Annotated in this window: 108 protein-coding genes, 1 tRNA gene and 2 pseudogenes (1 of these 111 running past the window's edge); 55 read left to right on the forward strand and 56 right to left on the reverse strand. The window is 66.2% G+C overall.

What is annotated here, in order from left to right; genetic code table 11:
• The 4 genes and pseudogenes from AB0I14_RS08995 to AB0I14_RS09010 all read left to right on the forward strand — a co-directional run.
• A pseudogene (locus AB0I14_RS08995) lies at positions 1–213 on the forward strand (DNA-binding protein); the annotation flags it as partial.
• A 12-nt stretch (positions 214–225) separates the two neighbouring features.
• Entirely contained in the window at positions 226–1,374 is a 1,149-nt protein-coding gene (locus AB0I14_RS09000; protein WP_358019116.1) for a thiolase family protein, read from the forward strand.
• A 19-nt stretch (positions 1,375–1,393) separates the two neighbouring features.
• Complete coding sequence (locus tag AB0I14_RS09005) at positions 1,394–2,638, forward strand: amidohydrolase family protein (RefSeq protein ID WP_358019119.1); 1,245 nt, start codon at positions 1,394–1,396, stop codon at positions 2,636–2,638.
• 200 nt (positions 2,639–2,838) lie between these two features.
• Positions 2,839–3,210, forward strand: a complete 372-nt coding sequence (locus AB0I14_RS09010; RefSeq protein ID WP_358019122.1) for a hypothetical protein — start codon at positions 2,839–2,841, stop codon at positions 3,208–3,210.
• A gap of 25 nt (positions 3,211–3,235) precedes the next feature.
• On the opposite strand, the gene AB0I14_RS09015 is transcribed toward AB0I14_RS09010, so the two are convergent.
• The 9 genes from AB0I14_RS09015 to AB0I14_RS09055 all read right to left on the reverse strand — a co-directional run bounded on the left by AB0I14_RS09015 (position 3,236) and on the right by AB0I14_RS09055 (position 12,729).
• On the reverse strand, positions 3,236–4,426 hold the full coding sequence (locus AB0I14_RS09015) for an acyl-CoA dehydrogenase family protein (protein WP_358019125.1): 1,191 nt from the start codon (positions 4,424–4,426) through the stop codon (positions 3,236–3,238).
• Between the two features lie 10 nt (positions 4,427–4,436).
• Entirely contained in the window at positions 4,437–5,492 is a 1,056-nt protein-coding gene (locus AB0I14_RS09020) for an acyl-CoA dehydrogenase family protein (protein WP_358019128.1), read from the reverse strand.
• Positions 5,492–6,337 carry an amidohydrolase family protein gene (locus AB0I14_RS09025; RefSeq protein WP_358019131.1) on the reverse strand — a complete coding sequence of 282 codons (846 nt, stop codon included), beginning with the start codon at positions 6,335–6,337 and terminating at the stop codon, positions 5,492–5,494. Before AB0I14_RS09025 ends, AB0I14_RS09020 begins: the two co-directional genes overlap by 1 nt.
• Entirely contained in the window at positions 6,334–7,956 is a 1,623-nt protein-coding gene (locus AB0I14_RS09030; protein ID WP_358019134.1) for an acyl-CoA synthetase, read from the reverse strand. The genes AB0I14_RS09025 and AB0I14_RS09030 overlap by 4 nt, the downstream gene beginning before the upstream one ends.
• Positions 7,957–7,964: 8 nt before the next feature.
• The gene (locus tag AB0I14_RS09035) at positions 7,965–9,212 is read right to left on the reverse strand and encodes an amidohydrolase family protein (RefSeq protein WP_358019137.1); all 1,248 of its coding nucleotides are present in this window, start codon (positions 9,210–9,212) and stop codon (positions 7,965–7,967) included.
• A 4-nt stretch (positions 9,213–9,216) separates the two neighbouring features.
• Positions 9,217–10,038 carry an enoyl-CoA hydratase gene (locus AB0I14_RS09040; RefSeq protein ID WP_358019140.1) on the reverse strand — a complete coding sequence of 274 codons (822 nt, stop codon included), beginning with the start codon at positions 10,036–10,038 and terminating at the stop codon, positions 9,217–9,219.
• A gap of 111 nt (positions 10,039–10,149) precedes the next feature.
• A complete protein-coding gene (locus AB0I14_RS09045) occupies positions 10,150–11,157 on the reverse strand; it encodes a dihydrodipicolinate synthase family protein (RefSeq protein WP_358019143.1) in 1,008 nt (335 codons plus the stop codon).
• 8 nt (positions 11,158–11,165) lie between these two features.
• Positions 11,166–11,960, reverse strand: a complete 795-nt coding sequence (locus tag AB0I14_RS09050; protein WP_358019146.1) for an SDR family oxidoreductase — start codon at positions 11,958–11,960, stop codon at positions 11,166–11,168.
• 7 nt (positions 11,961–11,967) lie between these two features.
• Positions 11,968–12,729: a crotonase/enoyl-CoA hydratase family protein gene (locus tag AB0I14_RS09055; RefSeq protein WP_358019149.1), complete on the reverse strand. Its 762-nt coding sequence runs from the start codon at positions 12,727–12,729 to the stop codon at positions 11,968–11,970.
• Between the two features lie 262 nt (positions 12,730–12,991).
• Here AB0I14_RS09055 and AB0I14_RS09060 point away from each other — a divergent pair, with 262 nt between their 5' ends.
• The 6 genes from AB0I14_RS09060 to AB0I14_RS09085 all read left to right on the forward strand — a co-directional run bounded on the left by AB0I14_RS09060 (position 12,992) and on the right by AB0I14_RS09085 (position 19,146).
• Positions 12,992–13,732: a TetR/AcrR family transcriptional regulator gene (locus tag AB0I14_RS09060; RefSeq protein ID WP_358019152.1), complete on the forward strand. Its 741-nt coding sequence runs from the start codon at positions 12,992–12,994 to the stop codon at positions 13,730–13,732.
• Positions 13,733–13,938: 206 nt separating this feature from the next.
• Positions 13,939–14,931 (forward strand): alpha/beta hydrolase, encoded by a 993-nt coding sequence (locus tag AB0I14_RS09065; RefSeq protein ID WP_358019155.1) that lies wholly within the window; start codon positions 13,939–13,941, stop codon positions 14,929–14,931.
• Positions 14,931–15,788: an SDR family NAD(P)-dependent oxidoreductase gene (locus tag AB0I14_RS09070; protein ID WP_358019158.1), complete on the forward strand. Its 858-nt coding sequence runs from the start codon at positions 14,931–14,933 to the stop codon at positions 15,786–15,788. The genes AB0I14_RS09065 and AB0I14_RS09070 overlap by 1 nt, the downstream gene beginning before the upstream one ends.
• Positions 15,789–15,832: 44 nt before the next feature.
• Positions 15,833–16,753, forward strand: coding sequence for a ferritin-like domain-containing protein (locus tag AB0I14_RS09075; RefSeq protein ID WP_358019161.1), 921 nt, complete (start codon positions 15,833–15,835; stop codon positions 16,751–16,753).
• A 17-nt stretch (positions 16,754–16,770) separates the two neighbouring features.
• On the forward strand, positions 16,771–18,288 hold the full coding sequence (locus AB0I14_RS09080) for an NAD(P)/FAD-dependent oxidoreductase (RefSeq protein WP_358019164.1): 1,518 nt from the start codon (positions 16,771–16,773) through the stop codon (positions 18,286–18,288).
• A gap of 9 nt (positions 18,289–18,297) precedes the next feature.
• Positions 18,298–19,146: a MerR family transcriptional regulator gene (locus tag AB0I14_RS09085; RefSeq protein ID WP_358019167.1), complete on the forward strand. Its 849-nt coding sequence runs from the start codon at positions 18,298–18,300 to the stop codon at positions 19,144–19,146.
• Here the strand turns inward: AB0I14_RS09085 and AB0I14_RS09090 are convergent.
• From AB0I14_RS09090 to AB0I14_RS09100, 3 genes are read right to left on the reverse strand one after another with little or no spacing between them, the layout of a single operon-like run.
• The gene (locus AB0I14_RS09090; RefSeq protein WP_358019170.1) at positions 19,133–20,314 is read right to left on the reverse strand and encodes a thiolase family protein; all 1,182 of its coding nucleotides are present in this window, start codon (positions 20,312–20,314) and stop codon (positions 19,133–19,135) included. The two genes, AB0I14_RS09085 and AB0I14_RS09090, sit on opposite strands and share 14 nt — an antisense overlap.
• Positions 20,315–20,366: 52 nt before the next feature.
• Positions 20,367–21,266 carry an enoyl-CoA hydratase/isomerase family protein gene (locus AB0I14_RS09095; RefSeq protein WP_358019173.1) on the reverse strand — a complete coding sequence of 300 codons (900 nt, stop codon included), beginning with the start codon at positions 21,264–21,266 and terminating at the stop codon, positions 20,367–20,369.
• Positions 21,256–22,023 (reverse strand): GntR family transcriptional regulator, encoded by a 768-nt coding sequence (locus AB0I14_RS09100; protein ID WP_358019176.1) that lies wholly within the window; start codon positions 22,021–22,023, stop codon positions 21,256–21,258. The genes AB0I14_RS09095 and AB0I14_RS09100 overlap by 11 nt, the downstream gene beginning before the upstream one ends.
• Before the next feature lie 85 nt (positions 22,024–22,108).
• On the opposite strand from AB0I14_RS09100, the gene AB0I14_RS09105 reads away from it, so the two are divergent.
• The 6 genes from AB0I14_RS09105 to AB0I14_RS09130 are packed head-to-tail and all read left to right on the forward strand — an operon-like array spanning position 22,109 to position 28,920.
• On the forward strand, positions 22,109–22,927 hold the full coding sequence (locus AB0I14_RS09105; RefSeq protein WP_358019178.1) for an enoyl-CoA hydratase-related protein: 819 nt from the start codon (positions 22,109–22,111) through the stop codon (positions 22,925–22,927).
• Positions 22,928–22,947: 20 nt separating this feature from the next.
• Complete coding sequence (locus AB0I14_RS09110) at positions 22,948–23,763, forward strand: enoyl-CoA hydratase-related protein (protein WP_358019181.1); 816 nt, start codon at positions 22,948–22,950, stop codon at positions 23,761–23,763.
• On the forward strand, positions 23,763–24,536 hold the full coding sequence (locus tag AB0I14_RS09115) for an enoyl-CoA hydratase/isomerase family protein (protein ID WP_358019184.1): 774 nt from the start codon (positions 23,763–23,765) through the stop codon (positions 24,534–24,536). The genes AB0I14_RS09110 and AB0I14_RS09115 overlap by 1 nt, the downstream gene beginning before the upstream one ends.
• The gene (locus AB0I14_RS09120) at positions 24,536–25,984 is read left to right on the forward strand and encodes an AMP-binding protein (RefSeq protein ID WP_358019187.1); all 1,449 of its coding nucleotides are present in this window, start codon (positions 24,536–24,538) and stop codon (positions 25,982–25,984) included. The genes AB0I14_RS09115 and AB0I14_RS09120 overlap by 1 nt, the downstream gene beginning before the upstream one ends.
• Positions 25,977–27,428: a class I adenylate-forming enzyme family protein gene (locus AB0I14_RS09125; RefSeq protein ID WP_358019190.1), complete on the forward strand. Its 1,452-nt coding sequence runs from the start codon at positions 25,977–25,979 to the stop codon at positions 27,426–27,428. The genes AB0I14_RS09120 and AB0I14_RS09125 overlap by 8 nt, the downstream gene beginning before the upstream one ends.
• A complete protein-coding gene (locus AB0I14_RS09130) occupies positions 27,421–28,920 on the forward strand; it encodes a class I adenylate-forming enzyme family protein (RefSeq protein ID WP_358019192.1) in 1,500 nt (499 codons plus the stop codon). Before AB0I14_RS09125 ends, AB0I14_RS09130 begins: the two co-directional genes overlap by 8 nt.
• A 5-nt stretch (positions 28,921–28,925) precedes the next feature.
• On the opposite strand, the gene AB0I14_RS09135 is transcribed toward AB0I14_RS09130, so the two are convergent.
• Positions 28,926–29,516 carry a TetR family transcriptional regulator gene (locus AB0I14_RS09135; protein WP_358019195.1) on the reverse strand — a complete coding sequence of 197 codons (591 nt, stop codon included), beginning with the start codon at positions 29,514–29,516 and terminating at the stop codon, positions 28,926–28,928.
• A gap of 70 nt (positions 29,517–29,586) precedes the next feature.
• Here AB0I14_RS09135 and AB0I14_RS09140 point away from each other — a divergent pair, with 70 nt between their 5' ends.
• Genes AB0I14_RS09140 through AB0I14_RS09150 form a run of 3 tightly spaced genes read left to right on the forward strand, consistent with a single transcriptional unit; the run spans position 29,587 to position 31,717 of the window.
• Positions 29,587–30,426, forward strand: coding sequence for an SDR family NAD(P)-dependent oxidoreductase (locus AB0I14_RS09140; protein ID WP_358019198.1), 840 nt, complete (start codon positions 29,587–29,589; stop codon positions 30,424–30,426).
• Positions 30,423–31,250, forward strand: coding sequence for a TIGR03619 family F420-dependent LLM class oxidoreductase (locus tag AB0I14_RS09145; RefSeq protein WP_358019201.1), 828 nt, complete (start codon positions 30,423–30,425; stop codon positions 31,248–31,250). Before AB0I14_RS09140 ends, AB0I14_RS09145 begins: the two co-directional genes overlap by 4 nt.
• Positions 31,247–31,717, forward strand: a complete 471-nt coding sequence (locus tag AB0I14_RS09150) for a nuclear transport factor 2 family protein (RefSeq protein WP_358019204.1) — start codon at positions 31,247–31,249, stop codon at positions 31,715–31,717. Before AB0I14_RS09145 ends, AB0I14_RS09150 begins: the two co-directional genes overlap by 4 nt.
• On the opposite strand, the gene AB0I14_RS09155 is transcribed toward AB0I14_RS09150, so the two are convergent.
• Genes AB0I14_RS09155 through fabG form a run of 5 tightly spaced genes read right to left on the reverse strand, consistent with a single transcriptional unit; the run spans position 31,714 to position 36,796 of the window.
• Entirely contained in the window at positions 31,714–32,901 is a 1,188-nt protein-coding gene (locus AB0I14_RS09155) for a CoA transferase (protein WP_358019207.1), read from the reverse strand. The genes AB0I14_RS09150 and AB0I14_RS09155 overlap by 4 nt on opposite strands.
• Positions 32,902–32,928: 27 nt before the next feature.
• Positions 32,929–33,597 carry a GntR family transcriptional regulator gene (locus AB0I14_RS09160; RefSeq protein WP_358019210.1) on the reverse strand — a complete coding sequence of 223 codons (669 nt, stop codon included), beginning with the start codon at positions 33,595–33,597 and terminating at the stop codon, positions 32,929–32,931.
• Positions 33,598–33,600: 3 nt separating this feature from the next.
• Positions 33,601–34,794 (reverse strand): acyl-CoA dehydrogenase family protein, encoded by a 1,194-nt coding sequence (locus tag AB0I14_RS09165; protein ID WP_358019213.1) that lies wholly within the window; start codon positions 34,792–34,794, stop codon positions 33,601–33,603.
• On the reverse strand, positions 34,791–36,011 hold the full coding sequence (locus AB0I14_RS09170) for an acetyl-CoA C-acetyltransferase (protein WP_358019216.1): 1,221 nt from the start codon (positions 36,009–36,011) through the stop codon (positions 34,791–34,793). The genes AB0I14_RS09165 and AB0I14_RS09170 overlap by 4 nt, the downstream gene beginning before the upstream one ends.
• Positions 36,008–36,796 (reverse strand): 3-oxoacyl-ACP reductase FabG, encoded by a 789-nt coding sequence (gene fabG, locus AB0I14_RS09175; protein ID WP_358019218.1) that lies wholly within the window; start codon positions 36,794–36,796, stop codon positions 36,008–36,010. Before fabG ends, AB0I14_RS09170 begins: the two co-directional genes overlap by 4 nt.
• 66 nt (positions 36,797–36,862) lie before the next feature.
• Here fabG and AB0I14_RS09180 point away from each other — a divergent pair, with 66 nt between their 5' ends.
• Genes AB0I14_RS09180 through AB0I14_RS09190 form a run of 3 tightly spaced genes read left to right on the forward strand, consistent with a single transcriptional unit; the run spans position 36,863 to position 40,389 of the window.
• On the forward strand, positions 36,863–38,044 hold the full coding sequence (locus tag AB0I14_RS09180; protein ID WP_358019221.1) for an acyl-CoA dehydrogenase family protein: 1,182 nt from the start codon (positions 36,863–36,865) through the stop codon (positions 38,042–38,044).
• Between the two features lie 25 nt (positions 38,045–38,069).
• Positions 38,070–38,891, forward strand: a complete 822-nt coding sequence (locus tag AB0I14_RS09185; protein WP_358019224.1) for a mycofactocin-coupled SDR family oxidoreductase — start codon at positions 38,070–38,072, stop codon at positions 38,889–38,891.
• A gap of 7 nt (positions 38,892–38,898) precedes the next feature.
• Positions 38,899–40,389, forward strand: a complete 1,491-nt coding sequence (locus AB0I14_RS09190) for a fatty acid--CoA ligase family protein (RefSeq protein ID WP_358019227.1) — start codon at positions 38,899–38,901, stop codon at positions 40,387–40,389.
• Between the two features lie 39 nt (positions 40,390–40,428).
• Here the strand turns inward: AB0I14_RS09190 and AB0I14_RS09195 are convergent, their stop codons facing one another.
• The 4 genes from AB0I14_RS09195 to purU form a co-directional block, all read right to left on the reverse strand.
• Positions 40,429–41,343 (reverse strand): alpha/beta hydrolase, encoded by a 915-nt coding sequence (locus AB0I14_RS09195; protein WP_358019230.1) that lies wholly within the window; start codon positions 41,341–41,343, stop codon positions 40,429–40,431.
• Positions 41,340–42,692, reverse strand: a complete 1,353-nt coding sequence (locus AB0I14_RS09200; RefSeq protein WP_358019233.1) for an NAD(P)-binding domain-containing protein — start codon at positions 42,690–42,692, stop codon at positions 41,340–41,342. Before AB0I14_RS09200 ends, AB0I14_RS09195 begins: the two co-directional genes overlap by 4 nt.
• A gap of 124 nt (positions 42,693–42,816) precedes the next feature.
• Complete coding sequence (locus AB0I14_RS09205; protein ID WP_358019236.1) at positions 42,817–43,269, reverse strand: MaoC family dehydratase; 453 nt, start codon at positions 43,267–43,269, stop codon at positions 42,817–42,819.
• Between the two features lie 21 nt (positions 43,270–43,290).
• The gene (gene purU / locus AB0I14_RS09210) at positions 43,291–44,181 is read right to left on the reverse strand and encodes a formyltetrahydrofolate deformylase (RefSeq protein ID WP_358019239.1); all 891 of its coding nucleotides are present in this window, start codon (positions 44,179–44,181) and stop codon (positions 43,291–43,293) included.
• 460 nt (positions 44,182–44,641) lie between these two features.
• Here purU and AB0I14_RS09215 point away from each other — a divergent pair, with 460 nt between their 5' ends.
• The 3 genes from AB0I14_RS09215 to AB0I14_RS09225 are packed head-to-tail and all read left to right on the forward strand — an operon-like array spanning position 44,642 to position 49,469.
• A complete protein-coding gene (locus AB0I14_RS09215) occupies positions 44,642–45,397 on the forward strand; it encodes a hypothetical protein (protein WP_358019242.1) in 756 nt (251 codons plus the stop codon).
• Positions 45,394–47,589 carry an Rv1355c family protein gene (locus tag AB0I14_RS09220; RefSeq protein ID WP_358019245.1) on the forward strand — a complete coding sequence of 732 codons (2,196 nt, stop codon included), beginning with the start codon at positions 45,394–45,396 and terminating at the stop codon, positions 47,587–47,589. The genes AB0I14_RS09215 and AB0I14_RS09220 overlap by 4 nt, the downstream gene beginning before the upstream one ends.
• A 32-nt stretch (positions 47,590–47,621) precedes the next feature.
• Entirely contained in the window at positions 47,622–49,469 is a 1,848-nt protein-coding gene (locus AB0I14_RS09225) for an EAL domain-containing protein (protein WP_358019248.1), read from the forward strand.
• Here the strand turns inward: AB0I14_RS09225 and AB0I14_RS09230 are convergent.
• Positions 49,416–50,315 (reverse strand): FAD-binding protein, encoded by a 900-nt coding sequence (locus AB0I14_RS09230; protein ID WP_358019251.1) that lies wholly within the window; start codon positions 50,313–50,315, stop codon positions 49,416–49,418. The genes AB0I14_RS09225 and AB0I14_RS09230 overlap by 54 nt on opposite strands.
• A 373-nt stretch (positions 50,316–50,688) precedes the next feature.
• On the opposite strand from AB0I14_RS09230, the gene AB0I14_RS09235 reads away from it, so the two are divergent.
• Positions 50,689–51,366, forward strand: coding sequence for a TetR/AcrR family transcriptional regulator (locus AB0I14_RS09235; RefSeq protein WP_358019254.1), 678 nt, complete (start codon positions 50,689–50,691; stop codon positions 51,364–51,366).
• A gap of 13 nt (positions 51,367–51,379) precedes the next feature.
• Entirely contained in the window at positions 51,380–52,033 is a 654-nt protein-coding gene (locus AB0I14_RS09240; protein ID WP_358019257.1) for a ScbR family autoregulator-binding transcription factor, read from the forward strand.
• Between the two features lie 2 nt (positions 52,034–52,035).
• Here the strand turns inward: AB0I14_RS09240 and AB0I14_RS09245 are convergent, their stop codons facing one another.
• Positions 52,036–52,398 (reverse strand): PAS domain-containing protein, encoded by a 363-nt coding sequence (locus tag AB0I14_RS09245; protein WP_358019260.1) that lies wholly within the window; start codon positions 52,396–52,398, stop codon positions 52,036–52,038.
• A gap of 201 nt (positions 52,399–52,599) precedes the next feature.
• On the opposite strand from AB0I14_RS09245, the gene AB0I14_RS09250 reads away from it, so the two are divergent.
• Together AB0I14_RS09250 and AB0I14_RS09255 are read left to right on the forward strand one after the other, a co-directional pair.
• Positions 52,600–53,832, forward strand: a complete 1,233-nt coding sequence (locus tag AB0I14_RS09250) for an acyl-CoA dehydrogenase family protein (protein WP_358019263.1) — start codon at positions 52,600–52,602, stop codon at positions 53,830–53,832.
• A complete protein-coding gene (locus AB0I14_RS09255) occupies positions 53,833–54,975 on the forward strand; it encodes an acyl-CoA dehydrogenase family protein (RefSeq protein ID WP_358019266.1) in 1,143 nt (380 codons plus the stop codon).
• 17 nt (positions 54,976–54,992) lie between these two features.
• On the opposite strand, the gene AB0I14_RS09260 is transcribed toward AB0I14_RS09255, so the two are convergent.
• The 4 genes from AB0I14_RS09260 to AB0I14_RS09275 are packed head-to-tail and all read right to left on the reverse strand — an operon-like array spanning position 54,993 to position 59,483.
• The gene (locus AB0I14_RS09260; RefSeq protein WP_358019269.1) at positions 54,993–56,024 is read right to left on the reverse strand and encodes an amidohydrolase family protein; all 1,032 of its coding nucleotides are present in this window, start codon (positions 56,022–56,024) and stop codon (positions 54,993–54,995) included.
• Between the two features lie 12 nt (positions 56,025–56,036).
• Positions 56,037–57,038 (reverse strand): VOC family protein, encoded by a 1,002-nt coding sequence (locus AB0I14_RS09265; RefSeq protein WP_358019272.1) that lies wholly within the window; start codon positions 57,036–57,038, stop codon positions 56,037–56,039.
• Positions 57,031–57,906, reverse strand: coding sequence for an alpha/beta fold hydrolase (locus AB0I14_RS09270; protein WP_358019275.1), 876 nt, complete (start codon positions 57,904–57,906; stop codon positions 57,031–57,033). The genes AB0I14_RS09265 and AB0I14_RS09270 overlap by 8 nt, the downstream gene beginning before the upstream one ends.
• The gene (locus AB0I14_RS09275; RefSeq protein ID WP_358019278.1) at positions 57,903–59,483 is read right to left on the reverse strand and encodes a bifunctional 3-(3-hydroxy-phenyl)propionate/3-hydroxycinnamic acid hydroxylase; all 1,581 of its coding nucleotides are present in this window, start codon (positions 59,481–59,483) and stop codon (positions 57,903–57,905) included. The genes AB0I14_RS09270 and AB0I14_RS09275 overlap by 4 nt, the downstream gene beginning before the upstream one ends.
• A gap of 77 nt (positions 59,484–59,560) precedes the next feature.
• Here AB0I14_RS09275 and AB0I14_RS09280 point away from each other — a divergent pair, with 77 nt between their 5' ends.
• The 4 genes from AB0I14_RS09280 to AB0I14_RS09295 are packed head-to-tail and all read left to right on the forward strand — an operon-like array spanning position 59,561 to position 63,087.
• Complete coding sequence (locus AB0I14_RS09280; protein WP_358019281.1) at positions 59,561–60,199, forward strand: TetR/AcrR family transcriptional regulator; 639 nt, start codon at positions 59,561–59,563, stop codon at positions 60,197–60,199.
• A gap of 17 nt (positions 60,200–60,216) precedes the next feature.
• Positions 60,217–61,146 (forward strand): acetaldehyde dehydrogenase (acetylating), encoded by a 930-nt coding sequence (locus AB0I14_RS09285; RefSeq protein WP_358021170.1) that lies wholly within the window; start codon positions 60,217–60,219, stop codon positions 61,144–61,146.
• Complete coding sequence (gene dmpG / locus AB0I14_RS09290; RefSeq protein ID WP_358019285.1) at positions 61,143–62,177, forward strand: 4-hydroxy-2-oxovalerate aldolase; 1,035 nt, start codon at positions 61,143–61,145, stop codon at positions 62,175–62,177. Before AB0I14_RS09285 ends, dmpG begins: the two co-directional genes overlap by 4 nt.
• A gap of 10 nt (positions 62,178–62,187) precedes the next feature.
• Entirely contained in the window at positions 62,188–63,087 is a 900-nt protein-coding gene (locus AB0I14_RS09295) for a DMT family transporter (RefSeq protein ID WP_358019288.1), read from the forward strand.
• Here AB0I14_RS09295 and AB0I14_RS09300 read toward each other — a convergent pair.
• A complete protein-coding gene (locus AB0I14_RS09300) occupies positions 63,065–64,666 on the reverse strand; it encodes an FAD-dependent oxidoreductase (protein ID WP_358019291.1) in 1,602 nt (533 codons plus the stop codon). The two genes, AB0I14_RS09295 and AB0I14_RS09300, sit on opposite strands and share 23 nt — an antisense overlap.
• A gap of 184 nt (positions 64,667–64,850) precedes the next feature.
• Between AB0I14_RS09300 and AB0I14_RS09305 the strand changes: the two genes are divergently transcribed.
• Positions 64,851–65,429, forward strand: a complete 579-nt coding sequence (locus tag AB0I14_RS09305; protein ID WP_358019294.1) for a TetR family transcriptional regulator — start codon at positions 64,851–64,853, stop codon at positions 65,427–65,429.
• A gap of 6 nt (positions 65,430–65,435) precedes the next feature.
• On the opposite strand, the gene atzF is transcribed toward AB0I14_RS09305, so the two are convergent.
• Genes atzF through AB0I14_RS09330 form a run of 5 tightly spaced genes read right to left on the reverse strand, consistent with a single transcriptional unit; the run spans position 65,436 to position 72,066 of the window.
• Complete coding sequence (atzF, locus tag AB0I14_RS09310; RefSeq protein ID WP_358019297.1) at positions 65,436–67,094, reverse strand: allophanate hydrolase; 1,659 nt, start codon at positions 67,092–67,094, stop codon at positions 65,436–65,438.
• The gene (locus AB0I14_RS09315; RefSeq protein ID WP_358019300.1) at positions 67,091–69,085 is read right to left on the reverse strand and encodes a 5-oxoprolinase/urea amidolyase family protein; all 1,995 of its coding nucleotides are present in this window, start codon (positions 69,083–69,085) and stop codon (positions 67,091–67,093) included. Before AB0I14_RS09315 ends, atzF begins: the two co-directional genes overlap by 4 nt.
• Positions 69,082–69,702, reverse strand: coding sequence for an urea amidolyase associated protein UAAP2 (locus AB0I14_RS09320; protein WP_358019303.1), 621 nt, complete (start codon positions 69,700–69,702; stop codon positions 69,082–69,084). The genes AB0I14_RS09315 and AB0I14_RS09320 overlap by 4 nt, the downstream gene beginning before the upstream one ends.
• Complete coding sequence (locus tag AB0I14_RS09325; protein WP_358019306.1) at positions 69,699–70,535, reverse strand: urea amidolyase associated protein UAAP1; 837 nt, start codon at positions 70,533–70,535, stop codon at positions 69,699–69,701. The genes AB0I14_RS09320 and AB0I14_RS09325 overlap by 4 nt, the downstream gene beginning before the upstream one ends.
• A 1-nt stretch (position 70,536) precedes the next feature.
• Positions 70,537–72,066 carry an amino acid permease gene (locus AB0I14_RS09330; protein ID WP_358019309.1) on the reverse strand — a complete coding sequence of 510 codons (1,530 nt, stop codon included), beginning with the start codon at positions 72,064–72,066 and terminating at the stop codon, positions 70,537–70,539.
• A gap of 171 nt (positions 72,067–72,237) precedes the next feature.
• On the opposite strand from AB0I14_RS09330, the gene AB0I14_RS09335 reads away from it, so the two are divergent.
• Genes AB0I14_RS09335 through AB0I14_RS09345 form a run of 3 tightly spaced genes read left to right on the forward strand, consistent with a single transcriptional unit; the run spans position 72,238 to position 74,679 of the window.
• Entirely contained in the window at positions 72,238–73,254 is a 1,017-nt protein-coding gene (locus AB0I14_RS09335) for a putative nucleotidyltransferase substrate binding domain-containing protein (protein WP_358019312.1), read from the forward strand.
• Positions 73,248–74,054 (forward strand): Fic family protein, encoded by an 807-nt coding sequence (locus tag AB0I14_RS09340; protein ID WP_358019315.1) that lies wholly within the window; start codon positions 73,248–73,250, stop codon positions 74,052–74,054. The genes AB0I14_RS09335 and AB0I14_RS09340 overlap by 7 nt, the downstream gene beginning before the upstream one ends.
• Positions 74,047–74,679, forward strand: coding sequence for a hypothetical protein (locus tag AB0I14_RS09345; protein ID WP_358019317.1), 633 nt, complete (start codon positions 74,047–74,049; stop codon positions 74,677–74,679). Before AB0I14_RS09340 ends, AB0I14_RS09345 begins: the two co-directional genes overlap by 8 nt.
• A 4-nt stretch (positions 74,680–74,683) precedes the next feature.
• Here the strand turns inward: AB0I14_RS09345 and AB0I14_RS09350 are convergent, their stop codons facing one another.
• Positions 74,684–75,283 (reverse strand): TetR family transcriptional regulator, encoded by a 600-nt coding sequence (locus tag AB0I14_RS09350; protein WP_358019320.1) that lies wholly within the window; start codon positions 75,281–75,283, stop codon positions 74,684–74,686.
• 89 nt (positions 75,284–75,372) lie between these two features.
• Here AB0I14_RS09350 and AB0I14_RS09355 point away from each other — a divergent pair, with 89 nt between their 5' ends.
• The 3 genes from AB0I14_RS09355 (at position 75,373) to AB0I14_RS09365 (ending at position 78,601) form a co-directional block, all read left to right on the forward strand.
• Positions 75,373–75,894 carry an isoprenylcysteine carboxylmethyltransferase family protein gene (locus AB0I14_RS09355; RefSeq protein ID WP_358019322.1) on the forward strand — a complete coding sequence of 174 codons (522 nt, stop codon included), beginning with the start codon at positions 75,373–75,375 and terminating at the stop codon, positions 75,892–75,894.
• A gap of 146 nt (positions 75,895–76,040) precedes the next feature.
• Complete coding sequence (locus AB0I14_RS09360) at positions 76,041–77,201, forward strand: LLM class flavin-dependent oxidoreductase (RefSeq protein WP_358019324.1); 1,161 nt, start codon at positions 76,041–76,043, stop codon at positions 77,199–77,201.
• A gap of 17 nt (positions 77,202–77,218) precedes the next feature.
• Positions 77,219–78,601: an NtaA/DmoA family FMN-dependent monooxygenase gene (locus tag AB0I14_RS09365; protein ID WP_358019326.1), complete on the forward strand. Its 1,383-nt coding sequence runs from the start codon at positions 77,219–77,221 to the stop codon at positions 78,599–78,601.
• 2 nt (positions 78,602–78,603) lie between these two features.
• Here AB0I14_RS09365 and AB0I14_RS09370 read toward each other — a convergent pair whose 3' ends face one another.
• Positions 78,604–78,885 carry a hypothetical protein gene (locus AB0I14_RS09370; protein ID WP_358019329.1) on the reverse strand — a complete coding sequence of 94 codons (282 nt, stop codon included), beginning with the start codon at positions 78,883–78,885 and terminating at the stop codon, positions 78,604–78,606.
• Positions 78,886–78,968: 83 nt separating this feature from the next.
• On the opposite strand from AB0I14_RS09370, the gene AB0I14_RS09375 reads away from it, so the two are divergent.
• Positions 78,969–80,243: an HNH endonuclease signature motif containing protein gene (locus AB0I14_RS09375; protein ID WP_358019332.1), complete on the forward strand. Its 1,275-nt coding sequence runs from the start codon at positions 78,969–78,971 to the stop codon at positions 80,241–80,243.
• Between the two features lie 110 nt (positions 80,244–80,353).
• On the opposite strand, the gene AB0I14_RS09380 is transcribed toward AB0I14_RS09375, so the two are convergent.
• A complete protein-coding gene (locus AB0I14_RS09380; RefSeq protein WP_358021173.1) occupies positions 80,354–81,046 on the reverse strand; it encodes a TrkA family potassium uptake protein in 693 nt (230 codons plus the stop codon).
• Between the two features lie 79 nt (positions 81,047–81,125).
• Between AB0I14_RS09380 and AB0I14_RS09385 the strand changes: the two genes are divergently transcribed.
• A complete protein-coding gene (locus AB0I14_RS09385) occupies positions 81,126–82,622 on the forward strand; it encodes a potassium/proton antiporter (protein WP_358019335.1) in 1,497 nt (498 codons plus the stop codon).
• Positions 82,623–82,640: 18 nt separating this feature from the next.
• Here AB0I14_RS09385 and AB0I14_RS09390 read toward each other — a convergent pair whose 3' ends face one another.
• Positions 82,641–83,687 (reverse strand): ferritin-like protein, encoded by a 1,047-nt coding sequence (locus AB0I14_RS09390; RefSeq protein WP_358019337.1) that lies wholly within the window; start codon positions 83,685–83,687, stop codon positions 82,641–82,643.
• A gap of 212 nt (positions 83,688–83,899) precedes the next feature.
• Here AB0I14_RS09390 and AB0I14_RS09395 point away from each other — a divergent pair, with 212 nt between their 5' ends.
• The 3 genes from AB0I14_RS09395 (at position 83,900) to AB0I14_RS09405 (ending at position 87,996) form a co-directional block, all read left to right on the forward strand.
• A complete protein-coding gene (locus AB0I14_RS09395; RefSeq protein WP_358019340.1) occupies positions 83,900–85,561 on the forward strand; it encodes a YCF48-related protein in 1,662 nt (553 codons plus the stop codon).
• A 243-nt stretch (positions 85,562–85,804) separates the two neighbouring features.
• Entirely contained in the window at positions 85,805–86,182 is a 378-nt protein-coding gene (locus AB0I14_RS09400) for a DUF6319 family protein (RefSeq protein WP_358021176.1), read from the forward strand.
• A gap of 800 nt (positions 86,183–86,982) precedes the next feature.
• Positions 86,983–87,996 (forward strand): hypothetical protein, encoded by a 1,014-nt coding sequence (locus AB0I14_RS09405; RefSeq protein WP_358019343.1) that lies wholly within the window; start codon positions 86,983–86,985, stop codon positions 87,994–87,996.
• A gap of 158 nt (positions 87,997–88,154) precedes the next feature.
• Here AB0I14_RS09405 and AB0I14_RS09410 read toward each other — a convergent pair whose 3' ends face one another.
• The 4 genes from AB0I14_RS09410 to pgm all read right to left on the reverse strand — a co-directional run bounded on the left by AB0I14_RS09410 (position 88,155) and on the right by pgm (position 92,498).
• Positions 88,155–88,856 (reverse strand): hypothetical protein, encoded by a 702-nt coding sequence (locus AB0I14_RS09410; RefSeq protein WP_358019346.1) that lies wholly within the window; start codon positions 88,854–88,856, stop codon positions 88,155–88,157.
• Positions 88,857–88,922: 66 nt separating this feature from the next.
• Positions 88,923–88,995, reverse strand: a tRNA-Ala gene (locus AB0I14_RS09415).
• 55 nt (positions 88,996–89,050) lie between these two features.
• On the reverse strand, positions 89,051–90,313 hold the full coding sequence (locus AB0I14_RS09420) for an MFS transporter (RefSeq protein ID WP_358019349.1): 1,263 nt from the start codon (positions 90,311–90,313) through the stop codon (positions 89,051–89,053).
• A gap of 538 nt (positions 90,314–90,851) precedes the next feature.
• Complete coding sequence (gene pgm, locus AB0I14_RS09425; protein ID WP_358019352.1) at positions 90,852–92,498, reverse strand: phosphoglucomutase (alpha-D-glucose-1,6-bisphosphate-dependent); 1,647 nt, start codon at positions 92,496–92,498, stop codon at positions 90,852–90,854.
• Positions 92,499–92,569: 71 nt separating this feature from the next.
• Here pgm and crcB (AB0I14_RS09430) point away from each other — a divergent pair, with 71 nt between their 5' ends.
• Genes crcB (AB0I14_RS09430) through mbtN form a run of 6 tightly spaced genes read left to right on the forward strand, consistent with a single transcriptional unit; the run spans position 92,570 to position 97,490 of the window.
• Positions 92,570–92,968 (forward strand): fluoride efflux transporter CrcB, encoded by a 399-nt coding sequence (gene crcB / locus AB0I14_RS09430; RefSeq protein WP_358019355.1) that lies wholly within the window; start codon positions 92,570–92,572, stop codon positions 92,966–92,968.
• A gap of 8 nt (positions 92,969–92,976) precedes the next feature.
• Entirely contained in the window at positions 92,977–93,342 is a 366-nt protein-coding gene (crcB, locus tag AB0I14_RS09435) for a fluoride efflux transporter CrcB (protein WP_358021179.1), read from the forward strand.
• Positions 93,309–94,418: a DUF190 domain-containing protein gene (locus AB0I14_RS09440; RefSeq protein WP_358019358.1), complete on the forward strand. Its 1,110-nt coding sequence runs from the start codon at positions 93,309–93,311 to the stop codon at positions 94,416–94,418. The genes crcB (AB0I14_RS09435) and AB0I14_RS09440 overlap by 34 nt, the downstream gene beginning before the upstream one ends.
• Before the next feature lie 59 nt (positions 94,419–94,477).
• Entirely contained in the window at positions 94,478–94,747 is a 270-nt protein-coding gene (locus AB0I14_RS09445; protein ID WP_055112333.1) for an acyl carrier protein, read from the forward strand.
• A 5-nt stretch (positions 94,748–94,752) separates the two neighbouring features.
• Positions 94,753–96,318, forward strand: a complete 1,566-nt coding sequence (gene mbtM / locus AB0I14_RS09450; RefSeq protein ID WP_358021182.1) for a long-chain-fatty acid--ACP ligase MbtM — start codon at positions 94,753–94,755, stop codon at positions 96,316–96,318.
• The gene (gene mbtN, locus AB0I14_RS09455; RefSeq protein WP_358019361.1) at positions 96,315–97,490 is read left to right on the forward strand and encodes a mycobactin biosynthesis acyl-ACP dehydrogenase MbtN; all 1,176 of its coding nucleotides are present in this window, start codon (positions 96,315–96,317) and stop codon (positions 97,488–97,490) included. The genes mbtM and mbtN overlap by 4 nt, the downstream gene beginning before the upstream one ends.
• A gap of 9 nt (positions 97,491–97,499) precedes the next feature.
• On the opposite strand, the gene AB0I14_RS09460 is transcribed toward mbtN, so the two are convergent.
• Both AB0I14_RS09460 and AB0I14_RS09465 read right to left on the reverse strand, forming a co-directional pair.
• Entirely contained in the window at positions 97,500–98,150 is a 651-nt protein-coding gene (locus AB0I14_RS09460) for a GNAT family N-acetyltransferase (protein WP_358019364.1), read from the reverse strand.
• Between the two features lie 87 nt (positions 98,151–98,237).
• The gene (locus tag AB0I14_RS09465) at positions 98,238–98,597 is read right to left on the reverse strand and encodes a DUF488 family protein (protein WP_358019367.1); all 360 of its coding nucleotides are present in this window, start codon (positions 98,595–98,597) and stop codon (positions 98,238–98,240) included.
• 20 nt (positions 98,598–98,617) lie between these two features.
• On the opposite strand from AB0I14_RS09465, the gene AB0I14_RS09470 reads away from it, so the two are divergent.
• A complete protein-coding gene (locus AB0I14_RS09470; protein ID WP_358019370.1) occupies positions 98,618–98,812 on the forward strand; it encodes a hypothetical protein in 195 nt (64 codons plus the stop codon).
• A 12-nt stretch (positions 98,813–98,824) separates the two neighbouring features.
• Here the strand turns inward: AB0I14_RS09470 and AB0I14_RS09475 are convergent, their stop codons facing one another.
• The 4 genes from AB0I14_RS09475 to AB0I14_RS09490 form a co-directional block, all read right to left on the reverse strand.
• Positions 98,825–101,440: a LuxR C-terminal-related transcriptional regulator gene (locus AB0I14_RS09475; protein WP_358019373.1), complete on the reverse strand. Its 2,616-nt coding sequence runs from the start codon at positions 101,438–101,440 to the stop codon at positions 98,825–98,827.
• A gap of 145 nt (positions 101,441–101,585) precedes the next feature.
• Entirely contained in the window at positions 101,586–102,731 is a 1,146-nt protein-coding gene (gene nagA, locus AB0I14_RS09480) for an N-acetylglucosamine-6-phosphate deacetylase (RefSeq protein WP_358019376.1), read from the reverse strand.
• On the reverse strand, positions 102,732–103,517 hold the full coding sequence (gene nagB / locus AB0I14_RS09485) for a glucosamine-6-phosphate deaminase (protein WP_358019379.1): 786 nt from the start codon (positions 103,515–103,517) through the stop codon (positions 102,732–102,734).
• 9 nt (positions 103,518–103,526) lie between these two features.
• Positions 103,527–103,997 (reverse strand): glucose PTS transporter subunit IIA, encoded by a 471-nt coding sequence (locus tag AB0I14_RS09490; protein ID WP_358019382.1) that lies wholly within the window; start codon positions 103,995–103,997, stop codon positions 103,527–103,529.
• A gap of 135 nt (positions 103,998–104,132) precedes the next feature.
• Here AB0I14_RS09490 and AB0I14_RS09495 point away from each other — a divergent pair, with 135 nt between their 5' ends.
• The gene (locus tag AB0I14_RS09495) at positions 104,133–105,704 is read left to right on the forward strand and encodes a PTS transporter subunit EIIC (protein WP_358019385.1); all 1,572 of its coding nucleotides are present in this window, start codon (positions 104,133–104,135) and stop codon (positions 105,702–105,704) included.
• Positions 105,705–105,716: 12 nt separating this feature from the next.
• Here AB0I14_RS09495 and AB0I14_RS09500 read toward each other — a convergent pair whose 3' ends face one another.
• The 6 genes and pseudogenes from AB0I14_RS09500 to AB0I14_RS09525 form a co-directional block, all read right to left on the reverse strand.
• Positions 105,717–106,124 (reverse strand): hypothetical protein, encoded by a 408-nt coding sequence (locus AB0I14_RS09500; RefSeq protein ID WP_358019389.1) that lies wholly within the window; start codon positions 106,122–106,124, stop codon positions 105,717–105,719.
• A gap of 149 nt (positions 106,125–106,273) precedes the next feature.
• Positions 106,274–106,807 (reverse strand): annotated as a pseudogene (locus AB0I14_RS09505) (hypothetical protein); the annotation flags it as partial.
• Between the two features lie 74 nt (positions 106,808–106,881).
• The gene (locus AB0I14_RS09510) at positions 106,882–107,439 is read right to left on the reverse strand and encodes a chorismate mutase (RefSeq protein ID WP_358019392.1); all 558 of its coding nucleotides are present in this window, start codon (positions 107,437–107,439) and stop codon (positions 106,882–106,884) included.
• On the reverse strand, positions 107,439–108,479 hold the full coding sequence (locus AB0I14_RS09515) for a DUF2993 domain-containing protein (RefSeq protein ID WP_358019395.1): 1,041 nt from the start codon (positions 108,477–108,479) through the stop codon (positions 107,439–107,441). The genes AB0I14_RS09510 and AB0I14_RS09515 overlap by 1 nt, the downstream gene beginning before the upstream one ends.
• Before the next feature lie 62 nt (positions 108,480–108,541).
• The gene (locus tag AB0I14_RS09520; protein ID WP_358019397.1) at positions 108,542–109,708 is read right to left on the reverse strand and encodes a hypothetical protein; all 1,167 of its coding nucleotides are present in this window, start codon (positions 109,706–109,708) and stop codon (positions 108,542–108,544) included.
• The gene (locus AB0I14_RS09525) at positions 109,701–110,651 is read right to left on the reverse strand and encodes a metal-dependent hydrolase (protein WP_358019399.1); all 951 of its coding nucleotides are present in this window, start codon (positions 110,649–110,651) and stop codon (positions 109,701–109,703) included. Before AB0I14_RS09525 ends, AB0I14_RS09520 begins: the two co-directional genes overlap by 8 nt.
• Before the next feature lie 132 nt (positions 110,652–110,783).
• Between AB0I14_RS09525 and AB0I14_RS09530 the strand changes: the two genes are divergently transcribed.
• A complete protein-coding gene (locus AB0I14_RS09530; RefSeq protein WP_358019401.1) occupies positions 110,784–111,401 on the forward strand; it encodes a TetR family transcriptional regulator in 618 nt (205 codons plus the stop codon).
• Here the strand turns inward: AB0I14_RS09530 and AB0I14_RS09535 are convergent.
• Positions 111,346–112,359 carry an alpha/beta hydrolase gene (locus AB0I14_RS09535; protein WP_358019404.1) on the reverse strand — a complete coding sequence of 338 codons (1,014 nt, stop codon included), beginning with the start codon at positions 112,357–112,359 and terminating at the stop codon, positions 111,346–111,348. The genes AB0I14_RS09530 and AB0I14_RS09535 overlap by 56 nt on opposite strands.
• Positions 112,360–112,377: 18 nt before the next feature.
• On the reverse strand, positions 112,378–114,138 hold the full coding sequence (locus AB0I14_RS09540) for an amidohydrolase family protein (RefSeq protein WP_358019407.1): 1,761 nt from the start codon (positions 114,136–114,138) through the stop codon (positions 112,378–112,380).
• A gap of 101 nt (positions 114,139–114,239) precedes the next feature.
• On the opposite strand from AB0I14_RS09540, the gene AB0I14_RS09545 reads away from it, so the two are divergent.
• Positions 114,240–115,037, forward strand: partial view of an aromatic ring-hydroxylating dioxygenase subunit alpha gene (locus tag AB0I14_RS09545; RefSeq protein WP_358019410.1) — the 5' portion only. Its footprint extends 543 nt past the window's final position; 798 of the gene's 1,341 nt are visible here — the first part of the coding sequence; the start codon lies at positions 114,240–114,242; its stop codon lies beyond the right edge, outside the window.

A 115,037-nucleotide genomic window follows, 5' to 3' on the forward strand; every position in this document is an offset into this window, starting at 1 on the left:
GGAAAGAACTTCGTCCCCTTCGGCGTCGGCCTGGTCGAACTCACCGACGACACCGGCCCGGTCCTGCGCGTCGAAGGACGCCTCACCGAAAACGATCCCGCCAAACTGCAATTCGGCATGGACGTCGAACTCACCATGATCCCCTTTGCTATTGACGAAGACGACCCTGCCAACCCGGTGGAGATTGTCACCTTCGCCTTCCAACCGGTGTAGAGAGGCAGCACCATGAGCAACGATGTAGCCATCATCGGCGTCGGTATCCACCCGTTCGGCCGCTTCGAGGGCAAGTCCGCGATGCAGATGGGGGTGGACGCCATCTTCGCCGCGGTCGCCGACGCCGGCGTGGAATGGAAGGACATCGGCGCCGCCACCGGTGGCAGCTGGACCGTGGCCAACCCGGACGCGATCGTCGGGATGGTGGGGCTTTCCGGCATCCCGTTCACCAATGTGTTCAACGCGTGTGCAACGGCGGCCAGCGCCACCAAGGCCTGCGCCGACGGGATCCGGCTCGGCGACTACGACATCGGCATCGCCGTCGGCCTGGACAAGCACCCCCGTGGCGCGTTCACCGAGGACCCGGCGCTGGTCGGCATGCCCAGTTGGTACGCCGAGAACGGCCAATACCTCACCACCCAGTTCTTCGGCATGAAGGCCAACCGCTACCTGCACGAGCACAACATCTCGCAGCGCACGCTGGCTCGGGTGGCCAACAAGAACTTCCGCAACGGTGCGCTGAATCCGAACGCGTTCCGGCGCAAGCCGATCAGCGAGGACGACATCCTCAACTCGACCATGCTCAACTACCCGTTGACCCAGTACATGTTCTGCGCCCCCGACGAAGGCGCGGCCGCAGTGGTGATGTGCCGGGCCGACATCGCCCACCGCTACACCGACAAGCCCGTCTACCTCAAGGCCGTCGAGGTCCGCACCCGCCGCTACGGCGCGTATGAGGTCAACACCACCTGCGCACCTGTCGAGGAGGACGTGGCGCCGACTGTGTACGCCGCGCGCGCCGCATTCGAAAAGGCCGGGGTGGCACCCGAAGACGTTGACGTCGTGCAATTGCAGGACACTGACGCGGGCGCCGAGATCATTCACATGGCCGAATGTGGCTTCTGCGCCGACGGCGACCAGGAGAAGCTGCTGGCCGACGGCGCCACCGAGATCGGCGGATCACTGCCGGTCAATACCGACGGCGGCCTGATCGCCAACGGCGAGCCGATCGGCGCCTCGGGTCTGCGTCAGATCCACGAGCTGGTGCGCCAGTTGCGCGGCGAGGCCGGCGACCGGCAGGTGCCAGGCAACCCACGCGTCGGCTTCGCCCAGCTCTACGGTGCACCCGGCACCGCCGGCGCCACCGTCTTGACCCGCTGAGTTTCTAGGAACCGCCATCATGACTGAATATTCCGCTGAACAGTTCAGGGACGCACCGATTTTCGATGCCGACCAGCACATGTACGAAACCGGTGATGCGCTGACGAAGTTCCTGCCCGAGCAGTACAGCCGCGCGGTGCAATACGCCCAGTTCGGCAGGCAAACCCGGGTGGTGATCAACAACCGCGTCACCGACTTCATCCCGAACCCGACGTTCGAGCGCGTAGCCGCCCCCGGCGCACACGAGAAGTTCTTCGCCGGCGAGAACACCGAGGGGCTGACCCTGCGTGAGATGCAGGGCAAAGCCATCGACGCTCCCGCAGCCACCCGCAACCCCGAGGACCGTGTCGCCGAACTCGACCGGCAGGGCGTGACCGAGGCGCTCAACTACCCCACCCTCGGCAGCCTCGTCGAGCACTCCAGCGCCGACGACCCGGCACTCACCCTGGCGATCGTGCACGCCCTCAACGAGTGGATCCTCGAACACTGGGGCTTCAACCATGCCGACCGGGTGTTCTCCACGCCGATCATCAATCTGTCCGAAGTCGATGCGGCACAACGGGAACTGGAGTGGATCCTCGATCACGGCGGCAAGGTCGCGTTGATCAAACCCGGCCCGGTCAACGGCCTGCACGGCTGGCGCTCGCCCGCACTGCCGGAATTCGACCCGTTCTGGCGTGACGTCGAGGCCGCCGGTCTGCCCATCGTCCTGCACGCCAGCTATCCCCCGCTCGATGACTACGTCAACAAGTGGGAACCGCCACACACCCAGAACTTCATGGCGCAGAGCGCATTCCGCTGGATGGTGTTGGGCCACCGCGAGATCGCCGACATGCTGACCGCCCTGATCTGCCACGGCACCCTGACACGGTTCCCGAAGCTACGCATCGCCAGCGTCGAGAACGGCAGCAGCTGGATCTTCCCGCTGTTCCACGATTTCGCCGACCTGTACAAGAAGATGCCGCAGAACTTCCCCGAGCATCCGCACGACGTGTTCCGACGCAACATCTGGGTCAGCCCGTTCTGGGAGGGCTGTGTGTCCGACGTCGTGGAGACGGTCGGTTGGGACAAGGTGCTGTTCGGCTCGGACTACCCACATCCCGAAGGGCTGGCCGAACCGAAAGGTTTCTGGAAGTACGCCGAGGGCATGGATATCCGCCGCACGTACGACTTCATGGGCGACAACGCGCGGCGGTTCATGGGCCTGCCGCTCGCCAACCCCGATCCGGATGCGGTTCGGCCCCCGGCATTGACCGGCGCTTAGCCGAATTTGCCGGGAGATTGCCCCGGCAACAATGCGTCGCCACGAACATTGTTCGGACCCAAAACTGGGCGCACACTCTTTGTATTCAATACAGGTGATTCACAGGCGCCCCAGGCGCGTTCGGTCGCGGGCGTCCGGCCTATGGGGGTGCGGCAATGCCGAACATGACAACGATCACATCAAGCCCGACAAGAACATTCGTGAGGCGAATAGCATCCTATGCAACAGTTTTCGCCGCTGCCGCGATGTTCGTCATCGTGGCACCGAGCGGAATTTCGCAGGCCGAGCCTGGTGTCTGGGACATCGAGGACTTCGACTCCTGCACCGACATCCTCAACGACGGTCTCGACGAATCTCTGCAGGAGAAGATCGACGACACGAAAGGTTGCTGCCGGCACAGCGGCGGGGTGTGGAACGAAGGCCAGCAGAAATGCCAGGCCCCGCCGGCCGAAGCCGGCGGGGCAGGCCGGGTGCCACCAGGCCTCGTGCCCCGCGGCGATCTTCAGGTAGCGCCGCCAGCTCCGCCGCCACCCCTGGTGCCCGTACAGCCTGGCCTGGCGCCGGCCGGCTGAGTGGTCCGGCCCCTCGGCGACCCCGCTACGACGCTTTCGCCTTGGGCGCCGAGTAGTTCGGCTTGCCCAGGCCGAGCACGTGCTGGGCGATCATGTTGCGGAACACCTCGAGGGTGCCGCCGTAGATGCCCACCAGCGGCGCGAAACGGTACACATACTCGCTGCGGTCATCGGCTCCCCCGTCGGCCCCGATCGGCAGTGCGGCAACTGATCCGGCGATGTCCATGAGATCCGGTGCGATATCGCGCATCGTCTGTGCCAGCGCCACCCGACCGAAAATGCTCGGCGAGGACAGCGATGCCTCCAGCCGAGCCACGCTGCGCCCCAGGCGATATGCGACCGATCCATCGTCGACGGCAGCGCGACCGCTGGCATCCGGGGTGCCGACCAGCGCGGCGACATTGTCGGCAGCCTCGGCCATGAAACCGGCCTGGTGCATCATGATCGCCACATCGGCCAGACCGTCGTCGGCAGCCGCGACCGCCCCGTGCTCGGCGTCGAGCGGTTCACGCACCACGGTCCAGCCACCGTTGACATCCCCGAGCCGATACTTGTCGTCGACGCGCACGTCGGAGTAGTAGACGATGTTGGTGCGGTCGCCGTCGACAGTCCGGATGCCCTGGATCTCGATGCCCTCGGCGTCCAGTGGTACCAGAAACATGGTCAGGCTCTTGTGTTTCGGCGCGTCCGGATCGGTGTTGGTGATCAGGAAGACGTACTGGCAGTTGTGTGCGCCGGTAGTGAACATCTTGGAGCCGTTGACCACCCATTGATCGCCGTCGCGCACCGCCCGCGTCTTGCACGTCGCGACGTCTGACCCGCCCTCAGGTTCGGTGTACCCCAGGCACAACCGCACGGTGCCGTCGAACACCCCGCGCAGCACATCGTCACGGATCTCCGGAGAGGCGAACTTCGCGACGGAGCGAGCCACCATCGAGGTGGTCCCCCAGGTCACCCAGGGCACCTCGGCGCGACGCTTCTCCAGCTCCCAGATCCGACGACGGACCCGGGAGAAGCCGCCGTCGGCCTCGGTCTTCCATTCCTTCTCCAGGTACCCGGCGGCCCCCAGGGCCAGGTGCGCACCCTCGTCGAAGTTGTCACCGGTTTCGCGGTCACGCCGGATGACGTCCTCGGTCACCACACCCGCCAGGAATTCGCGCACCTCGGTGCGGAACGCCTCGTCCTCCGCGGACAGTTCGACTGTTGAGAAATCCACGCTTGATCCCCTAAACCTTTGCCGCTTGCCGGCTCTCGCGAGCCGCAACGATCTGAGCAATGTGTACTGCGGTGGCACCCGGATCGCCGCCGGCCAGCGCCCACCCACGGGCCCGCACCAGGTATGCGGTGGCCGCTGCCTCCGCGGACACCCCTAGTCCACCCTGAACGTGTACCGCCATGGTGGCGGCCTTGGCGGCCTCCTCGGCCATGAACACGAATGCCGACGGCGCAAGTTCCGCCCGCTCGTCCGGCTCGTTGTCGAGGAACCATGCCGCCCGACGGGCCAGACCCCGCCCGCTCTGAACCGTGATCGCGATGTTGGCCAACGGGTGTGAAATACCCTGCAGCGTCCCGATCGGCACACCGAGGGTGTACCGGGACTTGGCGAACTCGGCGGCGATCGTCATGGTCTCCTCGACCAGACCTACCAGCGCCGCTGCGGTCAGCAGACGCCATTCATCCAATGCCCGTTGATATTCCGCCAGGGTATCGGCACCGCCGGCCAGCACAACGCGGGTATCTGCGGCGGCCGGGTCCACCCACGCCATCGGGAGCTTGCCGATGTTGTCGACCCGGGCCGGGCGCGAGGAGAAGCTCAACTGCACGATATCGTCGCCGTCGCGGACGACGATGTGGTCGGCGATCGACGCAGTCGGGATGAGCCGCGGCCCGGTAGGTGCGACCTGCGCAGGATCGAGCCCGACGATCTGGGTGCCCTGCACGATCTCCGACGAATCCAACGCTTCGAGCCGGGCCAGCAGGCGCGCCGCCACCACATGGTCGATCCACGGCACGGGAGCCAGCGACCGCCCGAGTTCCTCGGCCACCAGGGTCAGGTCCACCAGGGTCGCTCCGTCACCCCCGACGGACTCCGGCAGAGCCATGGTGGTGGCGCCCATGGCGCACAACCGCTCCCACAGACTCTTGTCGAAGCCCGACGGTTCGGCCGCACGCACGGTCTCGATATCGGAGTGCGTCTTGAAGAACTGCCGGTACGCGGTCTGCAGGTCGACGTGGTCCTCGCTGAGGCTGTAGTCCAGCCTGCGAAGTTCGTAGCGGTCCATCAGCTCTCCTGATTCTCGCCGAAGAAGAACTCCGCGGCATTGTTGTAGAGGTAGTTGTCCAGCACATCGGCCGGCAGGTCCAGCGCCAGCGCCTCGGGGACCACGCGTTGCATGCGCAACACGGGGAAATCCGAGGCGAAGATGACCTTGCCCTTCCCTCGGGTCCGCATGAAGTGCAGCAACGACTCCGGCAGCCGCTTGGGCGACCAGGCCGACGTCATGAGCCGCAAGTTCTGGTACTTGATCAGCATGCGGATTGCGATGTCCCACCACGGATCTGCTCCATGGATCATGCACAGCTTCAATTCCGGGAACCGGACACACACGCGGTCGAGGTGGATCGGATTCTGAACTTCGCCAGGGATCGGCGGACCGGGCAGGCCGGTGTTGACGCACAACGGCAATTCGAGTTCGGCACACCTGGTGTACAGCGGGTAGTACACCGCGTCGCTCGGTGGGTACTGCCCATCTCCCCAGAAGCTCGGCCCGACAACGGTATAGGCCACCGGCAGGTCCGCCGCGACGGCGGCAAGTTCACGCAACGACGGGATGGGCCGCAGCAGGTTCACGCCACCCATCGCCAGTGCGAACCGGTCGGGCTGAGCCTCCACGAACTTCCGCGCTGTCACCGATGGCTTGGCCAGCGAATCCATCAGGATGGCCTTCTGCACCCCGTGGGTGTCCATCTCGTCGAGCATCTCCGACAGGTCGACGGGGTCGTACATCGACTGCGGGCCCTTGAAGTAATCGTCGCGCACCTTTTTCATGAAGGTGGGCTGGTTCTCGGTCTCGCCGAAATGCACGTTGGCCAGACAGTCGATCACTCGATTCTCACTGCGTGTCATGCGCTTGTCTCCGCCTGTTCCGAGGCCAGGCTCTTGGCCCAGCGATAGTCGGCCTTACCGTTGCCGAGTCTTCGGACCTCCTCGACGAACAGCACATCCTTGGGCAGTTTGAAGCGGGCCAGCCGGGTCGCACAGTGTTCCCGCAGGGCGGTCGCATCTACACCCCCGCGGATCGACACCACTGCGATGACTTCTTCGCCCCACCGCTCGCTGGGGCGGCCCACCGCCAGCGCGTCGATGACCTGCGGGTGTGCGCGCAGCACTTCTTCGATCTCCTCGACGAACACCTTCTCGCCACCGGTGTTGACCACCAACGAATCCCGGCCGAACAAGCGCAGGGTGCCGTCGGACTCCAACGAGGCGCGGTCACCCGAGACCACCACCCGCTCACCGGCCACCTCGGGGAAGGTCTTCACCGTCGCCGCCTCGTCGTTGAAATAGCCGAGCGGGATCCGGCCGTTGCGCGCCGCCCAGCCCACCTCCGCGTCACCGGGGTCCAGCAAGCGGGAGTAGTCGTCTGCCAGCACCAGACCGCCGGCCCGCAGCTGGAAGGTTTCGGCAGTCGTCGTTTCCCGCTGCGTGTGACCGAACCCCATGTTGCCGGTTTCCGAGGAACCGAATCCGTTGATGACGGTGATCTGCGGGATGTGTTCCAGCAGTGCGCGTTGATGTTTCGGATTGGTGGCCGCGCCGCCCGTACCGATCGCGAACATCGATGACAAGTCGTACGAATGCCGGCCCAATTCCTCGACGATCGGCCCGGCGTAGGCGTCCCCGACCATCGTCATCAGCCCGATCTTCTCCCGTTGCGCGGTTTCGAGCACCGTGCGCGGGTCGAACCGAGACTTGGTGTCGTGCAACACCACAGTCAGACCGGACAGCAGCCCGGAGAACGCTGTCCACATCCCGGCGGCATGCATCAACGGCGATACCGCAAACCAGGGCGCACCCCCGTTGGCCACCTTGTCGTGGATCTCGCTCACCTGATCGTGGTCGGCGCCGTTCATCGACGACACGTAGATGTCGCCCTGGCGCCACATGACACCCTTGGGACGCCCGGTCGTACCACCCGTGCAGACCATCAGCACGTCATCAGGGGACGGGGTGACGCGTTGGTCGGTATCTCCCTGGGCCAGCGCATCTTCCAGGGTCACCGAACCCGGCAGCTCGGCACCCTCGCCGTCGTCGATCGAGATGAGCAATTCGGCCTGCAGCGCTTCATCCCCCAATACAGAAGCGAACCTCGCACCCAGGGAGCGGTGGTAGATCACCGCACGGGGCTTGAGGTAGGCCAGCAGGTCGGCCACCTCGCCGGGTGAGTAGTAGTAGTTGACGTTCACCGGGACCGTGCGCGCCTTGAGACAGCCGATCACCATCTCGGGGTACAGGTCGTTGTGCATGACGAGGGCGACCACGTCCTGACCGCATTCCCAGCGGTTCAGTTCCCGACGTTCCCGATGCGCACCCAACCCGCGCGACGCCAGGAAGTTCGCCAGCCGGCGGGTCAGATCAGATCCTTGCGCGAAGGTGGTGCGGCGACCGCCGCACACCGTCATCTCCCGGTCGGGTACCGCCTCGGCGATCGCGTCGACCACGGCGCCGATGGTCCATTCGCCCATCTCGGCGGCTACGCCGATACCAGGCCGGCGACCCCGGGCGCGGTGCGCGCCGGATCACCGAGGAGTTCGAGTGCATTGTCGCGCATGACTTTCCGGGTGTCCTCGAGGCTGAACTCGGGAAACTGTGGGATGTCCGCGGTGAAGGTGGTCGGGTCGGCCAGGCCCTCTCCGTGCGGCCAGTCCGAGCCGAACAGGATCTTGTCGACGCCGATGGTGTCGGCGAGCAGCTTCACGTCGTCCTCGTAGTACGGCGCGATCCACACGTTGTTGCGCAGCTGCTCGATCGGATCCTCTTTGAAGTGGTACGGCGCGTTGTTGGCCGCCTTCTTCAGCCGCTTGATCAACCGGTAGACGAAGTAGGAGCCGTTCTCGATGCTGACGACCTTGAGCTTGGGATGCCGGGTGAACACCTGGTGCACGATCATCGAGGCCATGGTGTCGTGGATGGCGCGGTCGTCCATGATCACCATGTCGAGCGGATCGCGCTTGCCGAACCCCTTGAATACGCCGCTGCCGCCCCACAACGCCGGCACCGCCATGTACCCGGAATCCGACAGATGGAAGACCACGCCGACACCCGCCTCGGCCAGCCGGGCCCACACCGGGTCATGGCTCGGGTCACCCAGCGACCGCGGCCTGACCTCGCCCGGCACCGGGGCCGGCCGCACACACACCAGCTTGGCGCCGCGGCCGATCACGAACTCGACTTCTTCGACCGCCTTGACCGGATCGGCCAGCGAGATGATCGGTGCGGACACAAAACGCCCGTCGGGTCGGTCGAAGCCCCAGTCCTCGTCCAGCCACAGGTTGAAGGCGTGTACCGAGGCCATGGTGGCGTCGATGTCGTGCTTGAGCCCCTCCTCCACTCCGCAGGCGAAAGTCGGCAGCATGAACACGGTTTCGAGGCGTTGGCGGTCCAGCACCTTCACCCGCGCGTCGCGGTTCTGGTACTCGGGGTGATCGGCCAGGCGGTCGACCTTCATCAGGGAAGCCGGGTCCACCCCTTCGGGGATCTCACCGCGGAACAGCAAGTCCAGGCAGCCCGGTTCGATGATCGGGTCGAACGTCGGGTTGGGGATGAAGTGATTGACCGTTCCGCCGAACATCGCCAGGGTCCGCTTGCCGTCCTGCACCATCTGGACACCGCGGCTCTTGAATTCCTTGGGCAGGTGCCGGGTGAAGGCGTCCACCGGTTCGTAGTAATGGTTGTCGACATCGACGGCCAGGTACGGAAGCCGTTCGGGAGCTTCGGTCATGTCATCAACCTTCTTTCAGGGGCGGGAAATTCGGCGGCCGTTTCTCGAAGAACGCGGTGATGCCCTCGATCAGGTCGGGCCGCACCATGGATTCGTGCATCAGGGTCTCGGCGCGGGCACTCACGTCACGCACATCGTCGTGAGCATCGCCGTACAGCTGGCGCTTGATGACGGCCATCGAGGCCGGTGAGCAGTTGCGGGCCAGATCTTCGGCATATTCGAGCGCCCGGCTCAGCAGATCTTCCGGCGCCACAACCTCTTTCACGAGCCCCAGCTGCGCGGCCTCCTCCGCGAGGAAGGTTCGGCCGCTCAGTAGCAGATCCGCCGCGGCGCCCCACCCGGCCAGTCTCGGAAGGATCCAGGTGATGCCGTACTCCCCGATCAGCCCACGGCGCGGGAAGGCGGTCGCGAATTTCGCACCGGCAGAAGCGAACCGGACATCGCACATCAGCGCATGCGTGAGCCCGATGCCGACACATGCCCCGTTTATCGCGGCGATGACCGGCTTGCTCAGCGTCGTGAGGAAATGCGGGTGGCGTTCGCCGACGATCTTGCTGACATCCGTGTCCTCATTGATGCTGGCGCCCAGATCCTGCATCGCGCCCATGTAGGCGCCGGCGCAGAACCCTCGTCCGCTGCCGGTCAGTACGATCGCCCGGACCGCCGGATCGGCTTCGGCGCGATCGAAACTCGCGTAGACGCCGGCCGAGATGTCCGCACCCCAGGAGTTCAGCCGATCGGGACGGTTGAGGGTGATAACCGCGACCCCGCCGTCGGTGACCTCGTAGAGGACCGCGTCGGTTCCCACACTGTCAGCGACCGTCACGCGCCGATACCTCCCGATGCCACACCAGCCGTTCAGACATACATACTGTATACCTATCGGTAGTGCATTCCGCAAGCCCGGCGCCGACCCTGCGACCTGCGCAAAGGCGGGTCAGGTGTCGATCAAACCGAGCTTGCGATAAGCGGTCTCGATCTGCGTCTTCGCCAGCTCGGGAAGAACAACCTGCGGCGGACGTGAATGCGGGTAGTCCCCGACTGGCAATCCCAACACCGAGGCCGCATATTTGAACGCGCCCGCCCAGTGGGTGAAGTAGTCGGCCCGGCCCGGATAGCAGGTGAACCAGGACCCCATGTCCAAACTGAACTGGTCCAACCCCGACTCCCGGGCGAAATCCATCGCCTCGATGAGTCGGTCGGCATAGACCAGGTCCCAGTACTCGGTGAAGATGCGGCGTTGCGGCGTTTCGTAGAGATAGCCGGCCGTACCCAACTGGGCGGGGCACACGATGCCCTCGCGCAGCCACCCGGCCCGGTACACCGTGGTGTCGCACTCCCAGACCGCCAGATGCGGCGCCAACTCGTGCAGCCGACGGCTCGCCGCGGGCCGGAAGGCGCCCTCCTTGGTGGCGCACACCGCCGGGATCGCCTCGGCGATCCTGGCGCTTTCCTCCGGGGTCAGCACATAGCCCGACGACGGTGAGTTGAACATCCCCAGGGCGATATCGGTGCGATCGGCGATGTAGGAGAAGAACCGCAGAACACCTTCTCCCCCATGGGCTTCCATCATGGGTGTCTGGATGTAGACAATGTCGGCACCTGCCTGCTGGGCGTGCCGCGTCAGCTCCAGACAGTCCTTGGCCGACGTGGCGGCGGTGCAGGCCTGCACGACGACATTCGGGTTGGCCCGGCGCCCCACCTCGATCGCCACTTCGAGCAGCTGCTTGCGCTCGGCGAGGGTCAAGGCCCAGAACTCGGCCAGACCGCTGGTGCACCACAACATCTGGTGACCGAGGTCGGCGACGCAGTAGCGCACCAGGTGCCGGTAGACCTCCCAGTCGATGTCGTCGCCATCGGTTCCGCAGAACGGGGTGTAGAGCGAGTCACCGATTCCGCGCAGTGCTGAGCGAGCCCAGTCCCGCGCTTCGGCTGCCGTTGCCATACCGCCCCCTAGATGAAGTCCGATCCGCCGTCCACGTTGACGTTGGCCCCGGTCATGTACGAGTTCCGCTTGGACGCCAAAAATGCTGCGACGGGTCCGATTTCACCAGGGAGCCCGGCCCGCGGCAGGTGGGCGGGATGTCCGAAATGCTCATCGATGGCCGCCATCAACGCGTACGGATCGTCGCCGTCGACGCCCACCGTGTCGGCCCAGCCTCGCAGCGCTTCCGACGAGATGCTGCCCGGCGAGACCACGTTGACCATGATCTCGTCCTTGGCCAACGACAGCGACAGGTTCTTGGACACGCTGTTCACGGCCGCCTTGGCCGCCGTGTAGGCCGGCAACCGGGTGCTCTGCCGCTGGACGGAATGGGCCGAGAAGTTGACGATGCGCGCCCATTCCGCGCTGCGCAGCAACGGCAGGGCTGCCCGCACGCAGCGCACCATGCCCATCAGGCCGGCGTCGAACGCCTCCTGCCACTGCTCGTCCGTCAGCTCCTCGAAGTTGCCCGCGGCCCCCGGTCCGACGGTGTTGATCAACGCGTTGAGCTCACCCCAGCGGTCGCCCACCTCGGCGAAGGCCCGCTCGACCTGAGTGCTGTCGGAGGTGTCGGCGACGATCGCCACCGCCTCAGGAGATCCCAACCGCGCCAGCTCCGTTGCTGCCGCGTCGAGTACGTCCCGGGAACGCCCGACGATCGCGATCCGGGCGCCGTCCTCGGCCAGGCACTGTGCCGTCGCGAAGCCCATCCCGCGGCCACCACCGACGACGACGGTGGCCGCACCTGCGAATCCGAGATCCATCGGATCGTCAGGAACCGGTCCAGTTCGGAGCGCGCTTCTCCGCGAATGCCGTCGCCCCTTCGATGGCGTCCTTGGACGTGAAGACCGGAGTGATCAATTCGCCCTGGTTCTTCCACATGTCCGCTTCGGACCACTCGGCGGATTTGACGATGATTTCCTTGGTCACCGCGACCGCCAGCGGACCGTTGGCGGTGATCCGCTCGGCCAACTCGATGGCGCCGTCCAGGGCTTCACCGGGTTCGGTGAGCTTGTTGACGAAGCCCCACGCCGACGCCTCCTCGGCGGTGAAATTGTCACCGGTGAGCGCCAACTCGAGAGCCTTCTGGTACGGAATGCGCTTGGGCAGCCGCAGCAGGCCACCACCGGCGGCCACCAGTCCACGCTTGACCTCGGGGATACCGAACTTGGCCGCGCGCGAGGCCACGATCAGATCCGTGGCCAGGACGATCTCGGTCCCACCGGCCAGCGCGTAGCCCTCGACCGCGGCGATCAGCGGCTTGCGCGGCGGCTGCTCGGTGAACCCGATCCCGCGGCCGGGAACGTGCGGAAGCTCGCCGGTCGCGAATGCCTTGAGATCCATACCGGCGCAGAAGTTGCCCCCGGCGCCGGTGATGATGCCCACCGACAGTTCAGGAGTGCCGTCCAGTTCGTCCACGGCGTCGGCCAGCCCTTGGGCCACCGCAAGGTTGAACGCGTTGCGCGCCTCCGGACGATTGATCGTGATGATGAGGGTTCGACCCCTACGCTCCCGCAGAACTACTTCCGACACCAACTGCCCCTTCGCTCGCGGTCCAATAACCCGGAAAAGCCTACTATAGGGATTACAGTACAAAGCTGGAACCCCGCCCACCGCCCCCGAGCGACGCCTCGGCGCAACTGGTGGACAGCAGCAATGGAGAGGCTACCGGTAAGGTTGACGGCGACAAGACCCCGCGACACGCGCACATAGGCGCAGTTCAGGTGGCGGCCGGCGGTAAATTCACCTGCAATTGATCCGCGGCACAGGGACGGCTTGAGCAGAATCGATTTCGATGGAGGTGCCCGCAGTGGCAAAGCAACCGACCGCTGAGAAACGTCAACGGCGCGAACGCGGGTCCATCAATCCCGACGACATCATCAAGGGCGCATTCCAACTCGCCGAGCAGGTGTCGATCGACAACCTCAGCATGCCGCTACTGGGCAAACATCTGGGCGTCGGCGTCACGAGCATTTACTGGTACTTCCGCAAGAAGGACGACCTACTCAACGCGATGACCGACCGCGCACTCCGCGAGTTCGTGGTCGCCACCCCTTACGTCGAAGCCAAGGATTGGCGCGAGTCGTTGGCCAACCATGCCAGGACCATGCGAAAAGCCTTCATGGGTAACCCGATTCTGTGTGATCTCATTCTCATTCGCTCGGCCCTGAGCCCGCGGGCCGCGCGCCTGGGCGTGCAGGAGATGGAGACCGCCATCTCCGGCCTGGTCGAGGCCGGGCTACCGGTCGAAGATGCCTTCGACACGTATTCAGCCGTCTCGGTGCACGTCCGCGGCTCGGTTGTGCTGCACCGCCTGTACGAGAAGAACCGGGCCAACGACAACGCACCCGGCGATTACGAAGAGACCATGGTCATCGATCCGGAAGTGACCCCGCTGCTGGCAAAGGTCACCAGCGAGGGGCATCGCATCGGGGCGGCCGACGAGAAGAACTTCGAGTACGGCCTGGAGTGCATCCTCGACCACGCGGCCGCACGGATCGCAAAAGCTCCGGCGACCAAGACGAAGCGCAAGTAGGCGCAACGTCCACCTGACCCGAAGTCGCGCCCCCGGGCCGCTTCGGTCACTCCCGCGAAAGCGCACCAACCCGGATTCCCGTTCGCAGCCGGTCGATTTCGCGTACCCACCACTTCCCCGGTGAGCGACGCCCAGCTCGCCTGACGGTCACGCCATCCCCGATTGTTACATTGACAAATGTAACAGTCTGTGGTGACGTAAAGCCCGTGACCGCAGTTGCCCCACCCGACCTGCCGGCTGTGCCCAGCGAGCGTTCCCCGCGAGCCGTCGTCGCGGCCGCCGCCACCAGATGGACGTTGGGCTGTCTCACCGGCGCCATCCCGATGAATCGCCCGGGGGTGTGGTTTTCCCGCGGACTCATCGCCACGATCATGGCGACGTTGGGATCGATGCCCGACGGCACCAGGATCGTCCCCGTCCGCCGGCCCGGAGTCCGCGGTGAATGGGTGCTCGGGCCGGGCGTGGAGTTCGGCACGCGCGCCGGGTATTACATCCATGGCAGCGCATACGTGATCTGTTCGGCGCGGACGCACCGCAAGCTGGTGGCGCAGTTGTCCGAAGCCACCGGCATACCGTTCTTCTCGGTCGACTACCGATTGGCGCCCGAACACCGATTCCCGGCCGCGGCCGAAGACGTGGAGGCCGGTTACCGCTGGCTTCTTGCCGAAGGCTACGAACCGTCGGACATCGTGATCGGCGCAGACTCCGCAGGTGGCCACCTGACGTGCGACCTGCTGCTCCAACATGCCGACGAACCCGGGTTCCAGCCCGCCGGGGTCGTGCTGTTCTCCCCGCTGATCGACCTCACCATGGACCTCGCGCTGCAGCAGGAACAGGTGCGCCGCGATCCGGCCATGTCGGCAACGGCCGCGCGGCAGTTGGTCGGGCTGTACACCACGGCACAGGACCCGGACCAGCCGCGACTGCTCCTCGATTTCGAGAAGGCAGATCGCCTGCCGCCCATGCTGGTTCAGGCGGGCGAGTTCGAGATGCTCAGCGCGGACGCCCGCTACCTGGACGCAGAGGTCAACCGGGCCGGAGGGACGAGCACTCTCGAAATCTGGCCCGCCATGGTGCACGTTTTCCAGGCCCTGCCTCGGCTGGCGCCGGAAGCGGCGGTGGCGCTGCGGCGGGCGGCGGGGTTCATCTCCTCCGCGCTGGCCGACGACCGATCCGATACTCAAGTGGAGGTGTGCTGATGTTCGGAATCGACATGCTGCTCAATGCTTTTCGCGGCGATAGGCGTTGCACCAACGCGAAGGCGGTGGTAACCGGTGCCGGGAGCGGCATCGGGCGGTCGTTCGCCCTTGAGCTCGCCCGGAGGGGTGGCGAGGTCATCTGTGCCGATATCGATCCGGGCCGCGCCGACGAGACGGTGGAACTGATCGACAAACTGCCCACCGGGAAGGGGCACGCCGTGGTCTGCGACGTGTCAGATCGCAGCGCGATCGAGCAGTTGGCCAAGCAGGCCAACGACATCTTCGGCGGCCCACCGACTCTGGTGATCAACAACGCCGGCGTGGGCGTCGGGGGCAAACCCGTCGGCGCCATCGGATTCGACGACTGGGACTGGGCGCTCGGGATCAATCTGTGGGGTGTCGTGTACGGGTGTGAGGTCTTCACACCGATCCTGCGCGAGGCCGGCCGAGGCGGGATCATCAATGTGGCCTCCGCCGCGGGATTCGCCGCCGCACCGTCGATGGCCCCCTACAACGTCTCCAAGGCGGGCGTGATGTCGCTGTCGGAGACGCTCGCCGCTGAGCTCGCCGGCGCCGGTGTCGCGGTGACGGTGCTGTGTCCCACCTTCGTGAAAACCAATGTCTTCCAGGACGGGCGCATCACCCCGGGCTCGATGAACCTCAGCCAGCAGCTGGCCCGGTGGACCGGGCTGTCCCCGGACAACGTCGCGGCGCGCACCTTGGATGCGCACGACAGCGGCCGGCTGTACGTGGTGCCCCAGATCGATGCCACCGTCATCTGGCACCTCAAGCGGCACTTCCCCGGCCTCTATGTCCGGGGAGCCGGACTGCTGGGCCGGGTTCTTCCCAAGGACTGACGCCTTCCCGACAACTGAACCCCGCTTTCCCGAAAGGAAGCATCATGGCAATGGATCTCGACAACATGCTGCAGATGATCAAAGACCGGCAGTGGGCCCTGATCGACATCGACTGGGACGCACCGGGAGCCGATCTGATCGAACCCGAACTGCACGCCAAGCTCAAACCTTTCATGACCGACCTGATGTGGATCGAGAACGTCGGCGCCCGGGGTTTTGCCGCGCTGGCGAGGAAGGCACCGAATCCGACTCTGAAGAGCATCTACGAGCATTTCCACGCCGAAGAACAGAAGCACGCCAACGCCGAGCTCGCACTGATGCGCAGATGGGGCATGCTCGAAGACGACGAGATCCCGCCACCGAACGTCAACGTCCAGCTGGTCATCAACTGGCTCGACAAGTATTCCGACGGGATGGGTCTCACCTTCCTGGGCACCGTCATCCCCATGCTCGAAGTGGCGCTGGACGGGGCACTGATCAAGTTCATCACCGATGAGGTCAAAGATCCGGTGGCACAGGAGGTTTTCAAGCGGATCAACTCCGACGAGTCCCGCCACCTGGCCGTCGACTTCGAGGTGATGGACATCCTGGGACATGCCGACATCCGCAAGCTGCTCATCGAACTGGTGGGCGGCTGGATCAAACCCACCTTCCTGGTCGGCGTGCTCAGCTATTTCCCGCTGCTGAACAAGATGCGCGACAACATCGTTGAGATGGGTGTCAACGAGGACCGGCTGTACCAGGCGATGCGTAGGTTCCAAAGTGTGGGTGAGCGAAGCGAATTCGCCCGTCGATTGCCGATGTACCGGATCATCTCGTGGCAGAGCCGCAAGGTGATCGACCGGACCTCCAAATACCACTGGCTGGCCGATTCACTGGTCAAGATCACCGGCGTGATTCCGATGTCGATGGTCCAGAACACTCCGACCTGGTCGCAGGAACTGACCTACGAACCCGTCGCCTAAGAGAATCGATCGACGACATGACTTCTTCTTCCACGTCTGTTGCCATCATCGGCGCCGGATTCGCCGGCATCGGCGCGGCCATCCGGCTCAAGGCCGAGGGCGTCACCGACTTCGTGATATTCGAGCGCGGTTCACGGGTCGGCGGAACCTGGCGCGACAATACGTATCCCGGTGCGGCCTGCGACATTCCGTCCCGTCTGTACTCGTACAGTTTTGCGACCAACCCGGACTGGTCACACACGTATTCGGGCAGTGCCGAGATCCTCGAGTACATCGACGGCATGGTCGAGTCGTCCGGTATCGCCCCGGCGATCCGGTTCGGCCACACCGTCGTCGGCGTCTCCTACGACGCAGAGACCGGCGAGTGGACCGTGGACCTCGAAGGCCGGGAACCGGTACGGGCCCGGAACGTCATCGTCGCCGCCGGTCCGCTGTCCAACGCCAGCTTCCCGAACCTCCCCGGGATCGACACCTACGAGGGCCACAAGATCCACAGTGCCCGGTGGGACCACGACTACGATTTCACCGACAAACGGGTCGCGGTCATCGGGACCGGCGCCAGCGGGGTGCAGATCGTGCCCGAACTGGTGAAGACGGCGAAGTCGGTCAAGGTCTTTCAGCGCACCCCGGGGTGGGTGCTGCCGCGGATCAACACCCCGACCAGTGGCCGGCTCAAGCGCCTCTACCGCAACCTCCCGCTGACCCAGAGCCTCATGAGAAGCGCGTGGTACTGGGGACACGAGTCGGTCGCCCTCGGCGTGGTCTGGGACACCCCGTTCACCCGGCTCGTCGAGGCGGTCAGCAGCGCCAATCTCCGTCTGCAGGTGAAGGATCCGTGGTTGCGGCGACAGCTCACTCCGGATTTCTCCGCCGGCTGCAAGCGGCTCCTGATGACCAGCGAGTACTACCCCGCCCTGCAGGCCGACAATTGCAAGCTGGTGACCTGGCCCATCGCACGGCTGTCCCCCAATGGAATACGCACCGTCGAGGGTATCGAGCACCAATTCGACTGCATCGTGTTCGCCACCGGGTTCGACGTCTGCAAGACCGGCACCCCGTTCCCGATCACCGGCGTCGAAGGCCGTGAGCTGGCCGCCGAGTGGAGTCGCGGCGCCTACGCGTACCGCAGCGTTGCGGTATCGGGCTATCCGAACCTGTACTTCACGTTCGGCCCGAACTCCGGGCCGGGACACAGTTCGGCACTGGTGTACATGGAGGCTCAGATCAACTACATCGTCGAGGCGATCTCCACGCTTCTGCGGTACGACTGGAAGTCGCTGGACGTCCGCCCGGAGGTCCAGGACCGGTACAACGAGGACATCCAACGCCGCCTGGGCTCCACCACGTGGAACTCCGGTTGCCAGAGCTGGTACCTGACCGAGGACGGTTTCAACGCGACCATGTATCCGGGGTTCGCGACCCAATACGTGAATCAACTCAAAGCCCTCAACCTGCACGACTACAAGATCACCGCGGGTCGCGACAACGTGACCGCTCTGGCGCAGGTCAGTGGCAGTCCCCTGGCCACCCGATAGGATTCCGTGGTGACCGAGTACCGGATTGACGACCTCGCTCGGGAGGCGGGGACAACAACCCGGAACGTACGCGTCTACCAGGACAACGGGCTCCTGCCCCGGCCCCAGCGTCGGGGCAGGGTGGCGATCTACACCGATCGACACCTGCGCCAACTGCGCGCCATCACCCGGTTGCTCGGTGAGGGCTTCACGCTCAAGCACATCATGAAATTCCTGACCGGGTTGCAGCCCGGACAGGACCTCGTCGATGTCCTGGATCTGTCCGACCTTGAGGAACTGGTCACTGCGCCGTGGTCACGCCCCAAGCCACGCACAATGTCCCTCGACGAGCTGGAAGAACGGTTCGGCGACCTGGACGCGTCGATGCTGCGCCGGCTGACCACCCACGGCCTGATCGAGCCGACTGCCGACGAGAACATCTACTCGGTCAGCGATGTACGCCTCATCGATGACTTCGCCTCACTCGTCTCCCGCGGAATGCCGCTCGAGATACTTCTGAAAACGAGTACCGCGGTCGACAAGTTGCTCGACGCCGCCGCTCGTGAGATGACCCACGGCGGGCATACGGAGGTCGTCCGCCAGCGGGGGCCGGGGTGGGTCCCCACCAATGATGCCGAACTCGCCTGGGCCGCCGACCTCGTGGACACCATGCGCAGGGCGGCGCGACGGCTCGCGCACGCGAGCCTGGACCGCGCGTTCGACGAAGCTGTCCGTGCCGAGCTGCACGAGTATCAGGCAGCGGGCAAGGCCGACGCCGAAGCCGGCCCGAAGGCCGCTGCCGAACGTGAGCCCGATGGGAAAACCACCACCCCGGATGGTCCCCGTCGGGCTCACGTCAAACGAGCTAAACCTCGATGACGACCGCGCCGCCCTGGCCGCCACCGGCGCACATCGCGGCGACGCCGATGCCGCCACCACGGCGCTGCAGTTCGTAGATCAGCGTGGTGACCATGCGCGCACCGGAAGCGGCGATCGGATGTCCGAGGCTGCAACCGCTGCCGGAGAAGTTCACCAACTCCTCGTCGAGGCCGTACTTGCGCACCGCAGCGATCGGCACCGAGGCGAATGCCTCGTTGATCTCCCAGAGGGCCACATCGGAAGGCTTGAGGCCGGCCCGGTCGAGAACCTTGCCGATCACCTCGACGCCGCCCAGGCCGGTGTCGCGAGCGGCGACGCCGACCGCACCCCATGCCCTGACCTTGGCCATCACGTTGAGGTTCTCGGCGGCCGCGTAGTCGTCACCGACCAGAGCGACAGCAGCGGCAGCGTCGTTGGTGCCGCTGCTGTTGCCCGCTGTGATGGAGAATCCTTCGATCTCCGGGTGCAGGACCTTGAGTTCGGCGAGCTTCTCGGCAGTGGTGCCGCGCCGCGGGTGCTCGTCGACGCTGAACTCGATGACGGACCCGTCTGGCTGGGACACCTTCAGCGGCACGATCTCGTCGAGGAACTTGCCGGCGTCGATCGCGGCGATGGCACGCTGGTGCGATCGCGCGGCCCAGGCGTCCATGTCCTCGCGGCTGATCCCGGCGGCCTGCGCGGTGTTCCACCCGACCGTGATCGACATGTCGCGCATCGGCGCGTCCGGAGTCTCGACATGCGTCGGGGTCATCCACGGCTCGATGAACTCGATCTCGGGCCCGAACCCGGGTACCCGCCACTTCATCAGCGGCGACGAGGACAGCGACTGCACACCGCCGGCCACCAGGACCCGCTCCATGCCGGAGCCGATCTGGGCGGATGCGTTACCGATCGCGGTGAGCGACCCCGCGCAGTGCCGGTTGACGGCCTGGCCGGGCACCGACTCCCAGCCCAGTGCGTCGGCGGCGTAGCGCGCGATATCGCCGCCGCCGTAATTGGATTCGGCGAAGATCAGATCGTCGATGACCTCCGGGGCGATCCCGGCGCGACGCACGACCTCGGGCAGGACCGTGGTGATCAGGGTTTCCGGCGGCGTGTTCACCAGCGTGCCCTTGAAGGAGCGGCCGATGGCGGTGCGGGCGGCGCCCACGATGACGGGTTTTGCCATGAGATTCAACCTTTACGATTTTGGGATCTTATGTAAACGTACCAGGCCAGGTTTACTGCGGTTCGGGCACATGGAAATGCTCGTCACGCAGGCGGAAAGCTTCTTTGGTGCCGTGTTGTGCGCGGGTCTTGACGAAGTTGAACTCACCCGGCGAGAACTGCAGGTTGGTGCCGTAGGCGTGGAAGATGTAGCTGGCCACCTCCTCCCCTTGATACGCCTGGCTCTGCTCGACGAGCCGGAACGCCTCCTTGGCGATCACCACCCCGTCGGCGGGCATCTTCGCCGCCTTGGCCGCCCAGTACTGCGCCCGCGCCGTCAACTGGTCGGCGTCACAGGTATCGGTGAAGATGCCGAGGTGCTCGATGGAGCCGGCCTCGACGATGTCCCCGGTGAGCAGCATCCGCCGGGCCAGCACCGGGCCGAGACGGTGGAAGAACATATGCAGGCTGCCCAACGCCGGGCCGAGGAACCTGGTGGCCGGCATCCCGATCCTGGTATCGCGGGCGATCACCGAGATGTCCGTCATCAACGCCATCTCGAACCCGCCGCCCAGGGCGTAGCCACCGATCTCCCCGACGGTGACCTTCGGAAAGCCCATGAAGTTGTGATAGAAGCCAAACGACTTGCGGTCCACCGTGAGTCGGCGACGCTGGCTGGGACGGGATTTCTTCGGATCGGACTCCTCCGCTCCGGCCCTCTGCTCGTCGCGCGAGCGCTCATCGCCATACCAGCCGTAGGCATTGTTCATATCGGCGCCCGTGCTGAATACGCCCTCGGCACCGCGCAGCAGCACGACGGTCAGATCGTCGTCGTCGGCGACGATGTCGAGGTAGCGGGCGATCTCGTCGCGCATCGCCGCGTCATAGGAGTTGCGCTGCTTGGGATTGTTCAGCGTGATGGTGGCGATGCGGTGGTCTGCATCGACCTCGAACAGCACCCGGTCATCTGTCATGCGAAATCAACCTCGCTTCAATGGTTTTGTCGTTGCCGGCGGCCAGCGTCGTGCGCCGCGCGGCGGTCAGATGGTCGGCCGCGAGCTTGGTCGCCCTGGCCGAGTTGCCGTCGGCGATCGCATCCAGCAAGCGCTGGTGATCGCGCAGTGCCGCCCGCATGGTCTTCGCCGACATTCCGGCACCGTCTTCCCCGGTCCACACCGACGATTCGTGCGTCGACCAGATCAGCTCCAGCGAGCCGATCAGCAGAATCATCGGTTCGTTGCCGCATCGGGACACCAGCGCCTCGTGGAACCTTCGGGCGTTCGGCACATACCGCGACGCGTCCTCGAACTGTGCTGCCTGAAGGTCGATCTCGGCCTGCAGGTAGGGCACCACCTCGGTGGCACGGTCCTCGCGGTCCGCGCACATGCCCGCGCAGATCGGTTCCAGGCGCAGCAGGGCCTCGCTCACATCAGCAGGGGTGGCAGCGCGGGTCTGAAGCACCATGCCGATCATGTGGGCGGTGCGGTCGGCCGAGGGCATCTGCACCACGGCACCGCCGACGTTTCCACGACGCACCGAGATCAATCCGTCGGTCTCCAGCAGGTGGATGGCCTCGCGCAACGCGGGCGGGCTGACCCCGAACTCCTGGAACAGGCTCTCCTGGGTGGGCAGGATGTCACCCTCACGCAGGCGCCCGGACAGGATGTCGTCGCGCAGCTTGGACGCCACGATCTCGGCCACCCGAGGTTGGCGTATCCGATGTACCGGCACCTGTCCCTCCCCTGTTCCGCCGACGGCCTTTCCTTGCTAACTTGTACAGGATAGTAATCGCATCATCTACTGTATGGGCAACTGTATGGCTGGGGAAGGCGGATTCAACGTGAGCGACGAGGCCGTATCGACGTCGCGTGACGGCGGCGTCCTACGCATCACACTGGACCGGCCGTCACGGCGTAACTCATTGAGTCACAGCATGATCGACAGCTTGGTCGCCACCCTGTCGGCAGCCGCCTATGACGATTCGCTGCGCGCCGTCGCCATCACCGGCGCCGGAGAGGACTTCTGCGCCGGAGCCGACTGGGTAGCCACCAACAGCACCGGACAACGCCCCCGTACCGGTGACCTGATCCGGCGGATCCCGCACACCGCGCACCGGGTCGTCGAACTGGTGGCCACCATCCAGTTGCCCGTGGTGTGCGCGGTGCGTGGCTGGGCGGTGGGGTTGGGCTGCAACCTGGCACTGGCCGCCGACTTCACCATCGCCGATACCGGGGCGACGTTCTGGGAGCCGTTCATGAGCCGGGGATTCACCCCCGATTCCGGGGCGACCTGGCTGCTGCCGCGGCTGGCGGGAGTGGCCCGGGCCAAGCGGATGCTGCTGCTCGGCGAGAAGGTCAGCGGGTCAAAGGCGGCCGACTGGGGGCTGATCCACAGCGCGGTTCCCGCCGATGAACTGGACTCAGCGCTAAATCAGCTCCTGACCCGGCTGGCGGCCGGACCCACCGTCGCGATCGGACTGGCCAAACAGGCCATCGCCTACGGCCAGCACGCCACCCTGACCCAGTCCATGAACCAAGAATTGTCCAGCCTGGAACTTTCTTGCCGCACAGGTGATTTCAAAGAAGGCCTGGCCGCGTTCCGGGAACACCGCGATCCGGACTTCACCGGGCGATGAGCAGCAGTGAGGAAAACGGAATGACCGCCCTAGACAATTTGGACACCGTCAAATACGAGGTGGACGGCCACAAGGCCACCATCACCCTGAATCGACCCGACGCGCTCAATGCGCTGTCCCCGCACATGATCACCGAACTGCGGGCCGCCTACGACGAAGCCGAGAACGACGCCAACATCTGGCTGATGATCGTCACCGCCACCGGCCGGGCGTTCTGCACCGGCGCCGACGTCAAGGAGATCCCCGGCGACGGCAAGGTCGTCAACGAGCGGCCCTACCTGTCCACCTACGAACAATGGGAGGCACCGCAGGAGGGCACGCCGCCGTTTCGCACCATGGCCAAGCCGGTCGTGGTGGCGATCAACGGGATCTGTTGTGGCGCCGGGCTGGACTGGGTCACCACCGGCGACATCGTCATCGCCTCGGACAGGGCGACATTCTTCGACCCTCATGTGAGCATCGGTCTGGTCGCCGCCCGCGAAATGGTGCGCCTGGCCCGCGCACTTCCCCGGTCGGTGGCGCTGCGAATGGCGTTGATGGGCAAGCACGAGCGCATGACGGTCGAGCGTGCGTACGAACTGGGGTTGATCACCGAGATCGTCGAACACGACAAGCTTCTGGAGCGCGCGCACGAGATCGCCGACACCGTGAATCTCAATGCGCCGCTGGCGGTTCGGGGCACCCGGCTGGCCATTCACAAGACGCTGGATCTGCCGCTGCACGAGGGCGAGATCCTGGCCGAGACGTTCCGTGAGCGGGTGGTCCGCACCGAGGACGCGCTCGAAGGCCCGCGGGCGTTCGTCGAGAAGCGTAAGCCCAACTGGCAGGCGCGCTAGTGGAAACCATCGTCCTCGACTTCGACCATGAATCCAGGGTCGCCACGGTCACGCTGAACCGGCCCGACGCGCTGAACTCGTTCAACCGGGCCATGTGCCACGAGATGCGCGACGCCTGGCACGCCATCAAAGATGACGAGGGCATCAACGCGGTGGTGCTACGCGCAGCGGGCGACCGCGCGTTCAGCGCCGGGCTGGACGTGAAGTCCAGCTATGGACAGCCCGAGATCGTCTGGAACCACGAGGATCCCGGTGAACTGCTCAGCCCGAAGTGGCAGAAGATGTGGAAACCCGTTGTGTGCGCGGTGCAGGGGATGTGCACCGCCGGGGCGCTGTACTTCGTCAACGAGGCCGACGTGGTGATCTGCTCGCAGGAGGCCACGTTCTTCGATTCCCACGTCAGCGCCGGACTGGTCTCGGCACTCGAGCCGATCGGCCTGATGCGCCGGGTCGGGCTCGGTGACACGTTGCGGATGGCATTGATGGGCAACGACGAACGCGTAGGCGCCGAGACTGCACTGCGCATCGGACTGGTCACCGAAGTGGTGGCCAGAGATCAGCTGTGGGACCGCGCGCACGAGATCGCCGCCACCATCGCGGCGAAGCCGCCGACCGCGACGCAGGGCACGGTGAAGGCCATCTGGGAGTCACTGGACAAGCCGTACCGCGCCGCGATGGACCAGGGCCTCATCTACACGCGACTGGGCAATCCGATCGCCAAGGCCGAACTGGCCGAGCGTCCCCTCCCCAAGTCAACCCCTCGGATCCGCTGATGGCCCATCCGCTTTCACGGCGCATCGACGAGGTTCTCGATCTGGACCCGGCCGCACGGGCGATCCAGTACGACGGCCGGTGGTTCACCTGGGATCAGGTCGCGACCCTCGCGCGGCGGATGGGCGCGTTGTCCGCCGGCACGCGGGTCGGAATCATGCTGCGCAACGAGCCCGCCCACGTGGCGGCCCTGCTGGGTGTGCTGGCCGCCGGCGGCACCGTCGTGGTGATCAATCCGTCCCGCGGCGACGAGCGCACCCGCGCCGATATCAAAGCCCTCGACCTGCCGGTACTCATCGGCCTGGCCGAGGACATCGCCACGTTGGCAACGCACTCCCCCACGACAACGACGGTGACGATCCGCGACCTCGACACCGCACCCGAGATCGATGCCGCCCAGAGTCCGGCTCACGATGCCGGGCGCCCGGGCGTGGCGGTGTGGATGCTGACCAGCGGCACCACGGGCCCACCCAAACGGGTCGATCTCACCTACGACATGCTGGCCCGCAGCGTCATGGGCGGCGATCCCGAGAATGCCCCGGCACCAACCGGACTGCGACGCGCGGTGGCCATCGTCAACTCGCCGCTGGTTCATGTCGGCGGCGTCTTCCGGGTGCTGTTGTGTATCGCCGAAGCCCGAGCGTTCGTGCTGCTGCCGAAATTCGACCTCCACCGCTGGGCCGACGCCGTACGGGAGCATCAGCCGCGGGCGGTGTCGCTGGTGCCGGCGGCACTGCGCATGGTGCTGCATTCCGAGCTCACCCGCGACGACCTCGCCGGTATCCGCGCGGTCACCTCCGGCACCGCCCCGCTGTCGGCCGACGACGCCGACGCCTTTACCGAGAAGTTCGGCATCCCGGTGCTGACCTCCTATGCCGCCACGGAGTTCGGCGGCGGGGTGGCCGGCTGGACCCTCGCCGACCACCAGCAGTACTGGAAAGACAAGCGCGGCAGTGTGGGCCGGGCCAATCCCGGCGCGCGGCTGCGCGTCGTCGACGAGGACGGCAAGCCGCTTCCACCGGACGAGAAGGGCTTGCTGGAGGTCAAACCGGCACAGTTCGACGCCGGCGCGGACTGGATGCGCACCACCGACCTGGCCCGCATCGACGCCGACGGATTCGTCTGGATTCTCGGGCGCGCCGATCAGGCCATCATCCGCGGCGGATTCAAGGTGATGCCCGACGACGTCCGCACCGCCCTGGAGAGCCATCCCGCGGTGCGCGGCGCGGCGGTGATCGGCGTACCGGATGAGCGGTTGGGTGAGACACCGGTGGCGATGGTCGAACTGCGCACGCCTGCACCCTCGGCCGAACTCACCGACTATCTGCAGGGCCGGCTGGCCCGGTACGAGATCCCCACCAGGATCGCGATCGTCGACACCATCCCGCGCACGCCGTCGGGCAAGGCCGATCTCGGTGCCGTCCGCGAGCACTTCGCCACCGGTGGCTGACACGCCGGCCGCTCTGCTCGCCGGCCTGCGCGACCGGGGAGACCATCCCCTGCTCATCTGCGACAGCGAGCGGATCAGCTACGCCGAGGCCGACATTCGCTCTACGTCGGTGGCGCGCGGCCTGCTCGGGCTGGGCGCGGGCAAGGGCACCCACGTCGGGTTGCTCTATCCCAACGGCGTCGACTTCGTCGTGGCCATGCTGGCCGCCGCGAGAATCGGTGCGGTCGTGGTGCCGTACTCGACCTTTCTCACCGCTGCCGAGCTCGAGACCCAGCTGCGCGACAGCGACACCGCGATCCTGTTGTCGGCATGCGCCTTCCGCAATCACGACTATGCGCAACGTCTCGCCGGTATCGACACCCCGTGTCTGCGACACGTGGTGTTCGAGATGCCGCGCGCCGACACACCGCGGCTGACGGAGCTGGAAGCCGATGTGGACGGCTGTGACCCACTGGCAATCGTGTACACCTCGGGCTCCACCGGCCCGCCCAAGGGGGCAGTGCACACCCACGCCTCACTGATCGGCCATCAACGCAACCTCAATGCGATCCGCGGTCTGACCGGTGACGACCGGCTGTTCTGCAACTCACCGTTCTTCTGGATCGGCGGGTTCGCGTTCGGTCTGCTGGCCACCCTGTGCGCCGGCGCGACGTTGATCTGCTCGAATGCGACCGACCCGGGCTTCACTCTCGACCTCATCGAGACCGAGAAGCCGACCATCACCAATGGTTTCGTCGCCGGGATCGCCCATCTCACCCGCCACCCCAGCTACCCTGACCGCAACTTCACGGCCCGCCGCGGCAATCTGTACCCGATCATGGCGCCCGAGTGCCGGCCCCCTGACCCCGAACTGCGGCACAACATGCTGGGGATGACCGAGACCGGCAGTGTGATGTTGATCGACGCGGACGACGGCGATCAACCGGAGCACCGCCGCGGCAGCTACGGCAGGCCTGCCCCCGGATTCGAAACCAAGGTGCTCGACTCAAGCGAATTGTGCCTGCGCGGACGGTATCTCATGCAGGGCTACTACGGGCGCAACCGCGAGGACTGCTTCGACGCCGACGGCTGGTTTCACACCGGCGATCTGGTGCGTGTCGACGACGACGGTTATTTCTACTTTCTCGGCCGGGCCGGCGCCATGATCAAAACAGCCGGCGCGAACGTCACCCCGGGTGAGGTCGAGAAGGCGCTGGCGGAACTGGGTTTCACCGCCCACGTGCTCGGGCTGCCCGACGCTGAGCGCGGACAGATCGTGGCCGCCGTGGTGGCGTTGGACGACCCGGCGCAATTCGACGAGGACAGGGTCCTCCGCGCGCTGCGCCTGCGCTTGTCGGCCTACAAGGTGCCCCGCCGGTTCACGGTGGTGCACCGCGACGACCTACCGGTCCTGTCGAGTGGAAAAGTCGATACCAAAGCGCTGGCCGGACTGTTCGATGTCTGACGCCGCCCTCACCATCGGCACCGTGGTGCGCGAGCACGCCACGTCCCTGACCGCCAGACCCATGGTCATCGACCCGGAGTCCCGACTCTCCTATGCCGAACTGGACTCCGGTACCGCCGAATTGGCGGCCGGGTTCATCGCCACCGGCGTCACCAAAGGTTCCAGGGTCGGTCTCGTGATGCCCAACGGCGTCGACTGGGTACGGATCGCCATCGCGCTCACCAGGATCGGTGCGGTACTGGTGCCGCTCAGCACACTGCTGCGCCCCGGCGAACTGGCTGCGCAACTACGGATGGCATCGGTGCAGTTCCTCATCGCGGTCGAGGAATTCCGGGGTCACCGCTACCCGGTGGACCGGCAGCAGTTGCCCGCTCTGCATGCAGTCTGGACAGTCGACGAGGCACTGGGATTCAGCGCGCCCCGCGACGCCGCCGACGCGTTGTCCGCCCGGATACGGGAGAGCGACCCGATGGTGATCATGTTCACCTCAGGCAGCAGCGGGCCGCCGAAAGGGACCATCCATTCGCACCGGAATGCCCTGGGCGCCGTGCGCTCTGGTCTCGACGCCCGCTGCATCACCGGCGACACCCGGCTGTATCTACCCATGCCGTTCTTCTGGGTGGGAGGTTTCGGTGCGGGCATCCTCTCTGCCCTGCTGCCCGGGGCCACCCTGGTGACCGAGCCGACTCCCCGTCCCGACACCACGCTCGAGCTGCTGCGGCGCGAAGGGGTCACCCTGTTCCGGGGCTGGCCCGAGCAGGCGGAGGCGCTGGCCCGCCATGCCGGCACCGCAGATCTGACCGCGTTGCAGCCCGGAAGCCTTGCGGCACTGTTGCCGGTCGCGATGCGCCCGCGCCCCGGGGCGCGGGCGTCATTGCTGGGGATGACCGAATCGTTCGGCCCGTACTGCGGATACCGGGCCGACACCGATCTGCCGGAATCGGCCTGGGGCAGCTGCGGGAAGCCCTTCGACGGCATGGATGTCCGCATCGTCGACACCGAGACCGGAAAACCACTGCCCCGCGGGGAATCCGGGGAGATCCAGATCCGTGGCCCACATGTGATGCGGGGAATCTGCCGTCGCGGCCGCGAGGACGTGTTCACCGCCGACGGCTACTACCCGACGGGCGATCTCGGGCACCTCGACGCCGACGGATTTCTGTTCCACCGCGGACGGTCCGATGACATGTTCAAGGTCCGCGGCGCCACCGTGTACCCGAGTGAAGTGCAACGGGCGCTTCGGTCCATTCCCGGAGTCCGGGCAGCTCACGTCGTGAACGTTCCTGACGGCCAGGCCAATCGGGTGGGCGCCGTGCTCGTCGGCAACCGACTCTCGGTAGAGGCGCTGCGCACCGCCGCGCATGCCGCCATCAGCTCGTTCAAGGTGCCCACGCTCTGGTTGCTGCTCGACCACGAGGATGCGGTTCCGCGCGGAGCCACCGGGAAGGTCGACAACACCGCGCTGCGTGGCATGCTCGCGGAACGTGACTGACGCCGTCACCGCTTGTTCCATGGGGCCAGCAGCAGTTCGCACGCATACCGGACGTCGGCGGCGGCAGCCACCGCGTCGAGTTGACCTGCGGTGGCCCAGGTCAGGATGCCGTACATGCACTGCTCGACCATCCGGGCCAGTCGATGATCCTCGTCGGTGGGTTCGGTCACCCCGGCCACGGTCAGGATTCGCTCGCGCATGGACAGATCGGCCGGTGCATCGGAAGACGACCGGATGGCGTTGATGGAAATCAACATTGCCCTGGCCAACGGCGGCTGCGCCAGCAGCGTCTCGGCAGCCTCACCCAGGAAGTCACCTACGGCCGACACCGGGTCGTCCGGGATGCCGGCAGATTCTGGCATCGCCCGGATCGCCGAGCTGAGCACCGCTGCATAGAGGTGATGCTTGGTCGGGTAATAGCGATAGAGGGTGCCGAGAGCGACGCCGGCCTCAGCGGCGACATCTGACATCTGGACCCGCTCCAGCCCGTGCAACGCCCCCAGCCGGACGGCCGCGCGCAAAATCGCCGCGTTGCGTGCCAGTTGACGGGGCGTCGAGGCATGCCCCGGTTCCCGTGGCGTTCCGATGCGCGGCATCGAGACGACCCCTCCCGCAAAATTAGAATTGATTCTAGAAATCTGGACAAGGCGATGCTACAACAGATGGGTGACCGAACAAGGTGCCCAGCTCGACGACACGACGATCGACGCTCTCAAGTACGGCCCGTGGGCCGTCATCACCGGTGGCTCGGAAGGTGTCGGCAGATCCTTCGCGGTCCAACTGGCCGAGGCCGGTATCAATCTGCTGCTCGTCGCCCGCAAGACAGGGCCGCTGGAGGAAGCAGCCGAACTCTGTCGCGCACACTCGGTCGAAGTTCGCACGCTGAGCATGGATCTCGCGGAACCGTCCGCCGCCCAAGCCGTCGCCGACGCAGTGGCGGACGTCGAGGTGGGTCTGCTGGTCCACAACGCCGGCGCCAACACACACAGCGCAGAGTTCCTCGATGGCGACCTCGCCGCGTTTCAACGGGTCATCGACCTGAACGTCACCACCCCGCTGGCATTGGTTCATCACTTCGGCGCCGCGATGCGCAGCCGCCGGCGCGGAGGCATCCTGCTCGTCGGATCGATGGCCGGCTACCTCGGCTCGAACCGGCACACGGTGTACGGCGGAGTCAAAGCATTCGGCAGGATCTTCGCCGAGAGTCTGTGGCTGGAATTGCGGGACGACAACGTCGACGTACTCGAACTCGTCCTTGGAGTAACCCGCACCCCGGCAATGGACCGGGTCGGACTCAACTTCGACATCCCCGGCATGGTGGTGTCCGAGCCTGACGACGTCGCCGCCGAAGGTCTCGCCGCGCTCGGAAAAGGCCCCGTACACGTGGTGTCGCAGCACGCGAAAGTCGCTCTTGCCCAAAACAATCCGGACCGCGCCGCGACCATCCTGCGCACCGACAAGATGATGCGGCAGCTGATGGGATCGACAGAGGGGTCCGCACAGTGAAGCTCGGACTCTCCACCCCCGTCGTGATGCAACACCCTGGTGAGTTCTCCCCGTGGGAAACGACCGCCGGCCCCGACGAGTTGTCATTGATCGCTGAGAAAGCAGAGGCTCTGGAGTTTCACCACATCACCTGTGCCGAGCACACCGGCATCCCCGCCTCAGCGACGGCGGTGCGCGGGAGGGTGTACTGGGACCCGCTGGCCACGCTGTCCTTCCTGGCCGCCAGGACTCGACGGATCCGACTGGTCACCGCCGTTGTGGTGCTTCCGTACCACCACCCGGTGGCGCTGGCCAAGAGCTACGGGACTCTCGACCGGCTCAGCGGCGGGCGAGTCGTCCTCGGCGTCGGGGTCGGATCGCTCACCGAGGAGTTCGAGTTGCTCGGTGCCCCATGGGAAGGGCGTGGGGCCGCCGCCGACCGCGACATCGCCAGGCTGCGTGCCGCGTGGGGACAGCCGGTGGTCGACGGGTTCGCCATCGAACCACACGCCACCAGTACCGATCTCACGATCTGGGTGGGCGGTCGCACCAAGCGCTCGCTGCGCCGAGCCGTCGAGTTGGGCAACGGCTGGATGCCTTTCGGATTGCCGCCGGATGCGATCGCCGAGTTCCTCGCGCAACTGCGCCCGCCGGCAGATTTCGATGTCGTGCTGTCCCCGGGGGTGCCGCTGGACCCGCAAGGCGATCCGAGCACCACCCGCGCTCGGCTGAACCGGTTGCGTGACGTCGGCGCCACGATCGCCAACTGCACACTGCAGGCCCGCAGCGCCGAGCATTTCTGCGATCAGCTCGAAGCCCTGCACACAATCGGCACCGAACTATGACTGACTCGTTCGAATCCCGGCTGCACGACCTGGAGCGACGACTGCAGGCGCTGACCGACCAGGTTGAGGTAACGCAGCTCATCGCCTCCTACGGCCCGCTCGTCGACGCCGGCGCCGCCACCGATGTTGCGGAGTTGTGGAGCGTGGACGGCAGCTACGACGTCGAAGGCTGGCAGATGCACAGCCGCGCCGATGTCGAGGCCATGGTGAACTCGGATGCGCATCAAACGCTCATCGCAAGAGGCGCCTGCCATTTTCTCGGGCCCGCCCGGGTCACACTCGACGGCGACACCGCGGAGGCTGTGTGTGAATCACTGCTGATGGTGCACCGCGACGGGAAGTGGATCGTGGCACGCGCCGGCGCGAACCATTTCACGCTGCGTCGCATCGACGGTCGATGGCAGATCGCGCAGCGCACCACCCGGGCGCTGAACGGCAGCCCCGAGTCGCGGGAGCTGCTCCGTTAGACGATCGTGTTCTCCCGTAGCTCCGCGATCTGCGCTGCGTCATAACCGATCTCACCCAGCACCTCGTCGGTGTGCTCGCCCAGCAGCGGGGCCCGTCGCCGGATCGTGCCGGGAGTCGCCGACATCCGGAACGGTGTTTCGATGATCGGCACATCTCGGGAGGCCCCGGGGAACGGCATCCGCTGCAGGTAGCCCATGGCTTGCACATGCGGGTCATCGAGGACGTCCTGGGTGGAATACAACGGGGCGGCAGGCATTTTCGCCTTCTCCAACAGCTCCAGCACCTGTGCCTTGCTCTTGTCAGCGCACCACTCGGCCATGATGTCGTTGAGGATGTCGCCGTTGGTCCAGCGGATGTCGTCGTTCGCGAAACGGGGATCGTCGAACAGTTCTTCCCGACCGACCAGGCGGCACCAGCGCTTGAACATGGGTTGCCCGGCCACCTGCAGCAACACCCACTGATCATCGGCGGTGCGGTAGAGATCGCACGGCGCCACCGAAGCACCCTTGTTGCCCATCCGGGGCTTGTCCACCTGCAGCAGTTCACGCTCGATCAGGAAGGCGTTCGACAGCATCAGAGCAGTGGGCAGCAGTGCGCCTTCGACGTGCTGCCCCTCCCCCGTCTTGTCTCGGTGATACAGCGCCATCATCACACCGATTGCCAACGTGAGTGCCGTCCCGAAATCGGCGTACGGCACCACCGTTCGAATCGGCAGATCAGGCAGACCCTGCCGGTAGACCGCACCCGACATCACCTGCCCGGCACCGTCGAAACCGATCTTGTCGCTGTACGGACCGCCCTCTCCGTAGGCGGTGGCGCTGGCCAGGATGATATCGGGTTTGACCGCCTTGAGCGTGTCGTAATCCAGTCCGTTGGCCCGCATCCCGGCCGCCGGCATGTTCGCGATGACGATGTCGGACTGCGCCACGAGTCGTCGGGTGATCTCGGCGCCCTCGGCCGTGGTGGAGTCGAGCGTCAGCGACCGCTTGTTGCGGTTGCACTGCAGGAATGTGCCGCCCTCGCCGCCCTCGGTGACGGCCTGCACCCAACGGTCCTCCCCGCCTTCACGTTTCTCCACACGCAGCACGTCCGCGCCCATGTCGGCCAGGATCGCGCTGCACCACGGTGCGGCGATGAACCGGCCGTAGTCGAGCACCCGTATCCCGTCGAGGACACCTGGCATCAGCCCACTCCTTCTCTCGGCGCACGTCTAGTCGAGGACGCCGAGGCGCTCGAGGTGATCGCTCAACGGCTTGGAGGCCGCACAAAGATGCTCGGCCATTGCCTCGCGGGCCGAATCCCCGTCGCGCGCCTTGAGTGCGGCCAGGATCCGGCGGTGGTCGTGGGTGGACTGCTCGGGCCAGCCCTCGACAGTCGGATAGACCGATTCCAGTGCGTACCGGGTGATCTGGGACATCAGCTGGGCCAGCTTCGGCGATTCGGCAGCACGGTTGACGCCCCGGTGAAACGCGTGATTGAGCCGTACCGCACGCTCATGATCGTTGTGCGCGTAGGCGTCCTCCAGCTCCCGCTGGATCCGGTCGAGCTCGTCGAGTTGGACGTCGGTGATCTGGACTGCGGCCCGCGACGCCAGCTGCCCGCCGATGTGGGCCTGCACCCCGGCCACGTCGTCGATGTCACGCCGGGTGACCGGCAGCACCAGAAAGCCGCGCCGGGGCTGCTGGGTCAGCAGCCCTTCGGTGCGCAGGCCGAACAACGCTTCCCGCACCGGCGTCACGCTGATACCCAGTTCGGCCGCAAGCTGTTCGAGCCTGATGTAGTTCCCCGCCGGGTACGTGCCGTCGAAGATCCGCCGTCGGATCAGCCGGGCCACATCTTCGGCCAGCTGCGGACGTGCGGCGAAATCGGGTATGGACACGGTTCAGACCCGATAGTCGGAGAGCAGCCGCTTGCTGATGATGTTCTTCTGGATCTCGCTGGTGCCCTCACCGATCAGCAGGAACGGTGCGTCGCGCATCAGCCGCTCGATCTCGTACTCCTTGGAGTAGCCGTACCCGCCGTGGATCCGGAAGCTCTGCTGGGTGACCTCCGAACAGAACTCGCTGGCCAGGTATTTGGCCATGCCCGCGGCCACGTCGTTGCGTTCGCCGGAGTCCTTGAGCCGGGCGGCGTTGACCATCATCAGATGCGCGGCTTCGACTTTGGTTGCCATCTCAGCCAATTGGAACGCCACCGCTTGGTGCTCGGCGATCGGCTTGCCGAAGGTCTCGCGCTGCTGCGCGTAGCGCACCGCCAGCTCGAAGGCACGGATGCCCACTCCGCAGGCACGCGCCGAGACGTTGACCCGACCGACCTCGACGCCGTCCATCATCTGGAAGAAGCCCTGCCCGGTGACGCCGCCGAGCACATCGTCGGCACTGGCCCGGTAGCCGTCGAAGATCAGCTCGGTGGTGTCGATGCCTTTGTAGCCGAGTTTGTCGAGCTTGCCCGGGATGGTCAGCCCCGGCACGACTTCGCCGAAGCCGGTGGGCTTTTCGACCAGGAACGCGGTCAGGTTGCGGTGCGGCTTGTCGGCACCCTCGTCCGTGCGCACCAGCGCGGCCACCAGCGTCGAGCTGCCGCCGTTGGTCAGCCACATCTTCTGACCGTCGATCGTGTACGTGCCGTCGCCATTGTTCTTCGCCCGGGTGCGGATTGCCGCCACATCCGAGCCCAGCTCGGGCTCGGACATCGAGAACGCCCCGCGCGTCTCACCAACGGCCATGCGCGGCAGGAACTTCTGCTTCTGGGCGTCGGTTCCGTGCTGCCGGATCATGTAGGCGACGATGAAGTGGGTGTTGATCACCCCGGACACGCTCATCCAGCCGCGGGCGAGTTCCTCCACGCACAACGCGTAGGTGAGCAGCGACTCGCCGAGCCCGCCGTACTCCTCGGGGATCATCAACCCGAACAGGCCCATGTCCTTCATCTGGTCGACGATGGCCTGCGGGTAGGTGTCGGAGTGTTCCAACTCCTGGGCAGTCGGAATGACTTCCTTGTCGACGAATTGCCGTACGGTCGAGACGATCTCGGTCTGGAACTCGGTGAGCCCCAGGGTCTGGGCCAGTCTGGTCACGATGACACCCTTTCGAACACAGCGGCCAGCCCTTGGCCGCCACCGATGCACATGGTCTCCAGCCCATAGCGGGCCTGACGCCGATCCAGTTCGCGGGCCAGCGTGGCAAGCATCCGCCCACCGGTCGCGCCGACCGGATGCCCCAGCGAAATCCCGGAGCCCCGCACGTTGGTGCGTTCGAAGTCGGCCTCGCCGAACTTCCACTCCTTCATCACGGCCAGCGCCTGGGCGGCGAATGCCTCGTTGAGCTCGATCAGGTCGATATCGCTCAGTTGCAGATCAGCCTTGGCCAGGGCTACCTCGGTGGCGGGAACGGGTCCGATGCCCATGACGTTGGGAGCGACACCCGCAGATCCCCACGACACCATCCGCACCAGGGGTCGCAGGCCCAGCTCGGCGGCCTTCTCCGGCGTGGTGACGATGCACATGGACGCGGCGTCATTTTGACCGCTGGAGTTGCCCGCCGTGACGGTGGACTCCGGATCCTGTTTGAGCAGAACGGGTTTGAGCTTGGCAAGCGCTTCGACGGTAGAGTCCGCGCGAGGGTGCTCATCGGTGTCGATGACCTGCTCACCCTTACGGTCGCGGACCGTCACAGGGATGATCTCCTCGGCGAGAACCCCGGACCGCTGGGCCGCAACCGCACTGCGGTGCGAGCGCACCGCGAGTTCGTCCTGCTCGGCCCGGGTGATGCCGTATTCGCGGCGCAGGTTTTCGGCGGTCTCCAGCATTCCGCCCGGCACCGGGTAGAACTGTCCGCCGGCGGTGGTGCGTCCCCGCGCGAGCCCGTCGTGAATCTGAACCCCGTTGCGGGCCCCGCCCCACCGCATGTCGGTGGAGTAGAACGCGACATTGCTCATGCTCTCGGCGCCGCCGGCCACCACCAGGTCGTTGTCGCCGCTGCGCACCTGCAGACAGGCCTGGATCACGGCCTGAAGCCCGGAACCGCATCGCCGGTCGACCTGCATTCCGGGAACAGTCACCGGCAGGCCGGCGTCGAGCGCCACCACCCGGCCGATGGCCGGTGCCTCACTGTTGGGATAGCAGTGGCCCAGAATCACGTCCTGAACCTGCTCGGGTGCCACACCGGTGCGCTGCAGCAGACCCTTGAGTGCGGTAACCCCGAGTTCGACGGCCGACAACGACGCGAACATGCCGCCGTAGCGCCCGATCGGGGTGCGAACCGGCTCGCAGATTACCGCCTCGCGGGTACTCATACGTGCCGACCGCCGGTCACCTCGAGCACGGTGCCGGTCATGTACGACGACAGGTCGCTGGCCAGGAACAGCGCGACCTTGGCCACCTCGTCGGGCTCACCGGCCCGGGCCATCGGGATCTCGGCCAGCTTCTGGTCCCAGATCCGTTGCGGCATGGCCTCGGTCATGGCCGACCGGATCAGCCCGGGCTGAATGGCGTTGACCCGCACCCCGAGGTGGGCGAGTTCTTTGGCCGAGGCCTTGGTCATGCCGACGATGCCGGCCTTGGCGGCCGAATAGTTGGTCTGGCCGACCAGCCCGACCTTGCCGGAGATCGAGGACATGTTGACGATCGCGCCGCGCTTGTTCTCCCGCATGATCGCCGCAGCCGATTTGGTGCCGTTCCAGGTGCCCTTCAGGTGCACCGCGATGACCTGGTCGAACTGCTCCTCGGTCATCTTGCGCAGCGTTGCGTCACGGGTGATTCCGGCGTTGTTGACCATGATGTCCAGCCCGCCGAACCGCTCGACCGCGGCCTGCACGAGCGCCTCGACCTCAGCGGCCGAGGTCACGTCACACCGCACCGCGGTCGCCACCTCGGACCCGCCGAGCTCCTTGGCAGCCGCCTCGGTGGCCTCCAGGTTGACGTCACCGAGCACCACCCGGGCGCCCTCGTCGATGAAGCGTTTCGCGATGGCCAGGCCCAGACCCTGGGCACCGCCCGTCACCACTGCAGTCTGACCGCTCAGCAACGACACCTGATCACCTAACTTTCGATCGTGGGGGCTCTGTCTGAGCCAGATCATATTTCATATACGATATTGGCGATTCATCAGCCCCGCGAATCCCGCGCGACGAAATGGAGCTCCCCTGTGACCACCACCGCGGCCCCTGCCGAAGTCGGCGACGAGGATTTTCGGGAGATCCTGGCGCAGACCCGCAGCTTCATCCGCACCGCCGTGGTGCCCCGCGAGAACGAGATCCTCGCCACCGACAAGGTGCCCGACGATCTCCGCGACCAGGCCAAGAACATGGGGCTGTTCGGCTACGCGATTCCGCAGGAGTGGGGCGGCCTCGGCCTCAACCTCGCCCAAGATGTCGAACTGGCAATGGAATTCGGCTACACCTCGCTGGCGTTGCGGTCGATGTTCGGCACCAACAACGGCATCGCCGGACAGGTGCTCGTAGGGTTCGGCACCGATCAGCAGAAGACCCGGTGGCTTGAGGGTATTGCCTCCGGCGACGTCGTCGCCTCGTTCGCCCTGACCGAGCCCGGCGCGGGATCCAACCCAGCAGGCTTACGCACCAAGGCAGTTCGCGACGGGGTCGACTGGGTGATCACCGGCCAGAAGCGGTTCATCACCAATGCGCCCACGGCGAATCTCTTCGTGGTGTTCGCCCGCACCCGCCCGGCCGACGAAAAAGGCGCGGGAATCGCGGTGTTCCTGGTACCGGCCGACGCCGCGGGCGTCGAAATCGGCGCGAAGGACGCCAAGATGGGTCAGGAAGGCGCCTGGACGGCAGACGTCAACTTCACCGACGTGCGGGTGCCGGACGCCGCGCTGGTCGGCGGCAGCGAGGACGTCGGCTATCGCGCTGCAATGACCTCCTTGGCGCGCGGCCGGGTGCACATCGCGGCCCTCGCGGTGGGATCCGCCCAGCGCGCACTCGACGAGTCGGTGGCCTACGCCGCCGCAGCCACTCAGGGCGGCCAACCGATCGGCAGCTTCCAGTTGGTGCAGGCGATGATCGCCGACCAGCAGACCGGCGTGATGGCCGGACGGGCACTGGTCCGCGATGCCGCGGCCAAATGGGTGTCCGGCGAGGACCGTCGCATCGCCCCTTCGGCGGCCAAGCTGTTCTGCACCGAAATGGCAGGCGATGTCGCCGATCTCGCGGTGCAGATCCACGGCGGCACCGGTTACATGCGTGAGGTCCCGGTCGAGCGCATCTACCGGGAAGTCCGGCTGCTGCGTCTCTACGAGGGCACCAGCGAGATCCAGCGACTCATCATCGGCGGCGGCCTGGTCAAGGCCGCCCAGCGTCAACTCTGAAATACCCACTCACTAAGGAGAATCCATGACCGAGCGGCTCGCCGGAAAGGTCGCCTTCATCACCGGAGCTGCCCGTGGCCAAGGACGCGCGCACGCCGTCCGGATGGCCAAGGAGGGCGCCGACATCATCGCGATCGACATCGCCGCGCCGCTACCGCCGAGCGTGCCCTATGACTCGGCGACCCCCGAAGATCTGGCCGAAACCGTGCGCCTGGTCGAGGCCACCGGCAAGCGCATCATCGCCGCGGCCGCCGACACCCGCGACCATGACGCATTGCGGGAAATCGTCGGCAAGGGCGTTGCCGAGTTCGGCCGGCTCGATGTCATCGTCGCCAACGCGGGTATCACGGTGCCCGAGCCGTGGAACGAGACCACTCCCGAATCATTCCGCGACGTCATGGATATCAACGTCACCGGTACCTGGAACACGGTGATGGCCGGCGCCCAGCACATCATCGACGGCGGACGCGGCGGGTCGATCATTCTGATCAGCTCGGCCGCCGGTATCAAGATGCAGCCGTTCATGGTGCACTACACGGCCAGCAAGCACGCTGTCGCCGGTATGGCCCGGGCATTCGCGGCCGAGCTGGGTAAGCACAAGATTCGGGTGAACAGCCTCCATCCGGGCGCGGTCAACACCCCGATGGGCACCGGTGACATGCTGGCCGCGCTCAACCGGGCCAACGACACCAACCCCGGCCTGATGCAGATGGTCACCCCGTTCCTGCCGGATTACATCGCCGAACCCGAGGACATCGCCGATGCCGCGATCTGGCTGGCGAGCGACGAGTCACGGTATGTCACAGCCAGCCGGGTGGCCGTCGATCTGGGCTCTACCCAGTTCTAGGGCTGGCATGTCCAGCCCAACAAGCACAGACTTCGCCGACAACCTGGCGGCCGGGCTGGCAGCCTACGGCGACCGGCCGTTCATCGAGTTCGCCCGAAACTGGTATTCGGGCAACGAGGTTACGCGGTTCATCGAGCGTGTCTCCGTCGCGCTGCAAGACGCAGGCGTTCAGCCCGGCGAGCCGGTCGGCATCGTGGTCCGCAACCGGGTGGCCCACGCCGCGACGATCCTCGGATTCATCGCGACACGACGCCCGGTGGTGATGATCTACTCGTACCAATCCGCCACCGCGATCGCCCGGGACGTCGAAAGCCTCGCGTTGCCGGCGATTGTCGGCGATATCGATGACTGGACGCCCGAGCTGCATGGTGCGGTAGCTTCCTCCGGCTCCGCCGGTCTCGTGTTGTCCGGTGATCCGTTCCGGGTCGGCGTGACCGTAGCGCGACAGCCCGGCAGCAGGCACGATGCGACGCTGGAACAGTCCGGCCTGCACATCCTCACCAGTGGCACCACCGGGCCACCCAAGCGAATCCCGGTCGCCACCAACGTGCTTGAGCACACCGTCCTGAGCATGACGATCGGCGCGGGAGCCGAGGTGGTGGGTCCCGACACGCCGCCCGCGCTGGTGTACTGGCCGTTCGGCAGCATCGGCGTCTGCCAGCTGCTGGCCGCGCCGTGCGCCGGCAAGCGCATGGTGCTGCTGGAGAAGTTCAGCGTCTCCGAGTGGGTCGAGGCGATCAAGACCTACCGGATCACCCGGGCGGGCGTGCAGCCCGCCATCCTCCGGATGCTGCTGCAGGCCGACGTTCCGCTCGAGGATCTGGCCTCGCTGGAGGGTCTGTCCGGGGGCTCCGGCCCGTTGGAGCCGGAATTGCGGGCGGAATTCGAGGGCCGTTACGGGATCCCGTTGTTGTGGGCCTACGGGGCAACCGAATTCGCCGGATCGGTGTGCAGCTGGACACCCGAGCTGCATCGCCGATACGGCGCTGACAAACCCGACAGCGTCGGGCGGCCTCTGCCCGGCGTGCGCGTCCGCATCGTCGACCCCGACACCGCCGCGGAAGTCCCCGCCGGCACCGTCGGACTGCTCGAGGCCAGCGTCGCGGTCATCGGGCCGGACTGGGTACGGACGACCGACCTGGCGTCCGTCGACGAGGACGGGTTCGTCACCTTGCACGGGCGCGGCGACGGCGCGATCAACCGTGGCGGCTTCAAGATCCTGCCGGAAACCGTTCGACGGGTATTGATCTCGCATCCCAGTGTGCTCGACGCCTGCGTCGTGGGAGTTCCGCATTCCCGGCTCGGTCAGGTTCCCTTCGCCGCGGTTGAGCTACGACGGGATGCCACCACGCCCACCGAGGCCGAATTGAAGGACCTGGTGCGCGAGGCGTTGCCGAGCCATCACGTGCCGGTGGCCGTGGCCGTCGTCGACGCACTCCCCCGCAACGCCGCGCTCAAGGTGCGGCCGGGAGACGTTGCGGCGCTGTACCGCACATAACCTTCCCGCGAGCAGACACCGAATCGCGTGTGCTCGCGCTCAGTTGCCGGGCGTGCCCAACGTCCGGGTCAGGAACTTCACCTGGTCGTCGACGGCCGTGTCGAACCAGTCATGGCCCGGCCACACATCGAAGTGATCGCATGGGTAGTGATGGACCTGGGCCCTGGCCTGCACGGCCGTCTTCATCACCGAGTTGGCCGGCACGAACCGGTCGAAGTCGGCAATCTGAATCAGCACAGGGCATTTCAGGGCCTTGGCCGCGGCCCCGGTCCGGATCTGCACCAGTTCCATGCCGATGGCCGAATCGACCTCGTTGCGCCACGTCGGCCCGGCGATCGCACGGTAGCTGTCGTATGCACCGTCGAGGGCCAACGCGCCGGGCTCCCCCGGTTTGGCTGCCAGCGGCATCAGGGTCGGCGCCCGGCCCGCCGCGACGGCCACGCGGCTCTTCACACCCGCCAGCGTCCAGCGCAGTGCCGATGCGACATCGCGGTGCGCCACGGCTGCGCGGCTGGCGGCCAGCCCGCTCGTCAACGGAGTCATGCCGATCACCGCGGCGACATCGGCGCACTGTGCCGCCACCCGTAGGACGTGGCTGCCCGAGAACGAGGAACCCCACAGCACCACCCGCCGACGGTCCACACCCGGCAGTTGTTGGGCGGCCGCGATGGCCGCAGCGTAATCCGCCATCTGACGCTCGACCGAAACACTCTGCCGCGGTTGCCCTTCCGATGCGCCGAAACCGCGGTAGTCGAAGGCCACCACGTCCAGGCCGACCGCGCTGAAGCGTTCGGCGAAAGGCTGCAGGCCGGAGTCCATGGTGCCGCCGAAACCGTGCGCCATCACCACCACCGGCCGTCCCTGCGGACCGGCGAAGTCATCGGCTGCGGCGGGGAAATGCCATGCGCTGCACCGGTCACCGGCCGAACAGAACGTGAGGTCGGTGTGAGTCACGCTGTCGCTCCCACCGTCAGGCCGGCACCGTCGGCGGCGCGCTTGGCCCCCGCGGGTAGCTCGCGCACGCGGATGTCGTGCTCGTAGTAGAAGTAGTCCACTTGCTGGGTGTGTCGGGGCCGGTCGGTGCAGTGTCCGCCGTGCAGTTGCTGATCGGCATCGATCACGCGCTCCATCTCGGCCACCGACGGCAGCGCGTAACGCCCGACCGCGTAGGACGCGAGCAGCCGCGACTGGCACTCGACAAACGGGAACAATGTCGGAATCGCCTGGGCGAAACCCATGAACACCAGATCGTCGATTCCGGGTTTGAACATCCGCTTGTAGAGCCGGATGTGGTTACCGGGCGCACTGATGACGTCGGGGTCGAAGAACGGGAAGGTGATGTTGTAGCCCGTCGCGTACACGATCACATCGAAGACGTCGCTGGTCCCGTCCTCGAAATGCACGGTGTCACCGTCCAAACGGGACACGTTCGGCTTCGGGACGACATCGCCGGAGCCGAGTCGCAGCGGCAACTCGACCGACTGCGTCGGGTGCGCTTCGAACAGCTTGTGGTTCGGGGCCGGCAGCCCGTACATGGTCGGATCGGTGCCGAGCATCGGTCCGATCAACTGGACCATCTTGCGCTGCCACGACAACGGGAGATAAGGATTGGTGCGGAAGTATTTGTCGCCCGGTTGTCCCGCAATGTATTTCGGCACTATCCAGGCGCTCGATCGGGTGGACAGCGTCACCTGGTTCTGCAGGGATTTGGATGACAACTCGACGGTGATGTCGGCGGCGCTGTTCCCTATGCCCACCACCAGGATCCGCTTGCCGGTCAGCTCAAGCGGTTCCTTCGGGTCGATGTAGTGGTGCGAGTGGATCTGTTCACCGGTGAACGTCCCGGGGAACTCCGGCAGTCGGGGGTCCCAGTGGTGGCCGTTGGCGACGACGAGCAGATCGAACTCGCGGCGGGCTCCGGCCTGATCCTCGATCTCCCAACCGCCCCCGTCGACCCGGGCCGCATGCACCACACCGTTGTTGAACTCGATGTTCTCCAACAGCCCGAAGGCATTCGCGTAGGCATCCAGATAGGCCTTGATGTCGGAGTGGTGCGGGAACGACGGGAAGTGCTCGGGGACCGGAAAGTCCTTGAACGACAACCGATGCTTGCTGGTGTCGATGTGCAGTGAGCGGTACGCGCTGCTGTGTCCGTTCGGGTTGCCGAAGGCCCAGTTTCCACCGATGCGGTCCGATGCCTCGAACGTGGTGTACGGAACCCGGTAGTCCTTGAGCATCTTTCCGGCGGTGAGCCCGCTGATGCCCGCGCCGATGATCGCGGTCCGCGGCAGTGAACGCTGCAAAACAGTGCTCCTTCACATTGTGATGCAGAACACTAGCAGCGGCCTTTGACGGGCGTCAACGAATTCTGACAACTGTCAGAATTGCTCGCGAAGAGGAAGAGCCGGGAAAACCCGACCGGAAACCTCAGCCGATGAAGCGGACGATCGACTCGGCGACCGCAGCGGGCTTCTCCGAGCCCTCGATCTCGACCGTCACCGTCATGGTGGCCTGCACCGCACCGTCGAGTTGCGCAACGTCGGCGATCGCCGCACGCGCCCGCACGTTGGCCCCGACCCGCACCGGGGTGATGAACCGAACCTTGTTGTAGCCGTAGTTGACCGCCAACTTCACATTGTCGACGCGATACAGCTGATGGGTGAAGTGCGGCAACAACGACAACGTCAGCAGACCGTGCGCAATGGTGCCGCCGAACGGTCCGCCGGCTGCCCGCTCGGGATCGACGTGAATCCACTGATGGTCATCGGTGGCGTCGGCGAACAAATTCACCCGATCCTGGGTGATCTCCATCCAGTCGGTCGGGCCGAGCTCGCTGCCCGCTGCCGCCACGAACTCGTCAAGACCATTGAAGACTTTCACGCTCACTCCTCCCGAACCGTGTCAGAAGACTACGGTCTGATTCCCGAACCGGATTACGCGGTCCTCACAGTGCCACAGCACCGCCCGCGACAACACCAGCCGTTCGACATCGGCACCCAGTCGCTGTAGATCACCGACCGAGTGGCGGTGGTCGACACGAACCACGTCCTGCTCGATGATCGGCCCTTCATCGAGATCGCCGGTCACGTAATGCGCTGTCGCGCCGACCAACTTGACCCCGCGTTCCTTGGCCCTGCGGTACGGCGCCGCACCGATGAACGCCGGCAGGAACGAATGATGGATGTTGATCAGCGGGCAGCCGACGGCATCGAGGAACTCGGGAGTCAGGATCTGCATGTACCGGGCCAGCACCACCAGATCGACGTTGCCACGCAACAACTCCAGCAGCCGTTGCTCAGCCTCGGCCCGGTTCTCGGGGGTCGCCGGGACGTAGAGGAACGGCACTCCGAACGCGCGGACCTGATCGGCGAGGTCGGGATGGTTCGAGATGACCATCACCACCGACATGTCGAGTTCACCGCGCCGGTTGCGCCACAACAAATCCAGTAGGCAGTGGTCCTCGCGGGAGGCCATCAGCGCCACCCGCTTGGGCTTGGAGGCCTCCGTGAGACGGAAGTCCATCGCGAACGGCTCGGCCACCTGCTGCCGGAAATCGCGCTCGAGTTCGTCGCGCACCGCGGCCAGGCCCGGCAGATGGAAGATCGTGCGCTGGATGAAGGTGCCGCCGGACTGCTCGGTGGAGTGCTGATCCAGCGACACGATGTTTGCGCCGGCACCGGTGAGGAAGCCGCTGATCGCCGCAACCAGACCGGGCCTGTCTCCGCAACGCAGCAACAGCCTGCCGACATCCCGAGCCGGCAGGGCGGTTGATTTCGGATACTCCTGTGTCATCGACACCAGAATCTCATCTCGGCTCCCCCTGCCGACACACAACCCGCCAATGCGCCGCCGATCCGAAAGGCTCGGAGCCTCGCCAAGTCGATCGGCATTCACCGCGCCGCACAATCTCACTAAGAGCTGGCTGCGAACCCTCACAGCAAAAGCCTGCGCCTCCGTGCGGAGACCACCCATTCGACATCGACGTCAATTCAAGATTTTTGCCATGTTCGCGTTCAATCGCCATATTCGGCATCAATAGCGATTCCTGAATTTGCCAGAATTGCATGTACCGGTGAGTAAATCGGTGATGCCCAGGCAGAATTCATCCCGCGACTAGACAAGATTTCTTGGCTCGCTGGAATTCCACTGCGAGGCGGCGCAATACTCATCACACGCATTCGCAACACCGCGCCGCACACCAAAATCAGCCGTCCAGTCGGAAGGCACGGCTGACCGACGAAATGGATTCCAGATGACCGCTCCCCAACTCGATGCCGTCGCCCGCCGCAGCGTGACATTGGACGAAAGCCCAACCTGGTGGGACCCCGACAGCGAGTGCACGATCGTCGTGGCCCGCCCGGCCGTCGAGCGCGAACTGTGGAACGAATATGTTCGCGGAGCCCGGTCCAACTACCGCAAGCATGCGGTAGAGCAGGCATTGGACCTGAAAGCCCTACGAACAGGCGAGGATACGGCGCTGTTCTGTGTCGGGATCAACAGCTCAGGCCAAGTTGTCGGCGGCCTGCGGGCCAAGGGGCCGTATCGGAGCGTCGATGAAAGCCACGCCATCGTGGAATGGAGCGGGCAGCCCGCACTCGATGCGGTACGCAAGATGATCGCCGACCGCCTGCCCTTCGGAGTGGTCGAGATGAAGACCGCCTGGGTATGCGACGACCCAGAACAGAGTCGCGCGCTCACCGATACGCTGGCGCGCATGCCGCTGCATGCCATGACACTGTTGGACATTCAGTTTGGTATGGCCACCGCGGCCGCCTATGTGCTGAAGCGCTGGCTGTCATCCGGCGGAGTACTTGCAGCGAAGATCCCGGCGACGCCGTATCCAGACGAGCGATACCAGACCAAGATGATGTGGTGGGACAGCAGAACTTTCGCCAACCACGCCGATGCGGGGCAGCTGTCGCGGTACTTCGCCGAAGCCCAGCGAATCGGCGCGCACCCCCGAACCGCCGGCTTCGACGCCCTCACCGCCACCGGGGCGCAGCGATGATCCCCGAAAACGCCCAGGAAAGCGCCTCCACCGACATCGAGAATTCCCAATTGAGCGATCACACCGACCCCGATCAATATCGAGCGATCTTCGTCGACGGCGAAGATCATTCGGGTAGCACCCTCGACCAGTTGCGCCGGGACCCGCGTATCACCGTCATCGATGAATGCCGCCAGCAGCAAGCTGCATTGCGCACGCTGGTGCCTGCGGTCGACACCGAAATGCTCGACGAGCCGACCAGATGGGCGTACTACCCGTGGCGTCGATGCCTGGTCCACCTCCTGGGTCCGACCGCGTTCAATCGGTTACGCCTGGATCGCAACCGCAATCTGATCAGCGCCGAGGAACAACGGCGGTTGTCGCGCCTGAAGATCGGCGTCATCGGCCTCAGCGTCGGACACGCCATCGCCTACAACCTCGCCACCGAGGGACTGTGCGGCGAGATCCGACTCACCGACTTCGACGAACTGGAGTTGGCGAACCTCAACAGGGTGCCGGGCACAGTGTTCGACCTCGGCTTGAACAAGGCCATGGTGGCCGCACGCCGGATCGCCGAGATCGACCCGTATATCAAGGTTCGTATCGATCGCAATGGCGCGGTGCCGGAATCCATCGATCAGTTCCTGCGTGGCCTCGACATCGTCGTCGAGGAGTGCGACTCACTGGACGCGAAAGTCCTTGTCCGCGAGGCTGCCCGAGCCCGGCGTCTGCCAGTCCTGATGACCACCGGCGATCGTGGGCTGCTCGATGTCGAGCGGTTCGACCTGGAACCCGCACGGCCGATCCTCCACGGTCTGCTCGGCGATATCGCCGCCGGCGACCTGGCCGGACTCAGCAGCAAGGACAAGGTGCCCCACGTCCTGCGGATTCTCGACGCGCCTGAGCTCTCACCCCGGATGGCGGCCTCGCTGGTGGAGGTCGGCAAGACCCTGAGCACCTGGCCCCAACTCGCCGCGGAGGTCGTACTCGGGGCGACCGTCGTCGCCAATGCCGTGCGCCGCATCGGCCTGGACGAACCGATGCCGTCCGGGCGGGTGCGCGTCGACATCGCCGACGCGCTCGACCGCATCGGCGATCCGCTCCTCAGCGGATCGGCACCCGCACCGGCGTCCGTCCCCGCGGAACCCCAAACGCAACCGGCCGGGATGGCAGACATCCTCGCCGACGCGGCCGGCCGCGCACCTTCCGGCGGCAACGCCCAACCGTGGCGCATCGAGTCGAGCGACGACCGGATCAACCTCCGCTTGGCGACCGAGTACACCACCGCGATGGACGTCGGGTACCGCGGCAGCGCGGTGGCGCTGGGAGCGGCAGCGTTCAACGCCCGGGTGGCCGCCGCCGCGCACAACCTGACCGGGCACGTGCGATGGTCCCGCGGTGACGAGGGCACGCCCTTGCACGGAATCGCGGAGTTCACCCCGGGCAGTGCACCGGAGTTGGCCGAACTCTATGGACCGATGCTGGCCCGCGAGACCAATCGACTCCGGGGTAACTCGGCGCCGATCGCGGCCGACGTGCTCGACAGCCTGCGTGCCGCCGCCGGCAATGAGGGTGCCGAACTGACGATCCTCGACAAGCCCACCCAGATCGAAACCGCCGCAGGCATACTCGCCGAGACCGACCGGATCCGCTATCTGACGCCGACGCTGCACCGGGAGATGATGTCGGAACTCCGCTGGCCCGGCGATCCAGCGCCCGATACCGGTATCGAGGTGACGACACTCGGGTTGGACCCGGCCGACATGGTGGTGCTGGACATCCTGCGCCGACCCGAGGTGATGGCGAAGTTGTCGGACTGGAACGGCGGCGCGGCGCTCGGCGACGACACCTACGAGCGGGTCACCTCGAGCTCGGCGCTGGCGATCGTCAGAGTCCGGGGACGCCGCCTGACCGACTACGCACTGGCCGGATCGGCAGTCGAGGCCGTCTGGGTCGGTGCCCAACGGCACGGGCTGGCGGTTCAACCGGTGTCGCCGGTGTTCCTCTACGCCCACAACGACCGCGACCGCCAGGCGCTCTCGCCCGACCACGCCGATGCCCTGCGCGACCTGCAGTACGCTTTTCGTAGGTTGACCAGCACCGAGCGCGACGAATCACAGGCGCTGGTGCTCAGGTTGTCCTACGCGCCGCGTCCGACCGTACGCAGTCGTCGGCGCCGGGCCCGGGCGGGCTCGACGCCACAGTGCGGCTGAAGCGCGTGCTGAGGTATGGGCGGAGGTATCTGGTGTCAGGCAGCCTCGAACTGCTCGTCACATCGGTTGCCACGCAACTGATGGCGGTCGATGCCGCGACCTCGGTCACGGTGAGCCAACAGGTGCTGGCCGAACTGGTCTCGTTTTTCGACGTGGACGTGAGCTTCCTGCGTCACAACGATCACGAGGCGCACGCGACGCGCCTGGTGGCCGAGTGGCCGCCGCGCCCGCAGGACACGCCGACCGACCCGATCGCGATCATCCACTTCGCCGACGCCGACCCGGTGTTCGCGATGGCCGAGCACCTCAAGGAACCGGCGGTGTTCCGGCCGGAGCCGGCCACCGACGACTACCAGCGCACGATCGAGGCCGGACGCCATATCCCGAGCACGTCGATGGCCTGCGTTCCGCTGTTGTCCGCTGACGTCACCACCGGCGTGCTGGGGTTCGTCAAGTTCGGCGACCGCGAGTGGCTGCCCGCGGAACTCAACGCACTCAAGGCGATCGCATCGTTGTTCGCCCAGGTGCAGGCGCGCATCGAGGCCGAGGACCGGTTGCGTTACCTCGCGGATCACGACCACCTCACCGGGCTGAACAACCGACGAGCGCTCATGGCCCACCTGGAGGCCCGGCTGGCACCGGGCCAACCCGGTCCGGTCGCGGTGATGTTCTTCGACCTGGACCGGCTGAAGGCGATCAACGACTACCTGGGCCATACCGCCGGAGATGCCTTCATCAGCATCCTGGCCGAGCGGTTGCAGCGCGGCGACGACCAACCCAAGCTCATCGCGCGACTCGGTGGTGACGAGTTCGTCGTCGTCCCCGCGGCATCGATGACCGTCGAGGCGGCCACCGCACTGGCCTATCGGCTCCAGTCCGTGCTGCGCGAACGGGTGACCATCGACGGCGAGATGCTCACCCGCACCGTCAGCATCGGACTGGCCGAAGGAATGCCCGGCCGGGACTCCACATCCGATCTGCTCAACCGGGCCGACCACGCGGTGCTGACCGCCAAGAACTCAGGCGGCAATCGGGTCGCGGTGTTCTCCGATGCAATGGCGATGGAGATCGACTTCCGCAACGACATCGAGTTGCACCTGCAGAGCGTGATCGAGAGCGGCGCGCTCGTGCTGCACTACCTGCCCGAGATCGACATGCGTACCGGCGAGGTGCTGGCCGCCGAGGCCCTGGTCCGCTGGCAGCACCCGACCCGAGGACTGCTGTCCCCCGACTCTTTCATCGGTGTGGCCGAATCCATAAACCTGGCCGGCGAATTGGGACGCTGGGTGCTCCGGAACGCGTGCGCCGAGTTCGCCCGCTGGCGGTCCAACGGTGTCGGCCGCAACATCGTGCTGCGGATCAACGTGTCGCCGGTGCAGCTGGTGACCGACGGATTCGTCGAGTCGGTGGCCGGCGTCATGAAGGAGTTCCGCCTGCCGCGCGGATCGGTCTGCCTGGAGATCACCGAGAGCATCGTGGTGCAGGACATCGAAACCACCCGCTCGACCCTGACCGGACTGCACAAGGTGGGCGTGCAGGTGGCCATCGATGACTTCGGCACCGGCTACAGCGCGCTGTCGCTGTTGAAGTCCCTGCCGGTGGACACCCTCAAGATCGACCGCAGCTTTGTCGCCGGGCTCGGTTCGGACCCGGGCGATCTACCGATCGTGCGTGCGGTGATCGCCCTGGCCGGAGCTTTCGGCCTTCAACTGGTGGCAGAGGGGGTGGAGACCGAACGGGCCGCGCTGACGCTGTTGCGGCACGGCTGCTACCGCGCGCAGGGCTTCCTGCTGTCCAAGCCGATTCTCGGCCACGAGATGGCCTCGCTACTGGCCCGAGGGCGGGTACCGGTGCATTTCTCGGCCGCGCCGCGCATGTGAGCGACCCGACTCACGCTTCGAGTCGTGCACTCCACCGGAGCTGCAATAGGCCGCCCCCGCTCCGTCCCGGTCGACCTCCAGCAGCTCCACCCTGCCGAATCTGCTCGCGCTGTAACCGACCAGGCCTACCTGCACTAGCTTGCCGGGCTCGATGAGCTGAGCGGCCGCCGACTTCGAGGCACCATGCGGTTCGGTCGATACGGCCACGCCGTGGTGGGCCCGCAGGGCCAACGGACCGTCTGCGGTATCGATCACCGCGCCGACTACCTCGCCCTCCTCGAACACGAGGCGCTGCAGGGTGGCGTTGTCCACGGTCGGGATCTGCCGGTCGAGTGCCTGCGCCGACAACCAATCACCGAGCGCCGCTGCGGTGCCTGAGGCCGGCTCGGCGTCCAGCGCGCCCAGCATCTTGACCTGGATCTCCTCACCGGTGCCGGACGTCATCGAGGTGGTACCCCGGTCCGCCAACCGCGTGTAGAGCACGCCATACGGAGAAGTCAGGCATCGCTGTGCCCAGTCCTGCAGCCGAGCACCGTAGAACGGCGCGATCCGACCACGTCCGGAAACCGGGGTCCATTCACTGACCGCCCGGACCATCAGGGCGGTGTCGTACTCAGCGTCGGCGAGTGGTTTCAGGTCCGCAGACAGGGCATCGAAGTACGCGCGGGTCTCGGGATCCCCGACGCCCGCACCCAACCACGGCGTCTCCGGTCCGGGCGCTCCCGATCGAGGGGCTGCCGGACGCACGATATGCACGTCAAGCCCGGCATCCGCCGCCGCGACGGCCGCGGCCAACGCCCCGAAGCCCGAGCCACAGCAAACGACGTCGACTTCGTCATCCCACATCGGCTAGTGACACTCCGGACTTACCGACAACAGCTCCATCAAGATCGAATCACCTTGGGAGCGCCCTAAAGCTGGGGTTGCCACGGCCCGCACCGGGATTCGAGGGGGATTGCCGGTGCAGGCCATGGCAACGTTTCCAGGATAGCTCTTGGCTACCGCCAATCGGAATGGGGTGGCGCTCGCCACATTGCCCGCGGCCGTGGCGAACGCCACCGCCGGGCGGGCAACCCGCGACGAACCAAGAGTTATCACCCTAAGCACGATACATACCTTTAGAATGTTATGCACGTACGGTGAAGACTTTGAGTCTGCTGGTGGCGACGACGAAATCGGGACACGGCCGCCTGCCGATCAGAGTCAGGAAGGCCCCGTGGTGACTGAGCAGCTCGACCGGCGAGCAGAGCTGACCCGCCTCCAGATCCTGCAGGCGGCGGCGCGACAGTTCGCCCACACTCCCTACAGCCTGGTCAGCCTCGACGACATCCTCGCCGATGCCAACGTCACCAAGGGCGCGCTGTACTTCCACTTCCGGTCCAAACACGCACTGGCGGTCGCGATCGTCGAGCACCGGACCGAGCGCGGCCAGAAGGTGGTCGAGGACGTCCTGGCCCGCAACCTGTCCGGAGCCGAGACGTTGATCGATCTCTCGGGCCTGGTGGCCGCGGAAGACATCGGCGACCCTGTTGCCCGGGCATGCCTGAACCTCGTCGAGTCCATCGGCCGGACCGATGACCTGGGGCCGCGGGTGCTGAACGAATGGGTGCAGGGCTTCGCCGGTATCGCCAAACGGGCCATCGGCGAAGGCGACTTCACCGCCGACACAGACCCCGAGGCGGTCGCCCGGTTGTTGGTGTCGATATACCTGGGCGTGCGTCAGATCAGTGACCTCGACGATCCACCGCGGTTTCTCACCGACCTCGAGCACGGCTGGCTGCTCGCGATGCCCGGGTTCGTCGAGCCGGAGCGGCTCGGCTACCTCAAACAATTCATCCGCCGTCGCACCGCAGTGGGCATCAAGAAGGTGGCACCACTGCGCCACCGCACAAAATGATAGGAACGCCACAATGGCACGCCAGGCTCGATCCGAGCTGACCCGGCAGAAGATCATCTCCGCCGCCGTCGATCTGTTCAGCGAGCACGGCTATCCGGCAACCGGACTCGGCGACATCATCGCCCGGGCCGAGATGACCAAGGGCGCGCTGTACTACCACTTCGAGTCCAAGGAGTCGCTGGCCGAAGCAATCATCGGCGACGGCGGCACCGCCATGCTCACTACGTTCCGCGCCATCGCCGAATCCTCGTCGCCGGCTTTGGAAAACACCATCCACGGATTGTTCGTCGTGGCCGACTTCACCCGGTCGGACAAAGTCGCCCAGATCGGCATGCAACTGCTGCGAACGTTCAGCGGTATCAATGCCGCCGCCACCCGCGTGTACACGAGCTGGCTCGACGAGCTCACCGGACAGTTGACCCAGGCTGCCGATGAGGGCGACCTACGGGAAAACCTGGATGTCGTGAGCGCCGCCGAGGTGATCCTGGGCTCCATGCTGGGGGCCGAGGCACTCTCGCGCGCCACCACGACCGGCACCGACCTACGGGAACGCGTGGCCCGCACGTGGGAGCTGCTGCTGCCCGCGATCGTCAGTCGGGAGTCGCTGGACTACTTCCGCGAGTTCCTGGCACGCGAATCGCTGCGGCGGGCGAAGGCCGCGGGATAGCCCTACAGCTCGTCGGCCCACAACTGCTCGGTGAGGTCCTCGAACGTCGCCAGAGCGACCGGATCATCGCCGCGCAACAGCGCCGATTTGCTCATCCGCGCCCGCACGATCGACCCGTCGTGATGGACGAGATCGACGAGCAGGCCGGCGTTGGCCCGCATCACCGACACCGCTGACTCGTCGGCGGGCAGCGAGTGGAACACCTCAGCAAACGGCATGTTCTTGACCGCGTCGGCGCCGCGGCCCACCATCTCGCCGAAGGCACTGTTCGCGAAGAGGATGGTGCCGTCTTCGGCGATCGCCAACACCGGCACCGGGAACCTCTCCAGCACCACCAGGGCAGGCAGGTTCTGCAGCAGTGTCATAGGAGATTGGGGGTCCTGACCGCTTTGGCGACGATCCACGTTCTCGATTATCGCCTGTGACCTCGGCCAGGCACCACCGCCGCCCAGCAACGTCTGACCGCGTCGCACTCGCAGCGGGGCGGACGCGCTGAGCGGGGTGGTCTGCGCCACTTGACTAACTAGGTTTACTCTGTGGAGCGACACCAGCAGACAGGGGCAGGCATGGACCTGAAGTGGTCGACGAGCGACCAGGAATTCCGCGACGAAGTTCGCGACTTTCTCGCCGAGAATCTGACTCCCGAGCTCCGTCGCGCGGGTCAGTTGATGACCAGCGTGTATGCCGATCACGACGCCAGCATGGCCTGGCAGAAGATCCTCCACGAGCGGGGATGGGCGGCCCCGGCCTGGCCGGTGGAACACGGCGGCCGCAACTGGAGCCTGACCCAGCACTACATCTTCAGCCGCGAATCGACCCTGGCCGGTGCCCCGTCGCTTTCACCCATGGGCATCCGCATGGTCGCTCACGCCATCATCAAATTCGGTACACAGGCACAGAAGGACTACTTCCTTCCCGGCATCCTGACCGGTGAGGTGTTCTTCTGCCAGGGCTACTCCGAGCCCGAGGCCGGCTCCGACCTGGCCGCGCTGTCGATGGCCGCGGTGTCCGACGGTGATGACCTGGTGTGCACCGGCAGCAAGATCTGGACCACCCACGCGCAAGAGGCGAACTGGATGTTCGCCCTGGTGCGCACCACCCGTGGCGCCAAGAAGCAGCAGGGCATCACGTTCGTCCTGATCGACATGACCTCCCCCGGCATCGAGATCCGCCCGCTGGTCATGACTTCCGGCGAAGAGGTGCAGAACCAGGTCTTCTTCGACGAGGTTCGGGTACCGAAGTCCAATGTGATCGGGACGATCGACGACGGCTGGACCGTGGCCAAGTACCTACTGGAATTCGAGCGCGGCGGCGGCGCCAACGCGCCCGCCCTGCAGGTGCTGGGCGACGAAATCTCAGCAGCCGCCACCGAAATACCCGGACCCGCGGGGGGACCGCTGATCGACGACCCGGCGTTCAGCCGCCGGCTCGCCGACGCCCGGCTGCGCACCGATGTGCTGGAAATCCTGGAATACCAGGTACTGGCCGCGGTTGCCGAGGGCGGGCATCCCGGCACGGCGTCGTCGATGCTCAAGGTCCTGAGCACCGAACTGAGCCAGACCCTGACCGAACTGTCGATGGAAGCCGCCGGCCCACTCGCCCGCGCCTACCAGCCGCACGCCACCTATCCCGGCGGCCCGGTTGCCGAATACGAACCGCCCGCCGACGGGTATCACAGCGGAGCACCGTGGCAGGCGGTTGCCCCACTGCGCTACTTCAACGACCGGGCCGGCTCGATCTACGCCGGCAGCAACGAAATTCAGCGAAACATCCTCGCCAAGGCAGAACTGGGGCTCTAGATGGACTTCAACCTGACCAACGAACAGGAACTGCTGCGCGACGGGCTGACCAAGTTCCTGGCCAGTCGCTACGACCTGACGTCCAGCCGCGCCGCAGCCAAGACCGGCCCCGGCTGGCAGCCCGAGATCTGGCGGGGTTTCGCCGACGAACTCGGCATCCTGGGCGCCACGCTGCCCGAGGAGGCCGGCGGCATCGGCGGCGGCCCGGTCGAAACCATGGTCATCGCAGAGGCTTTGGGCCACGCCCTGGTGATCGAGCCGTTCGTCGACACCGTGGTGGTCGCCGGGGGCCTGCTGCACCGGTCCGGAGACGCAGCCGCCGCGGCGCTGTTGGAGGACATCGTCGCCGGAACGGCCGTCGTCGCCCTGGCAGCCACCGAACCGAGCTCCGGGGACAACTGGCGCGACGTGTCCACCACCGCGCGGCGCGACGGTGACGAGTGGGTGCTCGACGGCGCGAAGGTCATGGCCGTCAGCGCGCCCCTGGCCACCCACCTGCTGGTGACCGCACGTACCTCGGGGGAACGTGCCGACACCGACGGGATCTCCCTGTTTCTCATCGACACGGCCTCGCTGACAACGGGATTCACCGCGCACTCGTACCGCACGGTGGACGACCGCCGGGCTTCGGACCTTACCTTCGCGGACGTCCGGCTACCGGCCGGCGCGTTGCTGGGTGCCGAAGGCCAGGCCTGGCCGTCACTGGAGGCGGCCCGTGACGAGGGCGCCGCGGCGGTGTGCGCCGAGGCCGTGGGCGGGATGCGCAAGGTACTGGCCGACACGGTCGAGTACTGCAAACAGCGCCAGCAGTTCGGCCTGCCCATCGGTAGCTTCCAGGCGCTTCAGCACCGGATGGTCGACATGCACATGGAAGTCGAACAGGCTTCTGCGGCAGTCTATCTCGCAGTGCTGAACCTCGATGCCGAGCCCGCGCAACGCGCCAAGGCGGTGTCGGCGGCCAAGGCCACCATCGGCCGGGCCGCGCGCTTCGTCGGGCAGAACGCCGTGCAACTCCACGGCGGCATGGGTATGACCGAGGAACTGGCGATCGGTCACTACTTCAAGCGGCTGACCGCGGTGCAGTACGAGTTCGGTTCAACCGATTACCACGTCGGCCGCTACGCGGAGCTGACCCGAGCCTGACGCCGTGCGGCCGCGGCCTATCTGGTGTTGATGAGGCGCGCGACTCCGCGCATCACCGCCCGGGAGGCCTGATGCCGCACCTGATCCAGTGGCGACAGCCCCGGGCTCGCCGGCGCAGAGCCCAGCCGCGGGAACAACGCCAGCGCGTTGTTGCGGTTGATCGCCTGACGGGCAACCGCATCGAGCCCGTCGTACGTGTCCAGACCGGCGGCGAACAGCTGGCTCGCGGGCAACGGTGCGAACGGCCAATCGGAACCGAAAGTGATGTGGCCGGGGTTGGCGAACGCGAGCAGGGTGGGTAGCGCCGCGGCGCTCGACGACAACGCGGTGTCGAAGTAGAAACTCGCGAAGTCGTCGAGGATGTCCGCCGGGCTGCGGCCGGTATCCCCCATGATGGCCACCGCCATGCGGTGCGAGGCATACGGGACGAATCCGCCGGCGTGGCTCAGGATGAACTTGATGTTCGGGTACTTGCGCCGGATTCCATTGCGCACCAGCAGATAAGCAGCCCTGGTGGTGTCGAGGAGAAAGTCCGTCGCGAACGGCGGGACATCGGGCACCGTCGGTGCGGGAAGATCGGCCGGATGGATGAAGACCACAGCGGACCGGATGTCGAGCGCGGCCCACAATTCGTCCTGTCCATCCTGTCCGAGGTAGGTTCCGGCGTTGTTGGCCAGGAGCACCACCCCATCTGCCCCGAGTGTGTCAAGGGCGCGGATGGCCTCCGATGTCGCCGCTTCGACGTGCGGCATCGGCAGCGTCGCGAAGAAACCGAACCGGTCAGACTGCGAGGCGAACAGTTCGGCCCCGAAGTCGTTGAGATCTATGGCAAGTGCGGCGGCATCGGCCTGGTTCGACAGGAAGGTGGTGCCCGGCGTCGACACCGACAGGATCGCGGTGGCTACATCGAGCTCGGCCATGGTCTGCAACGAGCCCTCCGGGCTCCACTCCGGCAACGCGCGTCCGCCGGCATCGTCGATCCCGGCCTTCTGCAAAGCCTTTCGATAGGCGGGCGGAATCATGTGGTGGTGGGTATCGATTCGATTCATGATCGTCCTTCCCTAGCTGTCGGCGATGCCGGCACCGGCCAGCGCCGGGACGCTGTCCTCGGCTCGTAGTAGCGAGCGGGCGCCAACCTTGAACTGGGCGAGTTTGTCGATGACGGTCTGTCCCTCCGGTGTGTGCCCCCAGATGCTGATGCCCTGGTGGGTGGCGGGTTCCCAGGTCGCCTCGTCGACAACCAACGGATTCCACCCCACCTCCCATTCAAACCCTGACGGGGTCATCGCGTAATAGGAAAGTTCCCGGTCGTTGGTGTGCTGCCCGACCCCCAACGCCATGCCGAAACCGAGTTCCCTGATCCGTTGGTACGACGTGGTCATGTCGTCGAGGTCGACCACCTGGACGTTGAGGTGCTGGATGCGGGTGCGGATCGGGTTGATGGGCAGGCGGTTCACCGAGGCGATGGCCACCGAGTGGTGGCGCTGATTGACCCGCAGGAACCGGATCTTGACCTTGACGCCACTGATCGTCTCATCGATGTAGTCGGACAACCGGGCGTCGAACACGGTGTTGTAGTAGCCGCGCACCTGCTGTGGCTTCTTGGTGGTGATCGCCACGTGGCCGATACCGCAGTCACCCGTCACGAACCCGCCGCGCACCGTCATCCGCAGTGGTGTGACGGCGGGACGAGCGCGGGTGAAGATCTCCTGCGTCAACCCGTTGGGTCCCGGGAACCGCACCAGCCGTTCCACTCCCCGCAGCGCGGCGTCATCTGCGCTGCCTGCGGTCACCGGCACACCGTGCCGCACGACGCGTCCGACGATGTCGTCGAACGTGGCGTGGTCATCGACCTGCCATCCGAGCGCGGTCACATCCTCGGCCGGCCCGCGCTGCAGCAGGAAGCGGCTTTCGTGGTCGTCGAGCCGGAACCGAAGGACGTCTCCCGATGAGTCGTCCACGTGCATGCCGACCCCGTCACGGCCGAAACGCCGCCAATCGCTGAACTTCTCGGTTTCGATGACGACATAGCCGAGGTGGACGTTGCCGAATACGCTAGGCATGAGCGAGCTTCGAATCCGGACCGAGAAACTCGGTGACGAGTTGATTGAAGAACTCGGAGCGTTCCCACTGCATCCAGTGACCGGTGTGCGAGGTCATCACCAGCTCGGCATTGGGCATGGCGTTCAGCAGCATCGGGCCACCGGACGGCCGGTTCACCTTGTCGTCGCGGCCCCACAGGATCAGTGTGGGCGTCCGCAGGCTCTTGAGCCGGTTGTCGCGGGTGAGATCCATGCGCCACAGCGTGCGCAACGCTGTCGGTCCCGACGGCCGGGTCAGCGGTGGATCGGCCACCACCTCGGGATCGATGGATGCCCGATACCGCAGGTCGATCAGATCATCCGGCACTGAATTACCGTCGTACACCAGGTAGTTGCGAATGAAGGTGGCCAGCTTGTCGCGGCTGGGGCCGTCGCCGGTGTAGTAGGACAGCAGGCTGCCCAATCCCGCGGTCGGCAGTGCGCGGGTGGTGCCGATTCCGCCGGGGCCCATCAGTACCAGCCTGTTCACCCGATGCGGGGTGTCCAGCGCCAGCCGCAACGCGGCGGCGCCACCGTAGGAGTTGCCGATCAGATGTGCGGTCTCGATGCCCAGTTCGTCGAGCAGGCCGCGGATCATGTCGGCGAGATAGCCGAACGGATCGCTCTTGTCGATGCCTTTCGCCGAGCGGCCGTAGCCGGGCATATCGGGCACGATGACCCGGAAATGTGCTGCGAGAGCGTCGATGTTGCGCCCATAGTTGGACATCCCGGAGGCGCCCGGCCCGCCACCGTGCAGCATGACCACGGCAGGGCCCGCACCGGCTTCGGCGAAGAAGATCTGCTTTCGTGCGACGGTGACGGTGTGTTCGGCAACTTCGGTGGTGGTCATGCGCGGGCTCCAGTCTTGGTCGGTGCCAGCTGGTAGCCGGCCGGAGGTGCGGGTAGCGGCCTCCCGGAATCAGCTGCGGTGTAGATGAATCCGTCGGGGCGCAATACCACGGCGGCAGCCTTCTTTCGTTGCAGCCAGTCGATCAAGGTGCCGTCGGGATCGCGGACCGCCCCCGGTCTGATGCGGTCGGCCTGGGGGCCGGTCAACCCGATGACAGGCACATCCAGGTCTACCCAGGCCTGCGCGCCCACCGGCGCTACGTCGGTGTGGAGCACCGCCCATCCCGCTGCGGCGACATCATCAAGGCGGCGCCGCGTGCCTGTGTCGTCGATCACCCACGGCTGCGGGATCTGCCAGCCCACGGCTCGATTGCCGGTCCGGGCGAACAGACCGTCGTCGTACCGGGCATCCGGGATCCAATAGCGCTTCTGACCTCCGCGCAACACCCCGGGAATCTTGGTCAATGCCCGCAGGCTGTGGTTGCGTACCGCGGCGATCAGTCGATTGCGCTCGGTGATCACGCGGCCGACGAGACAGGCCCGGCGGGTGACTTCGACGACGTGCGGTTTGCGTTCTGCCTCATAGGAATCCAGGAGCGTATCCGGTGCCCGGCCGGACAGCACCGCGGCGAGCTTCCAGCACAAGTTGGCCGCGTCACGCACCCCGGCCGACATGCCCTGACCGATCCACGGCGGCATGGCGTGCGCAGCGTCGCCGGCCAGGAAGATACGCCCGACCCGCCAGCGATCGGCAACCCGGACATGGTGGCTGTAGACCACAGCCCTGAGGATCTCGACGTTGTCGCGGGTGATCCCCTGATCCTCCAACATCTTCCAGATCTCGAACTCGCTGACCAGCGTCTGCTCGTCCTCGCCGGCCCGCGCCGGGTACTCCCACCGGTGGTGCCCCAGCGGCGTCGGGCAGTCGACGGTGGGACGGTCCGGATTGCAGTGGAACCGGAGCCGGTCGTGGGCATCCCATTCTTTGTGCACCTTGGTATCGATCACGACCCATCGTTCGGCATAGGTGTTACCCGAATAGCCGATGCCCAACTGCCCACGCGTCGGGGAGGATCCGCCGTCGGCGGCGATCACATATGAGGCCCGCACCCGCTTGAACGTGTCGGCGCGAAGGTCGGCGAGCATCAGCTCAACGTGGTCCGATTTGGCCAGCACGCGCAGACATTCGTGTTCGAGCAGCACCTCGACGGTGTCGAAGCGTGCCGCGCCCTCGCGCAGGACGTGGTCGACCGCGGGCTGGTAGATGAACTGCTGAGGCGGATGGCCCGAACCTCGCGAGGCGATCGTGGTCTCGATGAAGGCCACACCGCCGGCGTCGACGAATGCCGCGGGCCGGTCAGGCAGCATGTCCTGCTGCAACCGTTCCGCGAGGCCGACCGACTGCCAGATGCGCAGCACCTCCTCGTCGGTACTGATCGCCCGGGCCCTGCCGTAGACGTCTGGATCCCGTTCGATCACCACAACAGTCAGGCCGAGCCGGCCGAGCAGGTTCGCCGCGGTGGCACCGGTTGGGCCGTAGCCGATGATCGCGACGTCGTAGGTGTCCTGAACGTTCACTGCCGCCTCCGGTTGTTCTGTAGTGATCGATACGGTAGTGTAATGATCACTACAGAGTCAACACCCAGGAGCGGAAGATGTCGGAAGCACCCAAAGCTCGCCGCAAGCGCGCCGACGGCGAACTGTCGCGCGAACGAATCCTGGACGCCGCCACCGAGATTGCGTCCGAGCGTGGCTACGAGGGCACCAGCATCGGGCTGGTCAGCAAGAAGTGCGGGTTGCCGGCCAGCTCCATCTACTGGCATTTCAAGGACAAGGACGACCTGCTTGCCGCGGTCATCGAGCGCAGTTTCGGTTCGTGGCTGAACGCATGGCGCCTCCCCGAAGGGGGCGAGCCGCGGGAGCGGATCAGTGCCCTCGCCACGCAGATCGCCAAGGCCCTGCTCGACTCCCCCGACTTCATCCGCCTCGGGCTCATGCTGGCCCTGGAACGGCGCCCGGTGGAACCTCGGGCGCGCGAGATGTTCATCCAGGCACGAGCACAGGCCGCTGCATCGCTGCATGAGGCGCTCAGCGAATTCACCGTGGGACTCGACGACGCACAGATTCACCTGCTGGTGACCTACGCGATCGCCGGTGCCGACGGACTGTTCGTCGCCAAAGAGATCGGCGGCGACTCGGTCGACCTGTTGGCGTTGTTCGAGATGCACGCCCAGGCCCTGTACGACACCGCCCTTCGACTGATCGCCGCGAACTCCGGGGAAAGCGCATCGTGACAGGAAGCAGATGGCCGGTGGCCATCATCGGCTCGGGCAACATCGGCACCGATCTCATGCTCAAGATCCTGCGCAGCGACGGTCCGCTGATGATGGGGGCGATGATCGGGATCGACCCGGCATCCGATGGCCTGACCCGCGCCGCGCGGCTGGGTGTGCCGACCACCGCGGCCGGTATCGACGGCCTGCTCACCATGCCGAATTTCGGTGAGATCAAACTGGTTTTCGACGCCACCTCAGCCGATGCGCACCAGGCGAACTGGGCCAGGCTCGAACCCACCGGGGTGCGGGTCCTCGATCTCACGCCCGCCGCCACCGGCCCGTACTGCGTGCCGGTGGTCAACCTCGACGATCACCTCGGGGCGCGCAACCTGAACATGGTCACCTGCGGTGGGCAGGCCACCGTACCGATCGTGGCAGCTGTCGCCCGGTCCGGAAGGGTGTCGTACGCCGAGATCATCTCCTCGATCTCCGCCAAGTCCGCCGGTCCCGGTACCCGGGCCAACATTGACGAATTCATCGAAACCACTTCGACGGCACTACAAGTCGTGGGTGGCGCACAGCGGGCCAAGGCGGTGATGATCCTGAACCCGGCCGACCCGCCGGTCATGATGCGCAACACCGTCTACTGCCTGGTCGAGGGCGAGCCCGACCACGCCCTCATCGACAATGACATCGCCGCCATGGTCAAGAAGGTCAGCGACTACGTACCGGGCTATCGCCTCAAGCAGGCCGTGCAATTCGAAACATTCAGCAGCCGGCATCCGCTGCGGATCCCCGAGACCGGCGACTTCACCGGCACCCGCGTCACCGTCATGCTCGAAGTCACCGGGGCCGCCCACTATCTCCCGGCCTACGCAGGCAACCTCGACATCATGACGTCAGCGGCCAAGGCGACTGCCGAGCGCATCGCCACCATGGCGGAAACCGCGCGAGTGTCAGCATGATTCACAACCTGTACGTCAGCGACGTCACTCTCCGCGACGGTATGCACGCGGTGCGCCACCGGTACAGCATCGATCAGACCGTCTCGATTGCCCGGGCGCTGGACACCGCGGGCGTGGACTCCATCGAGGTGGCCCACGGAGACGGGCTCGGCGGATCGAGCTGCATCTACGGCTTCGGCGCACACACCGACCTGGCGTGGATCGAGGCCGTGGCCGGCGTCGTCTCCAGAGCCGCGGTGGCGACACTGGCGCTTCCCGGGATCGGCACCGTGCGCAACCTCCGAGAGGCCCACCACGCGGGGGCCACCGTCGTACGTGTCGCCACCCACTGCACGGAAGCCGACATCTCCGCGCACCACCTCACCGCAGCGCGCGAGCTCGGGATGGACGCCGTCGGCTTCCTGATGATGAGCCACCTGACATCGCCGGCCGGCCTGGCCGAGCAGGCTTCGTTGATGGAGAGCTATGGCGCAACGTGCGTGTACGTGGTCGACTCGGGCGGAGCGATGACCATGTGCGATATCACCGAACGCGTCGATGCCCTACGTCAGACCCTGTTGCCGACAACCGAAATCGGTATTCACGCCCACCACAATCTGTCCTTGGGTGTGGCCAACTCCATCGTGGCCGTCGAGCACGGAGCCAATCGGGTGGATGCCTCGCTGACCGGCATGGGAGCCGGCGCCGGCAATGCACCGCTGGAGGTGTTCATCGCCGTGGCCGACAAGCTGGGCTGGGAGCACCGCTGCGATCTGCACGGCCTGCAGGACTCCGCCGACGATATCGTGCGGCCACTGCAGGACCGGCCGGTCCGGGTCGACCGGGAAACCCTCACACTGGGGTACGCCGGGGTGTACTCCAGCTTCCTGCGCCACGCCGAGGCCGCGGCCGCCCGCTACGACATCGACGCACGCAGCCTGCTCGAAGAGGCCGGCCGGCGCGGCATGGTCGGTGGGCAGGAAGACATGCTCGCCGACATCGCGCTGGATCTGACCACATCGATCGAGCCTGCCGGCACCGGGCATCCGTAGTCTGGACCGGGTGAGCGTGCGGGGATGGCTGCTACTGGGCGCCATGAGCCTCATCTGGGGTATCCCATACCTGCTGATCAAGATCGCCGTCGACGGTGTCTCGGTGCCCGTGTTGGTCCTGGCACGCACGGCCGTCGGCGCAGCAGTGCTGTTGCCGCTGGTGATGTCGCGCGCCGCCTGGGCGCCGGTGCTGCAGCATTGGCGGCCCGTGCTGGCCTTCGCGTTCTTCGAGATCATCGCGGCGTGGTTCCTGCTGTCGGACGCCGAACGCCATCTGAGCAGCTCGCTGACGGGTCTGCTGATCGCCACCGCCCCGATCATCGCCGCGGTACTCGACCGGCTCACCGGTGGAGAACGGTTGAGCCCCAAGCGAATCACCGGCCTCGGCATCGGCCTGGCCGGTGTGGCCGTGCTCGCCGGGCCCGGCCTCGCCGGTGGGCACGGCTGGCCGATCGCCGAAGTGCTTTTGGTGGCAACGTGTTACGCGATCGCTCCGCTGATTGCCGCGCGCTACCTGGGTGACGTGCCCGCCCTTCCGCTGACCGCGGCCTGCCTATCGCTGGCGGCGCTCATCTACGCCGCCCCGGCGCTGCTGACCTGGCCCGAGCAGATGCCGTCACAGCGTGTGCTGCTGGCGTTGGCCGCGCTCGCCGTGATCTGCACGGCACTGGCGTTCGTGGTGTTCTTCGCGCTGATCCGCGAGGTCGGCGGCGCGCGGGCGTTGGTGTTCACCTACGTCAACCCGGCCGTTGCGCTGGCCGCCGGGGTCATCGTGCTCGGTGAGCCGCTGACCGCGTACAACGTCGCCGGGCTGGCGCTGATCCTCGCCGGATCGATCCTGGCGACCCGCACGCCACGCGATCCCGATCCGCAGCCCGAAGCCGAAGTCAGTCGCGCAGGCCCGCGCTGAGCATCTCCTCGATCGACACGAATTTCACCCGTGTCCGTGCGGCCTGCGCACCGCGGTCCCGTTCGGCGGCATCGATCGCGCGCCAACCCGGCCAGCCGACCGGCTCGGCTCGCCGTGCGGCCAACAGCGCATCGAGCGACTCGCGATCCTCGACGTCACGGGTCAGCAGACCGGCGCCGAAATCCGCCCACAGCTGGGCAACGGTCTGCTCGGCGCACAACCGGTTCGTGCCGATCACCCCACGGGGTCCGCGCTTGATCCATCCCGTCACATAAGTGCCGGGCACCGGTCCGCCGTCGACGACACGACCGGAATCGTTGGGTACGGTTCCTGAATCCTCGTCGTAGGGCAGTCCCGCGACGGGCAGACCCCGGTATCCGATCGACCGCAGGATCAACGACGCCTCGATCACTTCGGTGCCGCATCGGTCGCTGCTGATCTGGAGTCCTTCGGCCCGGCCGGCACCCAGGATGGCGACCGGAGTGGTACCGAAGCGGAACACCACGCGCTTGTTTCCGGGTATCGGGCTGCGCTGCGCGTATTCGCGGGCGATGGCGAGCTTGAATGATGTTTCCACGTCGTCGTGCTCGTCATCCGCGGGAAGATCCGCAGGGTCCACGATCACGTCGACACCCTCGAGATGCCCGAGAGCCAGCAACTCCCCCGCCGAGAACGCAGCATGGCCGATACCGCGCCGGGCCAGGATCACCACTTCCCGAATGGCACTGTCCGCCAAGGCATCCAGCGTGTGCTGGGCGATGTCGGTGGCAGCCAGCGCATCACGGTCCATCAACAACACCCTGGCGACATCCAGGGCAACGTTGCCGTTGCCGACGATGACGGCCCGCTCGCCCGACAGATCGAACTGGTGGCCGGCGTGATCAGGGTGGCCGTTGTACCAGCCGACGAACTCGGCCGCGGCGTGGTGCCCCGTCAGGCCCTCGCCGTCGATGCCAAGCCTCCGGCTGGTCGCCGCGCCCACCGCGTAGATCACCGCGTGGTGATGGGCCAACAGCTCCTCGTGGTTGATGGTGCGGCCGACCTCGACGTTGAAATGACTGGCGAAGCGCGGGTTGGTGAACGCCCGCTCGAAGATGTCGACCACCGACTTGGTGTGCTGGTGATCGGGTGCCACGCCCGCCCGGATCAGGCCGAACGGCGTGGGCAAGCGCTCGAAGAGGTTGATCTCCACACCGTCGACATCGATCAGCTCGGCGGCGGCATAGCAGGCGGCCGGCCCCGATCCGACGATAGCCACCCGCAGTGATCCCGCGGCGACCGGTGCGCGCGACAGTGCCGCCGGTACGGTCACCGGCTCGAGCGGATGGCGTTCGAAATAGGCGGCATTGAGGTCCTTGAACCGCTGCAGGTCGCGAGGCAGGTCCTCTTCGTAGTGGATCGCCCCTACCGGGCATTCCTCGAAGCATGCTCCGCAGTCGATGCACGATTCCGGATCGATGTAGAGCATCTCGGCTGACGCCGAATCCAGACCGCCCTCAGCCGGACGTATGCAGTCCACCGGGCACACCGGAACGCAGCTGGCGTCCTTGCAGCAGTTCTGAGTAATCACGTACGCCATCAGACCTCCCCTTTTCAGATCCCCAGGGATGGTACTGGACACTTGTCTGGTTTTGCGACTCGAAAGTCGTCAATACCCGCCGGGCAGCAATCGAACGGCACGAAGGACGGTGCTGAAAATGTGTTGATACAGGCAGTTTCACTCCGCGATTGCCAATCGTGGCGCAGGTCTATATCTTGGACACATGTCCAGGCCAGCGGTGGCTACGGTCACTCGCCTACTTGATGCACAGGGTCAGCGCATCCGCAGGCAACGTCGCGTCTTCGGTGCAGCGGCACAACTTCTCGATGCACAGAACGACGTCTCGGTGCCCGCACTGGCAGCGCGCGCGAAGATGGCGCCCGCCGCTCTCTACGCGCATTTCCCATCCATCGAGGTGGTGTTCGCCGAGCTGTACCTGGACCGGGTGATTCAGCTGCCGCTGGAAATCGATCCCGCTGCCAGCGCGACCAACCGCGTCACCGAGCAACTCACCGCACTCACACTCTTGATGGCCGATGAGCCACGGCTGGCCCGCGCCTGCACCCAGGCGTTGATGAGCACCGACGACGAGATGGTCGCCGATGTACGTGGGCGGATCGCGGTCGAGATCGCGCGCCGGATCTCGACCGCCCTGGGCGCGGGCGCGTGGCCCGAGGTACTTGCCACGTTGGAGTCAGTGTTCTGGGGTGCACTGCTGCAGGCGCAGTCGGGCGCGATGAGCTACCGGCAGATGAACCGCCAGCTGGAGATGATGGTCTCGCTGATCGTGCCGGGAGACTGACGCCGATCACGCCATCGCGGCCAACCAACCCCGGTACTCGGTGATGTCGCGGCCCTGCGCGGGCGCGATGTGGTCACAACCGAATCCGGTGATCCATCGGCCGTCGTCGAGTTCCACCTTGCCCAGCAGCATGGGTGCGGGCAACTCCGCCAGGAACTCGCCGAGGGCAGCCGGCGACAGAAGCCAGCGCTCACCCACGATCGGGGCACCACCCTCGGCCACGCGGGTCAGGCCCGGCTTGGGCGGAACCGTGTCGAGGGCGTAGAGGCGGTAATGCGGTGCGGTGGTGATCGGTCCCGCCCACCTAGCGCCCCGCCCGGTGAGCTGATGTTCCAGCGGCTGCCCGCGCAGATGCGCACCGAACACCGCGAGTTCGGTCAGGGGTGCAGCCAATTCGGGCCACGTCTCGGCCGACGGGGCATCGAGGAAGCGGGACGCCAGATCGGCGATGACACCGTCATTAAATCCCGGTGCCAGCAGGGTGATTCCGAACTGCGCGCCATCGGTCACCGTCCCGGCGGGGACCGCGATGGCACACATGTCGAACAGATTGCAGAAGTTGGTGTAGCGGCCCATCCGGGAGTTCACTGCGACTGGATCGGCGGCCACCTCATCAATGCGCGGATGCTCGGGGGCGGTGGGCACCATGAGTGCGTGGCAGCCCGCGAGCTGGGCAAGTGCTTTGTGCCGTAGCTCGTCGACATGTCGCCGGTCACGCAGTAGGTCCGCGGCCGAATGCGCGCCCGCCGCAGTGATGATCGCGGCGACAGTCGGGTCCAACTCAGCATCAGGACCGGCCGTGCTGACGAACTCCCCTACCGCATCCCACCTTTCGGCGACCAGGGCACCGTTGTAGAGAAGGCCGGCCGCGGCGAAGAAGTCGTCCATCGGGATCGGGACCGTGTCGAATCCGGCGTCCTTTGCCTGGCGCACGGCAGCGTCGAAGCCGGCCTGCCATTCGTCGTCGAGCCCATCCAACGTGTCTGGTATCGCGATTCTGGGACTCACCGGCGCCGCAAACGCGACATCGGCCGGCCACGGCCGATGCGGCGCACCGGCACTCATGACGGCCATCGCCGACTGTGCGGTGGCCAGATCGGCGGCGAAGATCGTCACGCAGTCATAACTCGCGCACGCCGGGACCACTCCCTCGGCAGAGACCACGCCGAACGTTGGCTTGATCCCGACGATGCCCTGCAGCCCGGCCGGGACCCGACCGGACCCGGCGGTGTCGGTGCCGATCGCGATGTCGGCGAACCCGAGCGCGACGGCCACCGCAGATCCGGAACTCGACCCGCCGGAGATGTAGTCGGGTCGACGGGAATCCCGCACGGCGCCATAGGGACTTCGGGTCCCCACCAAACCGGTGGCGAACTGGTCGAGGTTGGTCTTCCCGATGACGACAGCACCGGCGGCCTTGAGAGCGGTCACCGCCGGTGCGTCGGCATTGGGAATGTAACGGAAGTCTGGGCATGCCGCAGTGGTCGGTATCCCGGCCACGTCGACGTTGTCCTTGACGGCGAGCACCAAACCGGCCAGCGGCCCCTCACCGGCCAGCGCGGCCTCATACTCGGACTCAACGTCATCCAGCGGACGCAGATGAATGAACACCTCGTCACGTCCGCTGTCGGCGATCTTGCGGTAGATGTCGGCGATGTGTGTCACGCGGATACCTTTCTCGCGAATTCTCCTGCTGCCGCCCATCGCTCACGTTCCTCGGCGCGCGCCGCTTCCATCGTGGCGCGGGTCGCGGCGATGTCCTCGGCATTGGCGGCCAGAAACTGCTCGTGTTCGGCCAGCGAGAACGTACCGTCGGCGATCTCGACGTGTCCGCGTCCATCGGCCATGTCGGCGCGCAGGTCCAGCAGTTCCTCAGCCGACACCGGATACCACTGGATCCGGTCGAAAAACCGCAACAGCCAAGGATGTTCGGGATCGAAGCCCTGGGCGACCAGCGGATGACGATGGTTCCAGATCTGCGTGGTGCGCCCGACGAACTGGTATCCGCCCGGCCCCTCCATCCCGTAGATGCACAGGTACGCCCCACCGATACCGACTGCGTTCTCCGGAGTCCAGGTCCGCGCCGGGTTGTATTTGGTCGTCACCAGACGGTGCCGAGGGTCCAACGGCGTGGCGACCGGGGCACCCAGGTACACATCGCCCAGCCCTAACACCAGATACTCCGCGTCATAGACGATTCGGTGTACATCCTCGACGGAGTCCAGACCGTTCATCCGCCGGATGAACTCGATGTTCCACGGACACCACGGCGCATCGGCCCGCACGCCGTGCATGTATCGTTCGATCGCCTCGCGGGTGGAGGGGTCGTCCCAGCTCAGCGGTAGCCGTACGGTGCGGCTGGGCACCACCAGATCCTGTGCGGCAGGCAACGAGGCCTCGAGCTCGGTCAGCAGCGCCACCAAGGACGACTGCGCAAGCCGGTCCGGGTCCACCTTGACCTGCAGCGAACGAATCCCGGGCGTGAGGTCGATCAGTCCGGCGGGCCGATGTTCTTCCAGCGCATGGTGCAGTGCGTGCGCACGCGCTCGCAACGCCAGGTCCAGGCGCATCTCGCCGTACTCGACCAGGACGTTGTCGTCCCCGATCCGCCGGTAGGTGACCGCCGTGCTGCCGTCCGATGAGGTTGTACCGGCAATGATTCCGTCGTCCTCGTCGCCGCCCGCGGAGAACACCGCCGCAATGTTGGCACGTCGCGCCGGGCCGACGGTCGCAGGCGGGGGCGCCGCCGCCGCGTGCACCGGTACGAACCGGACGGTGGCACCGGGGGCGAGTTGGCCCAGCTTCCACCGGTCGGCGGCAGTGACTGTGACCGGGCAGACGAAGCCGCCGAGACTGGGCCCGTCGGGCCCGAGCAGGATCGGCGTGTCCCCGGTGAAGTCGAGCGAGCCAACGGAATAGGCGTTGTCGTGGATGTTCGACGGGTGCAGTCCGGCTTCCCCACCGTCGGGGCGGGCCCATTCAGGCTTCGGCCCGATCAGCCGGACACCGGTGCGGTCGGAGTTGAAGTGCACCTCGTAGTCGTGGTTGAGCAGCGTATCGATGTCGTTGCGGGTGAAGAACTCCGGTGCCGAGTGCGGACCGACGGTCACTGCGATGTACCAGTGCTGGCCGATGGCCGGCTGCTCCTCGAACAGGATGCGCCGGCGGGTACCCGCACACGCCTCGGCGGTTTCCAGCTTGTCCCCCACCGCCAGCACCCGGCCCTCGTGCCCGCCGAACCGGCCAAGAGTGAATGTCGATGCGCTACCCAGGTATTCGTCGGCCAGCAGCCCGCCGCCCAGCGCGATGTAGATCCGCAGGCCTGGGCCGTCGACCATGCCGATGTCCAGAACCTGACCGGCCTCGACCAGCACCGGCACCCACTGCGCGACCCGTGTGCCGTCGACAGTCACCGGCGCAGGCGCACCGGTGACGCACACCCAGGTGTCGGTGTCGAAGCGCAACGCCGGTCCGCCCATCGTGGCCTCGAGGCCGGGCGCGCCCTCCGGGTTGCCCACCGCGATGTTGGCCAGCCGGAAGGACACATCGTCCATCGGTCCCGACGGCGGCACCCCGATCTGCCAGAACCCGGTCCGCCCCGGCCAATCCTGAACGGTGGTGGCCATGCCGGGCCGGATGACTTCGATTGCGGTCATGGGCGTGTCACGACCATTCGCACCGCGGTCGGGTCGAATCCGTTGCACGGGTTGTTGATCTGCGGGCAATTGGAGACCAGCACCAGCGTGTCGATCTCGGCCCGCAGCGACACCGTCTTGCCCGGTGCCGACAGGCCATCGACGATGCCCAATGCGCCGTCCGGATCCACCGGCACGTTCATGAAGAAGTTGATGTTGCTGACGATGTCGGCCTTGGTCAGCCCCCACCGGGCACCTTCGCCGATGAAGTTCTCCACGCAGGCGTGTTGGTGTTTGGTGTGGTGTCCGTACCGCAGCGTGTTCGATTCCTGTGAGCAGGCCCCGCCGAGAGTGTCGTGGTTGCCGACCTCGTCGTCGATGATGGTCAGCATCGGCTCGCCGTCGCTGTCGCGCAACACCGATCCGGTGGTCAGGAAGATGTTGCCCTGAGCGGCGATCGTGGCCTGGGCGCTGTAGCGCACGCCGTGGTCGTTCGCCCCGTAGAACAGGGTGTCGACCGCCTGGTTGCCATGAAGGTCGACGATGGTGAGCACGTCTCCGGCGCGCACGATCTTCGCCCACGGGGCGCGTGGGGCGACGATTTCGTCGGCGATGGTGTCGGCGGCGGTGACGGTCATCGGGCACTCCAGACGTCTTCGGAATTCAGGTAGGCGCGTTGGTATTCGGGGTCGCGGTCACCGACCGTGGCGCCGATCTCGGCCAGGTCACCCGGCGCCGACCAGGCCAGCACCTCCAGCGAGCCGACGGTGAACTGCGGTGCCGGGTCCAGGGGGTGCGCGGTATTGGCGAGTGCCACGATCAGGGGTAGGTGGGTGATCAGTTCGACTGCCGTGCCGGCGCCGGCCGACCCGGTGGACACCAGCGTGCCGTCGGCATCCACCCGGACTCCGTGGAAGAACGACACGCTGGGCGCCACGTCGCGTCGGGTCAGGCCGTTCTTGAGCGCCGCCAGCGCGAGCAGTTCTCGACCGGACGGGCTCGGCGACTCCACTTCGCCCGCACCGTATTTGGCGGCATTGCCGGACCGGGTGGTGGTCCCGCACAGGGCATCGTGGTGGCCCGAGGTGTCCGACACCAGGGTGGCCAGCACCCTGCCCTGGTCGCTGAGCAGCGGGTGACCCGCCGAAAGGTAGGCCTGCCACGGCACTTTCACCGTGTCCGCGACGTTGAGCCGTTCCCAGGGTGCGTCTGCCCGCCACAGGAGCAGGTGGGCGCACGCGGTGCCGTCCAGGTCACGCAGCCGCAGCCGGGTGCCGCGGGCCAGCACCTTGCTGGTGTAGCGACCACCGGGAACCGTTTCAGCCCAGGTCAATTGCTCTGCGGTGACATTCTGCGGCGGTGTGGGCCAGGCCGAGGCCGGCACAACGGGCATCGAATCGGTGAGGGTGCCGGCCTGAGCGCGAGCATGGTCGCGGGCCCCGGCGGTCGTCGACGTCGTCGCAGTAGTCATGTCAGGCTCCGATCGTGACGGGTTTGGGGTGGGTCTTGCCGCGGGGGAAGCAGAGCGCGCCGAGCGCGACGGCCGCCGCGATGCTCAGTGGTCCGGCCCACTGCAGGATCGGCATATCCCCTCCTGGGTTGAAGATCTCGGCCCGGGGCCAGCCCAGGTTGACGATCATCACCGTGCCGTAGAGCACCGCCAGGACGTTGACGACGATGCCGAACTTGCCGAGCGAGAACAGCGGCAGGCCTTCGGCATCGACCTGATTGCGCTGGGCGGGCCAGCCCTTGAGCCGCCGGTACAGCAGCGGCGCAGTCACCAACAGGTAGGCCAGGTAGATCAGGATGATGCAGACACTGGCCAGGGTCGCGAAGATCGCCGAGTTGCCGACGTTGACCAGCAGCACCCCGATGCACAGCAGGCCGATGAGTACCGACGGCCAGATCGGGGTCCCGGTGTGGCTGTTGACCTTCGACAGGAGCGCCGAGGCCGGCAGGCGGCCGTCGCGGGCCATCGAGAACATCAGCCGGGAGGCGGCGGTCTGAATTGCCAAGGTGCAGATGGTGATCGCGATGCAGACGTCGATCAGCAGCACCGTGCCCCACGGTGAGGACAGCACGGTGTCGAGCACGTAGGGCAGTCCCTCGGTGGCAAGTCGGCCATCGGTCAGGCTGGGAGCAGCCATCAGGGCGCCCAGGATCATGAGCCCGCCGCCGAGCGCTGAGACCGACAGGGCCAGCCGGATGGTGCGGGGCGCGACGCGACGGGGATTGCGCGTCTCCTCGGCCAGCTCGCCCGCCGAGCCGAAGCCGACCATGACGTAGGCGGCCATCAGCCCGCTCATGATCCAGGCCCAGACGTAGCCGGGCTGCCCTCCGGCGTGACCGGTGTCGAACACCACCTGCGGTCCGCGCTGAGCGTGGGTGAAGAACACCCCGATAACCGCGATGACACCCACGATCTCGCAGATCACGCCGGCGCTGTTGACCCGCGACATCCATTTGACGCCAAGACAGTTGATCGTGGTGGTGACGACGAGCAGGACGGTGCCGAGTAGGACTGCGTTGGCCGCCCCGCTCGGTGAGGTCAGGGCCGGGTCCTCGCCGATGACCTGGAACCCGGACCAGATCGTGGGCAGCACCACCTGTAGCGCGATCGCCGCGGCCGAGGCGGTGACGATCTGCGCCAGGATCATGAACCAGCCGCCGAACCAGCCGATCACCTCGCCACCCATCCGGCGGGACCACTGATAGATGGCCCCCGAGATCGGGTAGCGCGCGGCCAACTCGGCGAAGCACAGCGCCACCAGGAACTGTCCGAGGAACACCGCGGGCCAGGTCCAGAAGAAGGCGGGGCCGCCGAAGCCGAACCCGAGTCCGAACAGCTGGAAGATCGTGGTCAGGATGGACACGAACGAGAAGCCCGCGGCGAAGGATTCGAACTTGCCGAGCCGACGGTGCAACTGCTGGTCGTAACCGAACTCGGCCAGGTCGTCATGGTCGTTGGACACATCACGTCCCGCGGTAGCGCTGCTGGTCATAGGCGTTTCTCTCAGGCTCGGGGGCGGTGCCGCCAGCTCCTTAACTGTCATTCGATAGATAAGCGTCTTGGCGTGTCCGAGCTGTCACCCACGTGTTTCGTTCATGTAGCGAGCGGTAAGCATTGCGTTGCCGAAACCTCACCGAGCCGTTCGCCTGCCACAATCGCCGACATGGCTGTGGCTGCGTTGGACGATGTCCGCCGGCATATTGCGTCGGCGGACAGCGAGGCCGCACTGGTGGCGGCCGCCGCCTCCGCCCGCGATGCGGTGCGGAAGGTGGTCGACGCCCGGGTCGGGGCGGCCTCAATCGCCGAGGCGTGGTCGGCCGTCGCCCGCGCCGCGCTGACGACAGCGGCGCGATTGGTGGACCCCCGCGGCGGCTGGTATGCCTCGGGCAGCGTCGGCCGCGGCGACGCACTACCCGGATCGGATCTGGAGACCCTGGTGGTCCGCAGCCCCGACGTCACATCGGAATCAGCCCTGGCCCAGGCGGTACATGTGCACGAGCTGCTGGGCTGTTGCGGTTTTCGTGCCGACGACAACGGTGCGGTCGCCTCCCGGGTGCGCTTCAACCGCACCGCCCAGGAATGGGCGATCGGCATCGGCGGGTGGGCCGCCGACCCGTCCGCCGACCGGGGTGTCGTGATGATCGGTCTGCTGGCCGACGCCCTGCCCCTCGGGACGTGGCCCGATCTGCGCGATCAAGCCGGCATCGCGGCGCGGGCCCAACCGCCGTCGCTGGCCGCGATGCTGCAGGACGCAACTTTCGTCCGAGCCCACGTCCCGTCCCGGTTGCGTCTACTGACTTCCGGTGACAGCGGCGTCGATGTCAAACTCGCCGCCGTCGACCCGGTGGTCCGGATCGCGCGCTGGGCCGCGCTCAGTTGCGGATCCGACGCACTGCCGACCGCCGACCGGATCGCTGCGGCAGCCGGCACTCGCTACCTCGATCCCGACGACGCCAGGGTGCTCGCGAAATGCCACGCGATCGGCTCCAGCATCCGCTGGCGGGCGCGGGCCGCACGATGGGACCCTGCCAACTCCGATAACCACATCGACGAGCGCGTCGAAATCTCGGATCTGCCACCGCAGGACCGCACGGCGCTGCGCAGCATCGGCCGTGAACTCAATGGTGTGCGGCGCAAACTCGACTACCTGGCGTCAACCTCGACGTTCTCCACGTGGTAGCCGCGACCACCGAGGCCGGGCGCCATGCCTTGGCCCAGACCATCGCCGCCGAGCGCCTGGAAGGCTGGCGTCCCACACCGGAGCAGACCGCCTCCCTGACCGCACTGCTCGCCGGCGCGGTCACCTACGGCGAGTACCTGGCGCGGCATCTCCCCCGCCCGCTTCCACCGCCGCGCCGGCGGGTGTTCGCGCGGCGCAGGCCGTACTTCGTCCCAGGAACAACGGTGTTGCGCAACAACTTCGGCGTGCAGGATGCCACGCTGCTCGCGCAGCTGGAATTCGTCGCGACCGCCGGCCGGGTCCTGCAGGTGCATCTGCGTTGCCAGGATGCGGACCTGGATGTGCGTTCACTGCACCGGCAGGTGTTCGGCGACGTGTACGCGTGGGCGGGCGAGCCGCGCATCGTCGAACTCCGAAAGGGTGACAGCTCATTCGGCTCGTGCGCACGGATTCCCCGCGCCCTGGAGGCGCTGCAGGCCGAGATCGACCGGCTCGCCGGTGAGGGTGCCGAGATGGACGGCGGCACGCTGTCCTACCGACTGGCCCGAATCTATGCCGACTACAACCAGATCCATCCGTTCCGCGAAGGCAACGGACGCACCGGAACCCTGCTGCTACATCTGCTCGCCCGCCGGGCGGGACGCCGGCTGCATCTCGACGAGCTGTCCCGGTCCGAGTGGGTCAGCGCGTCCCGGGACTCGATGCCGTTCCGGCGCGACGGTCGGGCCGACCCGCGGCCGTTCGTCGCAGTGCTACGCGGACGGCTACAGCCGGAGTGCATAGTGGACGCCGATGTCTGATGACCTTCCCCCGCACGGCCGGGCGATCAGCGCCGACGAGGCCGACCGCCTTTGGGACCCATGGACACCGGCCGAGGTTGCCGGGCGATTGGCCGGGGTCGACGCTCCGTGGGGTGTGGCCGCAGGTTGGGCGATCGACCTGTACCTCGGTGATCCACCGCGGCTTCACGCGGACATCGAGATCGCGGTGCCTCGTGGCGAATTCCCGCAGATCGCCGCGGCATTGCCGGGCTTCGAATGGGACGTGGCCGGCGCCGGCCGGCTGTGGCCCTTCATCGAGGTCGGCGATCACCCGGATCTACACCAGACCTGGTGCCGCGACCCGGCCAGCGGCCGCTATCACCTCGATGTGTTCCGCGAACCCCACGACGGCGATCAGTGGGTGTGCCGGCGCGACCCGTCGATCACGTTGCCCTACGACGAACTCATCAGGCTTCGTGACGGGATACCGTACGTGATCCCCGAGGTGGCGCTGCTCTTCAAAGCACATCGCACGGCACCCAAGGATGAAGACGATTTCCGTCGCGCAGCACCGCGACTCGCAGACAACGCACGGACGCGCCTCATCGACTGGCTGGCCCGTCTCTACCCGGCCCATTCCTGGTTGAACCGGCTACGCGCCTGAACGACTACGGATTCGGATCGGTCAGATATCGCTGCACCGTCGGCCCCATCCACGCGACCAGATCGTCGATGCTCGCCGAGGCCATCGGTTCGATCTTGAGCTGATACCGCGCGAACGCCAGACCGACGAGGTGCACGGTCACCAACTCGACTCGCAGCTCGGCGTTATCGACGCCGAACTCCGTCGCAACCCGTTGAGCCACTGGTCCGGCCAGGGAATCGTGTAAGAGCTTGCGCGCCAAGGGTTGGATATCCGCTGACCGGAACACCGTCAGCAAGGGGTCGAAGGACGCTCCCGTGTCCCACCGCTGAACGACATCGCGTACCAGCCGTGCGCCGATCTCACCGAGTCCTTCGTCGAGCAGATTCGCCAGTTGATGCAACGGGTGCTGGGGTGTGTCGAGCACCGAGGCGGCGAACAGGCCCTCCTTGTTGCCGAAGTGGTAATAGACCATCGCGACGTCCACGCCCGCATCCGCGGCGATCCTGCGCACCGTCGCCTTCTCGTACCCATCACGCATGAAGTGCTCACGGGCCGCGTCAACGATCCGCTGCTTGTTCTGTTGGCCCGTGCGCCACCGGCCGCTCCGCCCGGTCTCCGACATGGGCCGAAGTTTAGTTCAACAGCCGTTGACCTATGCGGAAGCCGGGGCGTAGCGTTTTCTTCAACAACAGTTGAAGAAAGGAGCTCGACATGACACAACGGCGACTCTGGTGGCGGCACACCATCTCGGTGCTGATCGCCCCCGCAACGATGACGATTTTCATTCCGGCCCTGATCGTCTGGCTGACCGGCGCGAAAGCCCCTGACCTGACCAGCGCTTCGGGTCTCCTGCTCGCCATCGCGGGCGCCGCGTTGATCGCGTTCGGGCTGTGGTTCCTGGTGTGGACGGTGATCCTGTTCGACCGCATCGGCAAGGGCACCCTGGCCATCGGATCTCCGGTCAACCTGGTGGTGCAGGGGCCGTACCGGCACGTCCGCAATCCGATGATGACCGCGGTGTTCTGTATCCAGCTCGGTACGGCAGTCGCCATGGCCTCGCCCTGGCTCTTCGGCTGGTTCGCGCTGTTCTGCACCCTGACCGTGATCGCGATCCCGGTCTTCGAGGAACCCCACCTCCGCAGGCGGTTCGGTGCCCCCTACGACGACTTCCGCCGAAACGTTCCGCGGTGGGTTCCGCGTCCGACCGCATGGGTACCCGCCCACAGCGGTTGAGGGTCCGGGCGCTTTCGCATCACCCTGCGTCGATCTCTTCAGGCAGGTCAAACTGGGTTGGACACTCGCAGCGGCTCCCGCCCGGGATTACCCGGGTGTGAGCTCGCGTTGTCGCCAGAGACCGCGACTGAAAGTGAGCACCGTCGATGGGCACCCCACTGCACCTCGCCGTCGCACTCGATGGCACCGGCTGGCACCCGGCATCCTGGCGCGAGCCGCTGGCCCGCCCCGCCGAAACACTCTCGCCGCGATACTGGACCGATCTGGTCAGCCAGGCCGAGCGCGGCCTATTGGACTTCGTCACGATCGAAGACGGACTCACCCTGCAGTCCGATCACCCGTTCCGCCCCGATGATCGGACTGATCGGGTGCGCGGCCGTCTCGATGCCGTCCTCATCGCGTCCCGCGTCGCACCCCGGACGCGTCACATCGGTTTGGTGCCCACCGTCATCACCACCCACACCGAGCCGTTCCACGCATCCAAGGCCATCGCCACCCTCGACTACGTGAGCAACGGCCGAGCCGGGGTACGCGTCCAGGTGGCCTCTCGCCGGGACGCCGCGGCCCACTTCGGCCGACGCCACCTGCCCGAGGAACGTGCGGCACTGAGCGCCGAATTGTTCGACGAAGCGGGCGACTACGTAGAGGTGTTGCGCCGGTTGTGGGACAGCTGGGAAGACGACGCCGAGATCCGCGACGTGTCCACCGGGCGGTTCGTCGACCGGAACAAGCTGCACTACATCGACTTCCAGGGAGCCTCCTTCTCCGTGAAGGGCCCCTCGATCACCCCGCGCCCACCACAGGGTCAGCCGGTCGTCGCCGCGCTCGGCCACGTGGACCCCGCCTACCAACTGATTGCCGGGAGTACCGACGTCGGCTTTGTCACCCCCCACAGCGTCGATGAAGTCACCGCCCTGGTCGACACCATCGCCGCACTACGGCCCGCCGATGCCGCTGCCGTGCGGGTGTTTGCCGACCTGGTGGTGTTCCTCGAAGACGCGCCTGACGCGGCGCGAGCACGGCGCGACCGCCTCGACGACCTGGCCGGCGCCGAATACCCCAGCGACGCCGAGATTTTCGTCGGAACGCCCGGGCAACTCGCCGACCTGTTGGAGGCCTGGCACACTGCCGGCGCCGCCGGTTTCCGGCTGCGTCCGGCGTCCCTGCCGCACGACCTGCAACAGATCACCGACGTACTGGTCCCCGATCTGCAGCGCCGCGGCCTGTTCCGCGAGTCCTACGAGGCATCCACCCTGCGTGGCCTGTTGGGTCTACCCCGCCCCGCCAACCGCTATACGACCGTCTGACACGGAGCAGGAAACCCATGAGCAAGCCCGTCAAGCAGATTCATCTGGCCGCGCACTTCCCCGGGGTCAACAACACCACGGTGTGGAGCGACCCCGACTCCGGCAGCCACATAGATTTCGATTCGTTCGTCCGGTTCGCGCAGACCGCCGAACGCGGCAAATTCGACTTCATGTTCCTGGCGGAAGGGTTGCGTCTGCGCGAACAGGGCGGCCAGATCTATGACCTCGACGTGGTGGGACGCCCGGACACCTTCACTGTGCTGGCCGCGCTCGCCGCGGTGACCGAGCGACTCGGGCTCACCGGCACGATCAACTCCACGTTCAACGAACCCTATGAGGTGGCACGGCAATTCGCCTCGCTGGACCACCTCTCCGAAGGCCGGGCCGCATGGAACGTCGTCACCTCGTGGGACGCCTTCACCGGGGAGAATTTCCGACGCGGCGGCTTCCTGCCCGAGAACCAGCGCTACGAGCGGGCCGAGAGCTTCCTGGCCGCCGCCCACACCCTGTTCGACTCGTGGCGGGGCGACGAGGTCATCGCCGACAAGGAAAGCGGCGTCTTCCTGTCCGATTCCGCCGCCGGCGAGTTCGCCTACCGCAACGGCCATTTCGACATCAGTGGCCGGTTCAACGTCCCGCGCAGCCCGCAAGGGCGGCCGGTGATCTTCCAGGCCGGCGACTCCGACCACGGCCGCGAGTTCGCCGCCGCAGCCGCCGACGCCATCTTCTCGCGATACGGGACGCTCGAGGACGGCCAGAAGTTCTATGCCGACGTCAAGGGGCGCCTGGCCAAATACGGCCGCCGCCACGACCAGTTGCTGATCCTGCCGGCGGCTACCTTCGTGCTCGGCGATACCGACGCCGAGGCCGCCGATCTGGCCCACGAGGTCCGTCTGGCGCAGGTATCCCCCGCCACCGCGATCAAGTTCCTCGAACAACTGTGGAACCGTGATCTAACCGATCACGACCCGGACGGGCCGCTGCCCACCGTCGACCCGGTGGTCGGCGAGAACACCATCGCCAAGGGCCGGGCCAGCGTGCGGATACACCGCGACCCCATCGCCGTCGCCAACGAGTGGCGGGCCAAGGCCGAAGCCGAGAACCTTTCCACCCGCGAGCTCATCATCGAGGTCACCGGGCGGCAGAACTTCGTCGGCTCGGCGGGCACGATCGCCGAATCCATCGACCATCTTGTGCAATCGGATGCCAGCGATGGGTTCATCCTGGTCCCCCACGTCACCCCGGACGGGCTCGACCCCTTCGTCGACCGCGTCGTGCCCTTGTTGCAGGAGCGCGGCGTGTTCCGTACCGACTACGAGGGCACGACGCTGCGCGAACATCTGGGCCTGGCCCTGCCTCAGCACCCCAGCCGCGAAGGGCACACGGCTGCAACAGGATAGCTCTACTCGTCTTCGGTGCGGTCCTTGTACTCCCAGCTCGCCCCTGCGGTCAATGTGCCGGGTTCCAACTCGGTGCGTCCGGCGTCGCGCACGTGCACCGTCTGCGCCAGGATCTCGTCGGGCTTGCCGCCGATCACGATGACCGGGTGCTCGTATTCGATGCCGTAGAGCTTGAGCGCGGCGTGCACGGCGTGCGCCGCGGCCTTACCGCGCGACATCTTGGCGTTCGAGTTGACCCGGATCACCAGCCGGCGTTCGGTCTCCTCGGTGTCTTCGGCGTCCATGGGCATAAGCCTAGGGCTCCTCCTCTGTCCAGCATGTCGGGAGAGTTCCAAGACTTGTCGTACCCCTTTGCGACAATGGTGTCATGTCCACGGCCACAGCTTCTTTCACTGCTGAGGTGAGCCCCGCGCAGCGACTGGAGGTGCTGTTCGAGGAGTTGTCGGAGCTGTGCGGTCAACGCAATGCGATCGACGGCCGCATCGTGGAGATCGTCGCCGAACTGGACCGCGACGAGTTGTGCGGGGCCACTGGTGCCCGCTCGATCGAGGCGCTGGTGGCTTGGAAGACCGGTGTGGCACCGCGCAATGCCGAGACCATCGTGGCCGTCGCGCATCGGCTCGAAGAGTTCCCGCGATGCGCCGACGGCTTGCGTGAAGGCCGGCTCTCACTGGATCAGGTCGGCGTGATCGCCGAGAAGGCCGCCGACGGATCCGACGAGCACTACGCCGAACTGGCAGCCAGCGCCACCGTCAATCAATTGCGTAAAGCGGTGAAACTCGAACCACGCCCCGAACCCGAACCCGAACCCGAACCGAAGCCTGAACTGCAGCGGGAGATCACCAAAATCCCCGGCCCCAATGACGAATACACCACGTGGCGGATCCGGCTGCCGCGCCTAGAGGCGGCGAAGTTCGAGGCCGCCATGCAGTCGCATCACGACGGCCTGATCGCGGACTGGAAACGCGACCACGACGGCGAGGACACCGATGGAGACGGCGAGCAGGCCTCGCCGTTCCCCGACAGTGTGGATGCATTCATGAGCCTGGTCGAGGCCGGCTGGGACACCCAAGCCGCGCAGCGCCCGCACGGACACCACACCACCGTCGCAGTGCACCTGGATGTCGCAGACCGCATCGCTGCCCTGCATCTGGGGCCGGTGCTGTCCGATGACGAACGCCGCTACCTGCTCTGTGATGCCACCTGCGAGGTGTGGCTCGAACGCCACGGCCAACCGATCGGCGTCGGGCGCGCCACCCGCACCATCAGTCGCCGGTTGCGCCGCGCCCTGGAACACCGTGATCGCTGCTGTGTGGTGCCCGGCTGCGGAGCCACCCGCGGCCTGCACGCCCACCACATCGTCCACTGGGAAGACGGCGGACCGACCGAACTCGACAACCTCGTGCTGCTATGCCCGTATCACCACCGACTGCACCATCGGGGCGGTATCACCATCACCGGACCCGCGCACCAACTCACCGTCACCGACAGACTCGGTCGCCCACTGCACCGCGGATCCTTGGCCCGTCCACCGACGACACGCCCACCCGATGTCGCACCGTATCCCGGGCCCACCGGAGAACGTGCCGACTGGTGGTGGTACCAACCATTCCAACCCCAACCGCCACCGACGACGAACTAGTGTCGATATTCGTGACCGTGGAAGTTGCCGCGGCCATCATCGGGGCTCTGCCGACCGCCTACGCGACCGCGCAGCGGAAGTGCCCTTCCCACAAGCGAGTTCGCGGCGTGTCACGGTTCCTCCGAAACCACCTCACGGAGGAACTCGCCTCCATGGATTGCAGCCAGCAGTGAGTTCTCCGAGGTGCGGTTGGCGGTGAACAGCAGTTCGTCCCCGGCCTCGAACACGTCGTCCGGCTTGGGCAACCTGACCTTGTTTCCGCGGACGATGGTGACCAGCGCGGTGTCCACCGGCAGATCCAGGCGGTCCACCCGCTCCCCGACCACCGGATTATCTTCTGGCAGCGTGAGTTTGGTCAGCTCCACCCGACCGCCGCGCAGCGTCATCAGCCGCACCAGGTGCCCGACGTCGATGGCGCCCTCGATGCCGGCGACCAACGCCCCCGGCGTCGACACCGCCACGTCGATGCCCCATTCCTGCCCGAACAGCCATTGGTTGCGGATGTCGTTGATGCGCGCCACCACCCGCGGCACCCCGAACTCGGACTTGGCCAGCAACCCGACCACAAGATTGGACTTGTCGTCACCGGTCGCCGCGATCAGCACATCGCAGGTTTCGATCCCGGCATCCTCCATCGCCGAGAGCTCGCAGGCGTCGGCCAACAACCAATCGGCGCCAGGCACCGTATGCGGCTCGTAGCGCCGGTGCAGCTGCTCGATCAGCAGGACCTTGTGGCCGTTGTCCAGCAATTCGCGCGCCACGGAACGGCCCACATTGCCCGCGCCGGCAACCACGACTCGCATCTTCCGTTCGCCCACTCGGCCATTTTCCACTATCGGCATGGCCTACTCGCGGGCCTTCGCCCTGATTAACTAATTCGCAATGAGTCTGAACCAGCTGTACCTCACCCTGCTGACCGGCGGCGTCGTGCTGCTGGCCAGCATCATCGGCACACGGGTGGCGACCCGCATCGGGTTCCCGAGCCTGCTGTTCTTCCTGGCGGTCGGCATGGTGCTGGGTGTCGACGGGATCGGACTGGACTTCAACAATGTCGAACTGGCTCGCAACGTGTGCACCACGGCCCTGGCGATCGTGCTGGTCGAAGGTGGTCTGACCACGCGATTCTCCGATATTCGCGGGGTACTGGCACCCGCAGGCGTGCTGGCCACTCTCGGTGTTTTGATCAGCACCGCCATCACCGCCGTCGGCGCGCACCTGCTGCTGGGCATGGACTGGCAACTCGCACTGCTGCTCGGGGCCATCGTCTCCTCCACCGATGCGGCCGCGGTGTTCTCGGTGCTGCGGATCCTGCCGCTGCCCCGGCGGTTGGCCGGCCTCCTGGAGGCCGAGTCCGGCTTCAACGATGCCCCCGCGGTCATCCTGGTGCTGACGTTCAGCGTGGTGCCGTTCGTGTTCCACCCCGAGGGCGCCGTCACCGATCTGCTCTATGAACTCATCACCGGTTCCCTACTGGGCCTGGGCGTCGGGTTCGCCGGCGCGTTCGCGCTGCGCCGCATCGCGCTGCCGGCCTCGGGGCTCTATCCGATCGCCACCTTCGGGCTGGGTTTCATCGCGTTCGCCGCCGCCGGCAGTGCCCACGCGAGCGGATTCATCGCCGCCTACCTGTCCGCGGTGGTGCTGGCCAACTCCGGTCTGCCCCACCGGTCGGCGACCCGGTCGTTCGCCGAAGGGGTCGGCTGGCTGGCCCAGATCGGACTGTTCGTGCTGCTCGGGCTGCTGGTGAATCCCCACGATCTGGCCGGCGACATCATTCCGGCGATCGTCATCGGGCTGGTACTGCTGCTGCTCGCCCGGCCGGTGTCGGTGGTCCTGTCGCTGGCCGGGTTCCGTATCCCGTTCCGCGAACAGCTCTTCCTGTCCTGGGCGGGTTTACGTGGTGCTGTGCCGATTGTGCTGGCGACGTTTCCGATCGTCGCGGGTGTGCCCGACAGTTACCGACTGCTCAACATCGTGTTCGTGCTGGTGGTGATCTTCACTCTGATCCAGGCGCCCAGCATCAAGTTCGTGGCGAACGCGCTGGGGCTGATCACCCGCGACATCACCCGCGAGATCCAGGTCGAGGCCGCACCGCTCGATGTGCTCGACGCCGAACTGTTGACCATGACGGTGCAGCCGCACTCCCGCCTGCACAACGTCACCATCTTGGAACTGCGACTGCCGGATCCGGCCGTCATCACGTTGATCATCCGCAACGGCCGCACGTTCGTTCCACTGCCGGACACCCGCATCGCCGTCGGCGACGAACTGCTCATCGTCACGACCAGCAAGACGCGGCACGCGGCCGAGGCCCGGATGCGTGCGGTCAGCCGCCGCGGCAAGCTCGCCTACTGGTTCGACGAATACGGGCTCGAGGACTGACGCAGGCTCCCTTACACCTCACGGATCCGCGGGCAGAAACTGCCATGTGGGCCCGGCGTTTCGCCCGGTCGGCTGACCGTCGACCAGGATCTCCGTCTTGCACAGGTCCTGGCCGGCGCGCTTGAGGGCGAACATCAGATCGAAGGCGGGGTCGAACGCCGCCAGGTCCCCGGCGAAGGTCTTGTGCAGGGCGGTGAGCAGGTCGGTGAGGCTCTGTGCGAACTTCATGGCCTTCTGTCCTGCCTCCGATTGGAGGTCGAGGTCGGATAGCCGCTGGTTCGCGGTGATCGGTAAGACGCCGGCAGGGTCGTAAGGGATCTCCGGCCCGGTGAACGAGAAACCCTGCGGAACAGTGGAATCGGTGACCAGTTCTTTGCCCTTGATGATCTGTTCGAACCGGTAGTAGTGCGCTACCTGGCCGGCAGCGTCCTTCGGTGAGGTCTGGGTGCCCTCGCCCTCGCGGACGATCACGCCGATGGCGTACGACGCCGAGGTGACATCGACGATGGGAACCAGTCGCGGAAACTCGAAACCCGAGTCGCTGAGCAACTGCCCGGTGGTGTCGCCGCGGAATGCGGAGTCGCCGAGTTGAGTCAGTTTCTCCTCGAGGGCGGCATAGAACGCCCCGATGGTCGCAAAGGTCGGCTCTTCTGCGATACCGGGGAACTGCAGCGGATCCTCGGGATGCTCGATGCCCATGAAGGTCCGCTCCACGACGTCCATCGAAAAGCGCTCGACGCCAACGACCAGACCCGAGGAAACCGCCATCGGCAGTTTCGAGGGATACGACGGGACGAAGCCGGTGGTGGCGATGTTCGGAGTTCCGCCCAGCGCGACGAGCAGGTTGCAGCACAACAGCATGTGCAGCATCTCGTCGACAGCCACCGTCGACAGGATGCCGCGGATCTTGCTGTTGCGCTGAGGGTCCAGCGACATCATGGCGGTGAGATACGGCGGCATGGTGGCGAATTCCAGTTCGATCGCGTGCTGGACGCTCTCGTGGAGGTCGACCGGGGAGTCGGCCTCCCGAACCGCATCGAGGTATCGGGTCTCGAGTTCGATCATCGTCGCAGCCTCCTCGTGTCACCGGTTTGCCTCAGTCAGTGTGCGCGGGGGCTGTGGCGAGCGCGTGAGTAGTCGACTACGTGTATCGCGGGTCTCGGGACCGCTCACACGGGCACGGATCGAGTAGCCGACTACTCGCGCGAACTGCCCGTCACGAGGTTGATAGTCAGGGCACGGCGAGGCGATGGACATTGACCGAAAGGGGCGGGGCGATGGACTTTCAAGGTGTTGTGGCGATTCTGGACGAGGCGATCGGCGGGCCGGGGGTGGGCATCGGCGCTCACCAGGCCTTCTGGCGCGACATCAATCGCGATGAGTTCGTCGCCAAGAAGGTGATCGGCAAGAAACTTGTCCTCCTCGGCGATGGCGCCAATTCGAATTTGGTGCGCGCACTCAAGGGCGAGATCCCGTTCGGCTCCGGCCTGCCCGACGCCCCGCCGGAGGCGACGACGCGTCGGATGCCGGCCGGTCGTCCGGCAGTGCCCGCCGAATCGATCGCGGCGATCGAGCAGTGGATCAACGACGGATGCCCCGAGAAAACCGCTGCACAACAACCGGTCTGGCGGGAAACCAACGCACCGACGGCGACGTCGCGCACCGACGACATCTGGTTCATCGACCCGCAGCGCGGCTGGGCGGTCAACAGTGACGGCCAGATTCTGCACACCGAGGACGGCTTCGCCACGTTCGAGGAACAGTTCCACGACGAAGATTCGGGCCTATATCTGCGGTCGGTCGGGTTCGCCTCGGCCACCCGCGGTTGGGTGGGAACAACCACACCCGGCCGGCAACTGTTGCAGACCACCGACGGAGGCGCGACCTGGACCGAGGTGGTCGACCTGCCCGATCTGGCACCGCCTTTCGTGTGCGGTCTGTCCGTCGTCAGCGAGTCCGTCGTCTACGCCTCGGGCACCAACGATCCCGGGATGCCCGTGCGCGTCATGCGCACCACCGATGGCGGGGCCACATGGCAGGCCACCGACATGTCGGAGCACGCCACGATTTTGATCGACATCCACTTCACCGATGCCGACACCGGATGGGTTGTCGGCGGCAAGGCCGCATTGCCGGCCCCACCGATCCCACACGACCCACGAAGCCACATCAAGCCCGTCGTACTGCACACCACCGATGGTGGACAGACGTGGACGAACACCGTCGAGGACCTCACCGATCAGTTCCCCCTCGGCGAATGGGGATGGAAGATCCATTTCATCGACGATCACGTCGGGTTCATCTCCTTGGAGAACTTCTCCCAGGCCGCCGTCCTCAAAACCGTTGACGGCGGCCACACCTGGGCCCGGGTCGGAGTGAAGGACCCCCAGGGCAACGTCAACCTCGAAGGCATCGGCTTCCTCGACGAGAACACCGGATGGGTCGGCGGATGGGGCAGCACGGACTTCCGCAAGGGCTTTTCCAGTGCCACGACCGACAGTGGACAGACGTGGAAAGACGCCAACGAGATCGGGCGGTTCATCAACCGATTCAGGTTCTTCCGTGACATCCCGCTCGGATACGCCTCCGGAAGATCGGTCTACAAATACTCCACCGAGCCCGTTCCGCCACCCATCGCCGGGTTGGCGGCGACTGCGCCACAACTGCTCGCCGACAACGAGCCGACAGCCAGCGCACTACCGCTGCCGGTCACGGTCGACGTGCCAGCGGGCGCAGGCAGGCTCATCATCTGCATCTGGGACCACTTCGCCAAGCACGTGCGGCGTCTGATCGATGAAGCCGGACCGGACGCCGGCGCACGCACCCTCGAGTGGGACGGACGTGACGACGACGGCGACCCCGTGCACCGCGGGGACTACCTGATCCGCGTCACTGTCGACGGGAAGTCCGAAAGCCGAATCGTGCATGTGACGGGGTAGCTTGCGTTTGGCGATGTTGTTGACGGCCACAGCATTCCGTCGAATGTTGTCGTATGTACCTCAGCCTGAGGACCCTGACACGCGGAGCAGGCTGACCCCGACGTGGTCGAACGTGTGTTCTAATATCCTTCACCGCTCATCCCGCTCACTGCGGGCGATGTTCAGAAGGAGTTCGCCGTGACGATCACTGTAGACGCTCAGCCGGCCGAAGCGCCGCCCACCGATTCCGACACCAAAGACTTCTTGGTCGATGCCGACGAAGCCGCCACGCCTGCCTCCGACGCGCCCGCCACTGACGCCGCCGCCGACGAGAAGCCCCGGAAGGCTCCAGCCAAGAAAGCAGCGGCCAAGAAAGCCAAGACCATCGAGCTGACCCTCACCGTCACCGGTACCGCCGACGGTGAATGGCATGCCGAGCTGAAGCAGGGCACCACCTACCTGGCCCGCAACCTCGCGGTCGCGGCCGCCGCCGTCTCCCGCGCGGCCAAGGAACTGCACGACGACCTCTCCACCCCGATCGACGAGATCATCGAGGAGGCCCGCTCACAACAGGCCGCCAAGGTCGCCGCGCTCGAAGCCGAACTCGAAGCCGCGCGAAAGGTCTTGTCCGGCTTGGAGTGAGGCCTTTGAGTGATGTCGGGTTTCTGCGCTCGACCTGCGACTACCGTGCCGGTGGAAATGCTATGCAGATGACGCGCACGCGAGGCACGGGAGGCCTCGAGTTCGCCTAGCGCCGCTTCGTGCGTTCTTCACTTCGCACCCGCGCCCGGTGGCGAAGATGCGGCAACGCATCCAATCCGCGTCTGCGTGGAGACGAGCGAATCAAGAGACGCTCCCCGTGACGATTTACCAGTCGCCGGTCGAGCGCTGCAGCCAATTCCGCCAGCAGTGGTTCGCACCAACGGCCCGTCTTCGACCGACAAGTCAGGTGATAGACACCGCAGACACAGCGGTACGGGAACTGTTGCTCTCGAATTGCCAGACGAAACGCGGTGCCACGGTCGCTGATCCGCATCTTGGACTTGGACGGGCAATCCCGGGCGGAGCCCTGTCGCACTGCCGCATATTCCTCGCTCGCAAGAGTTTGATGTTGGTGGTCGCAATACATGCCAGGCGCCGAAGGATGCAGCGGGAAACCGCACCAGAGGCAATGCCCATCGGTCCCGGTTCGCCAGTCAGCTGAGGCAAGGTTCCATGCGTCGTACACGTCGCGAACTCAATCACGCCCCACTGACACCTCAGCGCCGTCCGGGTTAGCCGAATTTGCGGCGAAGAACATCGGTACGGCGAGGGTTGCAGAGTCGCTGCCGAATCGGGTAATGGTTATTACCCGTAGGTCGCCGTACTCCAACCCCCTAAGTTCCGAAAGCAACATCATGCCCTAGGGGCGTAAAGCTACCGCTCACGAGGAGCAGGTGTGAATGAATAGAAATATTACGGGCTTCTACCACGATCCACCTCTATTTCTGGTTAAAAATCCGATTGGAGAAGATCGTCTGAGTGTCGATTTCAGCACATTTTCCGACGAAGCATATCGCGAGAAGATCGCTCATGGTCTTGACATTATGGCGACGGTCGAAGGATTAATTGCCTTCGACTTTTCAGACCTGCGAGAATATACGTGGGAAAACGCCGACGATAATTCACCCAACAGCTTCGATAATCAAGCTGAGGTTGTTGTGAGACGGACTCGCGCGATGAATGCGTTTGTCGCATTCTTATACACCCAAGAGATAATAAATGCCAAGTATGCACGCGAACGCATGGTCATAACACCCGACCTTACAATCCCGATGGATAAACTAGACCCGAAGGCAAGCAAAAGCTTCAGCAGCCAGCGAGTTTCACATTTGTCGATGTCCAGCTACCCCGACACCTATAGGCCTGCCATTCCGTATCCGTTCGATAGTAGGCTGAGCACGCGAGGCGCTCCGGTTAGCGCAGATGTAGTCAAAGATGCTGCTGACGACCTAAATCGTCTCATCGCCGAGCACGGCAGCGAAGGCGTTCTGCTGGTCGATCTATTTCTCCGAGCCAGCAAAGCATTCCAGGATCACGACCATAGCCTTAGCCTCATCAATAGTTGGACGGTAATTGAACGACTACTCAATGACCTCTGGGGCCAACTACGGAGCGACTACAAGACGCGCGACGGAGTCCCATTTATTAGCGGCGATAGACTTCGGCGACTTCAGGATGGACGCACATTCACTGCCTCCGTCATATCGGAAATTCTGTCGTTTCTCGATTACCTTCCAAAAGATATCTACGACGACATGACAAAAATCCGCAAAACTCGCAATGAATGGATGCACGGACTAAAAGTCGCCGATGCGTATATTGCGGAAATGGCGATATCCGTCGCCGAACGGATGCTTAAACAGGTCAAGAACATTACAGTCAAGGGTGCGGTTTTACGAAGGCTGCACGGTTGAGTTTGCGCAGGCACCGAAGGGCTCGGATACCCTTCCCCAGAGTTTCATTGTTTGGAGAAACTCAGGTATAACTCGGGTATATCGGGTCCGGCAGTGTAACTAAGAGGACCGGCCTTCTTACAGAGGAACCAGGACTCGAACGTCTAGCTACCACGCAGTCAGTCAGTCGCATACCCAAGCGCTCGTCGCACTTGCAGGATGTGGTCGAGGCTCGGGTTTTCGATCGTCCCCGGCACCCGAATCCAGCTGCCTCCGTCCGCGACCTCAACATCGATGTCGTCGTCGAGCACGGTGGTACTCAACGGGACGCTGTCCGCAATGTAGGCGAGGCGGCCAACAGCGACCTGCGGACCCTTGTGACCCTGGGCCCGTTTGGTTTCGACAGACACAACCCCCAGGCGGTCGGGCTGCCATGCGTTGACCAAAGCGCTCATGTAGCCCATGAGCGTTCCCTCATCGGTGTCGTCGTCAACCTCGAATGCGATGTGGTTGAAGGGCCGTCGACTGTCCACAAAGCCAACTCGCACGATGTATTTGAACCAGGCCGAGCTGGTCGCTGAACGCCGAACGGTGATGGGTCTCGACAACTCAACGTTCAGACCGGGCGCTGCATTGGGGCCGAGGCGAACCCGATCGGTCGCCGCCTGTATGACCTCGGCAAGTGCGCGGGCGTCGCCGACGTCGATCGGAATGAAATCCAGACGTGAGCATTCGTCGTCGGCGTCTCGACGCTGCCAATATCCCCACTGACCGTACTTTCCCGGCTCAGCCGGGATGTGGCTCAGCGAGCGCTGCAACCGATCAACAGCCGCCCCGAGAGAATCAGGACGGTTGTCCCAACCACCGATGATCCACAGCACTTTGGCCCCCGTTCCAGCAAACGAAAAAACCCGCCCTGACCGAAGTCAGAGCGGGTTTTTCAAACGTGGAGCTAAGGGGATTCGAACCCCTGACCCCCACACTGCCAGTGTGGTGCGCTACCAACTGCGCCATAGCCCCGTTTGTCGTGCCCCACGAAGTTACACCACGGCTACCCGCCATTCAAAATCGCTGGTCAGGGAACCTCTCCACCGGCCTCCGGACCCAGCGCACGGGCCGGCGTGTGCTCTGCGGAGGGCCGTCCGCGGGTCTCGGGAGCGAACACCCAGCCCACCGCGGCGATCAGCAGAATCACGCCGCTGATCACGAAGGCCCAGGAGAATGAGAGGTACTGCGCGATCAGCCCGACGAGCAGCGAGCCGCCGACCGAACCGACGTCGGCCATCATCTGGAAAGTCGCCACCGCGGTGCCGCCACGGGCCTTGTTTCCGATGATGTCGGCCACCGCGGCCTGTTGTGGCGCGGTGAAGATGCCGGTCGAGAAGCCCGCAATGTAAGCACTCACCAGGAACAGCGTCAGCCCGTCGGTGAACCCGACCAGCACGGTCGAGATCCCGGCCGCGGTGAGCCCGACGATCAGCAGCAGGCGTCGCCCCACCCGGTCGGACAAGTAGCCGCTGGGGATCACCGCCGAAACGTTGCCGATGGCGAAGGTGGCCAGCGCCAGCCCAGCCATTCCGGGATCCTTGTGCAGCACGTCGACGATGAACAACGGCACCAAGGCAATTCGGAGCCCGAAGGCCGACCAGCCGGTAGCGAAGTTCGACAACAGCGCCGCCCGGTAGGCGCGGTTGCGCAGCGCCGTGCGCACGGTCACCTTGGCGCCCTCGTCCGGCGCCGGCGCGGCCAGCGACGAGTGCCGCAGGCTGATGAACACCACCGCGGCCGCCACCAGCAAGGCAGCGCCGTAGATCAGGAACGGTGCACTCAGGCCCAGCCCGGCGGTAAGGCTGCCGAGCACCGGCCCGCCAACCGAGCCGACCAGGAACGCCGAGGAGAACATGCCGGCCACTCGGCCACGGGCGTCTTCGGGACTGATCCGGATCATCAGCCCCAGCGCCGAGACGAAGAACATCGTCGAGCCGACACCGCCCAGGGACCGGAACAGCAGCAGCTGCCAGTACGTCTGCGCGAACGCGCAGGCACCGGTGGTGACGGCGACGATCAGCAGGCCCCAGACGTAGATCCGGCGCTCCCCCAGCCGCTGGATCAGCACGCCGGTGGCCGGCGCGAAACACAGCCTCATCAGCGCGAACGCGGTGATGACGAAGGTCGCGGCGCTGATGCTGACACCGAAGTGACGGGCATAGGCCGGCAGCACCGGCGCCACAACGCCATAGCCGAGCGCGATGACGGCATTGGCGACGATCAGGACCCAGACTTCACCGGGCAGCTTCGCCTTTGCTTGGGCCGAACAGTCGCCCTCCGTAACGCTCACCCAATGACTGTATTAACCACGTCCTTGGCGGCCTCCTGCACCTCCGCCAGATGGTCGGCCCCCGGGAACCAGGCGTTCTCGGTCGTGACTGCCGTTGCGTCCGCCTGCGCACACAGCTGCTATTGCCCGTCTCGCCCCACCGGACCCCCGGGAACCTTCGAGGGGGCCGACGGCGGTGCTGGTGTCAACTCGTCAGCCGGCATAGCCGGATCGCGATGTGGCACACACGTGCAAATCGCCGGAATGCCGCGGCAAACCGCGTCTTCCCAGGGAAAGCAGTACCACGGCGGGGGGAGGCTGGGGAAAGCGACGATGACGCTCAGTCCGGTAATCAGGCCGGCACGGGTACGTCTCCGGACAGCGATGATGGGATTCACGATTGCTCCTCTCGCCGATGAAGCTTCGTGAACAGCCACCACTCTAAGCCGACGACCGCGGTGCCGCAGCAACTTGACAGCAAAACCGCGAGAGGCTGGAACCTGGGAATTTACTGGGAAACAACGCGCATATTCGTTAGTTCAGCAAAATTTGATTGGCTCTACCCAATGACGGTATTAACCACGTCCTTGGCCGCCTCCTGCACCTCCGCCAGATGGCCGGCCCCGAGGAACGACTCGGCGTAGATCTTGTAGACGTCCTCGGTCCCTGACGGCCGCGCGGCGAACCAGGCGTTCTCGGTCGTGACCTTCAGGCCACCCAGCGGGGCGCCGTTGCCCGGTGCGGCGGTCAGCTTGGCGGTGATGGGCTCGCCGGCCAGCTCGGTGGCGCTGACCTGCTCGGGCGACAGCTTGGCCAACCGCGCCTTCTGCTCGCGGTCCGCCGGCGCGTCGATGCGCGCATAGGTGGGCGCACCGTAGCGTTCGGCCAGTTCGGCGTAGCGCTGCGACGGCGTCGACCCGGTGACCGCCAGAATCTCCGAAGCCAGCAGCGCCAGGATGATGCCGTCTTTGTCGGTGGTCCACGTCGACCCGTCGGTGCGAAGGAACGACGCACCGGCGCTCTCCTCGCCGCCGAAACCGATACCGCCGCCGATCAGTCCGTCGACGAACCATTTGAACCCGACCGGCACCTCGACCAGCTTGCGGTCCAGCCCGGCCACCACCCGGTCGATGATCGAACTGCTCACCGCGGTCTTGCCCACCGCGGTGGCCGCGGGCCAGTTGGGCCGGTGGGTGTAGAGGTAGTCGATGGCCACGGCCAGATAGTGGTTGGGGTTGAGCAGCCCGCCGTCCGGGGTGACGATGCCGTGCCGGTCCGAGTCGGCGTCGTTGCCGGTGGCGATCTGATAAGTCCCAGGGTGGCCGATGACTTTTTCAAGAAGCCCAGCCATGGCATTCGGTGAGCTGCAGTCCATCCGGATCTTGCCGTCGGTGTCCAGCGTCATGAACCGCCACGTCGCGTCCACCAGCGGGTTCACCACAGTCAGGTCCAGGTTGTAGCGCTCGGCGATGGCGCCCCAGTAGTCCACGCTGGCACCACCGAGCGGGTCGGCTCCGATGCGGATGCCCGCCGCCCGGATCGCGTGCAGGTCCACCACATTGGCCAGATCCGCGACGTAGGCGTCGAGATAGTCGTGGCGCTGGGCCATTTGCAATGCCCGCGACAACGGCATGCGTTTCACCGCTTTGAACCCGTCGCGCAGGATCTCATTGGCGCGCTTGGCAATCCACCCTGTGGCGTCGGTATCGGCCGGTCCCCCGTTGGGCGGGTTGTACTTGAAGCCGCCGTCGCGCGGCGGGTTGTGCGACGGGGTGACGACGATGCCGTCGGCCAGGTCGGCGTCACGGCCTCGGTTGAAGGTCAGGATGGCGTGGCTGACGGCCGGTGTGGGGGTGTAACGGTCGGCTGAATCGATCATCGCCACAACATCGTTGGCGGCCAGCACCTCCAGCGCCGATGCCCACGCCGGTTCCGACAGGGCATGGGTGTCGCGGCCGAGGAACAGTGGACCGGTAGTCCCCTGCGCGGCCCGGTACTCGACGATGGCCTGGGTGGTGGCCAGGATGTGGCCTTCGTTGAAGGCGTTGTCCAGACTGGAGCCGCGGTGTCCGGAGGTGCCGAACACCACCTGCTGCGCAATGTCATCGGGGTCGGGCCGCCTGGTGTAGTACGCGGTCACCACCTCGGCGATGTCGATCAGATCCTCGGGTCGAGCCGGTTGCCCGGCACGGGGATTGGCAGCCATGGTTCCCGATTGTGCTCCCCAACGGATGTCGGTGCCCGCTAGTCGCGCACTAGCCGCCATACTTTTGGCTTATGTTCGGCCACGATCCCCGAGAATTGGCCGCGGTTTTCGTCGGCGGCGCCCTGGGCACGCTGGCTCGTGCCCTCCTGGCCGTCCTCGCGGCACCCGAACCCGGGCATTGGCCCTGGCCGACGTTCATCGTGAACATCATCGGCGCGTTCCTGCTCGGCTACTTCACCACGCGACTGCTCGAGCGGCTGCCGGTGTCCAGTTACCGCAGGCCGTTATTGGGGACCGGCGTCTGCGGCGGGCTCACCACGTTCTCCACGATGCAGGTCGAGACAGTCACCATGCTCGAGCACGGCAACTGGGCGCTGGCGGCCGGCTACACCGTGGCCAGTATCGCCGCCGGACTACTTGCGGTGGCATTCGCGACCGCAATGGTGCGCCGGGCCGTGGTGCGCGGATGAGTGCTCCGATGACCGCGGTGGTCTGGACTGGGGTGATGCTGCTCGGCGGCGTCGGAGCGGTCTGCAGGTTCCTGCTCGACCGTGCGGTGTCCGCGCGCCACACCCGGGGCTTCCCGTTCGGCACGCTGGCGGTCAACCTCAGTGGCGCCTTCCTGCTCGGCTTCCTCGGGGGCCTGGCCCTGGACCGGCACACCGCCCTGCTGGCCGGCACCGCATTCGTCGGCTCCTACACCACGTTCTCCACCTGGATGCTGGAAACTCAACGCCTGGGCGAGGAGCGCCGGGTCTGGCCGGCGGTGGGCAACATCGTGGTCAGCGTGGCACTCGGCCTGGTCGCGGCATGGCTGGGTATGTCGCTGGGGAGCCGGCTGTGACCACCACCGATTACCTCAAGCTGACCGCGTACTTCGCCGAACGGCTGCGCCACGAGCACCGCTTCGTCGCCGACGCGCTCTTGGATCTGTACGGCGGCAGCGACATCGCCGTCAGCGTGATGTTGCGCGGAATCTCCAGCTTCGGTCCACACCATCACCTGCGCACCGACGAGACGTTGACCGGCTCGGAGGATCCCCCGATCACCATCGCGGCCGTCGATGCCGCCGACAAGATCTCCGCGCTGGCCGAGCAGACCGTGGAGCTGGTTCCCCGGGGTCTGATCACCCTGGAACGGGCCCGGCTGATCCGCGGCCAGTCACCGGCGCCATCGGTTCCCGTGGCCACCGACTTCGCCAAGCTGACGGTGTACGTCGGCCGTCATCACCGGGTCGGCGGAGTTCCGGCCTACCGCGCGGTGTGCGATCTGCTGCACCAGCGCGGCTTCGCGGGGGCCACCGTGTTCCTCGGAGTGGACGGCACCGCACACGGCCAACGTCGACGCGCGGCGTTCTTCAGCCGCAACACCGAGGTGCCGCTGATGATCATCGGGCTCGGGACCGGTGCCCAGGTGAACGAGGTACTCGGCGAGCTGACCGATCTCCTGGAAAACCCACTGCTCACGGTCGAACGCGCGCAACTGTGCAAGCGGGGCGGTCAGTTGCTGACCCGCCCGGCCGAACTCCCGGGCGCCGACGCCGAGGGCCGACGGCTGTGGCAGAAGTTGATGGTGCACACGTCCGAGACCGCGCACCACGACGGGGTGCCCATCCACCGGGCGATCGTCCGCAGGCTGATGCAGACCGGCGCCGCCGGCGGCGCCACCGTGCTGCGCGCGGTGTGGGGTTTCAGCGGCGCCGACAAGCCGCACGGCGACCGGCTGTTCCAGTTCGGGCGTCAGGTGCCGGTGACGACGATCGTGGTGGACACCCCGGAACGGATCGCCGGGGCGTTCGAGATCATCGACGAACTCACCCGCGAGCATGGCGTGGTCAGCGCCGAGATGGTGCCCTCGGCAACCGTTGTCGACGCCGGACACCGCCTCGGCGGCACCGATCTGGCGCGCTTCAGTTACTAACCCCACAAGCGCCGGGTAAGGCTAGCCTAGCTTTCCTTCGCCGTGTACCGTGCGACCCCATGCAGTCGACAACACCCGAAGCGGTCAGCGCCGCCCTCACCGAGATCCTTCGCGACGACATGAACGTCGATGTCCGCCGGGTGACCAGGGAATCCCGCCTCGTCGACGACGCCGGCCTGGATTCGGTGGCCTTCGCGGTCGGCATGGTGGCGATCGAGGACAAGCTCGGAGTCGTCCTGTCCGAAGAAGACCTGCTCAGCTGCGACACCGTCGGAGACCTCGAGGCGGCCATCCTGGCGAAAGTGCCTGCCGCGCAGAGCAGCCAGTGAGCGAGCTGGCTACGGCGCTCGCCGCCTCGCTGACCGCGAGCGACGCCGATCTCGTGGTGTACGACCAGGACGCGCGCGCCTGGACCCGCCACCCATGGGGACAGATGTATGCCCGCGCCGAGAACGTCGCCGAACAGATCGGTCACGACGGTTCGACGGCTGTCGGTGTGGTCGGTGAGCCCACCGTGGAAGGAATCGCGACGGTTCTCGGCGCCCTCCTTTCCGGCGCAGCGCTTTCCGTCCTGCCCGGTCCCGTTCGCGGAGCGGACACCGGCCAGTGGGCGCAATCCACCCTGAAGCGGTTCGCCGACATCGGTGTCGGCACTGTATTCAGCCATGGCGACTACCTGAATCTGCTGCAGAAGGCCGAGCCGTCCCCGGAGCTCCACGACGACGTCGTCGTCGCACACGCCCAGCGCTCCACCACTCTGCCGCTGGGAACCAGCCCGTGCGCAGTCATGCAAGGCACGGCAGGTTCCACCGGCACACCACGAACCGCTCAGATGCCGCCGTCAGCAGTACTAGCCAATCTGACCGGGCTGGCCGATCGGATCAGCCTGTTGCCCAGCGATATCGGCTGCTCCTGGCTCCCGCTGTACCACGACATGGGCCTCACCTTCCTGCTCACCGGAGCGATTCACGGCATCGAGGTGTGGCAGGCGCCGACAGCGGCATTCGCCGCCTCACCGTTCAGCTGGGTGCGGTGGCTCACCGAGAGCCGGGCCACCCTGACCGCCGCGCCGAACATGGCCTACGGACTGATCGGCAAGTACTCCCGGCGGCTGACCGATCTGGACCTGTCGGCCGTACGGTTCGCCCTCAACGGCGGCGAGCCGGTCGACTGTGAGGCCACGAGCCGGTTCGGCACCGAGCTGGCCCGCTTCGGCTTCAATCCCGGAGCCCTCTCACCGTCCTACGGAATGGCCGAATCATCCTGCGCGGTCACGGTTCCCGTTCCCGGGCTCGGAGTGGTGCTCGACGAGATCACCGTCACCACGGACGCCGGGTCCAATCAGCAGCAGCTCGCGGTCCTCGGTGATGCCATCGCCGGGATGGAAGTACGCCTGCGCCCCAGCGACGACAACGCCGGCATCGTCGGCCGCGACGTGGGCGAGGTCGAGATCCGTGGCACCTCGATGATGTCGGGCTACCTCGGCCAGACCCCGCTGAACCCCGACGACTGGTTCGCCACCGGCGATCTGGGCTACTTCGTCGACGGCGGGCTGGTCGTGTGCGGGCGCACCAAGGAACTGATCACCGTCGCCGGACGCAACATCTTCCCCACCGAGATCGAGCGAGTTGCCGCCCAGGTCAAAGGTGTTCGCGAAGGCGCGGTGGTAGCCGTGGGCGCCGGCGAGAAGGCAGTCCGGTCCGGTCTGGTGATCGCGGCGGAATTCCGCGGCGCCGACGAGGCCGGGGCCCGCAGCCAGGTCATCCAGCAGGTGGCCTCCGAATGCGGGATCGTGCCCGCCGACGTGGTGTTCCTGACACCGGGCTCACTCCCCCGCACCTCCTCGGGCAAGCTGCGTCGCCTGGAGGTCAAACGACAAATGGAGACAGCGAAGTCATGACCGCGCTCACGCCAACCCCGGCGCCGGCAACCACCACCCTCGACGAGTACCGCGACCTGCTGGATCGGGTGTTCGACGACCAGGTCAAGGCATGGACCGCCGAAGCCGAAGAGACCGAACGCTTTCCGCGCGCACTCATCGAGCACCTCGGCCGCAATGGGGTGTTCACCGAGAAATGGGGCGACGGTCAGCAGCCCGATGTGGCCAAGCTGATCGAGTTGGCCTTCGCACTGGGACGGACGGGCTCCTCCGGCATCGGCGTGGGTGTCAGCCTGCATGATTCGGCCATCGCCCTCCTGCGCCGGTTCGGCAAATCCGATCACCTCCGCACCATCTGCGAACAAGCCGTTCGCGGCGAGGCCGTGCTGTGCATCGCCGCCTCTGAAGAATCCGGCGGTTCGGATCTGCAGATCGTGGAGACCGAAGTCCGCACGGCCCGAGACGGTTTCGAGATCAAGGGCATCAAGAAATTCGTCTCGCTGTCGCCGGTCGCCGATCACATCATGGTGGTGGCCCGCAACGTCGACCACGACCCGACGAGCCGGCACGGCAACGTCGTCGTCATCGCCGTCCCGACCTCGCAGGTCGAGGTGCAGACCCCCTACCGCAAGGTCGGCAACGGTCCCCTGGACACCGCCGCGGTGCACATCGACACCTGGGTGCCCGCCGACCATCTGGTGGCCCGGGCCGGAACCGGGCTCGCCGCGATCTCCTGGGGCCTGGCCCACGAACGCATGTCGATTTCCGGGCAGGTGGCCTCCGGGTCACAACGAATCCTCGGAATCACGTTGGCGCGCATGATGAAACGTCGCCAGTTCGGTCACACGCTCTATGAGCACCAGGCGCTGCGGATGCGGATCGCCGATCTGCAGGCCCGGGTCGACCTGCTGCGCTACGCCCTGGCCGGGGTGGCCCTGCAGGGCAAGCTCGATCTCCGGGCCGCCGCCGCCTTCAAGGTGACCGCCGCACGTCTGGGCGAGGAGGTCGCGTCGGAATGCATGCACATCTTCGGCGGTTCGGGCTACCTCCTCGACGAGACCCCGCTGGGCAAGTGGTGGCGCGACATGAAGCTGGCCCGGGTCGGTGGCGGCACCGATGAGGTGCTCTGGGAGCTGGTGGCCGCAGCGATGAAGCCCGACTACGAGGGCTACGCCGAATTCGCCGGAGCCTGAACCGACCCGTTACCCGGCGGCGCCAAAGGCGTCGTCGGGCGTACGCGGCAGCGCGTAGAGCGCCATCCGCCGATTCGACATCTGATGCTCACCCAGGAATTCGCAACCCGCCCACTCACACAACCGGCGGGCGCCGGTGTTGCGGTGGTCCGGGTCGAACATGATCCGGCGGCAGTCCGGGTCGAGTTCGAACACGCTGGCCACGATGCGCGGCAACAGGATCGGACCCATACCGCGGTTGACGAATCTCAGATCGGCGATCGCGGCGTGCATGCCGACGTCGTGCGGATCGGCGGAGTAACGGGGCGCGATGGAATCCTTGGCCGCCCGGTACAACTCGACGTAACCGGCGGGCTTTCCGCGAAAACTCGCGATCAGCGGCCGTGAGTACCGGCCGTCGAGCTGAGCCTGCAGGTATCGCCGCCAGCGGTCCGGCGCCCAGTCGTACTCCCAGGCTTCGACCAGATGCGGACGGTTCATCCACTCCGAGATCAACTCGGCATCGGCGGCGGCGTCAGCCGGCCGGATGTCGTACGGCTCGGCCAGTACCGGGATGGGCGCTGCGTCGACCGCGCGCACCTCGTCGGAGATGTCGGTCAGCTCGCGTTTGAGGACGGGGGCCCCTGGCAAGTCGGCCACGTCGGTATCGATATCGGTCATTTGAGCGCCGAGCCTACCGTAGCGAGTGAGGGTAGGTTTACCTTCCTCCCGTGCGCCGACTCGGTCCGCGCGGCTCGGACCGCCGGCTCAGGCGAGGAGCTTGGCCAACACCGTCAGATGACTGAGTTCGACCTCGCGGGTGGCGGTCACCAAAGTGACCGGGCCCGCACTGACCAGCGCACGCAGCTCCCCGAAGGCCGCAGCCTCCTCACCCGACTGCAACTCCTCGGTGTAGCGCGCGGCGAAGTCGTCGTAACGCTCGGGCTTGTGGTCGTACCAGTGACGCAGTTCCGTGGACGGGGCCACCGCGGGCAGCCAATGGCCCACCCGCGGATCGGTCTTCTTCATACCTCTGGGCCACAGCCGGTCGACCAGGATCCGCTTCCCCTCATCGGGTTCGGGCTCGGCGTACACGCGGGCCAACCGCACTCGGTTTTTCGCCGCCATGCCGTGCCATGGTAGTAGGCATGAGCGTCGATCGGGTCGCAGATCTGCAGCGCTGGCAGGATTCCGGCGCCCATTGGCGCGTCCTCAGCCGCACCGTGGACAGCCTCACGATCTCCTTGCTGCGCTGCGACGGCGGCGAGGAAGTGGACCGGTTCACCTCCTCCGATCCGCGCCTGCTCGAGTTCGTCGGTGTCCGCACCGCCAGCGACGAATGATCGCGCGCACCGTCATACGGCCGGACCGAAGCGGGCCAGCCGCGCCAGGTGATCGCGGTCCTCGACACCGAGCTTGGCGAACATGCGGTACAGGTGCCCGTCGACGGTGCGCACGGACAGGCACAACCGGCCGGCGATCTGGCGATTGCTCATCCCGACACCGACGAGATTGGCAATCTCCCACTCGCGCTCGGTGAGCGGCAGCGGGTCTCCCGCGCAGTGCAGCGCCGGGGTCAACGCACCGCTCTGACCCGACAGCCACAGCGCGCGGGCAGCGGATTCCAATTCGCCACCGCGGCAACCGACCCGGGCGTACTCCCTGGCCGCGTGGGCGGCGGCATCGGCGGCCATGGCCGGCGCACCGATCGCCTCGAGCCGGTCGGTGGCCGTGACGAGTTGATCGGGATCGCGCCGGGCCAGGCCGAGGCTGTGCGCGGCGATCGCCTCCGCCAGTGGGCCACCGTGCCGGTGCGCCAATTGCCGGATCCTCCGGTGACCTGACCTGTCTCCGAATCGGACCGCGGTGTGTAGCGCCGTGAGTTCAACCGCGTCCATCCCCCCGGCCGCGGCGTCGCGGGCCGCCTCGGCGACGTGCTCCAGGGCCAAGGCCGTGTCGCCCGCCGCAGCCGCGGTCCAGGCCCTGGCCAGCTCCAACTCGGGCCGGAACACATCGAGCGGACAGGTGGCGGCCTCGGCCTGCGCCAGCGCAGCGGCCGCAGCCGCGTCGTCGCCCCGCATCCCCTCGGCCTGCGCCAGCCACGACGCAACGACCATCGCCCAACCCGGCGGCAGTCCCTGCGGTGCGGCCCACACCGCTGCCTGCAGCGCCTCACACGCCGAAGCCAGACAGCCGCGGGCCAGCGCCAACCGCCCCGACAACGCGGTGACGATGGCCTCGGCCTGCGGGGAGCCGGCCGCCAGCACGGTGTAGCGGTCACAGACCCGCTGCGCCGTGACGAGGTCCCCCGCAGCTGTGCTCGCCGATACCTGCGCGAAGGCAAGCCAGTACCGCTGCAGGCCCGCCCCGCAATCCTCGGCGACGAGTTCACCCGCCTGCGCCACCGCGACGGCCTCGTCCGACCGGCCCGACAGGGCCAGCGCACTGGAGGTGGCCAGCGCCGCCCAGACCTCTGCCGTCGACGACACGGCGCCACCCAGGGTTTCGGTGCCCAGCGCGATGGCATTGCCCAGGTCACCGGAGAAGAACGTGAAGATCGCTTCCATCGCCACGAACAGGGCCAACGTCTGCGGGCAGTGCACCCGCTGCCGGACCATGGCGAGCACGGAACGCGCTGAATCAGGCCGGGCGCATGCGAAGAACAGGTTCGACGCCCGCAGACAGCCCCACCGTGCCACCATCGGTTCGTCGTCGGAATCCGGCACCGACCGCGCGAGCAGTTCCTCGGCCTGCTCGCCGCGACCCTGCCAGCTCATCGCATCGGCCAGCACGATCGCCGCGGGCACGCCGGCGCCATGGTCCAGCGCGTATCGCGCAAGTTCTTCTCCGAGTGCGAGATTGGACAGGGTGACCGCACTGGCCGCGGCATCGGCGATGGCTTCCGGGTGTGCCGGCCCGTCGCCTCCCGCCAGGAACCGAGCCAGCTGTATGCGTCCCTGCACGTCAGACATCGAGCCGCTGTCCGGCGATTGCAGATGCGCCTCCAACAGCGAGGCCAGCAGCGTATTGATCTGCCGGGAACGGGTTTTCGAGCATCCGCTGCGGGCGACCTCACCGATGATCGGATGGCCCGGCTGCACCAGGGTGCACGCCGCATCGTGGAGCACCTGGATCGCTCCCCGGCGTTCCATCCGGGTGATCGCGTCGACGTCGCAGGCTCCCACCATCACATCCCACTCGAGTACCTCGGCGGTGGACACCACCTCCACGACGTCACGCTCGTCCGGTGTCAGTGTCTCGAGTCGCGACGCGATGAGTGCGTGCAGATCGGCACTCGCGCGCAGCTGCCCACGCAACCGCCAGCGCCCGCTCTCCCGCACCAACACCGCATCGTCGAGCGCCGCGTTGAGTGCACCCCGAAGGTAGAGCGGGCTACCCGAGGAGAACCGGTGAAGTTCGCCGACTGCACGCTCGTCGACCTCGCCACCCAATACCGCCACGGCCAACTCACCGGTCTGCACCCTGGTGAAGGGTTGAAGATCCAACCGCAGCAGCAGTTGTTCTTTCCACAATGTCGTCACGGCATCGGATGTGACCGCGCCGTTCTCGAAGGTGACGATCAGGCGCGGTGAACCGTCCACCGCCAGTTGCTGGACGAGTAGCGCCGACAGCGGGTCGAGGTGCTGCGCGTCATCGACCACGATGACCAGGTCGGGATCGGACGTCAGCAGCTCGTACGCCGCCGCCAGCATCACCGTGGGGTCGTGCGCGTCGGTGAGGGTGAGCGCGTGGTGAAATGCCCCGAGCGGCACCGCCTGCCCGGTTTCGGTGCCCAGCACGAACCGCACCGAGCAGCCGTTGGCCTCCAGGTCTCCGGCCAGCACCCGGGCCAACGCCGACTTGCCCACTCCGGCCCTTCCGGCCAGCACCACACCCCGGAAGCCGCCACGCAACGCCTGCGCGGCCTCGCGCAGTTCGGCATCGCGTGCGACAAATGGCCAGTCGGACAAGAACGACCCCCAGATGGTTCGCGTCGTACCCGGCTGACGGTACGCCGGTACCGAAATCTGTAACGCCTATTCACCGCAGGCGCAACTCGAATCTTTGCCTCAGAAAACACTTCTCGGGCGTCCCGGGCATGTCGGCACGGCGTCGCTACCGCGCCGGTTCCAGCTCCCACGCACCGCGTCGCAAGACTCCGCTGACAGTCAGATCCGGGCCCAGCACCACGAGATCGGCTGCGGCTCCGGGTATCAGATCACCGGCCGGCAGGCCGAGCGCCCGGGCCGGGTTGACCGAGGCCTGACGGGCGACGAGCATCAACGCGTCATCGCGGCCCAAACCGCAATGGGCCATGGCGAATCGAACCACCCGGTCCATGGTCGCGGTACTGCCGGCGACCGTGTCCGTGCCCCCGACAAGTGCAACCCCGTCCGTCACATCGACCTGTACCGGCCCCAGGTGGTAGCGGCCGTCGGGCATGCCGGTGGCCGCCATCGCGTCGGTGATCAGCGAAACGCGATCCGGGCCGACGGTGCGCGTGACGTGTCGATAGATGGCCGGGGCGAGGTGGACCCCGTCGGTGATGAGTTCGACGGTGACGGCGGGATCCTCCATCAGCGCGATCACCGGGCCCGGCTCCCGCCGGTCGATCGGGCGCATCGCGTTGAACAGATGCGTGCCCACCGTGGCACCGGCCGCAATCGCCGCACGGGTCTGTTCATAAGTCGCCTCGGTGTGGCCGACGGCCACCACCACGCCCGCATCGACGAACTGCCGGATCGCGGCCAGCGCCCCCGGTCGCTCAGGGGCGATCGTCACCATCCGGATCGTTCCCGCAGCGGCGGCGAGCACCCGGTCGATCTCGGCGGGGTCCGGATCGCGCATGAGCGCAGGCTGATGGGCGCCGCACCGCACGGTCGACAGCCACGGACCTTCGAGGTGTATTCCGTCGATCAGCCCGGCCCGGACATCCTGCGCCAGCGCGCCTACCTCATGCAGCAGGTCGTCGGGGCTCGCCGTCACCAGCGAGGCGATCATCGTGGTGGTGCCGTGCCGCCGGTGCAGCGCCACCGCGGCCGACGTGTCGGCCGTCGAGGCGGCCGAGAAGCTCCCCCCGCCCCCGCCGTGGGAGTGGGTGTCCACGAAACCCGGCATCACGGTCACCGGGCCGAGGTCGCGGTCGGGCCGCCGGGGCGGTGCGCCGGCTCCCACCGACGTCACCTTCTCACCCGACACGTCGATCCAGCCGGGCCGCAACAATTCTGCGCCCGAAATCAGCGTGCCGGCGGTCAGCAGCACTCAGACACCCTGCCAATCCGGTTTCGAACGATAGGTCTCGCGGTAGTAGCCGATGAGCTGAAGCCGCTGCGCCGCAGCGTCGTCGAGCAGAACCGTGACGTGCGGATGATGCTGCAGGATGGTGGCCGGCCACATCGCACTCACTCCGCCCTCGACCAGGTGGTGCACCGCCTCGGCCTTGCTGCGTCCGAGCGCCACCAGGATCACGTGCCGGGCCGCCATGATGGTGGCCAGCCCCTGGGTGAGGCAGTGCGTCGGCACCGCGTCGAGGTCGTCCCCGAAGAACCGGGCATTGTCGACACGGGTCTGCCGGGTCAGCGTCTTGATGCGGGTACGCGAGGCCAGCGAGGACCCCGGTTCGTTGAAGGCGATGTGCCCGTCTGTGCCGATGCCCACAACCTGCAGGTCGACACCACCGGCGTCGCGGATGGCCTCCTCGTATGCCGCGCACGCCGCGGGAATGTCGTCCGCCAGACCGTCGGGACCCTGGACCGCCCCGGGGGCGAAGTCGACGCGCGTGACGAACACGGTGTCGATGACATTGCGGTAGCGCTCAGGATGATCGGCCGGCAGACCGACGTATTCGTCGAGGGTGAATCCCCGGGCCTGCCGGAACGAGATCTGGCCCGCAGCGCATCGTGCGGCGAGTTCGTCGTAGATCGCCAGTGGAGACGATCCGGTGGCGAGCCCGAGGACCGCGTCCGGTTTGCGGTCGAGCAGCGCGCCGACCGCATCGGCAGCCACCCTGCCGATCTTCGCGGCATCGTCCAGGATGATGACTTCCATCTACTTGTTCTACTTGTTCGCCGTGAACAGCTCTGCGCCCGAGGCGATGTCCGCTCCGGCGGCGACCGGCTCGGCCACGGTCACGTTGCCGGGTTCGCGCTCGTCCATGACCACAACGGGGACAATCGGATTGAGGCCCTTCGCCTCAACAGCGGGCACGTCGTAGGTGATCACCACCTGGCCGGCGGCCACCACATCCCCCTGGCTCACGTGCGCGGTGAACCCTTCGCCGTTCAGAGCGACGGTATCCAGACCGAGGTGAACCAGGACTCCGACGTTGTCGGCCGTCATGATCACGTAGGCGTGCGGCATCAGTTTCAGCAACTTGCCGCTGACCGGGGCGATCGCGTCGACCACGCCGCGCGGCGGGTCCACCGCGGCGCCGTACCCCACCATGCCGGCCGAGAACACCGGGTCAGGAACGTCCTGGAGTGCTACGGCGCGCCCGGCGACCGGGGCGAGTACTCGCGTCAAGCTCACGGTGATGGCTCCTTCTCTCGTGTCACAACAATACGAGCGTGGCCGAAAGACGGACTCGAGTTTGCGGGTTCTCGTCTAAGCTTCCGCTCAGCTTCACGGCAGGTCACGCCGGGTGGCCAGGAGGGCGATAAGGCGATGAGCGGAACGACGAAACCTGAAGGTGCACAGGATAAATCCGGCCTGAAGATACCGGCTTTCGCGCAGCTGCAACGACTCGGCAAGAGCCTCATGCTGCCGATCGCCGTGTTGCCCGCCGCGGGCATCCTGCTGCGACTGGGCCAGCCCGACCTGTTGGGCCGGATCGACTCCCCCGTCATCGGCCCGTTCTTCAAGGCGATGAGTGCCGCCGGCGACGCCCTGTTCACCAATCTGCCCCTGCTCTTCGCCGTCGGTGTGGCGATCGGATTCGCCCGCAAGGCCGACGGTTCGACGGCGCTGGCCGCGGTGGTCGGCTACCTGGTGATGGCCGCGGTCTTCAAGACCATGTCCCCCATCGTGCTGGCGGGCGAGGTGGACAAGGCCGGCGATCAAGCCCAGATCAACTACAGCGTGTTCGCCGGAATCGTGGTGGGTCTGGTGACTGCATGGCTGTTCGACCGCTATCACACCATCCAATTACCTTCCTATCTCGGCTTTTTCGGCGGCAGACGGTTCGTCCCCATCGTGGTGTCCCTCGTAAGTTTGTTCATCGCTTTCCTGATGAGCTACTTCTATCCGATCTTCGATGACGGACTGACGGCGCTCGGCCGGTTCATCGGCGGAAGCGGCGCTCTGGGTGCATTCGTCTACGGGTTCGCCAACCGCATGCTGATTCCCCTGGGCCTGCACCACATTCCGAACTCATACGTGTGGTTCATCTACGGCGACTACCAGACCCCCGACGGCAACGTCGTCACCGGCGAACTCACCCGGTTCGCCGCCGGAGACCCGACCGCGGGCATTCTCACCTCGGGTTTCTACCCGGTCCTGATGTTCGGTCTGCCCGCCGCGGCGCTGGCGATGATTGTCGCCGCGAACAAGAAACAACGCAAGGTCGCGGTCGGCATCCTGTCGGCGGCCGCCCTGACCGCGTTCCTCACCGGCGTGACAGAGCCGTTGGAGTTCGCGTTCATGTTCGTGGCGTTCCCGCTCTACGTCATCCACGCAGTCCTGACCGGGCTGTCCCTGGCGATCGCCTATCTGCTCGACATCCACCTGGGCTTCTCGTTCTCGGCCGGACTCATCGACCTGCTGCTCTACGGCGGAGCGCCCGCGGCCCACAACATCTGGCTGCTCATCGCGATGGGAGCGGTGTTCTCCGTCATCTACTTCGTGCTGTTCTACGTGGCGATCACGAAGTGGAACATGCGCACTCCGGGCCGTGAACCCGAGACCGAATTCGAGGCGGAGGAACAGGCGAACCTCGGCGAGGGTGCCGAGTCGGCGACAACGGTTGTCTCCGGCGGCACCGGCACTCTGACCGCACCTGCGCGTGCCGACACCCAGGCCGAGAAGATCATCGCGGCGTTCGGCGGCCGGGAGAACCTCGTCAACGTCGACGCCTGCATCACGCGGCTCCGCATGGAGGTCGCCGACAAGGGCAAGGTCGACCAGGACCGGCTGAAGGCACTCGGCGCCGCAGGCGTCATCGAGGTTGGCAACAGTGTTCAGGCGGTATTCGGTACCAACTCAGAGGCGCTGAAGAACGAGATCATCGACAGCTTGTAGCCCTGGGGCGCCTCACACTGACAGCAGCCGTTGGAAGAAATCGCGATACCGCGTAAGGGCCACGCGAAGATCTTCGGTGGACGCCTCCTCACCTCGAGACCATTGCGCCTCAAGCCGAGATCGCGTGTCGGCGAAACTCGCAGTGAGCTGTTCGACGACTTCTGCCACCAGGTTGTCCGCTTTTTGCACACACTCTTTCGGGTCATCGACGAAGACCGCCTGAACGTCATCCCAGCGCGAGTGCAATCCCGACCGATGCTCATCGGCGAACAACAACGCGTTGTCGTCGCTCAACGTCTCGGCCTCGGCCGCTTCTGAATCTGCCTCGTGGGCACGCTGCGCCCTGTCCGCACCGTGGAACTCCGGGACATCCGTGTCCTGCGGTCGGGCGGTGGTCCCATGTTCGTCGTGGGTGGTCATGCTCGCGCCTCCTTCGTCGAACCCGTGCCGGCTTCGTCCGTACCGGCCTCGTGCTTGCCGGCATCACGCTGAGCCGGGGCATCGTGCTCGGACTGGGCCTCATGTTCGGCAACCCGGGTATCGGACCCAACTTGCGTTGCGGGCCCGACGCCCACCAACTGCTCGAAGAGTGCGCGGTAGTGGACGATGGCCTCGCGCTGTGCCTCGGTGCCGATGTCGCCCTGCTCTTGCGCGAGATGAAGGATGTGCGCCGCCCGGTAGTGTTCGACCACCTTAGGGTGATCCACCGAGACGTCAGCCGCGCGCTGCTCGAAATCGTCTATCGGATAACCCCGTTCGCGCATCACCTCGGTCACCAGACGATCGGCCTCGGCGACCGATTTCGACGGGTCGTCGACGAACGCCGCCTGAGTGACGCCCCACGCCTCGACGTATCGCGCCCGGGATTCCGGCTCCAGCTCGTTGATCTTCAGTTTGTTGTGTTTCCGTTCGCGCGCAAGCAGTTCCCGCTCCGCAGCGCGCTGGCCACCGGCTGTCTCGACGGCATGCTCATACTCCGGCCCGAACTGATCCCTGAGCCGTTCACTCCGCTTCTGACGCATCATCGAGGCGGCCACCACCACCGCGAGCGCGACGATGACCACGGCTACTGCCGCGATGACAATCCAACCCCATGTAGGCATTTTCCAGACCTCCTGCGGCCAGGAGTACCCGTCCCGGGTCTACAGAAACGTCAATTCCCGAATACGCCGATTGGTCAGCGGCAGTAGGACCGGGTGGCGTGGTCCAGAGCGCGCCGATACAGCGGATCCAGATTTCGCGCCGAGACCACCGCATCGACCGCAGTCATCAAGTCGGTCCGGCAAGCCGGTGAGTGCAGTGTCGGCCATTGGTCGGCGATCTCGTTGACCATCGCGTGGTTGAGCGCGTCGATCGTGGTCCTCGACGCGGCCAGGTCGGGTGCGCTCGTCGGGGCGGTCACCGGGTCCAGCTTCCATTGCGAGAACAGGCCGTACTCCACCGCGACGGTCGCGTCGATCTGATCCCGGAACACCTCACCCACGTAAGCGGGGTCGATGTGGCGGCTGCCCGCCTCGGCGGTGGTCGCATCGATGACCTGCTGTTCGCGTTGCGGATCCTCGATCGGTCCACCGGTGCGGAACTTGTTGGCGGCCACCGGATCCGCGGTCTGCAGACGCTGCGCGGCGGCATCGACAAGCACCTGCAACGGGCTGGGCTCCTGCGCCCGGGCCGGCGGCGCACCGGCGAGCACCGCGAGCGCGAGCGCCCCGACGGTCGCCAATCGAACCATCATCAGAGCTTGGCGAAGCAGGCGTCGCCGGAATCGTCGTTGGGGATGGACGCGTTCTGGCTGGAGAACTTGGCCACCACGCCGGTATCGGTCACTTCGACGCTGTCTGCGTGGATGCCCAGCGGGTAGGCGTCGTTCAGCTTGGTCGTGAGTCCGGTCAGGGCCGTCTGCACAGTGTCTTTCTCGAACGGACCGCTGACGTCGGTGACCTGCAGATCCAGATCTCCGTTGTTCACCACGGGCTTGGCGGTCACCTTGGTATCCCCGACGGCCTGCATTGTGATGGTGCCCGCGGCCGGGTCGGTGCTCACATCGGTGACCAAAGATCCGACGCCGGGCAGGTTCTCGGCCACCGTGTCCTTGATCCCGGCCGACGTCCAGGTCAGCGTGGCGGTCAACGATCCGATGGTGCCCTTGGAGTCCGCGGTGCCCTGCAACCGGATGTCGGACAGCGCCACGTCCGCGGTCATTCCCTTGGCGGCCTGCACCTGCTTGCCTCCGGTCTCCACCGAGATGTTGGTGTAGTGCCCGGTGATGTGCTGCCACAGGAACGGCGGATTGACCCCGAACGAGACCGAGGCGTTGTCCTCCACCACACATTCGGCGACCGATACCAGCAGGGAGCCGGCCTTGTGGCGGGCGAACAGCTCACCGCCGGTCAGCCCGATGACCACAAGCGAGACGGCGATGACCGCAATCAGGATGATCGCCTGCGGACTGCGCCAATGCGAGGACCGTTTCTTCGGCTCGGGCTGCGGTTTGTCAGTCGCGGCCGGCGGCTGAACCGGCGGTGGTCCGGCCGGCCGGCCGGGCGCCGGTGGACGGGGCTTCGTGATCTTCTCGGTCGACGCCTCAGGGGGCTGATAACGCGCCCGGATCTGTTCGGTCGCGGCCTCCGGCGGCTGAGAGCGCGCCCGGATCTGCTCGGTCGGCGCCTCGGGCCGGCCGGGGCGGGGCAACCGCCGAGTGGCCGGGTCGGGCGGGGGCACGGGGCCCCGGCCTGGCCGCGGCGGTTCGCCGGGGCGTTGCGGCGGTGTCGGCATCACCGCAATTCTGCCTCATCACCCATGCGGTCAGCCGGGTGGCGCGCCTGTGGGTTCGCTCCTCATTCCTGGTGAGCCGCTACACCCGGCGCCGCGACTTCGGGCTGTTGCTGCAGGTCAGCGGGATTTACGGTGGCGGCCGCCGCGATCGACAGACCCGCGATCACCAGGCAGATCACCGTGTAGACCAGGCTGCCGATGGGATCGCCGTCGGCGGTGACGCCGTCGGCCGCGCCGAAGTAGGCCGGCAGGGCCGTCAGCCACAGGACCGTCATCACCGCCAGGTAGACCGCGGCGTAGCGCAGGATGAGCGGGTTCGCGTAGCGCACGGCCGCGGGATCTCCGTCCTTGCGCAGGCTTGACCATTGAGCGAACAGAACAGGAATCGCCACCAGGGCGATCACGACGAGCTCGGCCGCGTAGATGAACCCGCCGACAGTGGTGCTCCCCGAGATCGAGGCGCCCACGGTGGCCGGCAGGGGCAGCACCGCGGTTCCGATCGACGCCAGGACGCCGACGACGATGGTGCGGCCGAGGATCTGCAGCCCGGTGAAGGTCCTGCCGTCCTCGACGTGACGGCCGACGAACAGCTGCGCACAGAAGGCCAGCGACATCGGCCACAGCGCGGCGAACACCACCACGCTGGGCAGCGGCACCGAATCGAAGAACGGCTGGTTCATCGGATGATCCAGCGTCCACTCCCACCACCGCAGCTGAGGGCCGAGGTGGTCGAAGATCTCGTAGAACGCGTGGTGGACGAACCCGACGCAGATCGCACCGACCAGCACACCGCGCCGGCGGAAGACGCCGAGGATCCGGACGATCTCGTACGCCACCGTCGCCATCATCGGGTAGATCGCCACGATGTACAGCGGCAGCCGGCCCCACAGGAAGTCCACCGTGAACACGTTGTGGGCGAACATGGTGTCGACATGCTCGCTGATCCCGAACGCGCCGGGGAAATACAGCGGCGGTTCGATGATCAGCAGATAGGCGATGGCGCCGAACCACAGCACCAGGTTGGTCGGATCGTTGTGACGACGCAGCCGGACTATCGCGTAGATCAGGGCCAGCACCGCGCCGACGATCACGGTGATCTCCAGCACCGGCAGCGTCCAGTTCTCCAGCCCGAACGGATTACGGAACTCGGCCACTCCCCCGGCGGTGTCACACGAAAAGCCCAGGCGCCCTGCCAAACCCGAGAATGTCGGGGTACACAGATCAGACATTTGCGGTGGTCGCTTTCTCGTCGGCGGCGTCCCCTGCGGTGTACCACAGCGTGACGTCGTAGCCGTCCTCGTAACGCTGGAACCACTCGTCGGCCAACACCGGCAGCTTCTCGTGGGCCGGATTGTGGCCCGGAATCTGGCTGCGCACAACCCCGGTGAGGGCAGTCAGCATCTCACGCACCGGCAGGTGCGCGAACGCATTCGCCACTGGTCCGTCATACGGGGTCTTGGTGAACGGAAGCTTTTGCAGCAGTGCCTTTTTCCGGGCCTGCATACCGAACATCGACATCGCGTCGATCTGACGCTCCTCCAGCGGAACGTGCTTGTTGAAGCCCTCCGTGGCGATCCTCAGCACGGCCCACACGTGCTTGAAGATCGACGGGGCAACCCGCATGCGGTACCACGGGTCGTCTACCACCGCGTCGTAGATGACCAGCGCCGAACTGCGGTGCTCGACCTCTTCGACGAAGTGCCACAGGAACAGTGACGCCACCCGGTCGTCCCCAGGAGCGAACAGCGTGTCGTCATGGTCGAGCATCAATTTGAACACCGGAGTGAACGTGGCCTCCAGATCGGCGGTGTAGGCCAACCGGTACTTCAGCGGCGTCTCGGCGGTCAGGTCGTCGAATGCCTTGATCACCTCGTCGAGGGTTTCCTTGAGCGCCGGATAGGTCTTGAGCAGCCCCTTGGCGTGCTGGCGGTGGGCCATCGAGTGCTGACCTTCCTGCCGGACGAAAGCCTGGGCCTCCTCGGCGACCGCCGGATCGGTGATGAAAGGCATGGCCTCGGTGATCATGTGGCCGATCATCTTCTCGAAGGCGATGGCCAGGAACGACACCGCGTTGGCCATCGACGAGAACGCCGGGTTGGTCTCGTTCCACAGGAATGGGACGCGGTGGTCCGCGAACGCGAACCTCATCTTCCGCACGATCAGATCCGTCATCGGTGCCACCTCAGCTCGTCCAAGCAATCATACAAACAACGCTTTCTTTGTATGATTACTACACGCGGGTGCGGCCCGTCAACGGCGGGTGGCGATATCCTGCAGAGATGTTGCTGGCCAGGAATCCGGACCGTGGCGCGTAGGCGCGGGTGGGACGGGCGACCGCCCAGCAGTGACGAGGAAGCCTCCGAACGCATCGTCGCCGCCGCGGTGCAGTTGATCGCCGAGACAGGCACCGGCATCAGCATCGCCGACGTCGCGGCGTCTCTCGGCGTCATCCGCCAGACCGTGTACCGTTACTTCCCCACCGCCGAGACCCTGATGCACGCAGCGGCCATCGCCTCGGTGGAGGACTTTCTCGACCGGCTCGCCGAGAGCGTGCGAGGGATCACCGATCCCGCCGAGGCGATGACCGAAGGCGTCATGTTCACCTTGGAGGAGGTCGCCCGCATACCGCACCTCCGGATCATGTTGTCCGGTCCGCAGGCCGCTGCCAGTTCGGTCAATGTCGCCTCTGACGAAGGTCAGGCGTTCGGCATGCGGATGATCACGCGCTTCGACGTGGACTGGGAGAAGTACGGATACGACGAATCTGCACTGCGCGAGCTCGTGGAATTCACGCTCCGCACCATGCTGTCGTTCTTCGTCGCCCCCAACGAGCCCGGCCGGAGCCGAGAAGAGTTGCGGCGCTTCCTCAGACGCTGGCTGGGCGGGTCGATTCTGGCTCAGCCGGCCGATGGCGCGCGATGACATCGCCGAACACCGCGGGGATCAACCGGTTGAAGATGTCGGCGCGCTCCCACTGCAGGAAGTGACCGGCACCCGGAACCACCAGTGGGCCAATACGATTGAGAAACGCACGCTCGGTGCGGGGTACGAAGTCCTCACCGACCACATGATCGTCGGGACCGTACAGCACCAGGGTGGGCACCTCGACCGCATCCATCAGCGGGATCTCGGACATGGCTCGACCGTAGGCGAGTTGGTACGACGCCCACCCGCCCCGTAACTTCGCCTCGTCGGCGAACGGCTCGGTCATGAAGTCCACGTCGGACTGGGTGAACGCATAGGCCGAGCCCCACAACCGATTGGTGTACATCGCCGCCACCCACTGCCTGCGCGCTTCCGGCGTGGGCAGCATCGCGGCGAGTTCGTCAGGGAAGGCACCCTGCATCCAGCGGTAGTCGCCGGTGGGGTCGGCCGCGCCGCGCACCGAGCCCGGATGTTGTGTGCCGATTCCCGAGTAATCCACGGCCATGGGCGGGACGGTGTTGAAAACACAGAAGCGCGTGACGAATCCGGGAAACCGGTGGATCATGTCAGTGCTGACGACGGCCCCGACGTCGCTCGCCGCGATCAGGCAAGACTCGTGTCCGAGCTGGTCGTGGACGAGCGCGTACAGGTCGCGGGAGTACGTGACGATGTCGTGCTGGTCGTCGGGCGGAGTGGAGCTGTCTCCCATGCCGCGCAGGTCCGGGACGATGACCTCGAAGCCGGCTGCGGCCAGCGCCTCGATGTTGCGCCACCAGATCCGCTTGGTCTCGGGATACCCGTGCACCAGCAGAAGTGGAACGCCGCCGACGCCCTGGCGGACGAACGCCAGCGAAACTCCTTCGGCGACAACGGCAGTGTGGATGGTGAACGCGTCAGCGGCCGGCACCGGAGGTTGCGCCGGACGCTGACGCGGGTCGTAGCGGAAGTCCGCCATAGCGAAAGACCCTGCCGATCAGCGGGTCCCGCGCACCAGCCGGCCCGGGCGGGCCCCGGTGTCGGCACCGTGACGGCGGGTCACCGTGCCGCTGACGATCGTCGCGTCGTAGCCACTTGCGCTCTGCACCAACCGCTTTCCTCCGGCGGGCAGGTCGTACGCCATGCTCGGCGCGTGCAAGGTCAGGGCGTCCAGATCGATGACGTTGACGTCGGCCTTCTTGCCCACGCTGATCACGCCACGGTCCGACATGCCGTAGAGCTGCGCGGTGTCGTGCGACTGCTTGCGGATGACGTATTCCAGTGGCAGCTTCTCGCCGCGGTGACGGTCGCGGGCCCAGTGAGTCAGCAGGAATGTCGGGTACGAGGCATCGCAGATCATGCTGCAGTGCGCGCCGCCGTCGGACAGGCCCAGCACGCCGGCCGGATGGGTGAGCATCTCCCGGATGGCGTCGTGGTTGCCGTCAGAGTAGTTGAACATCGGGTACATCAGCATGGCTCCGGCGTTGGCCTCAAGCATCAGGTCGTACATCGCCGCCAGCGGGTCCAGGCCGCGCTGCTTGGCGATCGCCGCAACGGTGCGCTCGTCGGTCGGCTCGTAATCCGGCGGATCCCCGATGTGGTACAGGCGGTTTGCGACATTCTGGGCGAGCATGAACATGCCGTCGAACAGCTTGTTCGGATCGATCGGGAGGTCTTCTTCGGCCAGGATCGCCGCGCGCACCTTGGGGTCCGCGAGCCGCTCGGCGAGCTCCTCGCGGGTGCATTCGGCTTGCAGGCGACGGTAGGTCGGACGGTGAGTGAAGGCGTGGTGGCCGGGGAAGCCCAGCAGCATCCCGAACGGCCGCGCCGCCACCTGCGGGAACAACCGGCTGCCGGCCTGATGCGCCGCCGCCGACAAGTCGAGCTGCTCGCGCCACAGGTTCGGGTCGGCGTCGACCTGGATCAGCGCAAAGCTGAGCGCACAGTCGATCTCCTCACCGAGGCGGCGCATCCAGTCGAGTTCCTTCTTGGGCGCGACGATGTCTTCGCCGGCCGCCCCCTGCGGGGCCAGCTCGAACACCGCGGCTCCGGCGGCAGCAGTGGCCCTCCCCAGGGCGAACAACTCGTCTTCGGCGGCAAAGGTGCCGGGCACCGGCTCGCCGTCCATGGCGGTGTGCGCGATGGTGCGCGACGATGAAAAGCCAAGCGCCCCAGCCTCGATGGCCTCCTGCACCAGCGCAGCCATGGCCTTGATGTCATCGGGCGTCGCCGCTTCGTTGCGGGCGCCGCGCTCCCCCATCGCGTAGGCCCGGACGGCACCGTGGGCGATCTGGGTGCCCATGTCGACGGCCAGTTCGCGCTTGCCGATCACGTCCAGGTATTCGCCGAAGGTTTCCCAGCCCCAGGTGATGCCCTCCGTCAGGGCCGTGCCGGGAATGTCCTCGACGCCCTCCATCAGGGAGATCAGCCACTGCTCCTGGCCCGGCCGGACCGGCGCGAAGCCGACACCGCAGTTACCCGCGACCACGGTGGTGACGCCGTGGTTGCTGGACGGTTCGAGCACAGCGTCCCAGGAGACCTGGCCGTCGTAGTGGGTGTGGATGTCGACGAAGCCGGGGGCGACGATCTTGCCTGTGGCGTCGATGGTTTCGGCGGCGTCGCCGACCAGTGCGGGGTCGCCGGCACCGCGGCGGTGTACCTCGACGATCTTGCCGTCCTTGATCGCGACATCGGCGGTGAACCGGTCGGCACCCGTCCCGTCGACGACGGTGCCACCGGTGATTTTGAGATCGAACACGTTTTCAACTCCCTTGAGGCGTGGAGGCCGCTACGGTGGCAATGTAACACCGTTACAGAACTGCCGTGCCGAATTTGTCCTACCCAGCGGGAAGGTGTCCCATGACGACCCAAAGCGCCGCCGACACCGACAATCCCCGGCGGGTGGACGCGATCGGCGACCCGCCCAAACGCCCCACCCTGGTGCCGGCCGAGCGCTACGTATCCCCGGCGTTCGCGCAACTCGAAGTGCAGCGCATGTGGCCGCGGGTGTGGCAGGCGGCGTGCACGGTCGATCACGTGGCCGAACCCGGCGACTACTTCGAATATCGTTGCGGCCCCTATTCGATACTGATCGTCCGCGGAGACGACGGCGAGTTGCGCGCCTTCCAGAACGCGTGTCGCCACCGCGGCAACGCGCTGTGCACCGGCACCGGTTCGTCACTGCAGGAACTGAAATGCGGCTACCACGGCTGGACGTGGGATCTGGCGGGCGCGCTCAAGCGGATCCCGAACCGCAAGGGGTTCGGCACCGTGCACATGTCCGAGTTCCCGCTGGCGCCGGTGCAGGTCGACACCTGGGAACGGTTGGTCTTCGTCAACCTCGATCCCGAGGCGATGCCCCTGGCCGACTACCTGGAGGCGGTCCCCGGCGACATCGCCTGGTGCGGGCTCGGCGACTTCCGTTGCTACGCAACGATGACCATCGACGTCGAGGCCAACTGGAAAACCATCGCCGACGGCTACAGCGAGACCTACCACGTCCAGACCCTGCATCCCGAACTGCATCGGTGCATGAACGACGTCTACGCGCCGCAGAAGATCTGGGGCCACACGGGCAAATCCGAATCACTGTACGGAGTCCCGAGCCCCCGGCTGGCCGGCGCGCTGAGCGACGAAGAGGTGTGGGACGCCTACGTG

The organism is Mycobacterium sp. NPDC050441 (assembly GCF_040655355.1).
Taxonomy (GTDB): Bacteria; Actinomycetota; Actinomycetes; order Mycobacteriales; family Mycobacteriaceae; genus Mycobacterium.

Coding starts and splice junctions, on each gene's coding strand:
- AB0I14_RS09005 (WP_358019119.1), top strand. CDS start 1,394: ATGACTGAATATTCCGCTGAACAGTTCAGGGACGCACCGATTTTCGAT.
- AB0I14_RS09240 (WP_358019257.1), top strand. CDS start 51,380: ATGGCACGCCAGGCTCGATCCGAGCTGACCCGGCAGAAGATCATCTCC.
- AB0I14_RS09110 (WP_358019181.1), top strand. CDS start 22,948: ATGACCGCCCTAGACAATTTGGACACCGTCAAATACGAGGTGGACGGC.
- purU (WP_358019239.1), bottom strand. CDS start 44,181: ATGACACAGGAGTATCCGAAATCAACCGCCCTGCCGGCTCGGGATGTC.
- AB0I14_RS09460 (WP_358019364.1), bottom strand. CDS start 98,150: ATGACCGATATCGATACCGACGTGGCCGACTTGCCAGGGGCCCCCGTC.
- AB0I14_RS09120 (WP_358019187.1), top strand. CDS start 24,536: ATGGCCCATCCGCTTTCACGGCGCATCGACGAGGTTCTCGATCTGGAC.
- AB0I14_RS09045 (WP_358019143.1), bottom strand. CDS start 11,157: ATGGCAACGGCAGCCGAAGCGCGGGACTGGGCTCGCTCAGCACTGCGC.
- AB0I14_RS09350 (WP_358019320.1), bottom strand. CDS start 75,283: ATGTCGGAGACCGGGCGGAGCGGCCGGTGGCGCACGGGCCAACAGAAC.
- AB0I14_RS09190 (WP_358019227.1), top strand. CDS start 38,899: ATGTCCAGCCCAACAAGCACAGACTTCGCCGACAACCTGGCGGCCGGG.
- AB0I14_RS09250 (WP_358019263.1), top strand. CDS start 52,600: ATGGACCTGAAGTGGTCGACGAGCGACCAGGAATTCCGCGACGAAGTT.
- AB0I14_RS09320 (WP_358019303.1), bottom strand. CDS start 69,702: ATGACCGTCACCGCCGCCGACACCATCGCCGACGAAATCGTCGCCCCA.
- AB0I14_RS09000 (WP_358019116.1), top strand. CDS start 226: ATGAGCAACGATGTAGCCATCATCGGCGTCGGTATCCACCCGTTCGGC.
- AB0I14_RS09305 (WP_358019294.1), top strand. CDS start 64,851: ATGTCCAGGCCAGCGGTGGCTACGGTCACTCGCCTACTTGATGCACAG.
- AB0I14_RS09345 (WP_358019317.1), top strand. CDS start 74,047: ATGTCTGATGACCTTCCCCCGCACGGCCGGGCGATCAGCGCCGACGAG.
- pgm (WP_358019352.1), bottom strand. CDS start 92,498: ATGGCTGCCAATCCCCGTGCCGGGCAACCGGCTCGACCCGAGGATCTG.
- AB0I14_RS09395 (WP_358019340.1), top strand. CDS start 83,900: ATGGACTTTCAAGGTGTTGTGGCGATTCTGGACGAGGCGATCGGCGGG.
- AB0I14_RS09050 (WP_358019146.1), bottom strand. CDS start 11,960: ATGGATCTCGGATTCGCAGGTGCGGCCACCGTCGTCGTCGGTGGTGGC.
- AB0I14_RS09510 (WP_358019392.1), bottom strand. CDS start 107,439: ATGATGGTTCGATTGGCGACCGTCGGGGCGCTCGCGCTCGCGGTGCTC.
- AB0I14_RS09380 (WP_358021173.1), bottom strand. CDS start 81,046: ATGCGAGTCGTGGTTGCCGGCGCGGGCAATGTGGGCCGTTCCGTGGCG.
- AB0I14_RS09365 (WP_358019326.1), top strand. CDS start 77,219: ATGAGCAAGCCCGTCAAGCAGATTCATCTGGCCGCGCACTTCCCCGGG.
- AB0I14_RS09520 (WP_358019397.1), bottom strand. CDS start 109,708: ATGTCTGATCTGTGTACCCCGACATTCTCGGGTTTGGCAGGGCGCCTG.
- AB0I14_RS09325 (WP_358019306.1), bottom strand. CDS start 70,535: ATGACTACTGCGACGACGTCGACGACCGCCGGGGCCCGCGACCATGCT.
- AB0I14_RS09535 (WP_358019404.1), bottom strand. CDS start 112,359: ATGGCGGACTTCCGCTACGACCCGCGTCAGCGTCCGGCGCAACCTCCG.
- AB0I14_RS09360 (WP_358019324.1), top strand. CDS start 76,041: ATGGGCACCCCACTGCACCTCGCCGTCGCACTCGATGGCACCGGCTGG.
- AB0I14_RS09335 (WP_358019312.1), top strand. CDS start 72,238: ATGGCTGTGGCTGCGTTGGACGATGTCCGCCGGCATATTGCGTCGGCG.
- AB0I14_RS09105 (WP_358019178.1), top strand. CDS start 22,109: ATGGCTGGGGAAGGCGGATTCAACGTGAGCGACGAGGCCGTATCGACG.
- AB0I14_RS09390 (WP_358019337.1), bottom strand. CDS start 83,687: ATGATCGAACTCGAGACCCGATACCTCGATGCGGTTCGGGAGGCCGAC.
- AB0I14_RS09385 (WP_358019335.1), top strand. CDS start 81,126: ATGAGTCTGAACCAGCTGTACCTCACCCTGCTGACCGGCGGCGTCGTG.
- AB0I14_RS09470 (WP_358019370.1), top strand. CDS start 98,618: ATGAGCGTCGATCGGGTCGCAGATCTGCAGCGCTGGCAGGATTCCGGC.
- AB0I14_RS09035 (WP_358019137.1), bottom strand. CDS start 9,212: ATGACCGAAGCTCCCGAACGGCTTCCGTACCTGGCCGTCGATGTCGAC.
- AB0I14_RS09220 (WP_358019245.1), top strand. CDS start 45,394: ATGATCCCCGAAAACGCCCAGGAAAGCGCCTCCACCGACATCGAGAAT.
- AB0I14_RS09230 (WP_358019251.1), bottom strand. CDS start 50,315: ATGTGGGATGACGAAGTCGACGTCGTTTGCTGTGGCTCGGGCTTCGGG.
- AB0I14_RS09375 (WP_358019332.1), top strand. CDS start 78,969: ATGTCCACGGCCACAGCTTCTTTCACTGCTGAGGTGAGCCCCGCGCAG.
- crcB (WP_358021179.1), top strand. CDS start 92,977: ATGACCGCGGTGGTCTGGACTGGGGTGATGCTGCTCGGCGGCGTCGGA.
- AB0I14_RS09440 (WP_358019358.1), top strand. CDS start 93,309: ATGGCTGGGTATGTCGCTGGGGAGCCGGCTGTGACCACCACCGATTAC.
- AB0I14_RS09445 (WP_055112333.1), top strand. CDS start 94,478: ATGCAGTCGACAACACCCGAAGCGGTCAGCGCCGCCCTCACCGAGATC.
- AB0I14_RS09265 (WP_358019272.1), bottom strand. CDS start 57,038: ATGCCTAGCGTATTCGGCAACGTCCACCTCGGCTATGTCGTCATCGAA.
- AB0I14_RS09155 (WP_358019207.1), bottom strand. CDS start 32,901: ATGCCAGGTGTCCTCGACGGGATACGGGTGCTCGACTACGGCCGGTTC.
- AB0I14_RS09270 (WP_358019275.1), bottom strand. CDS start 57,906: ATGACCACCACCGAAGTTGCCGAACACACCGTCACCGTCGCACGAAAG.
- nagB (WP_358019379.1), bottom strand. CDS start 103,517: ATGGAAGTCATCATCCTGGACGATGCCGCGAAGATCGGCAGGGTGGCT.
- AB0I14_RS09185 (WP_358019224.1), top strand. CDS start 38,070: ATGACCGAGCGGCTCGCCGGAAAGGTCGCCTTCATCACCGGAGCTGCC.
- AB0I14_RS09260 (WP_358019269.1), bottom strand. CDS start 56,024: ATGAATCGAATCGATACCCACCACCACATGATTCCGCCCGCCTATCGA.
- AB0I14_RS09150 (WP_358019204.1), top strand. CDS start 31,247: ATGACTGACTCGTTCGAATCCCGGCTGCACGACCTGGAGCGACGACTG.
- AB0I14_RS09080 (WP_358019164.1), top strand. CDS start 16,771: ATGACTTCTTCTTCCACGTCTGTTGCCATCATCGGCGCCGGATTCGCC.
- AB0I14_RS09060 (WP_358019152.1), top strand. CDS start 12,992: ATGGAGGTGCCCGCAGTGGCAAAGCAACCGACCGCTGAGAAACGTCAA.
- fabG (WP_358019218.1), bottom strand. CDS start 36,796: ATGATCTGGCTCAGACAGAGCCCCCACGATCGAAAGTTAGGTGATCAG.
- AB0I14_RS09355 (WP_358019322.1), top strand. CDS start 75,373: ATGACACAACGGCGACTCTGGTGGCGGCACACCATCTCGGTGCTGATC.
- mbtN (WP_358019361.1), top strand. CDS start 96,315: ATGACCGCGCTCACGCCAACCCCGGCGCCGGCAACCACCACCCTCGAC.
- AB0I14_RS09095 (WP_358019173.1), bottom strand. CDS start 21,266: ATGACAGATGACCGGGTGCTGTTCGAGGTCGATGCAGACCACCGCATC.
- AB0I14_RS09300 (WP_358019291.1), bottom strand. CDS start 64,666: ATGGCGTACGTGATTACTCAGAACTGCTGCAAGGACGCCAGCTGCGTT.
- crcB (WP_358019355.1), top strand. CDS start 92,570: ATGTTCGGCCACGATCCCCGAGAATTGGCCGCGGTTTTCGTCGGCGGC.
- AB0I14_RS09315 (WP_358019300.1), bottom strand. CDS start 69,085: ATGACCGCAATCGAAGTCATCCGGCCCGGCATGGCCACCACCGTTCAG.
- AB0I14_RS09255 (WP_358019266.1), top strand. CDS start 53,833: ATGGACTTCAACCTGACCAACGAACAGGAACTGCTGCGCGACGGGCTG.
- dmpG (WP_358019285.1), top strand. CDS start 61,143: ATGATTCACAACCTGTACGTCAGCGACGTCACTCTCCGCGACGGTATG.
- AB0I14_RS09075 (WP_358019161.1), top strand. CDS start 15,833: ATGGCAATGGATCTCGACAACATGCTGCAGATGATCAAAGACCGGCAG.
- AB0I14_RS09070 (WP_358019158.1), top strand. CDS start 14,931: ATGTTCGGAATCGACATGCTGCTCAATGCTTTTCGCGGCGATAGGCGT.
- AB0I14_RS09500 (WP_358019389.1), bottom strand. CDS start 106,124: ATGACCACCCACGACGAACATGGGACCACCGCCCGACCGCAGGACACG.
- AB0I14_RS09370 (WP_358019329.1), bottom strand. CDS start 78,885: ATGGACGCCGAAGACACCGAGGAGACCGAACGCCGGCTGGTGATCCGG.
- AB0I14_RS09515 (WP_358019395.1), bottom strand. CDS start 108,479: ATGCCGACACCGCCGCAACGCCCCGGCGAACCGCCGCGGCCAGGCCGG.
- AB0I14_RS09465 (WP_358019367.1), bottom strand. CDS start 98,597: ATGGCGGCGAAAAACCGAGTGCGGTTGGCCCGCGTGTACGCCGAGCCC.
- AB0I14_RS09215 (WP_358019242.1), top strand. CDS start 44,642: ATGACCGCTCCCCAACTCGATGCCGTCGCCCGCCGCAGCGTGACATTG.
- AB0I14_RS09030 (WP_358019134.1), bottom strand. CDS start 7,956: ATGGGCGAATGGACCATCGGCGCCGTGGTCGACGCGATCGCCGAGGCG.
- AB0I14_RS09405 (WP_358019343.1), top strand. CDS start 86,983: ATGAATAGAAATATTACGGGCTTCTACCACGATCCACCTCTATTTCTG.
- AB0I14_RS09025 (WP_358019131.1), bottom strand. CDS start 6,337: ATGACACGCAGTGAGAATCGAGTGATCGACTGTCTGGCCAACGTGCAT.
- AB0I14_RS09170 (WP_358019216.1), bottom strand. CDS start 36,011: ATGAGTACCCGCGAGGCGGTAATCTGCGAGCCGGTTCGCACCCCGATC.
- AB0I14_RS09020 (WP_358019128.1), bottom strand. CDS start 5,492: ATGGACCGCTACGAACTTCGCAGGCTGGACTACAGCCTCAGCGAGGAC.
- AB0I14_RS09090 (WP_358019170.1), bottom strand. CDS start 20,314: ATGGCAAAACCCGTCATCGTGGGCGCCGCCCGCACCGCCATCGGCCGC.
- AB0I14_RS09135 (WP_358019195.1), bottom strand. CDS start 29,516: ATGCCGCGCATCGGAACGCCACGGGAACCGGGGCATGCCTCGACGCCC.
- AB0I14_RS09280 (WP_358019281.1), top strand. CDS start 59,561: ATGTCGGAAGCACCCAAAGCTCGCCGCAAGCGCGCCGACGGCGAACTG.
- AB0I14_RS09330 (WP_358019309.1), bottom strand. CDS start 72,066: ATGACCAGCAGCGCTACCGCGGGACGTGATGTGTCCAACGACCATGAC.
- AB0I14_RS09130 (WP_358019192.1), top strand. CDS start 27,421: ATGTCTGACGCCGCCCTCACCATCGGCACCGTGGTGCGCGAGCACGCC.
- AB0I14_RS09525 (WP_358019399.1), bottom strand. CDS start 110,651: ATGACGGATCTGATCGTGCGGAAGATGAGGTTCGCGTTCGCGGACCAC.
- AB0I14_RS09245 (WP_358019260.1), bottom strand. CDS start 52,398: ATGACACTGCTGCAGAACCTGCCTGCCCTGGTGGTGCTGGAGAGGTTC.
- AB0I14_RS09495 (WP_358019385.1), top strand. CDS start 104,133: ATGAGCGGAACGACGAAACCTGAAGGTGCACAGGATAAATCCGGCCTG.